At 35.2% G+C, this 107827-nt stretch carries 77 protein-coding genes and 1 pseudogene; 38 read left to right on the forward strand and 40 right to left on the reverse strand.

Annotation, left to right across the window (positions count from 1 at the left end):
* Positions 1–137 precede the first annotated feature (137 nt).
* Complete coding sequence (locus tag EG814_RS16355) at positions 138–638, reverse strand: pyridoxamine 5'-phosphate oxidase family protein (RefSeq protein ID WP_125722972.1); 501 nt, start codon at positions 636–638, stop codon at positions 138–140.
* A gap of 235 nt (positions 639–873) precedes the next feature.
* On the opposite strand from EG814_RS16355, the gene EG814_RS16360 reads away from it, so the two are divergent.
* On the forward strand, positions 874–1305 hold the full coding sequence (locus EG814_RS16360; RefSeq protein ID WP_125722973.1) for a response regulator: 432 nt from the start codon (positions 874–876) through the stop codon (positions 1303–1305).
* A gap of 1 nt (position 1306) precedes the next feature.
* Here the strand turns inward: EG814_RS16360 and EG814_RS16365 are convergent, their stop codons facing one another.
* Positions 1307–4117: a PAS domain-containing sensor histidine kinase gene (locus EG814_RS16365; RefSeq protein ID WP_125722974.1), complete on the reverse strand. Its 2811-nt coding sequence runs from the start codon at positions 4115–4117 to the stop codon at positions 1307–1309.
* A gap of 210 nt (positions 4118–4327) precedes the next feature.
* Between EG814_RS16365 and EG814_RS16370 the strand changes: the two genes are divergently transcribed.
* Together EG814_RS16370 and EG814_RS16375 are read left to right on the forward strand one after the other, a co-directional pair.
* A complete protein-coding gene (locus tag EG814_RS16370; RefSeq protein WP_125722975.1) occupies positions 4328–4669 on the forward strand; it encodes a hypothetical protein in 342 nt (113 codons plus the stop codon).
* A gap of 747 nt (positions 4670–5416) precedes the next feature.
* A complete protein-coding gene (locus EG814_RS16375) occupies positions 5417–6229 on the forward strand; it encodes a hypothetical protein (protein ID WP_125722976.1) in 813 nt (270 codons plus the stop codon).
* Between the two features lie 67 nt (positions 6230–6296).
* Here the strand turns inward: EG814_RS16375 and EG814_RS16380 are convergent, their stop codons facing one another.
* A complete protein-coding gene (locus EG814_RS16380) occupies positions 6297–6557 on the reverse strand; it encodes a SemiSWEET family sugar transporter (protein ID WP_125722977.1) in 261 nt (86 codons plus the stop codon).
* A 420-nt stretch (positions 6558–6977) separates the two neighbouring features.
* Positions 6978–7823, reverse strand: coding sequence for an SDR family oxidoreductase (locus EG814_RS16385; protein WP_125722978.1), 846 nt, complete (start codon positions 7821–7823; stop codon positions 6978–6980).
* Between the two features lie 385 nt (positions 7824–8208).
* Between EG814_RS16385 and EG814_RS16390 the strand changes: the two genes are divergently transcribed.
* Genes EG814_RS16390 through EG814_RS16410 form a run of 5 tightly spaced genes read left to right on the forward strand, consistent with a single transcriptional unit; the run spans position 8209 to position 14777 of the window.
* Positions 8209–9423: a hybrid sensor histidine kinase/response regulator gene (locus tag EG814_RS16390; protein WP_125722979.1), complete on the forward strand. Its 1215-nt coding sequence runs from the start codon at positions 8209–8211 to the stop codon at positions 9421–9423.
* A 16-nt stretch (positions 9424–9439) separates the two neighbouring features.
* Positions 9440–13006, forward strand: a complete 3567-nt coding sequence (locus EG814_RS16395) for a response regulator (RefSeq protein ID WP_125722980.1) — start codon at positions 9440–9442, stop codon at positions 13004–13006.
* A gap of 16 nt (positions 13007–13022) precedes the next feature.
* Positions 13023–13388, forward strand: a complete 366-nt coding sequence (locus EG814_RS16400; RefSeq protein WP_125722981.1) for a response regulator — start codon at positions 13023–13025, stop codon at positions 13386–13388.
* A 7-nt stretch (positions 13389–13395) separates the two neighbouring features.
* Positions 13396–14208, forward strand: a complete 813-nt coding sequence (locus EG814_RS16405) for a CheR family methyltransferase (protein WP_125722982.1) — start codon at positions 13396–13398, stop codon at positions 14206–14208.
* Positions 14187–14777, forward strand: coding sequence for a chemotaxis protein CheB (locus tag EG814_RS16410; protein WP_125722983.1), 591 nt, complete (start codon positions 14187–14189; stop codon positions 14775–14777). Before EG814_RS16405 ends, EG814_RS16410 begins: the two co-directional genes overlap by 22 nt.
* Before the next feature lie 44 nt (positions 14778–14821).
* Here EG814_RS16410 and EG814_RS16415 read toward each other — a convergent pair whose 3' ends face one another.
* The gene (locus tag EG814_RS16415; RefSeq protein WP_125722984.1) at positions 14822–15583 is read right to left on the reverse strand and encodes a porin family protein; all 762 of its coding nucleotides are present in this window, start codon (positions 15581–15583) and stop codon (positions 14822–14824) included.
* A 10-nt stretch (positions 15584–15593) separates the two neighbouring features.
* Positions 15594–16715 carry a hypothetical protein gene (locus EG814_RS16420; protein WP_125722985.1) on the reverse strand — a complete coding sequence of 374 codons (1122 nt, stop codon included), beginning with the start codon at positions 16713–16715 and terminating at the stop codon, positions 15594–15596.
* Positions 16716–17031: 316 nt separating this feature from the next.
* Here EG814_RS16420 and EG814_RS16425 point away from each other — a divergent pair, with 316 nt between their 5' ends.
* From EG814_RS16425 to EG814_RS16440, 4 genes are all read left to right on the forward strand, one after another.
* On the forward strand, positions 17032–17355 hold the full coding sequence (locus EG814_RS16425; protein WP_125722986.1) for a DUF6660 family protein: 324 nt from the start codon (positions 17032–17034) through the stop codon (positions 17353–17355).
* Between the two features lie 122 nt (positions 17356–17477).
* The gene (locus EG814_RS16430) at positions 17478–20600 is read left to right on the forward strand and encodes an efflux RND transporter permease subunit (RefSeq protein WP_125722987.1); all 3123 of its coding nucleotides are present in this window, start codon (positions 17478–17480) and stop codon (positions 20598–20600) included.
* A 293-nt stretch (positions 20601–20893) separates the two neighbouring features.
* On the forward strand, positions 20894–22144 hold the full coding sequence (locus EG814_RS16435; protein ID WP_125722988.1) for a TolC family protein: 1251 nt from the start codon (positions 20894–20896) through the stop codon (positions 22142–22144).
* Position 22145: 1 nt separating this feature from the next.
* Entirely contained in the window at positions 22146–23447 is a 1302-nt protein-coding gene (locus EG814_RS16440; RefSeq protein ID WP_125722989.1) for an efflux RND transporter periplasmic adaptor subunit, read from the forward strand.
* 206 nt (positions 23448–23653) lie between these two features.
* On the opposite strand, the gene EG814_RS16445 is transcribed toward EG814_RS16440, so the two are convergent.
* Complete coding sequence (locus EG814_RS16445) at positions 23654–24361, reverse strand: MurR/RpiR family transcriptional regulator (RefSeq protein ID WP_125722990.1); 708 nt, start codon at positions 24359–24361, stop codon at positions 23654–23656.
* 363 nt (positions 24362–24724) lie between these two features.
* Here EG814_RS16445 and EG814_RS16450 point away from each other — a divergent pair, with 363 nt between their 5' ends.
* The 8 genes from EG814_RS16450 (at position 24725) to EG814_RS16485 (ending at position 34153) form a co-directional block, all read left to right on the forward strand.
* The gene (locus EG814_RS16450) at positions 24725–26272 is read left to right on the forward strand and encodes an FAD-binding oxidoreductase (RefSeq protein WP_206430317.1); all 1548 of its coding nucleotides are present in this window, start codon (positions 24725–24727) and stop codon (positions 26270–26272) included.
* Positions 26273–26293: 21 nt separating this feature from the next.
* On the forward strand, positions 26294–27556 hold the full coding sequence (locus tag EG814_RS16455; RefSeq protein WP_125722991.1) for an MFS transporter: 1263 nt from the start codon (positions 26294–26296) through the stop codon (positions 27554–27556).
* A gap of 25 nt (positions 27557–27581) precedes the next feature.
* Entirely contained in the window at positions 27582–28358 is a 777-nt protein-coding gene (locus EG814_RS16460) for an SDR family oxidoreductase (RefSeq protein ID WP_125722992.1), read from the forward strand.
* An 11-nt stretch (positions 28359–28369) separates the two neighbouring features.
* Complete coding sequence (locus EG814_RS16465) at positions 28370–29806, forward strand: FGGY-family carbohydrate kinase (protein WP_125722993.1); 1437 nt, start codon at positions 28370–28372, stop codon at positions 29804–29806.
* A gap of 186 nt (positions 29807–29992) precedes the next feature.
* On the forward strand, positions 29993–31153 hold the full coding sequence (locus EG814_RS16470; RefSeq protein WP_125722994.1) for a hypothetical protein: 1161 nt from the start codon (positions 29993–29995) through the stop codon (positions 31151–31153).
* A 210-nt stretch (positions 31154–31363) separates the two neighbouring features.
* On the forward strand, positions 31364–33364 hold the full coding sequence (locus EG814_RS16475) for a heavy metal translocating P-type ATPase (protein WP_125722995.1): 2001 nt from the start codon (positions 31364–31366) through the stop codon (positions 33362–33364).
* A 191-nt stretch (positions 33365–33555) separates the two neighbouring features.
* Positions 33556–33858 carry a type II toxin-antitoxin system RelE/ParE family toxin gene (locus EG814_RS16480; RefSeq protein WP_317133050.1) on the forward strand — a complete coding sequence of 101 codons (303 nt, stop codon included), beginning with the start codon at positions 33556–33558 and terminating at the stop codon, positions 33856–33858.
* Positions 33839–34153, forward strand: coding sequence for a helix-turn-helix domain-containing protein (locus tag EG814_RS16485; protein ID WP_235830993.1), 315 nt, complete (start codon positions 33839–33841; stop codon positions 34151–34153). Before EG814_RS16480 ends, EG814_RS16485 begins: the two co-directional genes overlap by 20 nt.
* An 83-nt stretch (positions 34154–34236) precedes the next feature.
* Here the strand turns inward: EG814_RS16485 and EG814_RS16490 are convergent, their stop codons facing one another.
* From EG814_RS16490 to EG814_RS16550, 13 genes are all read right to left on the reverse strand, one after another.
* Positions 34237–35379 carry a cytochrome-c peroxidase gene (locus EG814_RS16490; RefSeq protein ID WP_125722997.1) on the reverse strand — a complete coding sequence of 381 codons (1143 nt, stop codon included), beginning with the start codon at positions 35377–35379 and terminating at the stop codon, positions 34237–34239.
* Between the two features lie 113 nt (positions 35380–35492).
* Positions 35493–36959, reverse strand: a complete 1467-nt coding sequence (locus EG814_RS16495) for a hypothetical protein (protein WP_125722998.1) — start codon at positions 36957–36959, stop codon at positions 35493–35495.
* A complete protein-coding gene (locus tag EG814_RS16500; protein WP_235830994.1) occupies positions 36946–38406 on the reverse strand; it encodes a RagB/SusD family nutrient uptake outer membrane protein in 1461 nt (486 codons plus the stop codon). The genes EG814_RS16495 and EG814_RS16500 overlap by 14 nt, the downstream gene beginning before the upstream one ends.
* Positions 38407–38410: 4 nt before the next feature.
* Entirely contained in the window at positions 38411–41764 is a 3354-nt protein-coding gene (locus tag EG814_RS16505) for a SusC/RagA family TonB-linked outer membrane protein (protein WP_235830995.1), read from the reverse strand.
* Positions 41765–41780: 16 nt separating this feature from the next.
* The gene (locus tag EG814_RS16510) at positions 41781–42890 is read right to left on the reverse strand and encodes a FecR family protein (protein WP_125723001.1); all 1110 of its coding nucleotides are present in this window, start codon (positions 42888–42890) and stop codon (positions 41781–41783) included.
* Positions 42891–42956: 66 nt separating this feature from the next.
* Positions 42957–43556 carry an RNA polymerase sigma-70 factor gene (locus tag EG814_RS16515; protein ID WP_125723002.1) on the reverse strand — a complete coding sequence of 200 codons (600 nt, stop codon included), beginning with the start codon at positions 43554–43556 and terminating at the stop codon, positions 42957–42959.
* A gap of 632 nt (positions 43557–44188) precedes the next feature.
* Positions 44189–44797 carry a hypothetical protein gene (locus EG814_RS16520; protein WP_125723003.1) on the reverse strand — a complete coding sequence of 203 codons (609 nt, stop codon included), beginning with the start codon at positions 44795–44797 and terminating at the stop codon, positions 44189–44191.
* Positions 44798–45400: 603 nt separating this feature from the next.
* Positions 45401–46750: a DUF3526 domain-containing protein gene (locus EG814_RS16525; RefSeq protein WP_125723004.1), complete on the reverse strand. Its 1350-nt coding sequence runs from the start codon at positions 46748–46750 to the stop codon at positions 45401–45403.
* Between the two features lies 1 nt (position 46751).
* Positions 46752–48203, reverse strand: a complete 1452-nt coding sequence (locus EG814_RS16530; protein ID WP_125723005.1) for an ABC transporter permease — start codon at positions 48201–48203, stop codon at positions 46752–46754.
* Positions 48204–48208: 5 nt separating this feature from the next.
* A complete protein-coding gene (locus tag EG814_RS16535) occupies positions 48209–50662 on the reverse strand; it encodes a TonB-dependent siderophore receptor (RefSeq protein ID WP_125723006.1) in 2454 nt (817 codons plus the stop codon).
* A 27-nt stretch (positions 50663–50689) separates the two neighbouring features.
* Positions 50690–51385, reverse strand: a complete 696-nt coding sequence (locus EG814_RS16540; RefSeq protein WP_125723007.1) for an ABC transporter ATP-binding protein — start codon at positions 51383–51385, stop codon at positions 50690–50692.
* 208 nt (positions 51386–51593) lie between these two features.
* A complete protein-coding gene (locus EG814_RS16545) occupies positions 51594–51911 on the reverse strand; it encodes a hypothetical protein (protein WP_235830996.1) in 318 nt (105 codons plus the stop codon).
* A 171-nt stretch (positions 51912–52082) separates the two neighbouring features.
* Positions 52083–52514 (reverse strand): DUF1810 domain-containing protein, encoded by a 432-nt coding sequence (locus tag EG814_RS16550; protein ID WP_125723009.1) that lies wholly within the window; start codon positions 52512–52514, stop codon positions 52083–52085.
* A 363-nt stretch (positions 52515–52877) separates the two neighbouring features.
* Between EG814_RS16550 and EG814_RS16555 the strand changes: the two genes are divergently transcribed.
* Positions 52878–53627: a 4-hydroxy-tetrahydrodipicolinate reductase gene (locus EG814_RS16555; RefSeq protein ID WP_125723010.1), complete on the forward strand. Its 750-nt coding sequence runs from the start codon at positions 52878–52880 to the stop codon at positions 53625–53627.
* 338 nt (positions 53628–53965) lie between these two features.
* On the opposite strand, the gene EG814_RS16560 is transcribed toward EG814_RS16555, so the two are convergent.
* Positions 53966–55243 carry an acetyl-CoA C-acetyltransferase gene (locus EG814_RS16560; protein WP_125723011.1) on the reverse strand — a complete coding sequence of 426 codons (1278 nt, stop codon included), beginning with the start codon at positions 55241–55243 and terminating at the stop codon, positions 53966–53968.
* 243 nt (positions 55244–55486) lie between these two features.
* Here EG814_RS16560 and EG814_RS16565 point away from each other — a divergent pair, with 243 nt between their 5' ends.
* A complete protein-coding gene (locus EG814_RS16565; protein ID WP_125723012.1) occupies positions 55487–57904 on the forward strand; it encodes a TonB-dependent receptor in 2418 nt (805 codons plus the stop codon).
* Positions 57905–58018: 114 nt separating this feature from the next.
* Here the strand turns inward: EG814_RS16565 and EG814_RS16570 are convergent, their stop codons facing one another.
* The 5 genes from EG814_RS16570 to EG814_RS16590 all read right to left on the reverse strand — a co-directional run bounded on the left by EG814_RS16570 (position 58019) and on the right by EG814_RS16590 (position 61714).
* On the reverse strand, positions 58019–59035 hold the full coding sequence (locus EG814_RS16570; protein WP_125723013.1) for an LLM class flavin-dependent oxidoreductase: 1017 nt from the start codon (positions 59033–59035) through the stop codon (positions 58019–58021).
* A gap of 263 nt (positions 59036–59298) precedes the next feature.
* On the reverse strand, positions 59299–59706 hold the full coding sequence (locus tag EG814_RS16575) for a DUF1634 domain-containing protein (RefSeq protein WP_125723014.1): 408 nt from the start codon (positions 59704–59706) through the stop codon (positions 59299–59301).
* Positions 59693–60529: a sulfite exporter TauE/SafE family protein gene (locus EG814_RS16580; RefSeq protein WP_125723015.1), complete on the reverse strand. Its 837-nt coding sequence runs from the start codon at positions 60527–60529 to the stop codon at positions 59693–59695. Before EG814_RS16580 ends, EG814_RS16575 begins: the two co-directional genes overlap by 14 nt.
* A 185-nt stretch (positions 60530–60714) precedes the next feature.
* Complete coding sequence (locus EG814_RS16585) at positions 60715–61149, reverse strand: DoxX family membrane protein (RefSeq protein WP_125723016.1); 435 nt, start codon at positions 61147–61149, stop codon at positions 60715–60717.
* A 7-nt stretch (positions 61150–61156) separates the two neighbouring features.
* Positions 61157–61714, reverse strand: coding sequence for a GNAT family N-acetyltransferase (locus tag EG814_RS16590; RefSeq protein ID WP_125723017.1), 558 nt, complete (start codon positions 61712–61714; stop codon positions 61157–61159).
* Between the two features lie 709 nt (positions 61715–62423).
* Here EG814_RS16590 and EG814_RS16595 point away from each other — a divergent pair.
* The 4 genes from EG814_RS16595 (at position 62424) to EG814_RS21320 (ending at position 65409) form a co-directional block, all read left to right on the forward strand.
* Complete coding sequence (locus EG814_RS16595; RefSeq protein ID WP_125723018.1) at positions 62424–63437, forward strand: zinc-binding alcohol dehydrogenase family protein; 1014 nt, start codon at positions 62424–62426, stop codon at positions 63435–63437.
* Between the two features lie 140 nt (positions 63438–63577).
* Complete coding sequence (locus EG814_RS16600; RefSeq protein ID WP_125723019.1) at positions 63578–63964, forward strand: DoxX family protein; 387 nt, start codon at positions 63578–63580, stop codon at positions 63962–63964.
* 377 nt (positions 63965–64341) lie between these two features.
* The gene (locus tag EG814_RS16605; RefSeq protein WP_125723020.1) at positions 64342–64950 is read left to right on the forward strand and encodes a GNAT family N-acetyltransferase; all 609 of its coding nucleotides are present in this window, start codon (positions 64342–64344) and stop codon (positions 64948–64950) included.
* 255 nt (positions 64951–65205) lie between these two features.
* Complete coding sequence (locus EG814_RS21320; RefSeq protein ID WP_317133051.1) at positions 65206–65409, forward strand: PKD domain-containing protein; 204 nt, start codon at positions 65206–65208, stop codon at positions 65407–65409.
* A 132-nt stretch (positions 65410–65541) separates the two neighbouring features.
* Here the strand turns inward: EG814_RS21320 and EG814_RS16615 are convergent, their stop codons facing one another.
* Positions 65542–69471, reverse strand: coding sequence for a hybrid sensor histidine kinase/response regulator transcription factor (locus tag EG814_RS16615; RefSeq protein ID WP_125723022.1), 3930 nt, complete (start codon positions 69469–69471; stop codon positions 65542–65544).
* A gap of 395 nt (positions 69472–69866) precedes the next feature.
* Here EG814_RS16615 and EG814_RS16620 point away from each other — a divergent pair, with 395 nt between their 5' ends.
* The 9 genes from EG814_RS16620 to EG814_RS16660 all read left to right on the forward strand — a co-directional run bounded on the left by EG814_RS16620 (position 69867) and on the right by EG814_RS16660 (position 84504).
* The gene (locus EG814_RS16620; protein ID WP_235830997.1) at positions 69867–72881 is read left to right on the forward strand and encodes a SusC/RagA family TonB-linked outer membrane protein; all 3015 of its coding nucleotides are present in this window, start codon (positions 69867–69869) and stop codon (positions 72879–72881) included.
* 16 nt (positions 72882–72897) lie between these two features.
* Positions 72898–74421 carry a RagB/SusD family nutrient uptake outer membrane protein gene (locus tag EG814_RS16625; protein WP_125723024.1) on the forward strand — a complete coding sequence of 508 codons (1524 nt, stop codon included), beginning with the start codon at positions 72898–72900 and terminating at the stop codon, positions 74419–74421.
* 271 nt (positions 74422–74692) lie between these two features.
* Positions 74693–75823, forward strand: a complete 1131-nt coding sequence (locus tag EG814_RS16630; protein WP_125723025.1) for a cellulase family glycosylhydrolase — start codon at positions 74693–74695, stop codon at positions 75821–75823.
* 423 nt (positions 75824–76246) lie between these two features.
* Positions 76247–77287 carry a glycoside hydrolase family 43 protein gene (locus tag EG814_RS16635; protein ID WP_125723026.1) on the forward strand — a complete coding sequence of 347 codons (1041 nt, stop codon included), beginning with the start codon at positions 76247–76249 and terminating at the stop codon, positions 77285–77287.
* A gap of 433 nt (positions 77288–77720) precedes the next feature.
* The gene (locus EG814_RS16640; RefSeq protein ID WP_125723027.1) at positions 77721–79535 is read left to right on the forward strand and encodes a glycoside hydrolase family 2 protein; all 1815 of its coding nucleotides are present in this window, start codon (positions 77721–77723) and stop codon (positions 79533–79535) included.
* Positions 79536–80199: 664 nt separating this feature from the next.
* Positions 80200–81222, forward strand: coding sequence for a glycoside hydrolase family 43 protein (locus EG814_RS16645; RefSeq protein ID WP_125723028.1), 1023 nt, complete (start codon positions 80200–80202; stop codon positions 81220–81222).
* Positions 81223–81439: 217 nt separating this feature from the next.
* Positions 81440–82618: an aldose epimerase family protein gene (locus tag EG814_RS16650; RefSeq protein ID WP_125723029.1), complete on the forward strand. Its 1179-nt coding sequence runs from the start codon at positions 81440–81442 to the stop codon at positions 82616–82618.
* Between the two features lie 471 nt (positions 82619–83089).
* Complete coding sequence (locus tag EG814_RS16655; RefSeq protein ID WP_125723030.1) at positions 83090–84064, forward strand: glycoside hydrolase family 43 protein; 975 nt, start codon at positions 83090–83092, stop codon at positions 84062–84064.
* A gap of 158 nt (positions 84065–84222) precedes the next feature.
* The gene (locus tag EG814_RS16660) at positions 84223–84504 is read left to right on the forward strand and encodes a hotdog family protein (protein ID WP_235830998.1); all 282 of its coding nucleotides are present in this window, start codon (positions 84223–84225) and stop codon (positions 84502–84504) included.
* Positions 84505–84789: 285 nt separating this feature from the next.
* Here EG814_RS16660 and EG814_RS16665 read toward each other — a convergent pair whose 3' ends face one another.
* From EG814_RS16665 to EG814_RS16690, 6 genes are all read right to left on the reverse strand, one after another.
* The gene (locus EG814_RS16665) at positions 84790–86718 is read right to left on the reverse strand and encodes an OmpA family protein (RefSeq protein WP_125723031.1); all 1929 of its coding nucleotides are present in this window, start codon (positions 86716–86718) and stop codon (positions 84790–84792) included.
* An 11-nt stretch (positions 86719–86729) separates the two neighbouring features.
* Positions 86730–87653, reverse strand: coding sequence for a PorP/SprF family type IX secretion system membrane protein (locus tag EG814_RS16670; protein ID WP_125723032.1), 924 nt, complete (start codon positions 87651–87653; stop codon positions 86730–86732).
* A gap of 55 nt (positions 87654–87708) precedes the next feature.
* Positions 87709–98523 (reverse strand): PKD domain-containing protein, encoded by a 10815-nt coding sequence (locus EG814_RS16675; RefSeq protein ID WP_125723033.1) that lies wholly within the window; start codon positions 98521–98523, stop codon positions 87709–87711.
* A gap of 513 nt (positions 98524–99036) precedes the next feature.
* Positions 99037–100104, reverse strand: a complete 1068-nt coding sequence (locus EG814_RS16680; RefSeq protein WP_125723034.1) for a BamA/TamA family outer membrane protein — start codon at positions 100102–100104, stop codon at positions 99037–99039.
* 107 nt (positions 100105–100211) lie between these two features.
* Complete coding sequence (locus EG814_RS16685; RefSeq protein ID WP_125723035.1) at positions 100212–101414, reverse strand: FAD-dependent oxidoreductase; 1203 nt, start codon at positions 101412–101414, stop codon at positions 100212–100214.
* Positions 101415–101444: 30 nt separating this feature from the next.
* Positions 101445–102203 carry a helix-turn-helix domain-containing protein gene (locus EG814_RS16690; protein ID WP_125723036.1) on the reverse strand — a complete coding sequence of 253 codons (759 nt, stop codon included), beginning with the start codon at positions 102201–102203 and terminating at the stop codon, positions 101445–101447.
* Positions 102204–102514: 311 nt separating this feature from the next.
* Between EG814_RS16690 and EG814_RS21100 the strand changes: the two genes are divergently transcribed.
* Complete coding sequence (locus EG814_RS21100) at positions 102515–103051, forward strand: hypothetical protein (RefSeq protein WP_206430318.1); 537 nt, start codon at positions 102515–102517, stop codon at positions 103049–103051.
* A 194-nt stretch (positions 103052–103245) separates the two neighbouring features.
* On the opposite strand, the gene EG814_RS16700 is transcribed toward EG814_RS21100, so the two are convergent.
* From EG814_RS16700 to EG814_RS16715, 4 genes and pseudogenes are all read right to left on the reverse strand, one after another.
* Positions 103246–103635 carry a RidA family protein gene (locus EG814_RS16700; RefSeq protein WP_125723037.1) on the reverse strand — a complete coding sequence of 130 codons (390 nt, stop codon included), beginning with the start codon at positions 103633–103635 and terminating at the stop codon, positions 103246–103248.
* A 95-nt stretch (positions 103636–103730) separates the two neighbouring features.
* Positions 103731–104294 carry a Crp/Fnr family transcriptional regulator gene (locus EG814_RS16705; RefSeq protein WP_125723038.1) on the reverse strand — a complete coding sequence of 188 codons (564 nt, stop codon included), beginning with the start codon at positions 104292–104294 and terminating at the stop codon, positions 103731–103733.
* A gap of 13 nt (positions 104295–104307) precedes the next feature.
* Positions 104308–104751 (reverse strand): annotated as a pseudogene (locus tag EG814_RS16710) (transposase); the annotation flags it as partial.
* A 128-nt stretch (positions 104752–104879) separates the two neighbouring features.
* A complete protein-coding gene (locus tag EG814_RS16715) occupies positions 104880–105257 on the reverse strand; it encodes a hypothetical protein (protein WP_125723040.1) in 378 nt (125 codons plus the stop codon).
* Between the two features lie 131 nt (positions 105258–105388).
* Here EG814_RS16715 and EG814_RS21270 point away from each other — a divergent pair, with 131 nt between their 5' ends.
* On the forward strand, positions 105389–105514 hold the full coding sequence (locus EG814_RS21270; RefSeq protein ID WP_262700660.1) for a hypothetical protein: 126 nt from the start codon (positions 105389–105391) through the stop codon (positions 105512–105514).
* A 4-nt stretch (positions 105515–105518) separates the two neighbouring features.
* Here the strand turns inward: EG814_RS21270 and EG814_RS16720 are convergent, their stop codons facing one another.
* Complete coding sequence (locus tag EG814_RS16720) at positions 105519–106151, reverse strand: nitroreductase family protein (RefSeq protein ID WP_125723041.1); 633 nt, start codon at positions 106149–106151, stop codon at positions 105519–105521.
* Between the two features lie 109 nt (positions 106152–106260).
* On the opposite strand from EG814_RS16720, the gene EG814_RS16725 reads away from it, so the two are divergent.
* Positions 106261–106617: a winged helix-turn-helix transcriptional regulator gene (locus tag EG814_RS16725; protein ID WP_235830999.1), complete on the forward strand. Its 357-nt coding sequence runs from the start codon at positions 106261–106263 to the stop codon at positions 106615–106617.
* Between the two features lie 49 nt (positions 106618–106666).
* Here the strand turns inward: EG814_RS16725 and EG814_RS16730 are convergent, their stop codons facing one another.
* Together EG814_RS16730 and EG814_RS16735 are read right to left on the reverse strand one after the other, a co-directional pair.
* Positions 106667–107140: a MarR family winged helix-turn-helix transcriptional regulator gene (locus EG814_RS16730; protein WP_125723042.1), complete on the reverse strand. Its 474-nt coding sequence runs from the start codon at positions 107138–107140 to the stop codon at positions 106667–106669.
* A 3-nt stretch (positions 107141–107143) separates the two neighbouring features.
* Positions 107144–107629, reverse strand: a complete 486-nt coding sequence (locus EG814_RS16735) for a GNAT family N-acetyltransferase (RefSeq protein WP_125723043.1) — start codon at positions 107627–107629, stop codon at positions 107144–107146.
* Positions 107630–107827 lie beyond the last annotated feature (198 nt).

Here is a 107827-nt window from a genome sequence, read left to right on the forward strand (position 1 = left end):
AAAGCACATAAGGCTTAACACGCTATAGAGACTAGCTCAAAGACTGTCTTGAAAAACAAAATTAAAAAAAAAATAAGATTTAAATTGGAAATCAACACAGAATCTTTGCGGTTTTAAAAAAAAATAAAACATAATAGTTACAATTTCAAACTTCCTTCAATTCCGTCGTCCATTGTTTTTCCTGTTATGAGAGCGGCTGTCATTTTTGCGATCGCCACCATTTTTCCGTTTTTGTTGTTCCAGTAATATCCATCTTCTGGAACGACTGTTATCACACTCAGATTCGGATCATCTTCACCACCTGGCATCCAGACTTTAACAACAGGACTATACAATTCTTTAATAGTTTCTCTATCGTAAGAGATTGTTGCTGTTCCATGAAGTGTTAAAAATTTATCGTGAGGTTCAGAAAAGAAAATTTCTACCATCGGATTTAAGGTAATTTCTGCATTTTGGCTGCTGTTACGATCCGATAAAAACCAAAGCTGTCCTTTATCATCAATCTTTTGAACCGACATTGGTCGAGATTGTAATCTGTATTCGTTGTATGTACAAAACATACATGTTTTAATATTTTCAGCAAGATCTTTAATTTTGTCTACTGCAAATTCATCTGTAAGGTCTTTATGATCGCCCATAATACTATATTTTTTAAATTATTATACTTAATTGTTTGACAAATAATACTTTAATTGCCTTAAAATAGATACAAGTAAAGTTGGCTTTTTTTGTTCTTTTTCGGCTTATATAATTCAATTTAGAAATTATGAGATTTCAATTTTCCCAATTTTGTAAGAAATTAACTGAATGTCTTTTTGTTACACAAAAAATTGCACTATCTTTGAAAGATTAAAATTCTAACCCAAAAATACCATGATAGATTTTACAATATTCTATACCGATGATGACGAAGATGATTTATGTATTTTTGCTGATGCTGTAGAAGCTATTCCGCAAAACATAAAACTTCAAACTTATTCTGAGGGTCAGAATTTTCTAAATGCTATTTTTGACCCGCCTACAACACCATACGTAGTTTTTTTAGATTTAAACATGCCCGGAAAAAATGGATTCGATGTTTTAGAAGAACTTCGAAATTCAGATTATAGAAAAGATATTCCAGTTGTTATTTACTCCACATCAAGCGAACCTGGCATTATCGAAAAATGCCGTAAGTTAGGTGCAAATTGCTTTATCACAAAACCCATTTTAATGAGTGATATTAAAAAATCAATTGAACATGCTATTCAGATTGACTGGAAGAGATTTATTCCTAACCAATCCAATTTTGTTTTTAAATATTGATTTAAGATAAATCTGGAATATAAATATTAAAAACGGAACCTTTACCTTTTTCACTAGAAACCATTATAAAACCTTTGTGATTTTCTACTATTTTTTTCACAATGGCAAGACCAATTCCAGTTCCGCGATATTCGCTTTCTGTATTTAAACGCTGAAAAACTTCGAAGATTTTTTCTTTATACTCCAATTCAAAACCAATTCCGTTATCTGAGACCTGAAGATGATAATAGATTTTGTCTTTAAATTCAGCATTAGGAAGCGATTTTCCTTCCACTTCTGTAACCGAAATTTTTACTTTTGGAGCAACTCCAGGACGAGAAAATTTCAAAGCATTTTCGATCAGATTATGAAGGAGCTGTCTAAACTGAAACTGTATAAGAGTGGCTTCTCCTAAATCATGATATTTTACAACAGCATTTTTTTCTTCAATTCGATCCGAAAAATCACTTATAACTTCTTCTACAATCTCATCTATTTTGACTTTTGAGAAAACGCGATCGGCAGAACTAGCTCTCGAATAGGTTAATAAATCCTGTATGAGATTCTGCATTTTCTTTGCCGAAAACTCAATTCTATTTAAGTACGCTTTTGCATTTGCTGAAATATTCTGCTCGTCCAAATCGGCCAGTCGACTAGCAAAAGTCTGGATTTTTCGCAAAGGTTCCTGAAGGTCATGGCTAGAAATATAGGCAAACGACTGCAGCTCTATATTCATATTGACCAAATCTCTATTTTTAAGTTCCAGCTGCGTTGTACGTTCAATAATTTGTTCTTCGAGCTGGTTGGTAAAGTTCTTTTGTTCTTCTATATCAGTGCTTGTTCCCACCCACATTTGCACTTTTCCAGACTCATCCATTTGTGCAATAGCACGGCTCAGCTGCCATCTGTATTCGCCATCATAGCGCTTAAAGCGGTGAATAAAAAGAAAATCATGACCTGTTTTTACAGATTCCATCCATAGTTTTACATTTTCTTCTCGATCGTCTGGATGCACAATCTGAAGCCAGCCATTTTTCTCAATTTCTTCTCTACTCAATCCAGAATAATTGTAAATCGTTTGATTAAAATAATTTAAATTTCCCAAAGTATCGCTTGTCCAAATAAGCTGAGGCATAGAATCGGCGAGGAGTCTGAATTTTTTTTCGCTTTTCATTAATATTTGCTGCGAATCTTTTTCTGCTGTAACATCCATTATGGTACCAATCATTTTTGTAGGCTCATCTAGCTCATCATAAAAGACTTTACCCTGAACTTTAATCCATCCAATAGAATTATCGAGTTTTAAGATTCTCGCTTCATACTTGTAAATACTTGTTTTTATAGCATCTTTTAAAGCATTAACCACAATATGTTCATCTTCGGGAATTATTCTATCGCGAATGTCCTGATGAACGATTTTGATTCCTTTTTCAAACCCAAAAATATCCAATATATTTTCAGTATATATTAAGTTTTTATTTTTAAAATTTAAATCCCACATCGCAATTTCGCCAATTTCGGCTGCCAATCGAACTCTCTCTTCTGCGGTTTCTACTTTTTTCCTAGCTTTTACTTTAGAAGTTACATCGTAAACGGTACACATAATTCCAGAAGATTTTCCGTCTTTTTCATAAAGTGGAGTGTATTCGTAATCAAGATAGAATTTTTTTAGTTTGCCATTAATATCAACATATGCGACAGCTTCATTCTCGCGAATTGTTTTTCCGTTAACAAGAACTTCTCGCAATAATTCAGGATATTTTTGCTGTTTTAATTCTGGAAAAACTTGTAATAAAGGAATGCCAATGCAATCTTTTTCTTCTTTTTGCCAGATTACATGCATCATAGTTTTGTTGGCCATTTCAATAATAAAATCTTCACCTCTAAAGATAGCCATTGCAATAGGAGAATCCATTACAATATCACGAAAAGCCTTTTCGTTTTCTCTCAAAAGATGCCTTCCTCTTACTTCTTCGGTAACTTCATAAGAGACAACAATAACGCCTGTAATTTCATTTTCATCTTTTAGCGGATAAAAAACGAGATTAAAATATCCAAGTTCTTCTTTATTATAGCGGTTTAAAGTCACCGGAAGTTCATCTGTATAATAAGGAATTCCTGTTTCATAAACCTTTTTCAGTAAAGGAAAAACAGTTTCTTTTGCTTCAGGAACCGAATCAAAAATGGGTTTGTTCAGAATATCGTTTTCTTGTTTGTCAATAATATGCAAATAAGTAGGGTTTGCCATTTCGGCAATTAGATCTGGACCTTTTAAAATTCCGATTCCAAGCGGAAGCTGTTTTACGGTTTCTCTAAATCGTTTTTCACTTTCTTCAAGCTTTTTACGAGTCATAACTTGATGTGTAGTTTCATTGCAGATAACCAATGCACCAGCCGCTTTTCCGTTTTCATCGTTTACAGGACTACAGCTAAATGTCCAGTAAACATCTTCCAATTTTCCATTTCTATAAATGGATAATAATTGGTCTTCAAACCAGCTTGCTTCGCCGTTCTGCAATGCCTGATCGATTAAGGGTTTAATAAAATCCCAAATTTCTGACCAATAATCAGCGCCTTTCTCCCCAAGAATAGCAGGATGTTTGCCGTTATTTCCTAAACTAGGGCGATAAGCATCATTATAAAAACAAATATGATCTGGTCCCCAAAATAAAAACATGGGAAATTTAGAGTTTAAAAGAATTCCTAAGGTAGTACGAAGGCTCTGAGTCCAAGATTCAACTGGCCCCATAGCGGTTTTATTCCAATCTTTGGCACGGATAAGATCACCCATCTCTCCTCCATTGACCAAAAAATCATAATTATTATAATTCATTCAAATTGTATTTTTATATTCCTGCTTAACAGGATGTTTTTCGTTACTGTAATAAGTAATGCGTGTTTTTTAGATTAAGCTTTATTAAAATTAGTAAAAAATAAATATACGTAGAAATGCGATTTTGAATGAGGCAAGATTAAAATCAATAGAGTTAATTTTATCGTTTATCTATGCGGAAATTTGAATAACAGATAAAAAACAAAAGCAATGAAAAGGGAAGATTCAAAACACGAAACTGATAATATAAAAAGATACCAGGAAGAAGGATATACAGTAAATTATTTGTTCGAAAACGATCATTTGATAGATTCAGAAAGTAAGGCATCTTATAAGCCAGAAGATATTTTTATTGTGGCACACCATCGTTATGAAGGAATGAGTGATCCAGATGATATGTCGATCTTATATATTATAGAAACTAAAGACGGCGGAAAAGGAACTCATTTATTAGGATACGGTCCAACGGCAGATTTAGAAGAAGCAGAATTTTTTAAAGACATTCCCAAAGCCAATTATTCTAAAAATTCAGACGTAAACGAGTTAACATAATTTTTTAAGCTTCTAAGCTTCTGAGTTGCTAAGGTACTAAGGGTTATTCTTAGTATGTTTTAGAATTCAAAATCTTAGCATTTTTAAAGAATATTTTTTTTAAGCTTCTAAGCTTCTGAGTTGCTAAGGTACTAAGCATTATTCTTAGTATATCTTAGAATTCAAAATCTTAGCACTTTAATAGAATAAAAATAGATTGGTATTTTTATTTTGCTGATGAGCAGTTGTTTCAAATTTATTTGGAGCAGCTGCTTTTTTTTTGATAGGTTCAGAGGGACAAAGGTTCAGAGGGGCAAAGCAAACTGGGCGTGGAAAACTTTGTCACTTTGCACCTCTGCAACTTAGCGCCTTTAAAGAATAAAATAGATTGGTATTTTTATTTTGCTGATGAGCAGTTGTTTCAAATTTATTTGGAGCAGCTGCTTTTTTTTAGCTTCTAAAGTGCTGAGCTACTAAGCTACTAAGGTCTTCTAGTTTCTGAATTTAGGAGCTAATCGCTTATTGTTTTAAAAGTAGTGGAGGTTCATAGATTTAAAGATCAAAGGTTTTTTTGCATGTTATAGACCTTAGCGCCTTAGAATCTTAGCACCTTAGAAGCTTAAGTAAAAATTATGAAATATCTACTCAAAATTGTATAAAGAATTGACTGACAATATATACGAAATTTGGATTATAGAAATGCAATAAAAACCAGAGTTAGTTTTTGTACATAAATAATTACTAACTAATTTAAACCAAACCAAAATAATGAAAAAACTTTACTTAAATACAGGAAGCTTTGATGCTGTTTTTAATAATTTGAAAGAGAGCTTTGGTGGTGACTTATTAATTGCCAACAATGAATATAAATTGATCTTTAAGTCAAAATGGGCAAAGGGAAGTATTTCTGGCGTTCGTTTTGAAAAAGAGATGTCGTATTTAAATTTTGATTTGACTTTCAATCAAGAAGTTAGTTTAAGCATTGAATCCAATCCGTTTTCGCCTGTGTTTTTTGCGTATTGCGAGAAAGGAAATGTATTGCATAGTTTTGGTGCCGATGGCGCTACTCATTGCCTTAAAAAGCAGCAATCGGGTATTATGAGCAATTCTTCTACCATAAATAGTGTATTGTATTTTCAAAGTCATCAGCAAATTCAATTCTCCATAATTGGAATGCCAACAACAATAGAAAATAAAGAAATTGATTTTGTTTCTCAAGTAAAAAAAATATTTACAAGCAATTCTGGAAATTACATTTATATAGGAGATGAAAATCATCAAATAGGGGAGAAATTTCAGGAACTTAAAAGAATTCCAAATCAAGGAGCCATTCGTTATTTGTTAATGAAAAGTATTCTTCGTGATGTTTTAGAATTGGAAATAGCGCAACATAGTTACAATTATTTTACAATGTTTGAGCCTATTTTAAACTTCGCTGTAAAGCAACTAAGCGAAATCAAAAAACTATCTCCTATGAAATTAACCGCAATTGCAGCGCCAGTACATTTTTTAAAGCGAAACTTGCAATCCCGAAAATACAATTTGGAATTAGACCCTTACAACCAAAAATTAGCTAGCTAGTAAGCATACCATATTCTTCACTTTCAAAAAAACAGCTCCGGTCGAGCTGTTTTTTTCTTTTTATAACTTACTCTTTTTCATAGTAGATGATAAAATAAACCATGATTAAATTTAAGACCAAAGAAATGCTATTTGTAATAATTATTGGAAGATCTTTTTTTAGAATTCCATAAACAATCCAAATTGAGATTCCGAACGTTAAAATACTGAACATTCGAAGCGAAATTTCTTTTACCTTCTTGGTTTTCCAAACCTTTATAATTTGAGGAATTGTAGATATTGTAATACATGCTCCCGCAAAAAGTCCGATGATATCTATGTAGTTCATTTCTTTTTTGTTTAAAGTGGCAAGGGCTCAAAGTGGCAAAGAGACAAAGTGACAGAGAGGCAAAGTTTTTCTTTAATCGTTATCAGTCTGATTTGTCCTTTCAATAAAGGAGATTTGAGCGATAGCGAACAGGTGACGCAAATCTCCACAGTAGCTCCGTGTAATAAATTGCCAATCTTTGTAGAGTTTCTTGCTAAGATTTCTCCTTCGTCGAAATGACAAAAATGACAAGTTTTGCACTCTTAAACTTTGCAAGCAAGCTCAAAAAAGCCTCAGCGAACTTTGCGAAAAACCTTTGCGTTCTCTGCGTTAAAAATTACACAAAGCAAAAAACTTCGTGTCTTCGCGTCTTCGTGGCAAAACCCACACAGAAAAAACTTAGCATCTTAGCATCTCAGCACCTTAGTAGCTTAAAAAAACTCAGCCAACTAGCTCCCCACCGTTAATATGAATAAATTGTCCAGTAATATAACTGCTGTCTTCGCAAGCTAGAAAAACATAAGCTGGCGCCACTTCAGAAGGCTGTCCAGCTCTTTCCATCGGATTATCTTTTCCAAAATCTGATACTTTATCAAAACTTGCTACAATTAGCGGAGTCCAAATAGGACCAGGAGCAACACCATTTACGCGGATTTTCTTTTTCGCAAGCATACTAGAAAGCGATCGCGTAAAACTTACAATAGCTCCTTTTGTACTAGCATAATCTGCCAAATGTTCGCTTCCGCGAAAAGCAGTTACAGAAGTAGTATTGATTATGGAATCGCCTTCTTTTAAGAATTCTAGTGCCGCTTTTGTAATATAAAAATAGGGGTAAATATTAGTTTCAAACGTCTTTTGAAGCTGTGCGCTGGTAATTTTTTCCAATTCCTTTTGCGGAAATTGAGTGGCTGCATTATTTACTAGAATATTAATGCTCTTAAAGGTGGTGTGACACTTTTTTATTGCAGCTTTACAAAACTTCTCATCTTTTAAATCACCGCTTATCAAAAGACATTCCTGACCTTCTTTTTCAACCATTGCTTTGGTTTCTAGAGCATCTTTATCTTCTTTTAAATAAACAATGGCAATATTCGCGCCTTCTCTGGCAAAATGTACCGCAACACTTCGCCCAATGCCGCTGTCACCTCCAGTAATAAAAGCTGTTTTTCCTAATAGCTTACCACTTCCATTATAATTATTTCTTATTATCTCCGGTTCAGGATTCATCTTATGTTCGTTGCCGGGAAGGTTTTGTTTTTGTTCGGGAAATGTCTGTTTCTTTTTCATGATTCACTTTTTTAAGGCTTTTATGGTTATTAAAATTAACTTTTAACTCAAATTTTGCTTGTCTTAAAAGAAATTTTGTTTGCCTCAATCAAAATAAAACAGTGTTTGTGTAAGTAAATGTTTATAATTTATAAAAAAAATGAAAAAACAATAATTTATAACCTACTAGCAATCATACTGAAAGCATGTGATTTATTAAAAGATGGGAATTTTGTAACGATTTCCGATTTAAATAAAAAAGCTTCCACTTATTTTTTTTATACATTTGAGATTTCCATGCCTTTTTTTAACAGGCTGATTATGCTATTTGCTTAAAAAATAGGAAAATTTCACTATTTATTTAAAAAACAATTATTTTGAATTACAACCGATTTAGCTATCCGACATGGTATTAATTGTAGACGATATAAGGGCCAATATTATTGCCCTGAAGAAAACATTAGAGCTGCATAATATCGATGTTGATAGTGCCGAATCTGGAGAAGAAGCTCTCAAAAAAATTCTAAAGACAGATTACTGCCTCATTATCATGGATGTACAAATGCCAGGACTTGACGGCTTTGAGGTAGTAAAAATCCTTTCTGGAAACCAACGTACAAAAGACATTCCTGTTATTTTTCTTTCGGCACTTAATACGGAAAAAAAATACATCTTTAAAGGCTATGAAACTGGTGCTGTAGAATACATTACAAAACCTGTAGATAGCGATTTGCTGATACTGAAAGTTAAAACCTTCATTAAAATCTACGAACAGCAAAATGAACTTAAAGCGATGAAGGATCTGCTTTCTAAAGAAATAAAAATTAGGAAAGAGGCACAGGACAATCTTGAAATCAAAATTGCGGAAAGAACAAAAGAGCTGGTTCAGAAAAATGAAGAATTGGAGCTCAGAAATCATGAATTACAGCAGTTTTCTTGGGTGGTATCTCACGATTTGAACGAACCTGTCAGAAAAATTCAAATCTTTATCAAAATAATAAAAGACCTTTACTTAAAGGCAGACGATAAAGCGGTCGACTATGTAGACCGAACGATTAAGTCGGCAGAAAGAATGCAGACTTTAATTACCGATCTTTTGGCCTATTCGAGGCTTTCGGCTCAGGTAAAACCTGAAAAAACAGATTTAAATGTAGTGCTACAGGAAGTGCTGGGAGATTTTGATTATCTGATTGAACGCAAAAATGCTACAATCAAAACAAACGAACTGCCAACAATAGACAGTATTCCGAGTCAGATGCGTCAGGTTTTTCAAAATCTGATAGGAAATGCTCTGAAGTTTTCTGGAAATGAAGATAAAGCACTTATCGAAATTACTTCTGAAATCATTTTGGAAAAAGCAATTGATAGTCCGACTTCTCCCGACGGTAAATTTTGCAGAATTACGGTAAAAGATAACGGAATTGGTTTTGACGAAATGTATCTGGATCGAATTTTTATCATATTCCAAAGTTTAAATGACCGCCAATCTTATGAAGGAACTGGAATTGGGCTTGCAATTGCCAAAAAAATTATTGATAAACACAACGGAATCATCACAGCTAAAAGTAAACTAGGTGAGGGCGCTAGTTTTATTATTGTGCTACCTTTAAAATACGAATAAAAATAATTTAGAATATATGAATGGTAATTTTAAAAGAAATTTATTAATCAGTTCGCTTGTTTCACTATTTGTACTTACAATTAGTTCTGTTGCTTCGTTTATAAGCATTAAAAGCTTATTAAACAGTAATTTTTGGGTAAATCATACTCAGGATGTAATTTACAATTTAAACGAAGGTTCATCGATTATTACAGAAGCCCAAACGAGCATGAGGGGATATCTGCTTACGGGAGACGAACAGTTTGTGGATCGATTTACAGATGCTGAAAATAGATCTAACACTTATTTTGAGAAATTAGATGAACTGACCAATGATAACCCTTCGCAAAAAAAATTACTAGATGAATTACGAGATAAGCGTTCCGGTTTCTTTAAATATTTAAATAATCAGATTGTAAAAAAACGCTTAAGCAAAGAAACTCTTATTTTCGACTTGAATGAAGGGCGAAATATGATGAACGAAATGAGAGCGATCATCAAAAAAGTGGAAAGTACAGAACAAAAACTTTTAGAAGAACGCAACTCCAACTCAGAACGTTACGGTACTTACAGTTTGGCTTTAATTGTAGTAGCCTTTTTTATAGCTTTTCTTATTTCTATTGTTTTTTTAATCAGAATTTTAAAAGATTACAACGAAAGAACTTTATTGCAGAGCGAATTAGAAAGAAAGGACAAAGATATAGCTGAAAGACTTCAAGTGATTGGAGGTATTGCGGCGCAAATTACTAAAGGAAATTACGATGTTCAGATCGATGATAGAAAAGCCGACACTTTGGGCGCTCTTGGGGCTTCTATACATGATATGAAAGACTCGTTAAAAAGTTCTTTCGAATTGCTGACTCAAAAAGAATGGCTTCAAACGGGTGTGGCAACATTGAATGATAAAATGCTAGGCGAAAAAACCATGCAGAAATTATCTAAAGATATTATAGAATTTTTGTGCCAGTATACCAATGCCAGTGCTGGAGTTTTGTATGTGGTTGATGGAGAAGAAATGGCAATTTCTGGAGGTTACAGTTATATTCCAAGTAAAAACAGAGAAAGAATTAAAAAGGGCGAGGGCTTAATCGGTCAGGCAATAGTTTCTGGAAAAATGCTTGAATTGAAAGCAATTGCGTCAGATGATATCCAGATCAATTATGCATTGGGAGAAATTAAACCAACGCATATTGTGGCGCTTCCGCTAATGGACTTTAAAATTGAAGGAGCAGTCGAATTGGCCAGTATTTATGGTTTTTCTATGCTACATTTAGAATTTTTAAACTTAGTTGCCAACAATATCGGAATTGCCTTAAAAGCGACTCAAAATCGTAAACGTGTTTTAGAACTTTTAGAAGAAACCAAATCGCAGTCAGAAGAATTACAGATTCAGCACAGCGAATTGGAAGCTATAAATGCGGAATTGGAAGCGCAAACCGAAAAACTGCAAGCTTCGGAAGAAGAACTTCGCGTGCAGCAGGAAGAATTGGAGCAGACCAACGAAGAACTATCGGAAAGAAGTGTTTTATTGGAAGAAAAAAACACAGAAATTCAGAAGAAATCGGAGGCTTTAGAATTAACTACACGCTACAAATCGGAATTCTTAGCCAATATGTCGCACGAGCTAAGAACACCGCTAAATTCGATTTTATTATTGAGCCGTTTGCTGTCTGAAAATAACAACGAAACGATGAATAATGAAGAAATTGAATTTGCAAAAGTAATTCAGAGTTCAGGAAACAGTTTGTTAGGATTGATTGATGAAATTCTAGATTTATCTAAAATTGAAGCCGGTAAAATGGATTTGGAGTTCTTGGATGTTTCAACAAAAGAAATTACAGACAGTCTTCATAATTTGTTTTATCTAATTGCAAAGGAGAAGAATATCAACTTTGAGATTATTGCAAAAGATGCGCCAATCGTTATTAAAACAGATAAAATGCGTTTGGAGCAGATTCTGAAAAATCTGATTTCGAATGCTATTAAATTTACAGAAAAAGGAACGGTAAGTCTTGAAATAAAAGTAAATACAGAAAATGACAAGGAGATTTGTTTTATTGTAAAAGACACAGGAATCGGAATTCCGTTAGAAAAACAGCCTCTTATTTTTGAAGCTTTCCAGCAAGCAGACGGTTCTACAAAACGCAAATACGGAGGTACAGGTTTAGGATTATCAATTAGCCGTGAGCTAGCAAAACTGCTTCGAGGAGAAATTGTATTGCATAGTAAAGTAAATGAAGGAAGTACATTTACGTTATGTCTTCCGGTTTTAGGCATGGCTTTGAATAAAGTTTCGGTTAATACTAAAGAGGAAGAAGAAGTTTTTGAAGAAGTTAGGGAAGAAACAGATAACAAACCAAAATACATCAGTCAGATCGTGCCAGAAGAGATCGAAGACGACAGAGATTCGATTGTAGAAGGCGATAAAGTAATTTTGATTGTAGAAGACGATATTAGCTTTGCTAAATCGCTGTTGGCTTTTACACAGAAAAAAGGCTATAAAGGCGTTGTTGCAGTAAGAGGAGATTACGCCTTGAATTTTGCTTTAATCTACAAACCGATCGGAATTTTATTAGATATTGAGCTGCCAATTAAGAGTGGCTGGCAGGTTTTAGAAGAATTGAAAAATAATTCTCAAACCAAACACATTTCGGTACACATTATGTCATCGCACAAACTGAAGCAGGAAAGTCTGCTGAAAGGAGCTGTAGATTTCTTAGACAAGCCAGTGGCATTTGACAAAATTCCAGAAGTATTTACGCGTATTGAGCACATTATAAACAAAGAAGCCCAAAAGGTTTTAATTATTGAAGACAATCCTAAACATGCAAAAGCGCTTGCTTATTTCTTAGAAACTTACAGCATTAATTCTGAAATTAAGAGTGAAGTTTCGGCAGGATTATCGGCTTTAGGCAAAGAAGAAGTAGATTGCGTGATTTTGGATATGGGAATTCCAGATAAACAAGCTTATGAAATTCTAGATGGCGTAAAGAAAAGTCCAGGATTAGAAAATTTACCAGTAATTGTTTTTACAGGAAAGAGTTTGTCTATTAAAGAAGAATTAAAGATTAGAAAATATGCCGATTCTATTATTGTAAAAACGGCACATTCGTACCAAAGAATGCTTGATGAGGTTTCGCTTTTCCTTCATTTGGTAGAAGAAAAGAAAGAAGGAAATACCAAAAAAGAAAACTATAAAAAACTGAATTCGCTAAATAATATTTTGTTTGAGAAAAAAGTATTAATTGTAGACGATGATGTACGAAATATATATTCGCTTTCAAAAGCTTTAGAAGCATTTAAAATGAATGTAATTACGGCTTTTGACGGGAAAGAAGCTATTAAAATTTTAGATGAAAATCCAGATACAGATGTCGTATTGTTAGATATGATGATGCCAAATATGGATGGTTATGAAACAGCCGAAAAGATAAGAAGTAATCCTAAATTCCTTAACTTAGCGGTAATTGCCGTAACAGCCAAAGCTATGACTGGAGACAGAGAGAAATGTATTAAGGCGGGAGCGTCAGATTATATTACCAAACCTGTCGATGTAGACCAGCTGTTATCATTACTGAGAGTGTGGCTATATGATAAAATCTAATTGTAAAAAGCTGTAAATGGGAAAAAAACGTATATTGATAGTAGACGATGATTCTAGAAATATTTTTGCTTTGGTAAATACCTTAAAAGCAAAATCGTATGACTGTATATCATGTCTAAGCGCCGAAGAAGCTCTAAAAATATTAAAAGAAGACTCGTCGATAGATGCAGTCTTAATAGATATGATGATGCCAGAAATGGATGGTTATGAAGCTATTCCGCTAATAAAAGAAATTCCGTCACAAGAATCGACATTGGTGGTTGCTGTAACTGCACAGGCAATGTCGGGAGATAAAGAAAAATGTATAGAAGCAGGAGCAGATGCCTACATCTCTAAACCAGTAGATGTTGATAAATTACTTCGGATTTTAGGAGAAATTTAAATGAATTATGATTGAAGATATTGAATTAGAAACCCTTATAAATGATGTTTACGAATATTATGGTTTTGATTTTGGAAGTTATTCAAGAGCTTCACTGAAAAGGCGAGTAAACCGTGTTTTTTATTTAGATGGGTTTAAAGATTTTCCTGATTTTTTATCTAAAGTCCGTACCGATCCAGAATATTGCAAAAGAATGATTGACGAAATTACGGTTAACGTAACCGAGATGTTTCGCGATCCGTCATTTTATCTTACACTTAGAAAAGAAATTCTTCCCTTATTAGGAACCAAACCCTTTATCCGTATCTGGCATGCAGGATGTTCTACAGGAGAAGAAGTATATTCTATGGCCATTATGCTAAAAGAAGCTGGTTTGCTGCATAAATCGATTTTGTATGCAACAGACATCAATACAACTGTTCTAGAAACAGCCAAAAGCGGCATTTTTCCGCTGAGAATGATAAAAGATTATGCAGATAATTATCGCGATTCGGGAGGTCAGCAAGATTTCTCAGATTATTATATTGCCAATTATGGTTTTGCGAAGTTTAACGAAAGTCTTTCAGAAAAAATGGTTTTTTCGCAGCACAATTTGGTTTCAGACACCTCTTTTAATGAGTTTGATCTCATTTTGTGCCGTAATGTTTTAATTTATTTTGATAATAATCTGCAAAAAAGAGTCGTTAATTTATTTGATGACAGTTTAGCTGTTTTAGGTTTTTTGGCGCTAGGAACAAAGGAAACTATAAAATATTCTATATCTCAAACCAAATATAAACAATTTGCTAAAGAGAAAATATGGAGAAAAATAAAAGAGTAACAAATTGTAAAGTAGTTATAATTGGCGGTTCGGCAGGAAGTTTACAGGCATTATTGCAAATTTTGCCCTTTGTTGAAAAACCTGTTTCTTTTGCCATTGTAATTGTAGTGCACAGAAAACACTCAGACGAACAAACCTTAGAGAGTTTAATTGCTTTAAAGTCGAAAGTAATAGTTAAAGATGTAGAAGATAAAGTTAAACTGGAATCGGGATATATTTATATAGCGCCTTCAAACTATCATTTACTATTTGAAAGAAATGAAACGCTTTCATTAGACACTTCAGAAAAAATAAACTACAGCAGACCAAGCATTGATGTTTCTTTTGAATCTGCTGCAGAAATATACGGTGATCAGTTGGTCGGAATATTGCTTTCGGGTTCTAATTCTGACGGAACAGTAGGGTTAAAAGCCATTCAAACAGCAGGCGGAATTACAGTTGTTCAAAATCCGCTTTCTGCAGAAATGTCATTTATGCCTAATAATGCTATTTTGCATACCCATCCAGATTATATTTTAAGTACAGATGAAATTCTTGAATTTTTAAAAGACATTAATAAAGAAGAATAAGCTTTAGCAGAACGCACATAAAGTCGCTTGAAATAATCATAAGTTTATTTCTCGTCTTCGGGCAAGATCACTTTATTGATTTCGGCTTCTTTTTCGGCTTTTTTTCGTGCCGCTTTTCCTTTTCCAATCGGAATTCCTGCGGTTAGATACAAAGATCTATTGTATTGAATAGGAGTGGTGTCACCTTTTAAAAGAGGGACCAGACCATAATAATATTGAAGTGTAATATTAAGGCCATTGCCAACATTAAAATGATAACCAACTCCAGCTGCTAGACCAGCATCGATTACATGAATTTGATCGCGAATCGTCTTTTTATAGGTTACATCATCCTTGTCAACTTCTTTAGTGAATTTATCAAAAGCAGTCGCCAAAAGTCCGAATTGCGGACCGGCTTTGACATAGATTCTGTTTTTAAACTGATATTTAAGTAAGATAGGCACATTAAAATAGCGAATTTCGCGATCTACTTTTCCACCAGAAAATGTTTCGTCCAAACCTTCATCATTTAGCGAATAAACAGGAATATCATGAGCGCCCATTGGAGATTTTACAATAACACCAGTATTAATCATCCAAGCTGGATTTTTTCGGGAGCGAATATCAAAATAAAAACCAAGATTGAATCCCACATTGCTTCCATTAGATTCCTGATTGGAAATAGTAGAAAAGTTTGTGCCGCCTTCCAATCCAAACTCTAAAAAAGGAGAATTGAGTTTGTCTCCAAAAATTAAGGAAATCAAAACCTGAGATTGCAGCTGATTGATGCAAAACAGCATGAAAAGTACAATTAAACCCTTTTTCATATAGTCTCATTTATAGTCCAAAACGATACTGAATACCTCCTAATGCCTGCGTGCGGCTTCCTAAGAAACCAGCTTCAACTCTAAACATAATGTGTTTGTTGTATTGAAATTGAGATCCTATGATGAAATTCCACATGTCTTTTGGCTTTTTATGAAGAGAATATTGTACAGAAGAATTATCTGCAGTACTTAAAGCGCCATCTAAAGTCGCCAAGAAATTCCCAGCGCTTTCTAAAGCTCTGTTAGCAGTATTATGTTTGACAACATTTGCCGGATTTTTTTGTTCTGTCGGAGTAAGTCCTGCCCACCAAGTATCAACTTTCTGCTGATTTTCAGAAACTTTTTCAAGACCATTATCAACCTTTGTCTGAGCATTTGTTAAATCAAAAATGTCCGAAAGTGGAATATTTCCATTGGTATCACCATTAATATGCACCCTGAATGCTCCAACCCAGACAGCAATATTTTTTTCGGGATCATGCAATTTAAATGTTTTACCCAAACGCGGACCAAAAACATAAGAAAAAGCGGGTTTGTCGAGTGAACTAATATCGGTCCAAGCCATATTCATGTCTAGAGCCAGCCATCCTCCTCCAATACCAACCGTTGGTGTCATTCCAAAACCAAAAGTAGTAGCATTGAAATTTGCTTTTGTACTAAAATTTGCAACTTCCGACCAGTTATTATCTGCATCTGGAATATAGATTCCAGCATTAATTTTGGTTGCTGTATTGGCTTTTCCGAAAATTCCATAAATATTTAAAAAAGGAAGCAGCCAAATATCAGGGCGAATGGTTAGCGCGCCCGCTTCTACAGAAGATTTATCAAAACGAACAATTTCGTCCAAATTATACAATGGTCCATTATTAAAACCAACTTCCAAATCGTTAATTACAATTTCAGAATCCTGCCAAAAATAATTTATGGAGAGTCCCGCAGAATACGGAAGTTTATATCCTTTTTGAGCGACTTTTTCTCCCCAGATGGGTAAGGCGTAGGGATAATTGGCAATTTTTAAACTATCTTTTAATACTTCATTTTTTTTTCCGACAACTTTTTCGGTGTAGACCTGTGCAGAAATTTGCAAGCTGTAAAGGAATAATAAGGCTGATATTAGTGAATTACATTTCATTATTATAACTGTTATAAAATTAATTAATAAAACTGTGTAAATAAAATCTGTACTAATGTATTCTAAGTAAATTCGAGGCTTATTCTGATTTTAAGGTGTATATGAAAATTTAAATGGTTTAAAAGTTGGATTAATTTGTGCTGTTTATAATGTTAAAGTTAACTCTTTTTTTTTAACATTTAATTTTTTTTTGAATAAAGTGATTTTGTAATTAAAAGCATATCAATCACTTTAGCTAAAAGATAAGCTTTTATATTTTAATTCATTTTTAAGAATAATAGTTTTCCAAAAAGAATAAAGTTGTATTTTTACAGCTGTGAAATGGATAACAGTCATATTATCAATTTACCTAATGGCACTTTCTAATATGCCTTGTACAGATATGGAAGTCAATAGCGCTATGCACAAAACAGCGCAATTTGCTTCAGAAGACAACCATACTCACGATAAAGACAATGATTTATGTTCTCCGTTTTGCGCCTGCAATTGCTGTGGCGCACAGGTTTTAAGTTATCAGTCTGCTGTAAGTTTTGAATTTCCTAAAACTTACCATCAAATTTCAATTTCTTTACCCAATTACAATTCTGTTTTTATTTCCAATTTCTACGGAAGTATTTGGCAGCCCCCTCAAATAGCATAATGATTATGCCTGTGAAGTTTCGATAACTGTCGGAATCGAAAACAGGCTAGAGAATTGTGGGCTTTCCACATATTTACAGACAATCTAATTGTCTAATTTCTCACGTCATTATATATCCAAAAATGTTAGATAAAATCATTCATTTTAGTATAAAGAACAAATTCGTTATACTATTATTTACTCTTGTGCTCATTGCATGGGGGAGCTATTCGCTTAAAAAATTACCGCTAGACGCACTTCCAGATGTAACCAATAATCAGGTACAGATTATTACTACTGCACCGACACTGGCGAGTCAGGAAGTAGAACAATTAATAACCTATCCGCTTGAAAGAGCTGTAAAAACAGTTCCAGATATTATAGAACTTCGTAGTATTTCCCGCTTCGGACTATCGGTTGTAACCGTTGTTTTTGAAGACGATGTTGATATTTACTGGGCTCGCGAACAGATTTTTCAGCGTTTAAAACAAGCCGAAGAAAATATTCCAGATTATGTTGACGCTCCAGAATTAGCGCCAATTACAACAGGATTGGGAGAAATTTACCAATATGACGTTTATGCCAAAAAAGGGTATGAAAACAAATACAATGCGATAGAATTGCGAACGATTCAGGATTGGATCATTATTCCGCAATTGCAGGGAATCAAAGGAGTTGCCGATGTAAGTACTTGGGGCGGTAAATTAAAACAATTTGAAATTGCCGTAAACCCAAATATGCTCAATAGTCTGGGTGTTACAATAACCGAAATTTTTGAGGCTTTAGAAAAAAACAATCAAAACACCGGTGGCGCTTATATAGAAAAAGAGCAATACACATATTTTATTCGTGGTGTCGGAATGGCGAAAGGAGTAAAAGATCTTGAAAACGTAGTGGTTAAAAACCGAAATGGTTCGCCTGTTTTGGTTCGAAATGTAGCGCAGGTTCGCGAAGGCGTAGCATTGCGTTACGGAGCTTCTACCAAAGATGGAAAAGGAGAGATCGTTTCGGGAATGGTGCTTATGCTCAAAGGCGAAAATTCTAGTGCTGTCGTAAACCGAGTGCACGAAAAAATGGCGCAGATTAATAAAAGTCTTCCTGAAGGCGTTGTTGCCGAAGCCTTTATTGATAGAGGAAAACTGGTAGAAAACTCTATCAAGACAGTTGCCAAGAATTTATTGGAAGGAGCGTTAATCGTGATTTTTGTTCTGATTTTATTTTTAGGAAATCTTCGTGCAGGATTAATTGTCGCTTCGGTTATTCCGCTTGCCATGCTGTTTGCTGTCATTTTGATGAATGCTTTTGGCGTAAGCGGAAATCTTATGAGTTTGGGAGCTATAGACTTCGGAATCATTGTAGATGGCGCTGTTATTATTGTTGAAGCCACAATGCATCATTTGCAGAAAATCAAAAGCAAAAAAGAATTAAGCCAAGAAGAAATGGATGCAGAAGTTTACCATTCAGCTTCCAAAATTAGAAATAGTGCTGCTTTTGGTGAAATAATTATACTCATTGTATATCTGCCGATTCTAGCTTTAATTGGTACAGAAGGCAAAATGTTTAAACCAATGGCAATGACAGTCGGCTTTGCTATCATTGGGGCTTTTATTCTTTCGCTAACTTATATCCCAATGATGAGCGCTTTGTTTCTTTCGAAGAAAACAGAACATAAAGAAAACTTCAGCGATCGCATGATTGCTTGGCTAGAAAGCTGTTACACGCCATTATTAAAAAAAGCTTTGGAGTTTAAAAAAGTGGTGCTTTCGCTTGCCGTTGGATTATTTGCGCTTGCGTTTATTGTTTTTCAAAATATGGGTGGCGAATTTATCCCAACGATCGAAGAAGGAGATTTGGCAATCAATGCCACAATTATGACAGGAAGTTCGCTTACACAAATGGTCGAAACGACAACCAGATATGAACAGATTCTGAAAGCTAAATTTCCTGAAATAAAAACCATTGTGACTAAAATAGGAAGCGGAGAAATTCCAACCGATCCTATGCCAATTGAAAGCGGCGATTTAATTATCGTTTTAAAAGACAAAAAGGAATGGAAAGGAAAATATAGTAATTGGGAAGCATTGGCTAATGCGATGAAAAAAGAAATGGAAATAATTCCAGGAGCTAATATCGAAATTTCTCAGCCTATACAAATGCGTTTTAACGAATTAATGACAGGAAGCCGATCTGATATTGCAATTAAAATTTTTGGTGATGATCTCGAAATTTTAGATGCGAAAGCAACAGAATTAATTTCGAACATAAAAAAAATTGAAGGTATTGGTGATTTAAAAGCCGATAAAGTTACTGGTTTACCGCAAATTACCATTAAATACGATTACGATAAAATTGCGCTGTACGGATTGAATATTTCAGATATCAATCAAATTATACGTTCGTCATTTGCGGGAGAAAGTGCTGGAAAAATTTATGACGAAAGCAAGAGATTTGATGTCGTAGTAAGAATGGACGAAAATAATCGGAGTGATATTACCGATGTCAGCAATCTGTTTATTCCGCTTCCTAATGGTCAGCAAGTGCCGCTTTCTCAGGTTGCTTCTGTTGAATATGAGCAAGGTCCTGTACAAGTCATCCGCGAAGACGGAAAAAGAAGAATTACCGTAGGATTGAACGTTCGCGGAAGAGATATTAAAAGTGTAGTCGAAGAAATTCAGGCAAAACTGGACAAAAGTTTTAAACTTCCTGCCGGTTATTATGTAACGTATGGCGGACAATTTGAAAATTTAATAGAAGCTTCGCAAAGACTTTCTGTGGCTTTGCCAATTGCTTTAGGATTGATTTTAATTCTGCTGTATTTTACTTTCGGAAGCCTAAAACAAGCAGTACTAATTTTTACTGCCATTCCATTGTCGGCCATCGGAGGCGTTTTTGCGCTTTCGCTGAGAGGAATGCCGTTTAGTATTTCTGCCGGAATCGGTTTTATTGCTTTATTCGGAATCGCGGTTCTCAATGGAATTGTACTGATTTCGTATTTCAATCAATTAAAATCGGAAGGTATTTCAGATCCATTCCAGAGAATTTTTATAGGAACTAAAACCCGTTTGCGTCCGGTTTTAATGACCGCGGCCGTGGCTTCTTTAGGATTTTTACCAATGGCGCTGTCAACCAGCGGCGGCGCAGAAGTACAGAAACCATTGGCGACAGTAGTAATAGGCGGATTAATCTCTGCAACTTTATTGACATTAATTATTTTACCGATTTTGTATTTACTGCTGGAGAAGTTTAATCGTGATAGAATTAGTTAATGAGAAAATTTGATAATTTGATAATTTATTACTGTGTGTAGAAAATAATTTCACGCTCCCGATAGCTATCGGGATTAAAGATTTAAGCAGATTGGGCAGATTATTTTAAAAGCAAATCTGCGAGAAACAAAAAAAGTCTCCCGCAGATTAAGCAGATCTAGGAGATTAATTAAAAATAGACTCAAAAAAATCTGCTCAATCAGCAAAATCTGCGAGAGAAAAATAAATCAGCGGAATCAGAGTAAATCTTTAATCCCGATAGCTATCGGGAGCGTGAAACAAAAATGAGAAAAATGAACAATTTAATATATATACTCAACATAAAAGACCTTGCGAACTTCGCGAAAAAAACCTTGCGAATTTTGCGGTTAATTGCATTTCTATTAATAAGCACAGCAACATTTGCACAACAGCCAATAAGCCTAGAAAAAGCAATAGAACTTGCCAAAACCAATAACATAGACTTAAAAATTGCCGATAAGGAAATAGAAAAACAAACTGTGCTTAAAAAAGCTGCTTTTCAGCCCGATGCTTTGCAGGTTCAATATCAGGGTGGCCAATTCAACAGTGTCGATTATGACCATAATGTTTCGATACAGCAGTTTTTTCCGCTGGGAAATATTACCAAAGCCAATAGGCAATTACAGGAAGAATTGGCAAAATTGGCCGAGAAACGAAAAGCCTTATCTTCTTATGAAATTGAAAAGGCGGTGACTTTAGCGTATTACCAGTATTTGTACGGCGTTTCGATTCAGAAACTCAATTCAGAACTCAATGCTATTTATACTAAATTCTTAAAGAATGCCGAACTACGTTTTAAAACCGGAGAAAGCGGAAACATAGAAGTAATTAGCGCTAAAGCGAAAGTAAAAGAGATAGAAACGCAGAAAGTACAGTTAGAATATGATTTGGCTATTTATCAGAAGCAATTACAATTTTTTATTCAAACGGATGCGAATATTGTTCCTGATCAAAATACAGCTTTACAATATTCATTGATAGAAAATCAGGAAAATACAAAAGCAGAAACTGTAATGACCGATTTTTATCAGCAACAGATTTTGGTGTACCAGAAAGAAGCAGGAACATTTAAGGCCTTACGCACGCCAAAAGTCGGTTTAGGCTATTTTGCACAAACCATTAATACAGAATCTTTATTTCAGGGTTTTACGGCAGGATTGCAGATTCCGTTGTTTGGAGGTGTAAATACAACAAAAGCCAAAGCGGCTGAAATTAGTATTTCGCAGTCGCAAATGGCTTTAGATAAAAACAAAATGATTCTGAATTTGCAGAAAGAAGAGTTGCAGAACAATTTTAAAAAACAGCAGCAAAATTTAGCGTATTTCCAAAATGAAGGTTTGCATTATGCCAATCAGATTATTGATACGGCACAGAAAAGTTATGCCAATGGAGATATGAGTTATTGGTCGTATATCAGCTTTTTAAATCAAGCCATTGATATTAAAAAACAATTTGCAGAGGCCACACACAGCTATAATCAAAGCGCTATCGAGCTTCAATTTCCAACCATCAAAAATTTCTAAAATGAAAAATATATCTAAAAGTTTAACAGTTGATTTAACCGCAAAGTTCGCAATCCCGATAGCTATCGGGACGCAAAGTACGCAAAGTTTAATTTCCCTGCGTGCTTTGCGTTTTGTCATTTTGCTCCCGATAGCTATCGGGATTGCGGTTACCTTTCAAAGCTGCGCAGAAAAGAAAACCGAAGAAACACACGAAGAAGAAAAATCGACTACAGAAGTTGCTTTAACGGTTTCTCAGTACAAAACAGTCGGGATTGAAACAGGAATTGTTGAAGATCGAAATCTGAATAAAATTATCAAAGCAAATGGTTACACGACCGTTCCGCCACAAAATTCTGCGGAGGTTTCGACTTTAATTGGTGGCACTATAAAAGACATATATGTTTTGGAAGGCACATTTGTTAATAAAGGAAAGGTTTTGGCTACTATCCAAAATCTGGAGGTGATTGAGATGCAGGAAGATTACCAATCGGCTATAGCCAATGTTGAATATTTGCAATTGGAGTACAATCGCCAGAAAACGTTGAGCGAAGAAAATGTGAATCCGAGAAAGACTTTTCAGGAAGTAAAAGCGAAATTAGCAGCAGAAAGGGCGCGTGCGCAAGCGGCAAAAAATAAATTAGACGCTTTGCATGTTTCTACAAAAGGAACGACATCTGTTGTTCCTATTGTTTCGCCAATCAACGGTTATGTAGGGAAAATTAATATTGCGAAAGGTGCTTTTGCAAATACTGGAGTATCGCTTTTTGAAGTGGTTGACAACAGTCAGATGCATTTGGATTTGAATGTTTACGAAAAAGACTTAGGATCAATTTCTGTTGGTCAGGTAATTGATTTTGTATTAACCAACCAGTCCAATAAATCGATTAAAGGAAAGATTTTCGGAATTAATAAATCTTTTTCTAACGAAAGTAAAACCGTTGCCGTTCATGCAAAAATTGATCCCATTGATGCAAAAGATCTCATTCCCGGAATGTACGTTTCTGCAAATATTAATATTACGAATGCAACAGTTCCTGCTTTGCCAAAAGATGCCGTAGTGAGAAACGCTGATAAATATTTTGTTTTTATTCAGGAAGAAAATCATGCAGAAGAAAAACACGAACATGTAGCAGGCGAAAAAGAGGAAGCTCATGAAGAAGAAATTCATTTTAAAACCATTGAAGTAATTCCCGGAACAACCGATTTGGGTTTTACAGAAGTTAAGTTTATAAATGAAATACCAGCTAATGCTAAAATTGTGACCAAAGGCGCGTTTTATCTACTTTCGGCAATGAAAGGCGGCGGATCGCATGAACATTAAGTTTTTTTCAAGATGCTGAGGTGCATTGAGTTTCAAAGTTTCAAAGATACTGAGGTACTGAGGTTTAATCAGTTTGTGAAATTCAATTTCGCAAACTGATTAAAACCTTAGAAATTCGTGCAAATTTGTGAAATCCGTGTTCAAAATCCGTTTTTTTTTTTTCGCGTTTTTGAGATAGCGAATCCGTTTCATTCGCATAAAAAAAACTATTTTTCTAAAGATACTGTTTCTAGTTGCTTAATTACAGCTTCTATAAACGCAAAAAAAGTAGTGCGTGTTTTTTCGTGCGGCAACAAATCTGGATTTTGCTGATAATTACTTAAAGTGATAGTGTAATCGTACATTTCTAAAAAATCTCTCTGTCCTTCTTCTAAAATAAAAGCGGCTTTACTGTTTTTTGAAATGATGTTCTCGTACAATTCTGTAAAAGATTTAAATTGTCCCGTAACAGAAAAAATAACAACCAGATTGTTCTTGCTCAATAAATCGTTAATAGATGTTTCGTGAGCAACGGCCCAAATAGGAATGTCTAATAAATTTCGAAGTTTATATTCAAAATATTGTCCCGCTATAAACGATGGTCCATAACCAAACAGAATAATCTTTTCAAATTTCTTCAAATAGGCTGCAAACTGATTAACAATTTCAGGATTGAAGTTTTCTAAAAATTTATTTAGGCGCTCACTCTCATCAGCAATTACCATAGATGCATTCCCGCTAATAAAAGCTAAAAATTCCTTGTAAGTCCTAAAACCCAACTTTTGCACAAATTTTGAGATTTTAGATGGCGAACAACCGCATAATGACGCAGCATCTGTAATAGATAATGCATCATTTTGTTTTATTTCTTTAATTAGAATACTATAAATATTTCTCTCCAGAGAGTTAAGCAGCTCTTTGTTTACAATGTACATTTGTGTCAATCTTTTTAGTAAAAGTATTACAATTTATTAGTCAATTACCATTCTCCAGCCAATTTTTATGTTTATTCTTCTATTGCTTTTAATAATGAATATTATTATTAGTAAAATTATATAATTTTCCATCCTTGTTTAATCTTCTTTTTTGTATTAAAAGTGTATTTTAAAGCGTTTTTTTATTCATTTTGGTTTTAAAATATATCATATTATGACAAATGTCATAGTTTTAGATTTGCCTTTTATTTAAAAAATGATATTATTTTCCTGTTTTTTAAATTAATTAAACATTTTAGGAAAATAAATAATCAATATGAAATATATTTCTTACATTTGCTTCAGCTTAATCGATGTAGTGGCATGTTTTTAATAGAAGCATGGAAGAAAATAAAAGAAATAAAATGGTTTCTAAATCAAAAAACTAAAGAAGCAATGAAAGAAAATAATGTTATTTTAAAAGACTTAGAAAAGTTTTTACCTCAAGATCAAATTAACATCAATTCTGATGATTTGTATGAAGCATCGGCAGACCGATACAAGAAATACGCAAAAGCAAAAAAAGTTTTAGATGTTCCGGCACCAACTGCAATTGTTTATCCTAAAACGGCAGAAGAGGTTTCTGAAATTCTGAGATATTGTAATGCGAACGAAATTAATGTAATCCCAAGAAGCGGAAGAACTGCGACCGAAGGAGGTTTAGAAAACTGGAAAGAACAAACTTTAGTAGTTGATGGAAAAAATTTAAAGAAGATTATAAAAATTGATCCGTATAATTTTCAGGCCACAGCCCAATCTGGAGTTACTTTACAAGAGTTGGAAGATGAAGTTAGAAAACACAATTTAACAACAGGGCATTCTCCGCAATCAAAACCGGTTGCCCAAATGGGAGGTTTAGTATCAACACGCAGTATTGGTCAATTTTCAACTTTATACGGCGGTATAGAAGATATGGTAGTAGGTTTAGAATGTGTTTTTCCTGACGGGCATATTTCGCGTATAAAAAATGTACCAAGAAGAGCAGGAGGGCCGGATATTAGACATATTGCTATTGGTAATGAAGGTGCTTTGTGTTATATCACAGAAGTTACGGTTAAGTTATTCAGATATTTTCCTCAAAACAACCAATTCTTTGGTTATTTATTAAAAGATGTTGATACCGGAATTAAAGTTTTAAGAGAAGTAATGGCAAATGGTTACAGACCATCTGTAGCAAGAGTATATTCTGAAGAAGATGCGGCTCAGCATTTTAGTCAATTTCATAAAGGGCAGTGCATTTTAATTTTCATGGCAGAAGGAAACGAAAATATGGTAGCCGCTACTTCTGTTGGAATTGAAGATGCTGTAGAGAAGTTTAAAGAAGGTATTACAGAGAAAGTAGATCCTTCATTGATTGCGAATTGGTTCAATCATCTTAACTGGACACAGGAAAGAATAGAAGATGAAATCAGAGATATGGTTAATCATAGCTCTCATGACGGATTTACAACAGAAATTTCTGCCGATTGGGAAAATGTTACAAAAATATACTACAATGTAATCGAAAGAATCCGTAAAGAATTTCCAAGAAGCAAAGATATTACTATGCTTGGCGGGCATTCATCTCACAGTTATATCAACGGAACCAATATGTATTTTGTTTACAATTACAATATCAATTGTGAGCCTCAAGATGAAATGCGTCTTTATCATCATCCAATCCAAACCATAATTGTAGAAGAAACCTTAAAACTAGGCGGTTCTATGTGTCATCACCACGGAATTGGAAAGTACAGAAACGAGTGGACTAAACAAGAACACGGTAGTGCATACTATATGCTTGAAAAATTAAAAAAGGTTTTTGATCCTAATGGAATCATGAATTTCGGAACCATTTTCCCTCAGGCAGAAGGCGAAAAATATCAAAAATAACAGCCATAAAAAACTAATAGTATGAAACGGTATATTCAATTTATCCTCATAGTGCTGGCCGCTGGGGCAATCTATCCACTAATTTATTTAAGAACAAATTATCAGCAAACTATTCTGTCTGTCTTTAATATTAGTTTGGATCACCTAAACATTATCTATACCGTTTTGGGCTTTATATTCATACTAGGATATTTTCCAAGTGGGATATTAAGTGATAAGTTCTCTGCAAAATACCTGCTTGTTTTTTCCTTACTGGGTACAGCAGTAGGAGGATTTTGGTTTGCGCAAATTCCCAGTTACGCTTCAGTAATTGGTATATTCTGTTTGTGGGGAGTCTTCTCTGTCTTTACTTTTTGGGGTGCACATATGAAACTCGTAAAGTTATTATCAACCCCTGAAGAAGAAGGACGTTTCTTTGGGATTCTCGACGGAGGAAGAGGGGTTATCGAGGCAGTACTAGCCAGTGTAGCTTTGTTTATTTTCTCTAATATTTTAGAAAATGGCGAAACGCTTGAAAATAAAAAAGAGGCACTTAAGTATGTAATTTATATGTATTCTGCTGTATTGCTTGTTGTAGGGATTCTTATTGCCTTGTTTGTAGAAAAAGAAGTAGCCAAATCTACTAAAAATGAATTAGCTACGACAGAAAATACTACCGAAGAAGATAAAGGTTTTGATTTTAAAGATGTCAATTCTGTAATCAAAAACAAATTTGTATATCTGATGGGAGCCATTATTTTTTGCTCTTATTCAGTAACCTGGGTAGTGTATTATTACGGAGGATTTATGGAGAAAAACCTAAAAATCACGCCCGTTACTGTAAACACAATTATGGTAATCGTATTATGGATGCGACCTATTGGCGGTATTTTGGGCGGATATTTAGCAGATAAACTAGGAAAAAGCTTCACACTGATTTTTGCACTTTCTGGAGCAGCACTAACCTTATTTGCTATTGCTTTTCTTCCTGCAGCGACAACCAATATCAATTTCTATTACATTTTGATAATATTAGGAGGAACATTTGTATATGCCATTCGTGGTACTTATTGGTCTTTATTAGGCGATAGTAGGATTGATAATAAAATAATGGGTACAGCTGTAGGTTTTATTTCTCTTTTAGGATACTTACCAGACATTTTTATACCCTATTTCAGTACAATGGTTTTCAGCAAGTTTGGAGCCGAAGGAGGATACAATGCTTATTTTATTATAAGTGCAATTCTAGGAATAGCTGCCATTTGCTTTGTCACTATTTTTAAACAACAGACTAAAAAAAATTAAACTAAACAATTAAAAAACATAAAAAATGGAAATTACAGATTTTAACATGGGTTATTTTTCTCTTAAAGGGAAAAATGCAATTATCACCGGAGGAAATACCGGATTAGGACAAGCTTTCTCTTTGGCTTTAGCAAAAGCAGGAGCCAATATTTTTATGCCGAGTATCATGCCGGATGATCCTGAATTCAACAAATTGATTGAAAACGAAGGCGGTAAAGCGGTATACATGAGTGCAGACATTACCAAAGACGGAATGCCTAAAAAAATTGTAGAACAATGCGTAGAAAAATTAGGATCAGTAGATATCCTGGTAAACTGCGCCGGAATTTGCTTAATAGCAGATGTTTTGAATTTTGGAAGAAAAGAATGGGACCCAATGATAAGCATCAATTTAACGGCAGCTTTTGAAATGTCAGCTGAAGTTACCAAATTTTTCATTCCTCAAAAAAGTGGAAAAATCATTAATATTTGTTCTCTGTTTTCTTTCTTAGGCGGACAATGGTCTCCGGCTTATGCTGCCTCTAAACACGGTATTGCTGGTTTAACAAAAGCATATTGTGACGAATTAGCGCAATACAATGTACAGGTAAACGGAATTGCCCCTGGTTATTTTAAAACAAAAGTAGCTCAGGCATCTATAGAAAACCCAGAACGTAATAAATGGATTGTAGACCACACACCAGAAGGACGTTGGGGAGATGTAGCTGATTTAATGGGTACAACAGTATTCTTGGCAAGTCAGGCTTCACATTTTGTAAACGGACACATTTTAGCTGTTGACGGCGGATTCTTAACAAGATAAAGCGAATTGTTATGAACGAACAATATTTTATTTCAGTCGATAATGGCTCTCAAAGCACAAAAGTATACATAATTAACTCCAAAGGAGAAATTATACATTGTGAAGTTGAGCCTCTAAAACCTATGATGTTCAGGAAAGCCGGATACGTCGAGCATCCTGATGATGATTTGTGGGATAGCATACAAGTTGCTCTTCAGCGATTAATGAAAAACTTCAAAGGCGATGTAAGTCTTATAAAAGGAGTTGGACTTTGCACTATTCGCTGCTGCAGGGTTTTCATGAAAAAAGATGGAAATCTGGCCGCACCTGTTATGAGTTGGATGGATGTACGTGCTTACGAACCTTTTAAAGATTCTGAAGAAATAGCTTATACATGTCCTACAACGGGGTACATCACGCATCGTTTGACGGGAGAATTAAAAGATACTGCGGCAAATGCTTTTCAATGGCAGTTTCCTGTAGATATGGAAACCTGGAATTGGTCTGAAGACAAAGAGGTTCTGAATAATTTTAAAATTCCAAACGAGAAACTGCTAAAATTACAAATGCCAGGAACCGTTTTAGGAACCGTAACAAAAGAGGCTTCGGCCTTAACTGGCCTGCCGGAAGGATTGCCAGTAGTAGCCACGGCAAATGATAAAGCGGTAGAAGCCTTAGGAGCAGGATTAACAGATTCAACCAGAGGATTATTTTCTTTAGGAACCTACATTACTTCAATGGTGGTAGGTAACGAGAACAGACCTCCTCACGATAATTATTTTACAAACTTATCTTGTGTGCCTAACCGTTATTTATTTGAAAGTGGCGGAGTGAGAAGAGGAATGTGGTTAATTTCATGGTTTAGGGATCTTATTGGCGAAGAACTTAATATCAAAGCAAAAGAAAAAGGCGTTTTGCCAGAGCAGATATTAGAAGAAGAAGCTTTGAAAGTTCCTGTAGGATCAGATGGTTTAATGATCATTCCCGACTGGTTGGCACCAGCATATCAATCTTATAGAAAAGGGGTAATGATAGGTTTTAACGGCCAGCAGGGTCGTGGACATATTTATCGTGCCATTCTGGAAGGAATTGCCCTAACGCTGAATAATCATTATCAGCTAATGAATGAAACGCTGGGTCATCATCCTGAAAAAATTATCATATCAGGCGGCGGTGCAAACAGCGATTTATTTATGCAAATTTTTGCAGACATAAGCGGAACTCCCGTTGTTAGAAACGAAATGAGTGGTTCGGCTGCTTTAGGTGCTGCGATTTGTGCAGCAGTAGCGGTAGGCTGTTACCCTGATTTTGATACAGCTGTAAAGCAAATGGTAAAAGAAAAAGATGAGTTCCTTCCTAACACAGAAACACATAAAAAGTATAAACAAATCAACGATAAAGTTTATCACAAATTACCACAACTGTTAGAAAATACCTTAAAAGAAATGCAGAGTTTAGAAGCACTATAACATTTCTTTCCTTAATTACAAATAGCTTTCTATTACCACAATAGAAAGCTATTCTTCCCTCAAGTATATACCATTTGACATCAAAATGAAGGCATAATGTATTCCTGATACATTTTATGCTCCCATTTTGTATGCTCTAAATTGAAGTTTGAACTAATCAGAATCTTATTTAAATAATTTAAAAATATGTATAACAACTATTATCGGTTGCTTCTAATTGTTTTGGTACTATTTGTAAGCCGCTTTGTTTATTCGCAGGGAGATGGTCATTTGAGAGATACGCTGCTTTTACCGCCAGAGAAACCAAAATTCATGATTAATGGAGCTTTCAGAGTACATTATAAAGATGAATTTTACAATGAAACGAGAAAAAAAGAAGGAGGCGAATTTGGTTTCGATTTATTTGCACTTGCAGTAAATGCTTCCTATAAAAAATTTAAAATGTATGTTGATATGCGATTTATGCCGGCTTCATCCGGAGGAACAATGCCAAAAGAAGGCTGGATAGGATACGATTTTCAAAACGGAGACGATATTCAGGTAGGTTTAGTTCAGGATCCGTTTGGGAACTTGGATTATAACTCGTACAGCTGGTTTTTAGGAATAGGATATGCCCTTGGTTTTGAAGGGAAATATGCTATGGGAACCAAATATCATCACAAAGGAAAAACCTGGGACTGGCAGGTTGCTTTTATGAAAAATGCTATGGAAACCTTTACAAACGACCCTGATTTAAGAGACAACCAATGGTCTGCAAGTGTTGTGGGAGACAATAAAGAAATCAATGCGCTTTCCGGACAGCTTGTCTATCAGGTTAAAACTGATGATGTATTTCACAGAATTGGAGTTTCAGGGCAATTTGGACAGCTCTATAATTTTGTAGAAAATAAAATGGGAAGCCGTAATGCAGTTGCCGTGCATTATCATCTGGATTATAAAAATCTGGGTTTAAAAGCAGAAGTTTATAAATATGAATTTAATCCAAAAGGAGTAGAAAATTCACAATATGTAGACATGGGATCTTTTAATTATACCTATCAGGTTGCGTCTAAAGCAAATGTTGCTGCGGTATCTGCTAAATACAGTATTCCTTTCAAAGGCAAAGCATTAAACGAAATTTCATTTTATAGTGAATATGGTTATCTTGGAAAAAAATATGATCTGAAACCAACGCACATGCTTACAAATGGCGCTTTAATCAAAATATTGGATGGAATTTATACTTACGTAGAATATGTTGCAGGTTACAATCATCCCTTTTTAGGAGATAATCAGGCTAGTTTGTATAATGATTACAATAATAAATGGCACGCCCGTTTACAATGTAATATTGGATATTATTTTTAGAATTATATTTTTTGGTATTAAAAATACGGATAAATGTAAATGTAAAAATGGCACTAACTGTTTCAGTTAGTGCCATTTTTATTATCCAGCAGTGATATTAAAAACAAATTTAGGTTGTAATATCTAGTACATAATCCTTAAATTTAGGACATTATTTAAACAAAGTTTCGGAGAAGCATAAATCTTAAACTTTAAACCAGAAATTCTATAATGATACATCAAGATAAAGAAGTAAAAACTATAAAAAATAAAGCCAAACCTTCCTGTTCCTGTTCGCACGATGAGCCAGTGCATTCGCACCATGAAGACCACGGTCACGAAGGTCACGATCATGAACATAATGTGAGCGGAAACCTGTTTCAATTGTTTCTGCCATCAATTATATCTTTTGTTTTACTACTCATAGGAATTGGTTTAGATAATTATTTTCCGCAGCCATGGTTTACAGAATCTGTTAGAATTGCATGGTATGCTATTGCCTATCTTCCTGTTGGACTACCAGTTTTGAGAGAAGCTTATGAAAGCATCGTAAAAGGAGATGTTTTTTCTGAATTTTTCCTGATGTGTGTTGCTACAATTGGCGCTTTTGCTATTGGCGAATATCCAGAAGGAGTTGCAGTTATGCTGTTTTATACTATTGGCGAAACCTTTCAGGGAATGGCGGTTAACCGAGCAAAATCAAGTATTAAAAATTTATTAGATCAACGCCCAGATGAGGTTTATGTTTTAGAAAATAATAGTGCTGTTAAAGTTAAGGCTAATGATGTTCCCATTGGAGCGATAATTCAGCTAAAAGCGGGAGAAAAATTAGGTTTAGATGGCGAATTATTATCAGATTCGGCTTCGTTTAATACTGCTGCTTTAACGGGAGAAAGTAAACCCGACACCAAAAAGAAAGGCGAAACGGTTTTAGCCGGAATGATCAATGGAAATACAATTGCCGAAGTAAAAGTAACCACTGCTTATAACGATAGTAAATTATCTAAAATTTTGGAAATGGTGCAAAATGCTACTGCAAAAAAAGCACCTGCAGAATTGTTTATCAGAAAGTTTGCTAAAATCTACACGCCAATTGTAGTTTTTCTAGCAATTGGAATTTGCTTGATTCCGATGCTTTTTGTTGATACTTATATTTTTAATGTCTGGCTATATAGAGCACTTGTTTTCTTAGTTATTTCCTGTCCGTGTGCTTTGGTTATTAGTATTCCGCTTGGTTATTTTGGTGGAATTGGCGCTGCGTCTAAGAACGGAATATTGTTTAAAGGGAGTAATTTTCTAGATAGTATTTCGACAATCCAAAATGTTGTGGTTGACAAAACAGGAACTATGACAGAAGGTGTATTCAGAGTGCAGGAAGTCGCTATAAAACCTGAATTTAATAAAGATGAAATTATAAAAATAGTTAATGCATTAGAAAGCCGAAGTACACATCCTGTTGCTACAGCCATTCATAATTACGTTGGAGCTATTGATTCTTCTGTAGAATTGAAAGATATCGAAGAAATTTCTGGACACGGCTTAAAGGCTTCTTACAACGGAAAAGATTTGTATGTTGGGAATTTTAAACTTCTCGATAAATTTAATATTTCGTATGATATTGATCCGTCTGCAATAGTTTATACCACAATTGCAATGGCTTACGAAGGGAAGTTTGCAGGTTATCTTACCATCGCTGACGAAATTAAAGAAGATGCCAAAGAAACAGTATCTAAATTAAAATCGTTAGGCGTAAAACTAACAATGCTTAGTGGAGATAAAAATAATGTGGTTCAGTTTGTGGCTGATAAACTCGGAATTGCAAAAGCTTATGGAGATTTGCTTCCTGAAGATAAAGTCAATAAAGTGAATGAAATAAAAGCTAAAAACGAAACAATTGCTTTCGTTGGTGATGGTGTAAACGATGCGCCAGTAATTGCGCTAAGTACCGTAGGAATCGCGATGGGTGGTTTAGGGAGCGATGCCGCAATAGAAACGGCAGATGTTGTGATTCAGGACGATCGACCAAGCAAAATTGCGATGGCAATAAACATCGGAAAACAGACCAAAAAAATTGTCTGGCAGAATATTGTACTGGCTTTTGGGGTTAAAGCTTTTGTTTTAATTCTTGGCGCCGGCGGACTTGCCACAATGTGGGAAGCTGTTTTTGCCGATGTTGGAGTGGCTTTGCTGGCGATTTTGAATGCGGTTAGAATTCAAAAGATGAGGTTTTGATAAAAATACAGGTAATTTCCTTTTGCAATAGCAGCAGATGTTTTTTGTGAGGTTTTTCTTTTTTTTTTCTAAATTTGCAGTTCTGTAATTTCTCCCAAATAAATTAATTAGAAAAAAAAGTTTCACTTTAGTGAAACTTAATTACATTTGTATGGAGAAACATAGAGAAATAATCTTCTTTAAAAATTACTTTGAAGATTTTTTTTTTAAAACAGCGCGAAAAGGTTAAAACAAAAATAATTTGGACTTTACAGTTAATTGAAGAGTTAGAAAAAATTCCAGAAGTTTATCTGAAACATATAGAAAATACTGTAGGATTATATGAAATTAGGGTTCAACAAGGATCAGATATATTTAGAATTTTCTGTTTTTTTGATGATGGAAAATTGATCGTTTTGGCAAATGGTTTTCAGAAAAAAACTCAAAAGACACCAAAGAAAGAGATTTTAAAAGCACTTAAAATTAGGGAAGACTATGAAAATGAAAAAGAATGAAAATAGTACGATTATAAGTCTGGATCAATTTAAAGATAAACATTATGGTAAAATTGGTTCTACAAAACGTAATGAACTCGATGAAGGTTATGAAAGCTTCAAAATAGGTGCTATGCTATTGGAAGCTAGAATACAGAAAGGATTAACGCAAGAACAACTTGCTCAGAGAAGCGGTACTACAAAATCATACATTTCAAAAATTGAAAATAATGTAAAAGAAGTACGATTTTCTACATTACAAAAAATCGTTGAAATTGGTTTGGGAGGACAATTGCAATTATCAATAAAAGTTTAATTATTTGAAAAAAGTCCGTTTCAATTAAGAAACGGACTTTTAAGATTTGCAGATTTTGGGGCAAATGCAAAACATCAACTAAATTATTTTGGCATTTCTGGAACCATCATTCTTCTTGTTGGTGTACTCAGAGTCTCAATAAAAGCTAGTAAATCGGCAATTTCTTCTTTACTTAAATCTAATTTTCTTAGCATCGGATCTACTTTTGGAATTAAAGAATCTCGTGCTGTTCCTAAATATTTCTTTTGAACAGGAGACGGATTTCCTAAATTGTACAATTCTACAACATCCAATAAAGTAGGGAAGTGGCCGTGATGCATCCACGGTTTTGTATTTGCAACTTCACGAAGCGTCGGCGTTCTAAACTTGCCGATATCCTTCACGTCTTTGGTTACATTATAACGTCCGAAATCTTCATATTTAGTTCCAAATAAAGTCTGACCGTCATTATGAAATTCATTATCACTAAAATACGGTGTATTATGACAATTGATGCATTGTGCTTTTGTTCTAAACAAATGCATTCCTTTTACCTGTTGGTCGGTATAAACAGCTGATTTTCCGCTTACAAACTGATCAAATTTACTTTTCGGACTGTTGATCGATCTTTCAAAAGTGGCAATCGCATACTGAATTCGTTCCAGCGTTACTTTTTTATCTCCAAAAGCCGCTGTAAATAATGCCTTATAACCTTTAATTTTAGCAATTTTATCAACTGCAATAGTCAGTTTTTCATTCATTTCTAACGGATCAGAAACAGGAAATTGTGCTTGATCTTCTAGACTTTTAGCTCTTCCATCCCAAAATAGAGAAGTGGCATAAGCAGAGTTTAAAATCGTCATCGAGTTGCGTTTTCCTGTCTGGCGATCGTGGCCAAAAGAACGCGTTAAATTATCGGTCCAGCCCAATTCTGGATTATGGCAAGAAGCGCAGGCAATTTGACCGCTTTGTGATAAACGCGGATCAAAAAATAATACTTTTCCCAAGCTTTCTTTTTCCTTAGAATACGGATTATAAGCTGGATACGGAACAGCAGGAAGCACGCCAATATCTTGAAATTTAGCTTTATCGATATTTTCATGCAGTTCTGCAGCAGGCCAATTTGAGGAATCTCCGCTAGAATAGAGTTTTCTTAATTCCTGAATATCGGCATAATCAGGACCTTCAGAAGCCTTGTAAGCCGATAATCCTATAAGGAATAAGATGGGTAAGATTAGTTTTTTCAATTCTTTTTGTTTTTGTTTGTTTTTTTGTTTCAGGTTTCAAGTTTCATGTTGCTCAACAGAACTTGAAACCTGAAACTTGAAACCTGAAACTTGAAACCTGAAACAACTTTGCGTTAAAGCGTAACTTCTTTCGGGCAAGGTATGCTTAAAGCTGCAGGTTTTGGATATGTTCTGCTGTTGTACATTCTGTATTGTGTCGAAACTGTTCCTCCAAACAGTTTGTCGTTTGTTAGTTTTAATTCGAAAGAAATTTCAAAAAGACCATTGCTGATTTCTTTGTAAGTTCCTTCACCTGAAATGGCAATAATATGCGTATTTGAAGCACTAGAGCCAATGGTCAAGTCTTGCGGAATTACGAGAACTGTTCCTTCTGTTTTGCTGTTTCCGTTGGCCGGGAAAAATTCCAAAGCAGAGGTAATATTAAATCCAGGAGAAATGGCTGCCGAACCGCTTTCGTTAGAAAACCATCTTTTCAAACCAAAAGAATTTACAGTATTATTTCCGGTTGCTACATTAAATCCAATTTTGAAAGCATCGTGATACACATCGTCGTTAGGGTCTGCTGTTCCTTTATCGCTGTATAAAATAGCATTTTCATTATCTTTTGTAACGATAACTGGAAAAGTTATCGCATTGAAAGTCTGCCATGCACAAGAGCCGTTTCTATTAAACCAGTGTTCGCCATATGTTAGGTAAAAAGAATTGGTTGGATCTGTAAATTTTGAAGCTGGATAAGCCTGAACATCTCTTGGGGATTTTATCGGTTTTACAATGGTTAGATTTATACTTCCAAATGCATTGTAATTGGGAATATTAACCAAAGTTATTTTTGATTCATAACGGGCATCATCATTTTGAATATCTTCTAAAAGAGTTAAATGATATGTTATTGAGCTTCTATTGTCTCCAAAATCATCATGAGTTAATGAATAGTCAAAACCATTTTGAAATTTGAAAGTATTGGCATTTTCAATTTCCTCAGGAAAAAATCCGTTAGGGAAATTAACCTTAAAATCGATTGTTTCGCCCACTTCGCCTTTTATAAGAAGCTGATTTACAGGAAAAGTATAGTTGGTTGTAATTGTCCCTAAATCAATTTTGAACGTATCGTTTAGATATTCGGTGTTTAAATTTCCAATATGAATTTCAGGGTCAGAAACGGTTTCTAGTTTTAAATTGATACTCTGATTGGCACTCCACCTTTTGTCAAAAGAAATCGCGATAGTATCAGTCAGCTTAGCTCCTTGAAAAGTTAATTGATTTACAGGATTTACTTTAAAACTTTGATTGTCTCCGTTTGATGAGACTGCGCTAAAATTGGCAGTTACCGTATTTTTTAAATTTCGGGCAGTTAAAGCAACTGGCACTTTTAAGGTTTTAACTGAACTATTTACGTAATTGGATTGCGGTACTAGACTTCCATTTATAGCTGGATATTCTAAAGGTGTATTATCACTTTTAACTAAAAAATTAAATCTTAAAAATGGATCAGTTTCAACACCTAATTTATAATCATCTTTTGAGCATGAAGTAAATATAACTGCTGTAAACAATATGCTTAATATTTTAATACGAGTCATTTTGTTGTAAATTAGGGTTAAGATTAGTGTTGAACGTCGGAATTGGCAATACAAATTTTAGTGAAGGGTACTGTAAATTGCAATTAGAAGAAATACATCCATCATTTCTAGAAACGTTTTTGTGATTTCGTACAAGGTCAAAAAATAAATGACCTTCAAAACAAAGTTCTTTTCTTCTTTCTAAAAGAATATTCTCTTTCAAATTAGTTGTATTAGTTAGTAAAGTGGCGTTTGCACGGGCGCGAATCGTGTTAATGTCTGCCATTGCAAGATCTGCTCTGTTGGTTTCTAGAGCTGCTTCGGCACGAATTAGGTACATTTCGCTAAGTCTGAAAGCCACATAACCGGCGTTATCCTGAAATTTTTTAGTAAAATTGTAATTTACTGGAGCTAAAACCCCATTTACCACCGTTTGTAAAGGCTGGGTAAGAAAAAGATGTTTTCGCAAATCATTGTTTTCGTATAAGTTAACTAAATCATCTGAAGCAACATATTTTTGATAACTTGTTGCTGATGTATAGCCAAAAACTTGTGACATTGATGAAGAAACAACACCTTCAGAATCTGATGGCACAGAAAACTCTAATAAAACTTCTGATACAGGAAGATTTGGCTGTGTCCATTGGGCCACATAATCGGCAGAGCCAGATAAAATAACGCCAGAAGTTGTGATTACTTCATTTGCAAGTTGGTATGCATTAATCCAATCTCCTTTTTGCAGATAAACTCTAGCCAGTAAAGCTTTTGTATTATTGCGATTAAATACGGAGTAATCTTGTCCTGGCAAAAGTGATTTTGACGAATAATTTTCAATTGCAGTTTCTAAATCATTTATAATTAAAGTATACGTTTCTGCCACGGTTTTTCTTGAAGGATATTGTAATCCAGCTTTAATAGAGGCTGTACTATAAACTATTCCTGGATGAGAAGCATCTGGTGTATATTTATAATCTTGGCTGTATACTAAAGACAACAGAAAATGTGCGTAGGCTCTAATGGTAAGCGCTTCTGCTTTAATTTGGTTTTTTTCTACATCAGTAGCGTCTTTCAAGCTAGGAGTATACTCCAAAATTAAATTTGCTTGATTTATGATATCATAACTATCATCGTAAAACATTTTGAAATTGCTAGTTAAAGCTAAGTCGTCAAAAGCATATGCGTGTTGAACATTTGCAGGAGGAGAAATTTGACCTCTATTACTTCCTGAAGAGGTTGGAGAAAATTTTATATTTCCTCCCTGTAAATCGGCATAAACAGCAAAACGTTCTCCTCGCACATCAGCTTCTAGCTCTGTATAAACTCCTGTTAATGCTTGTAGAACTCCTTTTTTGTCTTGTAAAAGCTCGTCTATAGAAGTTTGTGTTCCAGGTTCCTGTTCTAAGAAATCACTGCAGCTTTGCAATGAGAAAATCAGGAAAAATATAAGTAAGTATTTTGAATATTTCATTGTCTTAAAATTTAGCATTAACTCCCAGCGAGATTGTTCTTGCCTGAGGATAAGTAAAACTGTATTCTCGAATTCCGTTCATTCCTTTTGGACTATTTTCTTTGTACCAGTATAAAACATTTGTAGCATCAGCAAACACAGAAAGATTATCTAAGAATGTATTTTTTATAGGTACATTATAACTTAAATTAATATTGCTGATTTTAATATAAGTCGCATCATATACATATTTACTTAAATTAGGATATTGAGTAGAAGATGTTACAGCAGATTGTGTAACAACGTCTCCAGGTTTTCTCCAGTAATCGTAAGCGTTTACGGAAAGATTTCTATTAAATGTGTTTGAGTATTTATCTATCAATATATCTGATGCTAAAAACTCACCTCCAATTTGATAATCACCTCTAATAGATAAACTTAAATTGTTGAAAAAGGTAAAATTATTATAAAAACCACCATAAGCATCTGCTTGTTTATCTCCAATAGGTACCCAATCAGCCACCGTATAAAGGTCACTATATGTTTTGGAGTCATATATTTTTCCATTTTTTTCTACAAGATCTCTACCAGTTGCAGGATCTACACCAACCCATTTGATTCCCCAAATTGTACTGTTACTATATCCAATTTTTTGTGCTAGAGCTAAGTTGGCCTGAGAATAATCACTTCCTAAACCTTTTAATTCGGTCACTTTACTGTCTATAGTAGAAATATTGAAAGCCGTTGTCCATTTAAATGCATCTGTTTTTATCCATTTTATTCTTGTAGTAATTTCCAAACCTTTGTTGTACATACTTGCAGCGTTTAATTGCAAAGAATTGTAACCAGTTTCAGTAGGAATTTCTCTCGTCGTAATCAGATCACTTTTATTGTCGTAGTAATATTCTACAGTAAGTTCAACTCTTTTTAAGATATTAAAATCAAAACCGGCATTAAACTTTGTGTTTTTTTCCCAGCTCAAATTACCGTTTGGCGCAAATCCTGTAGTTGCCCCAATTCCTCCATTGTACTCGTTTGGAGAAATATTATATAAACCTTTAGATCTGTAAGAACCAATTCTTGAGTTTCCGGTTGTACCGTAGCTGGCTTTTAATTTTAAGAAATCAATCCATGATGCAGAATTTAAGAAGTTCTCATTAGTGATAATCCATGCTGCTCCAAGTCCACCATTATGTGCTACATCGGTATCATCACCAAAAACAGAACTTTGGTCACGACGATAGTTGGCTAATAAATAATAACGTTTTTTATAATTATAATTTACCTGTGAAAACAAAGAAACCCTCGAATTGTAGCTAATTTCACTTCTATAAGATTGTCCTGCTTTAGATTCGTCTACATTTGGGGTAGCTGGATTATCATCTCTTATCGCGTCAGTAATTTTATTGATTGTGTTCGGATTTACGAATCCAACACCCGAAGAATAATCAAAATTGGTTTTATCCTCACTTAATTCAAAACCTACAACACCATCAATAGCATGATTTTCTGTAATATTTTTATTGAATAATGCCTGACCTTGCCAGTTCCATTTTGTTGAATTTCTTTCATTCAATAATCTTCGGCCCCAAGCTGGATATAAAATGCCTCCAAGCGTAAAAGAACCACTAAACTGGCCACTTTCATTAGCAGCAGAAAAATATCTATCTTGATCTTTATCACTATAATCCATACCAAAAAGAGTAGAAAATCGGATATTATTATTAAGCTTATAAGATAAATTTAAACTTCCTAAAAGACCCATTGTCTGCGTTTCATTTTTATTTTGCTCTATAGCAGCCAGCGGATTTCCAGCTGTAGCACCGCTCACGCCTAAATTTGCAAAAGAACCGTCTTCATTGTAAGGAGTAAGTGTGGGAAGATAAGCAAAAGCATAAAAGATATTTGGAGCATCTTTTTGTACAAAACTAGGATTCAGCATTAAATTGATATCCCATTTGCCAGAGCTGTAACCCAAATTAATTCCTGCATTTAGCTGTTTTGTTTCATTTCCCATTTGAGGTTCGTCAATTTTTGTATAACTAATATTGGTTCGGTACGAAAATTTAGATGTAGAACCTGACACATTAAAGTTATATTTATTGTAAATACCAGCTTTATTTAATAAATTGAACCAATCTGTATTAGTACCGTTGTAGGTAATTGGAACATAATTTGTTGTTGTGTTTCTTAAATATTCGTTTCGAATTTCTGTATACTGTTCTCCGTTCAAATATTTAATTTGATTAATAGCAGAAGAAACACCCAGTTGGTTAGAGAAACCAAATTGTGTTTTTCCTTTTTTTCCTTTTTTCGTTGTAATCAAAATCACGCCATTTGCACCATCTGCACCATAAATACCAACTGCTGCTGCATCTTTTAAAATAGAAATACTTTCAATATTTTCTGGTGCAATTTTCATTAACGGATTTGCAAGATTCTCTGCATAAATTCCAGACCCATCAAAACTACCTCCATCAATCGCATATTCTTCACTCATCACCACACCATCCACAATTATAAGAGGTTGCGATGAAGTTCCAGTGATTGCTCCGGTTAGAGAAGACAATGTACCTTGACCGCGAATATTAATTTTTACAGGGCCACCTATACCAGAAGTATTTTCTACCAAAACTCCGGCAATTTGTCCTGTAATCATTTTATCAAAACTTTCAGAGGCTTGCTCAACGGCAATATCTTTTGCTTGTAATGTCGAAATACTTCCAACAATTTCTTCTTTCAATTTAGTTGTTCCATAAGAAGAAGTAATTATAATTGGATTTAGCTCATCTGTAGCTTCTTGAAGATAAAAAACAAAATCTTTTTTCGCGTCTGCTTTTTGAGATTGAGTTTCCATTCCTAAAAAACCTGCTTCAAGAATAATATTTGAAATATTATTTCCATTTAACTGATAGACAAATTTTCCATTAAAATCGGTAATAGCACCCATTCCAGTTCCTTTAATGCGAATAGAAGCACCAGGAAGCGGCTGTCTGTCTTTTGCACTGTAAACAGTTCCTTTTATAACGCGCTCAGTTTCTTGAGCAGCGTCATTAGATCTGTTAACACGACTAGCATCTGTAAGCAAAACCTGTTTTTTCTGAATGTAATAGGAAATATTTGTGTCTTTTAATAATTGCTTTAAAACAGTTTCTAATGTTGCATTATTAATATCTAAATCTGCCAATTGTTCAGCATCAATTTTTCTAGCGTTGTAAATTATTCTAAAATCACTTTGTTCTTCAATAGATTTTATGATAGAACTAATAGGCTTATTTTTAACATGTATGGTTATTAATTTATTTTGCGAAAAACCTTTAAAACCGGATATAAGGAGGGCTAAGAAAAACAAAGTTTTTCTTAAGTTATTGGGTATCATTAAAGTCATGTTTTATTTAGTTATGGAAAATTGGCGTAATTGTAATTGTTTTTTGTTTAATAGAATAATTAAAAGGCGTGTCACGTTTTAGCAGATCTAAAATGTTTTCGACACTAGATTCGCTAATTTTAATAGTACCAGTAAAACTCTGTCTGGCCAAATCAGAATTTTCGTTGATAATCTCAACGTCGTAGGTACGCTGAATAATTTTAGCGATTGTAGAAAATGGGGTGTCATTAAAAGCAAGTTCGCCTTTTGTCCAGGCAGCATAAAAGGTAGGGTCAACTTCTTTTAAGACCAGTTTTTTTGAATTATTTTGCCACGTTGCCATTTGGTTTGGCTCCAGCAAAATAGCGTTAGAAGGATTAATAGCTTCAGACATTCGGATACTTCCTTCAATTAATGTACTGTTAACTGTAGGATTTTCGGGATAAGCGCTCACATTAAAAGTTGTCCCGAGAACTTCAATATCAGCCTGATTCGCATGTACAATAAACGGATGGGTTTTGTCTTTGGCAACTTCAAAAAATGCTTCACCAGTTAAGTAAACATTTCTATTTCCGTTTAAGCCAAATTGTTCTGGATAACGCAAAGTTGTTCCCGAATTTAAACTCACAACAGTACCGTCTGAAAGTTTAAGCTTGAAACGTTTTCCGTACGGAACCGAAAGTGTATTATAAATTACTTTCTCATCCTGAACTTTACCAAAGTAAATAATTTGCGTCGGAAATTTTTTGGCAACCAAATCGCCTTTGTCATTTAACAAAGTAGTCTCTGTTTTTCCTGAGAAATATTCCAGACGGCCGTCGCCTAATTCTAGAACAATTTCTTTTGGAGTTTCAGACTTGCTGTTAAATAGGTAAAAAGTCGTTCCTAAACCCAGAAACACTAAAAAAATCGCAGCGTACTGTAAATACGTTCTGATTCTGTTTTTTGGTTTCATCTGGATTACCGGAACAGTTTCAATAGATAAATCAGAAGATAGAGTGGTCAATGCCCAAATCTTCTTCGCTTTTATAAATTGTTCCTTGTTTTCTTCTGATGCTTCGATCCAGTCAAAAAGTGCCTGAACTTCTTGCTCTGAAGCTTCATTAGAAAGGTATTTGTTTATTATTTCCGATGTCATATATGCGTTTTAAAACTTCTCGCCATTATAAGTACACTTCAGAATTAAAATACCCTACCTTTATTCTTAATTATTATAAATAAGGATAAAAATTAAGAACAAATAATCGGATAATTTCGTCTTTAAAATCTTCAAAGCCTTTGTCATATGGGCTTCTACAGCTTTTAAAGAAACGCCTAATTCTTCTGCGATTTCTGCATTTTTTTTATTTTCAAAGCGTTTTTTAATAAAAACTTCTCTGGTTTTTGGTGGCAAATCACTGATAGATTCCTGAATTATACGTTCTAATTCGGTTAATTCTAAAGTGTCAAATTGGATCGAATTTAAAACTTCGATATCCAATTCTCTTTCTTTGTGGTTTAAGAGGTCATTTTTGAATTTATCCTTCACTTTATTATGACGAATTAAATTCAAGCATTTTGATTTGGCATACGTAAATAAGAAAGCTTGGATTCCGTTAACAGATTCTACATTTTCTTTATTTTGCCAGAGGTGTAGTAAAGCTTCCTGAGCTAGATTTTCAGCTTCGTCCTGATCATAAATAAATTGAATGCTGAAAGATTGGATTCTTCTAAAATATTTATCGTAAAAAAACTTAAATGCAGTTTCGTCGCCTTCCTTAAAGGTGTGAAAAAGATCTGATTCGAAACGGGCATTATTATTCATTAAACGAAATTTTGGAAAAAGCAATATTAAAGTAAATTTTAAAAAATACTCAGTTTTGCTCAGAAAGCGGCAAATATAAAAGTTTATTTATATTAATTCTAAATAAAATAAAATTATTGAATGTTTCTCGAAAAATTATTCAGAAAAGGTTTGGTTTGGCTTTTTTTAACGCAAAGGTCGAAAGGATTTTTTCATATGCTGAATGTATAAAAAACGCAAAGTTCGCAAAGCTGTGTGGAATACGTTTTTGTGATTTTTTTGTGAATAATTTTTTTTCTCGCAGATTTAGCAGATTTAGTAGATTTTGTTGCGGTTGAAAGATTTTCGCAGATTTTTAATCCTTTTAATCTTTTAATCTTTTCCAGATTTATGCGGATCTTTTTTAATCTCAATAAATAAACGCAGAGTAAAGAAATTTTAGGAGATAGAGCAGATTTTGCTGCAGTTAAAAAATCTGCGTAAATCTCCTCATCATAATAAAAATTAAATATTCTGCTACATCTGCGTGAAAAAAAATCTAGATAAAGAGTAAAATAAATAACCGCAAAGAACAAAAAAATATCGCAAAGTAAACAATGAGAAATTTCTTTGCGAACCTTGCGTAAATCTTCACGTGCTTAGCGGTTAAAAACCTAATTCAAAATCAAATCAATATTTTGTGATAATCTTTTTGCCAATTCGGGCTTTGTGCTGTGGTTTAAAATCCAGCGAACCAGTTTTCCGTTTTTTATAATTTCGTCTTTAGAATAAATCATGTTATAATATTGAGGAGAATCTAAAGGCAGCTTAGTGTATTCGTAATAATAGCGGGATTGTTTTAAAGAAGGATATTTAGTTTCTAAGTAATCATTTAAAGTAAACGAAGGATCTTCTTTGTATAAATCCTCAGTAAGAATCGGAGTAATTGTAATACTCTTTATCGTATTTTTTAAATCAGCATAATCTTCTTTTGAAGTCGAAAAATCGGAAGATTTAAGTTTTTCTTTTTGAGATAATTGACGGATAACAGAAAGACGAAGATAATCGCCATTTATTTCTGTTACTTTAAATATAAAGTAGTACCGCTGCGTGCTCTGACTTCCGTTTGAACCTCTTTGTTTACTAAAGATAAAACTTCCTAACTGCAATTTATGCTCAGGATTGTTCATGTCTTTTTTCCATTTATACGGATTATAAACGAATTGCTTAAGAGCATAAAAAGCAATAATTAGAAGTAAACCAGCGATAAGAATTTTTTTCATGTTTTTTAAACTTAGTTAAAAATACTAAATGAGATTTTATTTTACCGCAAAGTGCGCAAGGATTTTTTGATATGATAAGTCTAAAAAAACGTAAAGTTCGAAAAGCTTTAAGTAAAATAAAAATTAATTTGAATTGCCTCCAGCTTTAGCTGTAGGTGAAAATATAGAATTAGCAATGGCTTTAGCCAAATGGTGAAGTTTGGCTAAAGCCCAAATAGCCATCCATTTTAACCTCCAGCTAAAGCTGGAGGCAATTGATGATTTTAACATCAGAATTTGAAAACATAGCCAAAGGTTTCAACCGTTGGTACATAATGCATAGTATAAAAATAAATAGCCACAGATTATTAGGATTAAAATGATTTTAAAAATCTGCTTTAATCTATGTAATCTGTGGCTTAAAATATTTAGGCATTTGAGTTTTCGTCATTACGCAAAGCTTTTATAGACAAAGCTTTGCGTCCCGAAGTTTCGGGATTGCATAAATCTTCGCGCACGTTGCGGTTAAAAAATAATTTAAACAGTCAAAAGACTTGTTATAAAAAGATTTCCCAGCCTCCAATTAAATGAACTTATATCACTTATATGGTTTAAAAAAAAAAACTAAACAGTCTTACGAGTAAAATTAAACCATCCAAAACCAATCAAAAGCAAATTGAAAAGCAATAGCGGAACAAAAGCCTTCGCAAAACTTATTTTTGTGTTATCGCTAAAAGTCTCTACTTTAAATTTCTCCCAGTTTTCTGCATTGACAGGAGCATTATCAAATATTTTTGGATAGAAATACAATCTCAGTTTTTCGTGAAATTTAGAAGTTTCCTTTAAAAATAAAAGCTGATTTCCTAAATCGGCATGAGCAATTTCATTCAGTTGCAATTGAGTGTGCAGTGTCGGAATAAATTGTGCAATGCTTTGACTGGCAAGGTTTCGCTGTTGTAATTTGCTTTCTAATTCTCGAGATTGCACAGCCGATTCGTCGTCGCCCATTTGCTGCATGGCATAATACCAAAGCCAAGTGAATTCTTTGTCTGCCGGAATTTTGTACGTTCTAAACTGCGGATAATGTTTGTAAAACTTCTCCATAGTTTCATTTTTGTCCGTATCCCATTTTTCATGGTACGCATTTCGCTGTTTCAAAGTCAGTTCTAAAGCTTCTGGAACCTTATATTTCGTAACGATATAAGCATTGATTCCAGCTGGAACAATAATAATTAGAAATAACCATATCGTTAGCAAAATGACAGCATTAAAGTTCGAATGCTTTTGAAGTGAAACAATAAAGAAACAAACGGCAAACCAAAACAGAATGTACAAAATACCAAGTCCGTAAAAGACAAACAAAGAGGTATCGAATGGAATATTTAAGAATAAAACCGCTATAAAAAGCAAGATACTAAGCAATGCGATAAGACTTAAAATCCTAACATAGAATAGTTTTAAGATGTAGAAAAAAGTATTCTGGCTTTGCGTTGCCACAATTTTCCAAGTGCCGCTTTCTTTTTCTTCAGAAATAAGATTGTAGGAGAAAGCAATAATCAAAAGCGGGAAAAGATAAATAAGAACAAAACTAAAATCAATATTTCCAGCCAAAAGATTGTTCGGATTATTGAGTTCAGCATCATATTTCTGACCTTCTAAACCGCGAATAGTTACATTTTGAATGGATGGATTAACATCGCGTTGTCCGATGGCTAAACTATTTATAGGCAGTGTTTTATTGACTAACGAAAATTTGATGTAATACAATAAAAGTCCGATTTCGTCTTTATGAAATGCCGCATTTCGGGCAATATGTTCTTTCTGATAAACCCTTGCTTGTTCGATAGTGTGGATTTGTTTATCCTGAAACTGTTTTCCGATCAATAAGCTGATAAAACCAATACAGAGTAAGAAAAGCAAACCAATCTTAGTGCCTTTTGATCTAATGAAATTTTTGAATATTAATGATAACATATTAAATGGCTTTAAGTTTTTGAGCTGCAATTCGAATTAAAATAAAAAGCAGCGTAATCCATAGAAAAATAGAGATGATCGAGATGATTTCGTTTTCCAGAACTGTTCCGATTTTTTTAGGTTCATAATGAAAATCCTCAACATCTGCCCAGTGTTCCTTGCTGATTGAATAAGGTTTATCTCCCGCTGAAGGCTTTTTATTACTAATGTATTTGATCTGCAAAGCGTTCATTTTTTGTGCCATCATATAACGATAATCTTCCGCCTGCTGCTGAAAATCGACATAAGATTCATAATCGGTATTCGATAATCCCATTGATAGATTTTTCATTGCGATATAAGGATTCAAAAAAGAAACGGTTTTAGAAAAACTATTCTGTTTTTTGTACACCTGCAGTAATTCAGCTAAATGTTCATTATAAATTCTAGAACTTATTTTTTCGCCTTCCGTCATAATAAAACCAGAATAATTGAACGGAAGTTTCTGTACGGAATCAACCTTATAAGCGCTTAAGAGCGAATCTTTTATCGCTTTATAATGCGGATCATTCGGATTATGGCTGTCGCCTTGTTTTAAAATATCTTTCTCAATATCGCTAGTAAATTGGATTTTAGAAGGCGCTTCATAAATATAAGCTCCAATTGCTTGTGTAGTTCTTGGCAATATAATGGTAAAAAGCAGCCAAATGCCAATAAGTGTGATCAGTGCTTTTTTGGAAGTTTTGCTAATAGCCGAAACTAAAACAGCAATTACGCAGAAAAATAAAAGATAAACCAAATGAAAAAGCACAAATAAAATCATTTTAAAGGTTTGATCTGCCGTAATAGAAAAGTCCTGAAGCAACAGCCAAACGAATATTAAAATAACAATAGCAGGAACAAAAAGCATCATAATAACACTTGCAATTCCTAATGTTTTTCCAATTAAAAGCTGTTTCCAGTTGATTCCCTGCGTTAAAAGTATTTTTAAAGTACCATTTTCGCGTTCGTAAGCAATCGAATTAAAACCCAGAAAAAAGATCAATAAGGGCAGTAAAACCTGCAATACTAAAGCGATGCTGATTTCGCCAAAGCGGAGCATGCTGTTAGAAAATCCAGCTTCAGAAAAATTGGCTGTATTTTGTTTGTGCGCTTCCAAAAAAATGGCATTACCAAAAAAAGGTTCCATTCCAAATTCGAAAACGCTTAAAGGCGTACTTTTTCTAAAGGCAAAATTCCCGTAATGCGCCATTCTATGCGGATTCTTATCTGGATTTTTCAACCAGTCTTCTCTCGATTCATGCTGGTATTTTTCGCTGGTTTCGTTTTGGCTTTTATAGTTTTCCCAACCCGAAAATGTGGCGTATAAAAGTAAAATGCCTATAAAAAGCGTGATGATAAAAACAGCGGTGTTTTTAAAAACAGAATGCCTTAAATGTTTGGCAATTAAAAGTTCTGAATGTAATATATTCATATAAATTAGAATTTATAAGTTACGGTAAGGCTTGCATTTCTTGGGCTTCCAGGAAATAATCTCAAATAATTCTGAGCACCTAACCAATACGTTTTGTTGAGCAGATTTCCTGCGTTTACAGCAATTTGTATATCGCTGTTATTAGGTTTGTAATAAAGCGCAGCATCAAAAATGGTAAAATCAGGAAGGGTAAAATCTCTAGTAAACCAAGGCACTTTACTGCTTTGGTACTGCATTCCGAATCCAATTCCGAAATCGTCTAGAACAGAATCTGAAGCAAAATTGTAGCGCGTCCATAAATTGGCGCTGTTTTTTGGCGTATTTTGTTTTCTTTGCCCAATTAATGAGGCGTCTGCATCATTTGTAATTTGAGCATCGATGTAACTGTAAGAAACATTAATCTGCCAATCTGGAGTAATATATCCAGCTAAATCACATTCGAAACCACGGCTTCTTTCTGAGCCTCTTGTCACGAGTAAATCTGGATTTGCAGGATCATTTGCATTCATTAAAATATTGCGCTGATTGATTTCGTAAACGGCAGCATTAAAGCTTACTGTATTATTAAGAAAAACAGCTTTTACGCCAAATTCCTTTAAATCACTTTCTAAAGGCTTGAAAAGACTTCCGGCAGGCAGGCTTCCCGTTTGCGGCATCAAAGTAGTAGTGTTCGATTGTGGCTGATAGCCCTCAAGATAAGTCGTGTACACATTTACTGCGCTGTTTACGGCATAAGTAACGCCAATTCTAGGCAATAAAGCCGATTTTTTAACGGTCAATTCATTACTGGATTTGTAATTCGTTATATCTTCAAACCATTCGCTCCTTAATCCCAATAAAAAACGAAACTTTTCCCATTGAATCTCATCCTGAATATAAACCGCATTGGTTGTCGTTAGAGCAGAAGGAAGCGCTGTACGGACATTTAGAATATAAGATTCTGAATCTCTTAAAGCGTACGAAGGATTATTCAAATCAAAGAAATTGACATTTGGTTTTGGCAAAACAACACCGTTTACTGTAACGGTCTGATAGTTGGATGCATTTGCAGGAACAAAAGAACTGGCTACAGTACCATCATTCAATAAATAACCTCTAGCGGCATTTTGTCCGCCTCCTAGATTTTTATTCCAGCTGCTTAAATCGTAACCTGTCAATAATTTATGATTGAGTTTTCCGGTTTTAAAGTCAAAGTTGAAATAAGCGCTCAAATTGTCAATATCCCAATATTGTTTGCGCTGCACATACTGCATCATAGCCAAACTTGTAACAGGCTGATTGTTCATATCTACTGCAAAGCCATTTGTGGTACGATGTTCTTGAAGATCTTCTGTCCAGGTTTGTTTCATATACGAGGCATTGAAACCAATTTTCGACGAAAATTTATGAGCTAAATTCGTCATCAAAATCATTTCTTTCGACTTAAAATAATCGCCAGAAGCAGCCAGATTCAAGCTAATAGGCGTTTGTTTTAAATTGGTTACACCAGCAACGGCACCGAAAATAGGCTGTCCGCGGTCCAATGTTCCTGTCATGTCGCTCAAAATCAGTTCGGTATTAATTGCCGTTTTTTCATTCGGAACATAACTGAACGAAGGAGAAATTAGAAAAGACTTATTATTTACAAGATCACGAAATGATTTTGCTTCTTGATAAGCTCCGTTTACGCGGTATAAAAGCGTTTTCGATTCGTTTAAAGGTCCTGTAAAATCTAAAGTACCGCGAATTGTGCTGAAACTTCCAACCATCAGACTCACTTCTTTGCGATCGGTTGCCAAAGGTTTTTTGGTGACCATATTAATGCTTCCGCCAGGATCGACAGAAGAAAACGTAGCGCTAGACGGCCCTTTAATCACTTCAACACGTTCAATATTGCTTGTTAAAGGTTGCAGGAAATAATATTGTCTAGTACGCATTCCGTTAATAATCTGGCCTTCTTCATTTTGACTAATGCCTCGAATCGTATATTGATTGTAAAAACTTGATGGAATAACACCACTTGCCATTTTAACAACATCGGACAGATAAATAGCGCCTTTATCGGCAATTAACTCTTTAGTAATGCTAGAAATAGACTGCGGAATATCTTTATTTAAAGAAGCTGTTTTGGTTGCCGAAAACGAATAATCGCTGTTATATTTTCGCGTGGAGCGCCCAACAATTTCAACAGTTTGCAGTTCGTTTCGATCAATATTTAATTCAATGTTTAAGAAATCGGAACTCGATTTTATTTGAATGGTTTTAAAACCCGTTGCAGAAATTTGAAGCGTTCCCTGACCTTCCAATGAAAAAGCTCCATTGTGATCGGCTGTGGTTTCTTTATTCGAATTTAATAATTGAATAAGAGCATTCGGAATCGGCTCTTTAGTTTCTGCGTCAATAACTTTTCCATTCCTATTTTGGGCATGGATATAAGAAAAACTGCTTACTAAAAAAAGTAATGAAAAAACATGTTTCATGTTATAAAATGGAAATCTAGGTTTCCTTTAAACCGTTTGTAAGTACAAATTTTCTAGTTCATTTGCCGATATTTTCTCGGCTTCAATTACGGTTACCAAGTTTCCCTGTTTCATAATTCCGATATGAGAAGCCACTTCACGCGCTCTAAAAATATCGTGAGTAGCCATTAAAATCGCCGTTCCGTCTGCAGAAAGCTCTTTTAAGATCTGAGAAAATTCGTTAGAAGCTTTAGGGTCTAAACCGCTCGTAGGCTCGTCTAGCAAAAGTACTTTTGCTTTTTTAGCAATGGCAATCGCAATGCCGACTTTCTGGCGCATTCCTTTAGAATAACCGCCCAAATTCTGATGGTGCGCTTTAGGTTGCAATCCAGCTTTGTTTAAAAAATAGGTGAGTTCTCCTGTAGAGTATTTAAAACCAGCGAGAGAAGAGAAGAATTTTAGGTTCTCTAATCCAGTCAGATTTGGGTAAAGCATTACTGTTTCTGGAATGTAAGCAACAAATTCTTTCGTTGTTTTTGCATTCAGTGTAACGGGTATATCGTTGATTTTTAAAGTTCCATCTGTTGGTTCTATAAAACCTAAAAAGAGATTAATTGTAGTGGTTTTTCCAGCACCGTTTTGACCTAAAAGCGCGAATATTTCGCCTTCTTTAATCGTTAAATTTAAAGCATTCAAAGCAGTATGATCGCCATATTTCTTGGTCAGATTTTCAGCTGTTAGCATAGTGGTATTTTATTTGGATTAAATATTTGGAAATAATAATTCAGATTTCAGAACATACCGTATCCGGATGTCTGAAATTCTTTTGTTCTTGAAAATTAAAGGGAAGTCTACAATTGATTATCCGCGAAAGCGAAGTAAAAAAAATACAAAATGTTCTTACTCTTTATACTGAAAGCGAAGTGTTTCTAAAAGATATAATTAAAAGTGACTACAATAGAGCAGGAGGTGCCCTTAAAGCAAATAAACTGCCTTTGAAGAATGTGGAAACCGACTGTGTAAAAACATATAATGGTTTAACAGTTAGTTCTATTTTTTGAAAAACTACCGTTTGAAAAGTACTAGGAATATAAGCGCTGAAAGCGAAATGACAAATATCGCATTGGGCATCGGTTGAGTGATGATGCGTTATTTCCTTCTGATTTTCACTAGTATGGTGCTGGCAAGGTTTTTCTGAAATCTGTTTGATAATATGTTCATAGGAATGTACGGTCTGAAACAGCATTGAGGCCAATACTATTAAAGACATTAAAAAATTAACAACGATAATTTTCTTTTTCATTCCTGATTTTTTCTGTACGTTTTTTATTATATTAAAACGCAACAGTGTTGCAAAGGTACAGATCTTAAATTTTAAAATCTACAAATATGACGATAATTTAAATTTAATAACCTACAAAAGCCTTATTTCGCGCCCACTTTACAGGTTACTGTATAATAATTGCAACGTATGAAAATCGGTTGAACCGTCAAAATGTTTGTGAAGAACTTCTTGAAAAACAGATTCTGTATTTTGAACGCTAGCAAACAAGGTCATACAAGATTGGAGTCTTTCTACATCAAGACTTTCAAAAATATCAGATACATTTTCTTCTTTTTTAAAGAGTTCTGAAGTAATTTCTACAAGATGTTTTCCTAAAATGGGATGTTCTAGAAAAGCAATTGCTTCGTCTGCATTTTTGATTTCGTAAAATTTAGATGTATCGCTTGAACCCATTCCTTTTATCTGCGGAAAAATAAACCACATCCAAGGAGATTCTTTTTTACCATTTTTGATTTCGTCCAGAGCAGTTAAATACAATTTATTTTGAGCGTCCAGAAAACGAAGTAATTCATTGTTATTGTAAGCCATTATTTACGATATTAATTTGGGGATATCAGGTCATAAATCTAATTAAAATAAGTTTACTTGTATGTGATCAAATCTTTTTTTTAAAGTCATTTTTAAACATTTTAAGCAAAATACTTTAAAGAGATGATTACAGGCAAAATAGCGTAAGGGAATTTTGTATTAACAGAAAAAATTGTACTAATAATATATTTTATTGTTATAAAATCAAGTTTTTATTGGTTGTTGTGTTATGATTTTCCTATTTTTATGAACGGACAGTTCGAATGCTGTGTCAAAAAAATAAATTAGGATTGATATTAACGACTTATATAATATCAATAATTTTCAACCGGGCACGCTTCGCCCATAAAAAAATAGATGCTTATGAAAATAGGATTAATCGGATTCGGAAAGACTGGAAAATCAGTAGCTTCAATATTATTAGAAAATAACAAATTCTGTTTAGAATGGGTTTTAAGACAAAGTACCGTTTTAGAACACAGATCGGTTCCAGAATTTTTTGGAGTGGAGTCAGAAGAACCCGGCTTAATCTATTCAAGTTCAAAAACTTCTATCGAAGAATTGCTAGAAAAGCATCCTGTTGATGTCATTATCGATTTTTCGTCTCATCAAGGAATTTATACCTATGGAGAAGCTGCGGCAAAGAAGCAGGTAAAAATTATTTCTGCGATTTCGCATTATAAAGATAAAGAACTGGCATTTCTTAAAAAACTGGCTCAAAAAACTACTGTGTTTTGGTCGCCTAATATTACTTTGGGTGTAAATTATCTCTTATTTGCAGCCAAATTTTTAAAGAAAATTGCGCCTTGGGTTGATATCGAAGTCAATGAAGAACATTTTAAAACCAAACAAGGAACATCTGGAACAGCAGTAAAAATAGCCGAAGCGCTCGATGTTGATAAAGAAAACATCAATTCGGTTAGGGCAGGAGGAATTGTCGGTAAACATGAAGTCATTTTTGGTTTTCCTTTTCAGACAGTGCGTTTAATACACGAATCTATTTCGAGAGAAGCTTTTGGAAACGGAGTTATTTTTGTTGCCGAAAACATAAAAGAGAAAGAAAAAGGACTTTATAATTTTGAAGATATTTTGTCGCCTTATTTTGTGGTTTAGTTTTTTTGAAGGGGCTAAGGTTTTTGCCACGAAGACGCTAAGACGCTAAGGGTTTTTGATTTGTAAGATTGTAGAAAGTAATAATCTCGCAAAGTCGCAAAGACGCAAAGTTTTTTTAATACAGTTTGCAAATTAGACCTGACAGGTTTTTAAAACCTGTCAGGTTTATTATGGTTGATGATATGCTATGTCGAGTCACTTGTGAGATCCTTCGTTCCTCAGGATGACAAACTTGTCTTAATTAATCTGCTAAATCTCCAAAATCTGCGGGAGAATTAAGCGCATCCTCAAAAAAAAACTCAGCATCTTAGCACCTCAGAACCTTAGTACCTTAAAATTTACTTTTCAATAATCATAGTAACCCCTTGTCCGCCTGCAGCGCAAATCGAAATTAATCCTCTTCCAGAACCTTTTTCGTTGAGCAATTTGGCCATTACGCCAATAATTCTTCCGCCAGTTGCGGCAAAAGGATGTGCGGCGGCTAGACTGCTTCCTTTTACATTTAATTTATTTCTGTCTATGGCGCCTAAAACTTTTTTTAAACCAATTTCAGCACTCAATTCTGGACTTTCCCAAATTTTTAAAGTCGCCAAAGTCTGCGCAGCAAAAGCTTCGTGAATTTCGTAATAATCAAAATCCTGAAGATTTAGTTCCGCTTTCTCTAACATTCTAGAAACCGCAAATAAAGGAGCTAGCAAAAGATTCTGCTGATTTTTAACATATTCTATGGCGGCAATTTCGCCAAAAGTAATGTAAGCCAAAATAGGAAGTCCCTGTTCCTTTGCCCATTCTTCGCTTGCCAGAAGAACACAAGACGCGCCATCGGTCAGCGGAGTAGAGTTTCCAGCAGTTAGAGTTCCGTTTACTTTATCAAAAGCGGGTTTAAGTTTTGCCAGTTTTTCAAGAGAAGAATCGGGTCTTAAGTTGTTATCTTTTTCAAGACCGTTAAAAGGAGTAATCATATCGTTAAAGAAACCTTCATCGTAGGCTTTTGCCATATTCAAATGACTTTTCAAAGCCAATTCATCTTGCTCTTCGCGAGGTATTTTATAATACTTGGCTGTAATTTCGGTATGTCCGCCCATAGAAAGTCCAGTTTGAGATTCTTCATTTCTTGGAACTAATGGCGTAAAATCTTTTGGACGAAGTTTCAAAAACGTTTTAATTTTAGCACCCAACGATTTAGCTTGTCTGGCATCTAATAGAGTCTTTCTCAATTTTTCGCTAACTGCAATTGGCATATCGCTGATAGAATCGACACCTCCAGCGATTCCAGAATCAATTTGTCCTAATGCAATTTTATTGGCAATATAAAGAGCACTTTCAATTCCCGTATCGCAAGCCTGCTGTAAATCGCATGCAGGAGTTGCAGGATCTAAAGTCGTTTTTAGAACGCATTCTCTAATAAGATTCATATCGTACGAATGCTTTATCACGGCACCACCTGCAACTTCACCTAATAATTTTCCTTTTAGATTGTATTTGTCGATAAGCCCATTTAGTGCTGCGGTCATCATTTCTTTGTTGCCTACATTAGAATATGCAGTGTTTGCTCTTGCAAAAGGAATCCTGTTGTAGCCAACAATGGCAACTTTTCTTACGGTATTGGTTTTCATACAAAGTGTTTTTAAATGGATTTTTTTTAGTTTTTTGGAATGATAAAGATAGAAATAGAAATTGGTTTAAAAGTTAATGTAGATTAACATTAGAAAGAATTAACTTAATATTTTACGATTTTGAGTTCAATTCTTTGTTAAAATATTACAAATTGTTAGATTTATTTAGAACGAATAAAAATAATTTGGAAAACCCAAAATTTGAAATTACTTTTGCCGAACAATTATAAAAATCAATCCAAAATGAAAATAATTTTTAATACCAAAGCTTACTTTTTAGTGCTGCTTTTAAGTTCATTGCAAATGATGGCTCAGCAGGATTTTGGAAAAGTAGCTGGAAAAATTTCGTTAAGTGGTAATACTGCCGCTGAGAATATTTCAGTAACACTTAAAGGAACTAAATATTCTGATGTAACAACAGTTTCAGGACAATATGAAATTACAAGAGTAAAACCAGGAACTTATACAATTGTGATTCGTGCTGTAGGTATTGCACCATTAGAAGATAAGGTTGTAGTAACGGCAAAACAAACTACGACAAAGAATTTTTCATTAAACGAAAGTCAGGAAGATCTTCAGGAAGTTGTAATTACAAAAAATAAGTATAAACAAGACAAGCCTTCAATGTCTTTGCGTTTGCAGACTCCAGTACTTGAAATTCCGCAGAATATTCAAATTGTAAGCGGTCAGACTTTAAAAGATCAGCAGATTACAAGTATGAGCGACGGAGTTATTCGTAACGTGAGTGGTGCTGTACGTTTGGAACACTGGGGAGATTTGTATACTAATATTACAATGAGAGGTTCTCAAATTCAGGCTTTTAGAAACGGATTTAACGTAGTTTCTTCTTTCTGGGGACCATTAACAGAAGATATGAGTTTTGTAGACCATATCGAATTTGTAAAAGGACCAGCTGGATTTATGCTTTCAAGCGGTGATCCAAGCGGACTATACAATGTAGTAACTAAAAAACCAACCGGAGTTACAAAAGGAGAAGTTAGTGCTTTGGTAGGAAGTTTTGATTTCTATAGAGTAAGTGTAGATCTTGATGGGAAATTAGATAAAAAAGGAAAATTATTATATAGATTTAACGGAGCAGCTCAAAAGAAAGGTTCACACAGACCATTTGAGCATAATGACCGTTATGTTATTGCACCAGTAATTTCATATCAATTTGATGATAAAACGAAATTAACATTTGAATACAACTTTCAATATGCAAATATGACCGAAATAGGTTCTTACTATGTTTTTGGACCAAAAGCGGGTGGTTATGCAACAATGCCTCGTAATTTCACAATGACAGCGCCAGGTATACCAGACACAAACATACAGGATCACAGCGGTTATTTACAATTTGAGCATAAATTTGATGATAACTGGAAATTGACTGCGCAAACTTCTTATTTCAAATACCTTCAGCAAGGTTATAGTTCTTGGCCAACTGCTGTAGGACCTGCAACAACGGCTAACGGTGATATTGGTAATGGAGACATTATTAGAAATTCTTCTATTTGGGATGCAGACAGTGATATGTTTTTAGGACAGATTTTTGTAAATGGTAAATTTAATACAGGAGCAGTTAGTCATAAACTTTTAGGAGGTATCGATTTGGGTGATAAAGATTATATGGCAGATTGGGGACAATCTCATGATCTTGATACTGCAGCAAATCCTTTTAATATATGGAATCCAAATTATGGAACTCCTTCAAACGGTTTTCCACAATTTGATCGCGATACGCCACTTAGTCAAAGAGCAGGCGGACTTTATGGATCAGAATACGCGTCTGGATATATTCAAGATGAACTTGGTTTCTTTCAAAATAGATTAAGAGTAACTCTTGCTGCAAGATATACATGGATTAGCCAGACTAGCAGTTATGAGGATACACGTGAAGATAGCCACATTTCTCCACGTGGGGGTGTAAGTTTTTCAGTTACAGAAGATTTAGCTCTTTATGGATTGTATGATCAGGCTTTTATACCTCAAACCGGAGTAGTTAGCAGCGGTGAAGTAAAACCACTAACGGGTAATAATCTTGAATTTGGTGTTAAAAAAGATTGGTTTGACGGTTCATGGAACACGACCTTATCTGTTTACAATATTTTAAAGAAAAACGAATTAACATCAGATCCAGCTAGTACACCAGCAAGACCATTAAGTATTGTATTGGGAGAGAAAAGAGCTCGTGGTGTAGAATTTGATTTAAGAGGAAAAATTTTCGACGGACTTAATCTTATTGCTAACTACGCTTTTACAGAGTCTATTGTTAGTGAGGTTGATCCAACAGTTTCTCTTGCAACTGGTATTAAAGTTGGTGATGTCGTTCCTGGATATGCAAAACATACAGCAAATGCTTGGTTAAATTATACTGTTCCAGCGGGTAAACTAAAAGGATTTGGTGCATCTATTGGAGGAACTTTTCTTGACGGACGTCAGACGGATACATGGGGAGAAGGACTTGAGAAATTACCAACTTACTTTAAGTTAGATGGAGGTTTATCTTACGAAATTGGAAAAGTAAAAGTAACAGCAAACGTATTTAATATTTTAGATAAATATTTGTATAGCGGATCTTACTACGAATGGTTACAAGCTTACTACTGGCAATCTGAACCAGGAAGAAACTTTAGAGTTGGTGTAACTTACAAATTCTAGTTTTTTTTAAGGCACAAAGGTTCAAAGGGGCAGAGGTACTAAGTTTTTTAGTCCTTTGCCCCTTTGTAGTTTTTTCCTTTGAACCTTTGTCGCTTTGTCGCTTTGAACCCTTTTTTATTTAATTAACGGAATCAATTTTGTTCCAATCAATTCTATAGCATTCATTAATTGAGAATGTGTCAATCCAGCATTATCCATTTGGAACGTGAATCGGTCAACGCCGCCAAGAGCTTCGCTGTGACGCAGGATTTTTTCTGCTGCGCGTTCTGGGCTTCCAACGATTAAAACGCCTAAATCATCAATTAATCCGTCAAATTTGCCTTTGGTAACAGGAGGCCAGCCTCTTTCGTAGCCTAATTTAGTCCATAATTCGGCATAGCCTGGATAATAATCGGCAACGGCACTTTCGGTTGTTGTTCCGACGTAACCTGGTGAATGCAAGCCAACTTTTAATTCGTCAGGCGAAAAACCTGCTGCTTTTCCAGCTTCACGGTATAAATCGACTAAAGGTTTAAAACGATGTGTTTGTCCGCCAATAACAGCGACCATTAGTGGAAGTCCTAATGAACCTGCTCTAACAAAAGATTCAGGCGTTCCGCCAACTCCAAGCCAAATCGGCATTTTTTCCTGTAAAGCTCTAGGGTAAACAGGCTGATTGTCTAATGCTGGGCGAAATTTCCCTTCCCAAGTTATAAATTCATTGTCACGAATCTGAAGAAGTAATTCTAATTTTTCGCTGAAAAGCGCATCATAATCTCTAAGATTATATCCGAAAAGGGGATACGCTTCTATTGCAGAACCACGTCCCGCCACAATTTCGGCTCTTCCTTTAGAAATCAAATCTAAAGTCGCAAAACTCTGATAAACTCGAACAGGGTCTGCTGCGCTTAAAACCGAAACAGCACTTGCGAGTCGGATATTTTTTGTTCTTGCCGCCGCCGCACTCAAAATAACAGCTGTAGCAGAATCTAAAAACTCTTTTTTATGATGTTCACCAATTCCGAAAACATCGAGACCAGCTTGATCTGCAAATTCAATTCGCTGCAATAACTGCTCCATGGCATCAACACTGCTCAAAGTATTACTATCGCTGTACATTGCCGAAGCAAAACTGTCTATTCCTATTTCCATAAAATTTTCCAATTTATAAATTCCAAATTCCAAATTTTAATCTAAAATCTTTTTTTTTCTAACACATAGAATCATAGAATTATCTATGTGTATGAAGGCGTTTCACTAGTTTTAATGCATCCCGAGGCTTCGGGACTATGTGTGAAAATCTAGATTTTTTTTATTTACTCTTTCAGAAACCTAAATCTATGTTTCTATGTGTTTAAAAATTAAATTCCAAATTCCAAAATCTGCAATCTTAAATCTAAAATCTACAATCTTTATTAATGCGAGAATCCAAATGAAATACTGATAATGATAATCATGATTACAATTAAAGTAATGCCGACATATAAATAATCTTTCTCTAATAAAAACGAGAAAAGCGAAAGTAAAACCCTTAAAACAGGCGTTAAAAACAATAAAATAATTCCCGTAAAAATTAAAGATTCGCCATTTCCTTGAATCGCTCCGTTGTAGATTGCGGCAATAACTTCAAATATATTTCGATCATTTTCTTTGAAGACCGAATAATCTTCAATCTGGTTTCCGTTATGAAGCAAATAAACGATTCCGCCAAGAAAGGCTACTGATAATGAAATCCAAACGCCATAACGAAGTAAGTTTCCGATGATGGTTTGAAAATCTTTTTCCCCAAATTTTTCTTCCTGTACCATATTAGATTTTTCCATTTAGTCCGTTATAAATCATGTTAATTGCCAAAACAAAAATCAGGCAAGCAAAAAATATTCTCAATTTCTTCGGATTTGTTCTCACTAAGATTTTAGCTCCAGCCATTGCTCCGAACAAAACGCCAATAACAACCGGCATACAGATTCCAGGTTCGATATATCCTTTCTGAATATAAATTACAGAACTCGCCATTGCGGTAACCCCCATCATAAAATTGCTGGTTGTGGTAGATACTTTAAAAGGAACTCTCATAATATTATCCATTGCAATTACTTTGAAAGCACCAGAACCAATTCCGAGCAAACCAGACATCATTCCGGCAACGCCCATCATACTAAAACCGCCAATTACATTTTTGGTTCCGTATTTTACAATCTCGCCGTCGTGAGTAGGATAAGTTCCTTCTAATTTCAACTTTTTAGCCAGCGGACTAGATTCTAAAACGATATGTTCTTCTTTTTTTCGAAGCGAATTAATAGCCGAAAAAATTAAAGTCAAACCGAATAAAACGGCAATAAAAGAAGTAGGGGCAATAGTAGAAAGAAGTGCACCGCAAACCGCTCCGATAGTAGTGGCGATTTCGAGAAAAATTCCCATTCGCATATTAGTAATTCCTTCTTTAACATAAGCAGCGGCTGAACCTGAAGAAGTGGCGATAACAGAGACTAAAGCGGCTCCAATGGCATAATGAATATCGACACCAAGAAGAATGGTAAGAAGCGGAATAATAATGATACCGCCTCCTAAGCCTGATAATGAACCAATAAAGCCTGCTAAAAAGGCACCGAGAATCATAATCAGCGTAAAGGTAAGTATTGTCATTTAAGATATGTTTTTGTATTTGCTAATTTACGAATACATATCTGGTTTGAGAAAAATTAAGGGCTTAATAAAAGCTTAAAAATTATTTTAGTGTTCAGTGTTCAGTCTTTTAGTGTTCAGTAAGCTTACATTACTAGAGCCCAAGATAAACTGACCACTAAAAAACTGAACACTGACCACTAAGGCTATATTCTATTATCAACCGCAAAAGAGGTTTTTCCAATGTTAGCAAGCAGTAAAGCAGCTGCAGCGCTTGTCCAAACCGAATAATCTAAAGGTGCTTTTACCGAAACAGAAACCGACATGGCAAAAGCAAAAGCGCACATTAAAAATGTAGTTCCTAAAGCGGCAAGACGTGTTTTGAAACCAAACAGCAATAAAAGACTCAGTAAAACTTCAAAAAAAGTGGCAATTCCGCCTAGAATTTCGGCTGTGGCTTTGTTGGCAAATGGATTTAAAGACTGTGTGTAGATTACAAAATTTTCCCAATTTCCCCAGGCAACGGCGTTAGATCCTGGTGCGCCCCAAACTCCAAATCGGTCTGCTACGGCCGAAAGCATTGTGATTCCTAAAACTATTCTTAAAATTAAACCTGCTTCTAATATTGTGATGTTTTTCATTCTATAATTAATTTTTTATTTGGAGGTGTTCAAGGTTTTTCTTGACCAAAGTTTTCTGTCCAACTACTTCAAAACCAAGTTTTAAATACAGTTTTTTAGCACTCGAATTGTCTTCTTCAACCAGCAAACCTAAAACTTCTTTATTTTTATGAACGTATTTATCAATTAAAAATTGCAATAATTGAGAACCAATTCCTTTTCCTTGATATTTCGGATTTACGCCCAATGAATCGATATAATATTCTCCTTCACGCGTTTCAAATTCAGGATCAAACTCTGGATTATAATGTTTTCGGACGTATTCAATTATTGGATTTCTCAATTTCTCAATTTCTCGTCCATTATAAATGTTTACAGCACCAATAATTTCGTTGTTTTCCTCCGCCACAAAACAGTTTTGATACGAATACTGATTGTCTTCTCTTTCAATAAAGTATTGCAGAAAGTCTTTCGCGGAAGCGTAATCTTCTTTCGCAATAAATTTGTAGATAATATCTTCCATTGCTAACAATAATATACGAGCGATATATTTAGCATCTGTTTTTTCTCCTTTTCTGATATTCATTTTGAAGTCTTTATTAGCAAATTTACTTTAAATATATTTTTCACGCAGATTTAAACAGATAAGAGCAGATTTAATAGAGTTGTTTTATTCTCTCGCAGATTTGGCAGATCAAGCAGATTTTTTCTAATTGATAATCCTTTTTTATCAATCTAATGTGTGGCAAAAAAATATCATTTAAAATCTGCTCTTTAAAAGTTAATCTTCTAATTTTTTTATCTCAAAGCACGCAAGTTTTTTTGCTGAGTGTTAGGTTTTGATAGTAATAAGAACGCAAAATTTTCAATTGCTGTCTATATTTGAGCTTTGTCAAAGTTTTAAACTTTGACAAAGCTATTAATGGTTTTCTCTCATTTTATGTCATCCAGACGAAGGAAGGATCTCCGCAAGAAACCCACAAAGTTTGGTTTTCTAAAAATAATCCTTTTTAATCAATCTAATCTGTGGCAAATAAAAATATCATTTAAAAATCTACTTGATCTGCTAAATCTGCGGGAGACAAAAAAATCTTTGATAAAGTTGCTAATCAACATCTAGCTATGTGTTGAAACTAGTTTCTTATGCACTCTTTTGAATTAAAGAAATCTATGTTTCTATGTGTTTAAAATAAATCTGCCGAATATCTACCAATATACACTTAATATATACCAATCAAGAGCTTTTAACTCCGCTTATATTTGTAGTATAATTTTAATGCAAATATTAAAAAGAAATGAAAGCAATAGGATTTAAAACCTCATTACCCATAGAAAACCCTGAAAGTTTTATCGAGTTTGAAGCCGTAAAACCAATTCCGGGACCACACGATTTATTAGTTAAAATTGATGCGATTTCTGTAAATCCAGTCGATTTTAAAATTCGTCAGAATAGCGCAAAAGATACCGTTTTAGAAACTCCAAAAATTATTGGTTGGGATGCCGTTGGTATCGTGCAGGCTGTCGGACAAGATGTTACTTTGTTTGAAGTAGGCGATCCCGTTTATTATGCGGGAGACATTACCAAACAAGGAAGCAATGCCGAATATCAGATTATCGACGAAAGAATTGTCGGCAGGAAACCAAAATCATTAAGTATTGCAGAATCGGCTGTGATTCCGTTAACCGCTTTAACCGCTTGGGAAATTTTATTTGACAGAATTAGAATTAGCGCCGATAAAGACAAAGGAAAATCGATTCTAATTATTGGCGGTGCTGGCGGAGTAGGTTCGATTGCGATTCAGCTGGCTAAGAAAATCGCGGGCTTAACGGTTATTGCAACCGCATCGCGTCCTGAAACAATTGATTGGTGCAAACAGCAGGGAGCCGATTTTGTAGTAGACCATAAAGAGCTGATTTCTTCTGTTCGCGAAGCTGGTTTTGAGCATGTTGACTTTATTCTGGATTTTGTAGATACCAATGCCTATTGGGATATTATGGTAGAATTGATAAAACCTCAGGGACACATTGCATCAATTACAGGAAGCAGCGATCCTGTTGCCTTAACCAAACTGAAAAGCAAAAGCGTTTCTTTTTCTTGGGAATTAATGTATACGCGTTCGATGTATCAGACGGAAGATATGATCGAACAGCATAATATTCTAAATATTGTAGCCGATTTATTGGATGATGGCATTCTGAAAACGACTTTAAACACAACCTTAAACGGACTTACTGCCGATAACTTAAAAAAAGCCCACGAACTTTTAGAATCTGGAAAAACCATTGGCAAAATTGCCATACAATTTTAGCTCAAAGGCAGTTTGTGATAGGTGTAGAAAGGTTATTTGGAATTGTTTTAAATAATATTGTTGTTAGATAATAAAATTTTGTATTTTAGTCCGCTTACAAGCCGAATTTGTATTTAAATTTTAACCTAAACATATTATTTATGATTTCAAAAAACACAGACCTTGGATTATTGCTTTTGCGCATTAGTACTGGTGGATTAATGCTTTTTCACGGTGTTTCTAAACTGATTCACGGAATTTCGTTCTTAGTAGAAAACATGGGCGCATTTGGTTATGCGGTTTACATTGGAGAAGTTCTAGCTCCGATTGCTATTTTAATAGGATTTAGAACTAGAATTGCGGCGGTTCTTTTGGCAATTACTTGCGTAGTAGCAGTAGCAACGGCACACTCTCAAGAGATTTTCTCTATTAGCGATCACGGTGGTTATGCTCTAGAATTATTAGCACTGTACTTTTTTGGCGCTCTTGCTTTGTTTTTTACCGGAGCGGGTAAATATGCCGTTTCTAAAAACAATAAATGGGACTAATTTACGGTCAATGATATAAATATATAAAGCTCTAAATTTCGATTTAGAGCTTTTTATTTTTCATTCCTTCCATTTTGATAGACGCTCTTATCATTTTGATAAGCTTTTATAAATCAATTATAATCTGATTTTTTTATTTGTCTTATAATGAGTTGTTTATAAATAGTTCAAATGCTCTGGCATGCGTTTTGTTTTTTGCAGTTACATAAAAATACAAGCAATATGAAAACGAATAACAGAAGAAGTAAAGAAATTACAAAAAACTATTTGTCAAACAAATCTAGACGAAATAAAGATCGATTTGTCAATTTAATGGTATTTACAACCGTTTTTTTTATCACTATCATGATAATTGCTAAAATAATTTAGCTTCTACTATGAAAACCGCTCAGCTTAGAACGGAAACAGCTGTTTTCCCTTCTGATGAAAAGAGTACAGAAATTCCTGATTTTATTATTGAAGAAACTAACGTTGAACATATTTTTTATATAAATGAAATCTGTAAAGAAACACTATGGTCTGCAACAGCCCGCGGAACAGGAATTTCTGGACGTCCGCCTGAACTTTTGGCAAAAAAGATGAAAGAAGGTGAAGCCGTAATTGCTTTTGCACCAGACGGCAAATGGGCAGGTTTTGCTTTTATTTCGTCATGGGAAAACGGCCGTTATGTTTCGAATTCAGGGTTAATTGTTGCGCCTGAGTTTCGACATACAGGTTTGGCTAAAAAAATCAAAAGAAAGATTTTTGAACTTAGCCGTAAAAAATATCCGAATGCATTGATATTTAGCTTAACGACTGGTCTTGCCGTTATGAAAATGAATCACGAACTCGGTTTTGAGCCCGTTACGTATTCTGAATTGCCAAGCGATGATCAATTTTGGGAAAACTGCAAAAGCTGTATCAATTGTCCAATTTTATTAAGTAAGGAAAGGAAAAACTGCTTGTGCACTGCGATGCTTTACAATCCGAAAGGTAATATTAGGTAATTAATCAATGTGTCAATTAGAAATAAATCAATTATTTTCTTTTACTGTTTTGTTGGATTGATTTTTTTGAAGTACTTTTAAGATTATAAAAAATTCTTCATTATGAAAAAGATCGGAATGTTTATAATATTTATGATCGCATTGTTCATAAATTACTCTTGCAGCAAGCACGATGATGAGGCAATTATAGATTGCTTTGCGGAATCAATTTATATTAAATTGCATAATTCTACTGACGCTGCTAATCCAAAATTAATGAACTATTCAGTTGAATATTCTGGAACAGGAACGTTGACTTCAGTAAAATGGAATTTTGGAGATGGAACTACTGGAACAGGAGCTACGGTTACACATACTTATACTGCCGCAGGGGAGTACATAGCTACAGCTGAAGTAACGGTTAAAGTAGATGGATCTGAATGTACCTCCATTCCAAAAAGAACTGTCACGGTGAATTAATTATTAACTTCAAAACAAATTTTGATTTATGGAATTTTAGTAAGGACTATTTTCCTGTTATGTCATTTCATATCTTATGATTGGGTTTAAGTTTGAAAATTATTCTCATTATCTAATTGACACATTGTCTCATTATCTATTCGCATTGATGTAGTCCGTCGGTGACATATTGAAGTGTTTTTGGAAATTTCGTCCAAAACTCGTTTGCGATTTGTAGCCGACCATTTCTGCGATTTCGTACATTTTATAGTTTTCGTTCAATAATAATTCTGCGGCACGTTTAAGGCGCACGATATTGATTAATTCGTTCGGACTTAAATTCGTAATGTCCTTGATTTTTCTGTACAAAGTCGAACGGCTCATATTCATGATTTCGGCGAGCGATTCTACACTTAAATCCTGATCGGTAATGTTTTTAAGGATTTCATCGTCGAGTTTTTTCAGGAACTTTTCGTCTGTTTTGTTGTGCGCAATGCTTTTAATGTGCGAAAGCGGAGAACTCGCATAATAATTCATAATCTGTCTTCGGTTTTCGATCAGATTATTGGCTTGCACTTTCAGATAATCCATTGAGAAAGGTTTTGCGACATAAGCATCGGCGCCTACTTCAAGTCCGTCGATTTGTGATTTTAGAGAGTTTTTAGCCGTCAATAAAATTACAGGAATATGACTCGTTTCTAGATTCGTTTTGATTTTTTTGCACATCTCGATTCCGTCCATAATTGGCATGGTAACATCTGAAATCACAAGCTGAATGTTTTCATTGTGAATAATTTTCAGCGCTTCTTCACCGTTTTCTGCTTTTAAAATAGCATACGTTCCCGCCAATTCTGTTGTAATAAACTGCAAAAGATCTTCATTGTCTTCGACTACCAAAATCTGAGCTTTTTCGTTTTTAATTTCAATGGGTTCTTTTGGCTTTTGGCTCTCAGTTTGTTCTTTTTCAGCATCATTATAAAGCATAAATTCTTCTTCTTGATGCAAAGGCAAGATTAATTCGAAAATATTAAAATTCGGATCTTCGACTAAATCCAAACTCCCGTTATGCAATTGTGCGAGAGAATGCGCCAACGAAAGGCCGATTCCTGTTCCAGAAGCTGTACTGCTGTTATCAACTCTAAAAAACGGTTCGAAAATCTTGTCTTTTAAATGAATCGGAATCACATTTCCGTCATTTTTTACGATTAAAGTCAGTTTCTTTTCGTCTCTAAATAAAGAAATGGATACTTTTTTGTTCGAATATTTGATTGCATTATTAATCAAATTGCTCAAAATCTTCTTGAAAGCTTCTTTGTCCACAAAAGCGTGAATATCTTTTTCGCCTAATTCCAAATCAAATTCCAATTCGCGTTCTTCAATTAACTGGCTGAATCTCAAATGGAAATTTCGAACCATCGAAGAAATATTCGCTTCGACGAAAGTCAATTTCAAACCGCCAATTTCCGATTTTCTAAAATCCAGCAGTTCGTTTACCAATTTCAACAATCGGGAGGTATTTTTCTTCATGATCGAAAGATGCTGCGGGACTTCTTCCGATTCGTATTTCATGCCTAAAAGTTTTTCCAAAGGGCCTTTAATCAAAGTCAGAGGCGTTCTAATTTCGTGCGCGACATTCGTAAAAAAGTCAATTTTTGCCTGATAGATTTCTTTTTCTTTTTCGTCATTCAAATGCTTGATTTTACGGTTATTCTTAATCTGAGTCAGATTTTGAGAATAACGGATGATGTAATAAAAACCAGCGCAAATCAATATAAAATAGAGCAGATAAGCATAAGTGCTCGCATACCATGGCGGAAGAATTCTGATTTTCAGTTTTACTTCTTTACTCCAAACACCAAAACTATTTAGCGATTTTACTTTAAAAACATAATCGCCTGGCGCCAGTTCGGTAAAGAAAACTTTGTTGTTTCGTCCCAAATACGCCCAATCATTATTCACGTTTTCCAACTGAAACCAATATTCCGTCAATTCTGGTGCGGTATAATTTAAAGAGGCAAATTCGAGATTAAAAGACGATTGGCTGTTGTTCAATTCCAATTCGTCCAAAAAAGAAATAGATTGCTCAATAGGCGAGTCGGGGCTGTTTACCTCAATATCGTTGTTGTTAATCTGAAGATTGGTGATGTAAATAAAAGGTGTGTATTTGTTTTTACTGAAATGTTTGGGATTAAAACTGATCATTCCGTTTAGATTTCCAAAATACATATCTCCGTTTGCATCTTTAAAAGCCGAATTGTAGTTGAACTGATCGCTCAATAATCCGTTTGCGGTGGTAAAAATTTTGATGGATTTATGATCAGGACCAAATTTGACCAAACCTTTAGATGTCGTTAGCCACAGATTTTTAGCATCGTCTTCTAAAATAGAATAGAAAACATTGCTAGGCATTCCGTTTTTGGTGGTGAATTTGGTAAAAGTATGGTTTTGCCTGTTTACGAGATTCAAGCCGTTTTCTGTTGCAATCCATAAGTTTTTTGACGAATCTTCAAAAATGGCATTAATCGTATTGTTGCTAATGCCTTTCGGATTTTTATAATCATACGTAAAAACCTCTTTTTTCTTCGTTTTCGGATTATAAAACAACAAACCATCGCGGTAACTTCCCGCCCAGAGATTGCCATCGTTGTCTTCTTTCATATTCGTATAATGATACGTTTCTGGAAAGAATTTCAGTATTTCAAAATTATCGGCTTGTTCATTGTATCGATACAATCCAGAAGTTGTCACTACAATTAGGTCGTTATTTTTCATTTCATAAAAAGAAAAAATAAAGTTGCTGTGCAGTCCGCTTCTGCCGTCATTGGCGCTGTAATGTTTGAGAACCGCACCCGAATTTCGGTCTAAAACATCCAAACCATGCTCAAAAGTTCCGACCCAGATTTTGTCTTTTCTGGGCATTAAAGCGTGAATATTATAATAAGAGACATTATAAGAAGTGAATTTTTGCGTTTTCGGATTAAAACGATTCACGCCCGCATCTTCAGTTCCAATCCATAAATCGCCGTGATCGTCTTTATGAATTTCTCGAACTGCGCTTCCGCTAATAGAGTTTTGATTGTTCTTCGGGAAATACTTTTTAAACTGTGTGTATTGTTTCTGATGATAATTGACACCGCCAAAATAAGTTCCAATCCAGATTCCGTTTTCCTTGTCAATCGTAATGGAGTAGGCAGCATTGTCTGAAATTGCATACGGATCGTTATAGTTCTTTTTAAGATTTATAGCCGATTTAGTTTTCAAATTGTACACATAAACGCCAGATTCGCTCGCAATCCAAAGTTCGTCGTTTCCTTTTTTTCTAAACTGGCGCACAAAAACAGGGTCTTTAATTCCGAATTGCAGCTCGGTTGTAGTCTTATTTTTTCTATTATATAGGAGTACGCCGTGATCTTGCGTTCCGATTACGATATTTTCCTGATCGACGGCATAAATAACCGTAATTCTAAAATTGGCTTTATTAGCAGGCGGATTCAACGGAATGTTTTCAAAAGAAAAATTTTCTCCAGAATAATGATAGATTTTATTTAACGAAGAAGCCCAGATTTCTCCCTTATAATCTTTCGTAATCGAGGTTGTAATAAAATATTTGTTGGGATTAAAAGTCGTTGTTTCTTTCTTTTTTGGTGCATACTTATACAAAATGTTGCCAGAAACAAACCAAATGTTGTCTTTTTGATCGTGATTGATGTCATTAATACGATCATTTATAGCTTCGTTCAAAATCGTAAAACGATCCAGTTTTTTGTCATAATGGTACAAACCTTTATCGGTTCCGACCCAAATGGTGCCGTTATGTTCGTGCAGCGATTGTATATAATTGCTTCCTAAACTATGAATCGGATCTCCGTTATTTCTGTACGTTTTAAAACGATAGCCATCAAAACGGTTCAATCCGTCTTTGGTTCCAAACCACATAAAACCGTCGTTGTCCTGTATTGAGGTTAAAACGGTGTTGTTGGAAAGTCCTTCTTCAACTTGATAATGTTTAAAATAATAGTCTTGCGCATTCGAAAATTGTATCGAAAAGATGCTGGCACATAAAAAAAGAAAGAATTTACGCATAGTTGTGTTTTTTAGGCTAAAATCTAATTTTCTGCAAATCGTCTCAATATTCTACAAAATGTTGCAGCTGAATGAAATTGGGCTGTTTTTAATACAATTTGAATCATTTGAAAGAGATATTGACACAAATGAAGCATTTTATTTTGAATAAAAAGCGTCTACTTTGAATTTTCAAATAAGAGATATTGATAAAATTTTAAGGGTAAAAATATACTATCAATAAAATAAAGTTTGAAAAATCAAACCATTAATAATTTTGAAACAAAATGAACAATTTATTACAAACAAAGGATATTAGTTCTTTTTTTGTTCGCGTTCCGGACGATTAAATAATTCAATATTTCATTTAAACCAAACCACAAAAAGAAATAAAACTATCTAAAATGCAAAAATCAATGAAAACAAAGTTCACTCACTTTTTAACGAAGAGATATTACCTCTTGGTTTTCTTTAGTTTATTACTGCAGTCCGCTTTTGCCCAGCAAATAACCGTTACGGGAAAAGTGACTACCGCAGATGGACAGGCAGTTCCTTTTGCGAATGTTTTAATAAAAGGAACCCAGAATGGCGCTGTTACCGATTTTGACGGGAGCTTTAAAATTGCAGCCAGCGGGAGCCAGACCTTAGTTTTTAGTTCGCAAGGCTATAAAACAGTAGAAGTTGCCATTAACAACAAAACTTCTATAGATGTTACCATGGCAGAAGACGCTATGAAACTAGAAGAAATAGTTGTTGTAGGTTACGGATCGCAACAGAAAAAAGATCTTACAGGAGCTGTTGCTTTAGTTAAGCCTGACGAAATTCAGAAAAGACAAGTAACCACAGTAGCAGACGGACTTCAAGGTTTAGTGACGGGAGTTAAAGTTCGCGGAGGCGGACGCCCAGGACAAGAGGCTAATGTTGAAATTCGTGGTCTTAAAAATCTTCAGAATACAAATCCATTATACGTAATAGACGGTTTAGTGACTTCTGCAAACCGAGATTTTAACCCGAATGATATTGAATCGATTCAGGTTTTAAAAGATGCTTCGGCAGCAGCAATCTATGGTTCTAGAGCAGCAAATGGTGTCATTATCATTACAACTAAAAAAGGTAAAAAAGGGCCGCTGCAAGTTGAAGTTTCTGCAAAAACCAGTTTTACCGTTATGCCTCGCTATGATTTGATGGGAACTGAAGAGTTTGCCAAATACAACAATATGGCGTACGATAATGCTGGATTTACAAGACAAAACTTGAATATGGCTGTAGATACAGACTGGCAGGATGCGGTTTTTAGAACAGGAATGATTCAGGATTATAATGCTAGTTTTTCTGGAGGAAGTGAGAATTCAAGTTTCTTTATGTCTGGAAATTATTTTGGAAATGAAGGAACTGTGATCGGAACTGATTTTGACAGAATTTCATTCCGTGTAAATTCTAGCGGTACAAAAGGAATTTTCAGTATTGGGGAAAACTTAGCAATCAGTAATTCGAAAACAGATGAAATGTCTGGAAATCCAATTATTGATGTGTACAGAATGACTCCGACAATTCCGCTTTACGATCCTTCTAATCCAGGTGGATACGGGTACGGAAAACAAGGAGTTGCGGATACTTTTGGTACAAATCCTTTGGCGCTAGCAGATTTTTCTAATGTAAATAATGAAAACTTTAGAATTAGAGGAAATATCTGGTCAGAATTAAAATTTGTGCCTTGGCTGAAATACCGATTTAATTTTGGATACGAAACTAGTTTTGATTCTTATAAATTCATGAGAAAAAGAGGAAGCTGGACTTTAAATCAGCCAGAAGATCCTTCTCAGACGGATCAAAACAAAGGAAGGTCAGAAACGATGTTGTTTGAAAACACGTTGACTTTCAAAAAAGAATTTGGTAAACATGATATTACTGTTTTAGTAGGTCAGACGTACCAAGAAGACAATTATAACCAAATTTACGGAACCAAAAGAAATCTTCCGATGAATTCTGGAACTGGTCAATACTATGAAGTTTTAAATCAAGGAGATTCACCAGTTGTAGGAGGTTTTATCAACGAAGCGGCTTTAACTTCTTATTTAGGAAGATTAGAATATAATTATGATAATCGCTATTTGTTTAATGCTGTAATCAGACGCGACGGCTCTTCAAGATTTAGCGACGGCAATAAATGGGGGAATTTCCCTTCTCTTTCTGCAGGATGGAGAATAAGCAACGAATCTTTCTTTAAATCAGAATTTATTAAAGATTTAAAAATAAGAGCTAGTTATGGAGAATTAGGTTCTGGAAATATTAGAGAATATGAGTCTAAAAGCTTCATTAATAATTTCGGACAGATTGTTTTAGGAAAAGACCAAACGTTATATCCTTCTGCAGCTCAGGTAAAACTTTCAAATTCGCAATTGCGTTGGGAAAAACTAAAACAAACCAATATCGGATTAGATTTAGGGGTTTTAAATAATGATTTACGTTTGACAGCAGATTATTTTATTGCTCGTACAGAAGATGTATTATTTGGTTTCCCAATTTTATTGACTACTGGAAATGACGGAGGAAACCCGATTTCGAATGCTGCAACGGTAGAAAATAAAGGTTTTGAATTGGAATTGGCTTACAGCAAAAAAATCAACGAATTTTCTTTTAATGCTTCTGTAAACTTCACAAAGGTAAACAACAAACTGGTTTCTTTAGGTAACGGACAAAACGAAAACATTATTGGAAACACCATGACTCGCAGCGGAAGTCCAGTAGGAATGTGGTATGTACTGCAAACAGATGGATTGTTCCAAAATCAGCAGGAAATTAATGACTACAAAAACGCTGAAGGAAAAGTGATTATGCCAAACGCTGTTCCTGGAGATATTCGATTTAAAGACAATAACGGAGACGGACAAATTACCAACGAAGACAAAGCAATTGTGGGAAGTCCGTGGCCAGAATTTGAAATGGGTTTAAACGCGGGAGCTGAATATAAAGGTTTTGATTTCTCTATGAACTGGATTGCAGCAAACGGCGCTACAGTTTACAACGGATTTAGAAGTGTTGTAGATCGTTTTGATGATAATAGTAATTATAGAAAAGGTATTCAGCCTTGGACGCCAGAGAATCCAAATACTGATTTTCCTAGAATTACGAAAGGTTCTACTTTAAATTCAAGAGGAGATAGCGACCGTTTCTTAGAAAGTGGCAATTTCATCAGACTAAAATACATTGGTTTTGGATATAACTTGCCAAGCAGTGTTTTAGAAAAATCAGGAATTACAAGAGCAAGATTAACCTTGTCTGCACAAAATGTTATTACGATTACTAAATACAAAGGTTTAGATCCTGAGTTTAGCAACACGGGTGATAACAGAATTTTTGAAAGAGGTGTTGATAATGGTTCTTTCCCGAATCTTAAGACGTATTCTTTTGGTGTAGAATTTAGCTTTTAATTAAAAAAACAGCGTAATGAAAAAAATAATAATTATAACAGCAGCTTTTTTAGGCCTTGTTTTTACCGCTTGTGAAAATGAATTGGATCTGAATAGCCCAAATGATATCACAGTAGATCAATACTGGAAAACGGAAAGTGATGCACAAGCCGGTGTAAACTCCATTTATGCCATGTTTTATAAAGATGGATTGTGGGCAAGATGGATTTATTTTCGTCTAGATCTTACTTCAGATGAAGGTTATAGTGTCAGCCCGTGGACAGAATTGGCCGATTGGACAAGATTCAATTACATCAATTATAATTTTTGGGAAGGAAATGCCGTAACATGGAGAGATACTTACAAAGCTATTTTTAGATGTAATCAGGTTTTAGCGAATGTTCCGAATATTACTTTTCAAAATGAAGAGGATAAAAAGAAAGTTATAGCGCAGGCTAAATTTTTTAGAGCCTTGCATTATTACTATGCAGCGGTAATTTGGGAAGATGTTCCGTTGGTTTTAGAGCCTTCTACGCCAGCAGATTTGCCACAGCAAAAAAAGGTAGCAGAAATCTGGGCTCAAGTAGAAAAAGATTTAAACGAAGCCTTTGAAGATTTGCCAAGAGATTGGGCAGCAGACCAGTTGGGAAGACCAGATAAAGGTGCCGCAAAAGCTTTTCTTGCAAAAACATATATGCAGCAACGCAAATGGCCAGAAGCAAAAACAGCTTTGGAATACTTGATTACAGGTGCTGGAGCTAAATATTCTTTAGTTTCTAATTATAGAGACAACTTTACAGATGTAAATGAGAATAACGGCGAATCTGTTTTTGAAATTCAGTTTGGAGACCAAAGAAAAGGAGGAACCGACGAAGCACAAAATGCTGCAGTTTCTAGTAACCGTTCTCAATTTTTTGCGCCTAGAGGAATTGGCTGGTCAGACGGACAAGCTCGTCTATGGTTAGTAAATGCCTTTAAACAAGAAAAAAATAAAGAGGGCAATCTGGATGTTCGTTTAAGATGGACCTTGTATTATCCGCAGTTATTGGCCGATTTTGGAGATAAAACCTACGGCAGAGATTGGGAATGGAATAATGATGAGGCTTGGTTTAGAAAAGGAAGCCGTGATTACTACAGAAATAATGAAGACTATTACAATCAAGTAAATTACCGACTGGTTCGTTATGCTGATATTTTATTACGCTACGCCGAAGTTTTAAACGAAACAGGAAATACAGCTGCGGCATACCAATATGTAGATATGGTAAGAGCTCGTGTAAACATGAATACATTGGCTGTCGCACATCCTGAAATTGGAAACGATCATGACAAATTCTTAGAGCGTTTGAAAACGGAAAGAGTTTTAGAATTGGCCGGAGAAAGTGTTCGATGGGAAGATTTAAAACGTTGGGGAGATTTAGATACTCAAGCTTCTGTAGATAAAATTGCACTTCGCGATCCAGATTTTAAAAACTTCACAGTTGGTAAAAATCACAGAATGCCAATTCCGCAAAGCGATGTAGATAATAATCCAAATCTAGATCAGAACTCTGGATATTAAAAAATAGCTGCGTGTGAAAATTTAAACACATAGAAACGTAGATTTTTAGGATGCTTAAAAGGTAAAAATAAGAAAGCTCGCTTTCTCACATAGAAATCTATGTGAATTTAAACCAAGTGAAACGCCTTTTTACAAACAAAGACAAGCTATGATTCTATGTGTTTAAAAAAAACACTCAGCAAATTAAAGCCTATTTACTAAGGAATCGGAAAGCACCAAATTCCGATTCCTTTAATCACCAAAGAACATATGTTCTAAAATAAAACCTAAAATGAGAAATATAAAATTGTATCTGACCCTAGTGTTAGCAGGACTTGTATTGTTTAGCTGTAAAAAAAGTAAACGTGAAATCTGGACAAAAGATCAGGCCAATAAATGGTATGCAGAACAGCCTTGGTTAGTAGGGGCAAATTATTCTCCTAGCACAGCTATAAATCAGTTAGAGATGTGGCAGGAAGATACTTTTGATCCTAACAGAATCGATCAGGAATTGGGCTGGGCAGAAGATTTAGGCATGAACGTAATGCGTGTTTATCTTCATGATTTATTGCATCAGCAAGATCCAAAGGGATTATACAAACGCATGGATACTTTCTTAGAAATTGCAGATAAACATCATATTAAAACGCTTTTTGTCTTGTTTGATTCCTGCTGGGATCCGTTTCCTGCTTTAGGCAAACAGCGTGCGCCAAAACCTCATACACATAATTCAGGCTGGATGCAAAGTCCTGGGCAAAAAGTATTGCAGGATACAACACAATATCCTCGTCTAGAAAAATATGTAAAAGAAACCGTTGCTAAATTTAAAGATGATAACCGTATTCTAGGTTGGGATGTTTGGAACGAACCCGATAATATGACGGGCCCATCTTACGAAAAAGTAGAAATTAAAAACAAAGTCAATTTGATTCTGCCACTTTTAAAAAATGTTTTTGTATGGGCAAGAGAAAGTCATCCTTCGCAACCATTAACTTCTGGGGTTTGGGTAGGAGACTGGAGCGATGAAGCTAAAATGGCGCCAATGCACAAAATGCAAATAGAGCAGTCTGATGTTATTTCTTTCCATAACTATGACAAACCACAGGATTTTGAAAGAGTTATCAAACAACTAAAACGTTATGGAAAACCATTAATCTGTACAGAATATATGGCTAGACCAAACGGTAGCACTTTTGAAAGTTTTCTGCCAATTGCGAGAAAATACAACGTAGGCATGATCAATTGGGGATTTGTAGACGGAAAAACACAAACCAAATATGCTTGGGATAGTTGGACTAAAACCTATACAGCAGAGCCAGAACTCTGGTTTCATGATGTGTTGCATACCGATGGAACACCTTACATAAAAGCAGAAACGGATTTGATTAAGAAAATGACTTCTGAAGCGAATAAAAAGAATTAGAGAATGTGTCAATTTGATAATTAGATAATTTTTTAGCCACAGATTAAAAGGATTATAAAGATTTTTTTTCTGAAGCTATACAAAACATAGCCTAAGGTACACAATGAATTGGCATCTTGAGCTATGTAAAAAACACATAAAAGTGTCAGAAAGATTTTTAAACATCATAGAAACATAGCTTTTTGGGCTGCATAAAAGGCATTTTATCAATAATAAAGCACATAGCTATGCGTAAAGCTTAAAACCATAGCCCAAGGTTTCAACCTTGGGTACACAGAATAGGTAATTTCATTGCGTACCCAAGGTTGAAACCTTGGGCTATGGTTGAAAAAGAATTAAAATGATAATCCTTTTAATCTGTTAAAAAATTAGCGAAAATTAGTGTAATTCGTAGCAAAACAAAATATTTTAATCTCAAGTAAGATGAAAAAAAATAAAATAAAACAGTTTTTTTTATTGACGGCAATAATGATCGGTTTTTCTGCAAATGCCCAGCAGCCTGATCCTCCGGGACAAGTGAAAGGAAATGAAAAGCCTAAAAACGAAGCCTATCTTTTTGCGCACATGACGCACAATGATTATGGAAGATTGTATTATTCTGTGAGTTTGGACGGACTTCATTGGGAAAATTTAAATAGCGGAAAACGAGTTTTTGAAGACTATAAAGGACATCCTGACATTTGTAAAGGCCCTGATGGAAAATATTACATTGCAGGAAATACAGGAGATGATGCGAAAGCAATAAATATCTGGGTTTCGGATGATTTGATTACTTGGAAAAAACATTCGGATTATACACCAGATTTAAAGAGTACACCTGATTATTCTAACGCTTTACAGCGAATTGGCGCTCCAAAACTCTATTACGACGAACCATCTGCAAAGTTCATCATGACTTGGCACACGCCACATTTGGAAGGAACTAAAGAAGACGGAGAACGTTATTGGGCTAGTCAGCGAACATTATATGTTTTGTCTAAAGATTTAAAAACATTCGAAGGAACACCAAAACGTTTATTTGATTGGGATATGGGGACTATAGATGTCTTTATTCGTAAAGTCGGCGATTCCTACTACGCCGTGATTAAAGATGAAACTTACCCAACTTTGTATTGGACTACAGGAAAAACCATCCGAATCGCCAAATCAAAAAATCTTTTAGGCCCTTATTCTTTGCCCCAGCAATCTATAAGTCCAAATTTTAGAGAAGCGCCAATGCTAGTGCCTTCTCCAGATGATAAAATATGGTACATGTATTACGAACAATATCCAGGTGTTTCGTACGGATTATCAATCGCAGATAACCTAAACGGACCTTGGTACCAAGCCTCAGGTTACACTTTTTTTTCCGATTGGGACAAATACAGCCTTCCAGAAAAAGTACGCCACGGCTGTATGATTACAATCTCTAAAAAAGAATACGACAATTTGGTGAAGAAATTCGGCTTGACCGAGAAAAAATAAAAGTTTTAAACCATATAAGTCATGTAAGTTCATATTAAAGTTTTTTTGCTTAAAAATCAAAACTTATATGCTCTTAGTGCAGTTTTAAGCGACAGCTACACTAAAATAGACTTATATGACTTTATATGGTTCAATAAAAAAGAATTGGTTAGTTAAGTTAGTTTAGTTCTGTAATTATCGGGCTTATGTGGAGATAAGCCCGGTAATTCATTTTGATTAGAAAACATCACAGAAATTATTTAACCATATAAGCCATATAAGTTCATATTAAATTTTGTGTTGACCGATTTTCAAATCTTATATGCTCTTGGCAGTCTTTAAACTAAAATGACCTTAAATGACTTATATGGTTTTATTTAACCAAATAAGCTAACTGCTACTTAAACTAAAATGACCTTACATGACTTATATGGTTTTAAAAAAAAATAGAAAGATGAAAAGAAAAAGTATCCTTTTTTTAGCCTTGTTTTCAATGTTTGCAGTAAATGCGCAATGGAAACCGCAAGGCGATAAAATCAAAACCAAATGGGTAGAGCAAGTAGACCCGAAGAAACCTTTGCCAGAATATCCACGTCCGATTATGGAAAGAAAAGACTGGAAAAACCTAAACGGTTTATGGAAATATGCCATTCAGGAAGTCGGAAAAGAAGCCCCTTTAAAATACGACGGACAGATTTTGGTTCCATTTGCGGCAGAATCAAGCTTGTCTGGAGTAATGAAAGAAGTGGGGGCTAAAAACGAACTTTGGTATGAAACCACTTTTTCGATTGAATCTAGTTGGAAGCGAAAAAACATTCTGCTGCATTTTGGTGCGGTCGACTGGAAAACAGAGGTTTTTGTTAATGATATAAAAGTTGGCACGCATACGGGAGGCTACACACCATTTTCGTTTGATATTACGCCCTTTATCAAAAAAGGAAGCAATCAGAAATTGGTTGTAAAAGTTTGGGATCCATCAAACGATGGTCCGCAGCCAAGAGGAAAACAAGTTAAAACCCCTGAAGGAATCTGGTATACTCCCGTAACTGGAATTTGGCAAACCGTTTGGATTGAACCTGTAAACGCTAAAAGTATTGTTTCGTTACACACAAATCCCAATATAGATCAAAATTCCATCAGCATAAAAGCAGATGTTTCGGGAGCAGAAAAAGGAGATTGGGTAGAAATAGCTGTTTTTGATAACGGAAAAGAAATTAAGAAACAAAAAGCTATTGTAGGCGAAAGCAATGATATCGTTCTAAATGCACCCAAATTGTGGTCGCCTGAGAGTCCTTTTTTATATCAGACTAAAATTCGCTTAATCAGTAAAAATAAAGTGGCAGATGAGGTGAAAAGTTATTTTGCCATGCGTAAAATTTCGTCTAAACGAGATGATAACGGCATTATGAGAATGCAGCTGAATAATAAAGACTATTTCCAATTCGGACCTTTGGATCAAGGCTGGTGGCCAGACGGATTATATACTGCACCAACAGATGAAGCTTTAAAGTATGATATCATTAAAACGAAAGAATTAGGGTTTAATATGATTCGTAAACATGTAAAAGTCGAACCAGAACGCTGGTATACACATTGTGATCAGTTAGGGATTTTGGTTTGGCAGGATATGCCAAGCGGAGACGAACAGCCAATTTGGCAAAATAGAGAATATTTTGAAGGAACGGAATTGAGGCGTTCGCCAAAATCGGAAGAAATCTACAGGAAAGAATGGAAAGAGATAATGGATCATCTGTATTCTTATCCAAGTATTGTCGTTTGGGTTCCGTTTAACGAAGCATGGGGACAATTTAAAACGGTAGAAATTACCGAATGGACTAAAAACTATGATCCAAGCCGATTAACGAATTCGGCAAGCGGAGGAAATCACTTTCAAGCAGGAGATATTATAGATTTACACAACTATCCAGGACCAGAAATGTATTTGTATGATGCTAGACGAGTTACCGTTCTAGGCGAATATGGTGGAATAGGTCTTCCGCTAGAAGGACATTTGTGGAGAGCAAATGACAACTGGGGTTACATTAAATTTAAAAATGAAGGAGAAGTTACCGCCGAATACGTAAAGTACGCGGAAACGCTTCAAAAATACGTTAAAACAGGATTCTCGGCTGCAGTCTACACTCAGACAACAGATGTGGAAGGCGAGGTAAACGGTTTTATGACCTATGATAGAAAAATCGATAAAATGGATTTTAAAGCGGTGAATAAAATTAATACTGCGGTTATTAACGCTTTGAATCAGAAATAAGTTTTGTTTTCTCTCGCTCCCGATAGTTATCGGGATGGCAATTAGCAGATAAAAAAACCAGCGGGCGAAAAAAATTAAACACATAGTAACATAGATTTTTTTAAACGCAAAAAAAGACTTTAGAAAAGAAACTAGTCACTAACACCTAGCTTTGAGGACATAGCCCAAGGTTTCAACCTTGGGTACGCAACGTAAACATAACGTGATTCACAATACGTTTCCCAAGGTTGAAACCTTTGGCTATGTTTGCAAAATGTAGGTATAAGAAATAATTTTTGTTTTCTCTCGCTCCCGATAGTTATCGGGATGGCAATTAGCAGATAAAAAATCAGCGGGCGAAAAAAATTAAATCCATAGAAACATAGATTTTTTTAAACGCAAAAAAGGAGCTCAGGAAAGAAACTAGTTTCTAACACATAGCTTTGAGGACATAGCCCAAGGTTTCAACCTTGAGTACGCAACGTAAACATAACGTGATTCACAATACGTTTCCCAAAGTTGAAACCTTGGGCTATGTTTGCAAAAATGTAGATATAAGTGACTTTTACAGAGATACAAGACTGAAGATTGGCTTTATGTTTATTTTAAAGAAGTGTAACACCTTTTGCAGACAAAGAAGAGCTATGTTCTATGTGTTAAAGGAATCAAGTAAAAAAAATAAAAAATGAAAAAACACCTAATTCTTTTCCTGCTTACAACAATAAGTTTTGCGCAGCAGAAAACCTTCACAAACCCAATTTTGCCGTCGGGAGCAGATCCTTACAGTACGTATTACAAAGGATATTATTACTATACCAATACGTTGGGAAACCGTTTGGTTTTGTGGAAAACAAAAGACCTTTCGGATATTAAAAATGCAGAAAGCAAAGTGATTTGGACACCTCCCGAAAACACCAATTATTCGGCTGAAATATGGGCGCCAGAGTTTCATATCATCAAAGGGAAATGGTATTGTTATTTTGCGGCAGATAATGGCGATAATAACAATCACCGAATGTATGTTTTAGAAAATAAATCATCAGATCCATTTAAGGGTAATTTTGAGTTTAAGGGAAAAATAGCCGCTAAAACTGATAAATGGGCAATTGACGGAAATGTTTTTGAATATAAGAAACAATTGTACATGATTTGGGCAGGATGGGAAGGAGATACCAACGGACAGCAGAATATTTACATTGCTAAAATGAAAAATCCGCTTGAAATTGAGGGAGATCGTGTTATGATTTCTGCACCAACAAATGATTGGGAAACACATGGAGCATTGCATGATGATGTAAATCCGCCGCAGGTAAATGTGAATGAAGGCCCTCAGTTTTTAGAAAGAAACGGTAAAATTTTCATTGTTTTTTCTGCGAGTGGCTGCTGGACAGATTTTTATGCTTTAGGACTATTATCGTTTAAAGGCGATGATGATTTGCTAGATCCAAAAGCATGGGAAAAAGCTCCAGAACCGATCTTTAAACAATCTGCGAAAAACAAAGTATATGCTCCTGGACATAATTCGTTTTTTAAATCTCCTGACGGAAAAGAAGACTGGATTTTATATCATGCCAATTCAAATCCAGGAGAAGGTTGTGGCAATAAAAGATCGCCAAGAATGCAGAAAATTGATTGGGATACCAACGGATTTCCTGTTTTAGGCGAACCAGTAAGTGAAGGAACTCAATTGGCAATTCCTTCAAAATAATGAAAACTTTAAACATTGGAAGAAATTATTTAACACATAGAAACATAACTCTTGGGAACGCATTAGAGGCGTTTCACTAAGAATAATACAGATAGTACTATGATTAAGCTTGCTTTTTCTCTGAGATCAGACAAGAGAAATAAAAACTATGTTTCTATGTGTTTAAATTAAATTTTATTCAATTGACCTAATAGGTAAACTTTTAATATTCAAGAAAATGAAAAATATTTACAGAGTTGCAGTTTTGCTTATAGTTCTTTTTCAATTGAGCTGTAAAGACAGCAAAAAAGAAAAAGACGCTTTAAAAGAAAAAGCTGAAATCAAAAAAGATTCGGTAAAAACTGTTTTAAATCCTAAAAGCTTTGACACCATCATTGACGGTAAAAAAGTCAGTTTGTACTGGATCGAAAATAAAGGCATAAAAGCAGCTTTTACCAATTATGGTGGGCGATTAGTAGGTTTGTGGGTAGCAGATAAAAATGGAAAACAAACCGATGTTGTAGTTGGAATGAATAGCGTAAAAGGCTTTAAAAACTCCACAGAGCCTTATTTTGGAGCTACCATTGGGAGAGTTGGCAACAGAGTTGCATTAGGTAAATTTACCCTTGAAGGAAAGCAATATCAAATTCCGCTTAACAACGGAAAAAATGCATTGCATGGCGGTGTAAAAGGCTTTCAATATATAGTTTGGAATGCTGAAAAGAAAGATGAAAAGACTTTGATTTTTACGTACCTATCTCCAGATAACGAACAAGGTTTTCCTGGAAATCTTAAAGTAAAAGTGACCTATACGCTTACAAATGACAAAACCGTAAAAATGGAGTATGAAGCCACTACGGACAAAACGACAATTGTAAATCTAACGAATCACGCTTTTTTTAATTTGAATGGAGAAGGAAGTGGAACAATTTTAAATCACCAATTACAGATTTACGGAGACCGATTTACACCAGTTGATGAAGGTTTGATTCCGACAGGAAAACTAGAATCGGTGAAAAATACTCCGTTCGATTTTACGTCAATGCATACTATTGGCGAAAGGATTGAAACTAAAAATGAACAGCTGAAATTTGGAAAAGGATATGATCATAATTATGTGCTGAATTCTGTTAAAAAAAACGGCTTTATACATGCTGCAACTATTAAAGGAGATGTTTCAGGTGTTACTTTAGATGTTTACACAGAAGAACCTGGACTTCAATTTTATAGCGGAAACTTTATGCAGAGTCAAAACACCTTTAAATCAGGAGTGAAGGATGATTTTAGAACCGCTTTTGCCTTAGAAACGCAGCATTTTCCAGATGCTCCAAATCAGCCAAAATTTCCTTCTATTGTTTTGAAACCGGGAGCTAAATATCACACGGTTTCTTTGTATAAATTTTCCGTTGGCAATTAATATTGTGTGGAGATTTTTACCGCAAAGCGCAAAGAGTTTACGTAATCCCGAAGCTTCGGGACGCAAAGTTTTTGTTAATTAAGGTCGAAAAGGTATTTGTAGAGGCGCACAGCAGTGCGTCTCACGTAAAGTGAATCCGCAAATGTAATTGTAGAGACGCACAGCAGTGCGCCTACGTAAAGTAGAGATTATAGAATTTAATGTAAAAATTTGCCTTTTAGGATCGCAAAAAAATGACAAGATAGGAGCGTGAGGATTGTCTATTTTGGAAGAAACAAAAATCAGATTTTTATCAAAAGGAAAACGAAAATAGTTTTGCGAATTTTATAAAATGATTTCTGCTGAAATTAAGGGATAAAAACAATAAAATTGATGCAAAAAGCTACTATAGTTTTTGTCTATATTGTAGTGTTAACTATTTAATTGTTAGTAAATAAAATTATTTTAATTCAATTAAAAAATTAATTAAAAATGAAAAAATATTTTAGCATGGTCAGCCTGCTTTTTTTCTTTGTTTGCTGCTCGCAAGAGAAAGAAAATAAGGCAAAAGCGAGTTCAGAAACCGCTCCAATTTTATTAGCGGATCCGACCATTTTTTATGAAAATGGAGTTTATTATTTGTATGGAACAACAAGTGGAGATTTTCCTAATGGAGAAGGTTTTCAAGTATACACTTCATCAGATTTAAATAATTGGAAAGGTCCGATTGGTAATCAAAATGGTTTGGCATTAAAAAAAGGAGACGCTTTTGGAACAAAAGGATTTTGGGCTCCTCAGATTTTTAAATTCAACGGAAAATATCAAATTATTTATACCGCCGATGAGAATATTGCGATTGCAAGTAGTGATAGCCCGTTAGGGCCATTTAAAAACGATTCTAAAGCTCCAATGTTTAATTTGGGCAAACAGATCGATCCCTTTGTTTTTGTTGATCAGGACGGCAAAAAATACCTTTATCACGTGCGTTTAACAAACGGAAACCGAATTTTTGTTGCAGAACTAAAAGAAGATATGTCTGGAATCAAAGAAGAAACGCTTAAAGAATGCATTTCTGGATTGCTTCCTTGGGAGAATACACAAAACGTACCATGGCCTGTAACAGAAGGGCCAACAGTGCTAAAACACAATGATTTGTATTATTTGATTTATTCTGCAAATGATTTTAGAAATCCAGATTATGCGGTAGGGTATGCAACCGCCAAAAGTCCGTATGGACCGTGGGAAAAAGCAGCAGAAAGTCCAATAATCAGTCGTAAAAATGTTGGAATAAATGGAATTGGGCATGGCGATGTTTTTTACGATAAAAATGGAAAAATGAAATATGTGCTTCACACACACTATAGCAATTCGGGTGTTTCTCCAAGAAAAGCAGGAATTATTGATATCGATTTTGAAGGAAATAAAATCAAAGCAGATGCTAAAAGTTTTGTCTTATTGAAAGAATAGAACTTAGTGATTTTAGAGTTTGGTAACTTGAAAAGAGATGCTTGTGCATCTCTTTTTTATTTGATAATTCAGGAATCTATTAATAATTTAATAGAGATATAATTTAAAACGTTGCTTAATTCCCTTCAGATTCGTACATTGTTGCAAATTAAACAGACATGACTAAAAAAATAGAAGATTTAATTCCGCATAGAGCTCCGTTTCTCTTTGTTGATGAAATTATTTCTTATACAACGGAATCAATTATTGGCTTAAAGACGTTTACAGAAAAAGATGCCTGGCTTCAGGGCAGTTTCCCAGATTTTAATTTTGTGCCTGGAACTATTTTAATCGAAGCGATGGCACAATGCGGAGGCGCGGGGATAAAGCTTTTAGGAATCGCAGACGGGGTTTTTGGATTAGTAAGTCTAGATAAAGTGGAGTTTTTTTGGTGGTGTTGAGTTCAATAAACTCGTTAAATTTGTGGTGAAAAATATCCGCACAAGCGAAAAAATTATTAAGCAGTCGGGTGAAGCTTTTGATGAAGATAGACTGATTATGAAAGGAGAATGGATGTGTGTGAAGCTTCAGTGAGAGAATTAGCGAATTAGATATTTAGGGGGTTAGAGAATATAGAATAGAGAATATAGAATATAGAATATAGAATATAGAATAGAAGATACAGACACTGGCTTGTGTTGGAATTTAAACAAAAAAGCGTCCTAGGGATTTTCTAGGACGCTTTTTTACATTTTAGTAATGATGAATTCGCTTCTTCGATTGATTTGATGTTGCGCTTCTGTACACGGAACTCCGTTGGAGCAATTGTTGATTAATTGTGTTTCGCCATAACCAATTGCGCTTTCAATTCGTTCTGAAGCTACTCCTTGTGAAATCAAGTAATCTCTGGTAGCTTTAGCTCTTCTGTCAGACAATTCCAAGTTGTATTGGTCGTTGGCTCTTGAGTCTGTATGGGATTCAATTTTAATTACAATTGTATTATACTGATGCATTAAGAGAACTATCTTATTTAATTCTATTGCAGCATCATATCGAATTTCTGATTTGTCTAAATCAAAGAAAATAATTCCGATTTTAATTTTTAAAATCCCATTTTCATTTACAATCAAAGAAGGCGATAATCCGATTGGGACTTCGGTTTTTCCAGAGCTTTTTGCTGTTGCAAAAGTTTTAGAATTAACCGTAAAATTATCTTTTAATGCTTCAACAGTATAAGTAGCGCCACAATCTAAGGTTTTCGTAAACTCGTAACCGCCATCCATCAGCGACACCGTTTCGTCGATTTTAAGGCCATTTTCATTTTTTAAGGTTAGGATTGCTCCAGCAAGTCTTTTGTTTGAAATAGCGTCAAATATATAGCCTTTTATAGTCTGGTTGCAGGTACGTTCAAATGAATAGATGTCATCATCACCTTTTCCGGTTTTTCTGTTCGAACAAACAAAACCTCGATTGGTTTCTTCATTTACAATAAAAGCAAAATCATCTCTGCTGCTGTTCAATGGCGCGCCAAGATTGGAAGGTTCTTCAAATAGATTTTCATTTATTCGGCTTTCAAAAACATCAAGCCCTCCTAAACCTAAAAATCCGTCTGAAGCAAAATATAATGCCTCATCGGTAATGTACGGAAACATTTCACGTCCGGTTGTATTTACTTTTTCGCCCAAATTTCTCGGATTAGAAAATTGATTATTGCCCAATATGTCTACTACAAAAATATCGGTTGAACCAATTGTTCCCGGCATATCTGAAACAAAATATAGTTTTTTGCCGTCTTTGCTCACAGAAGGATGTCCGACAGAGTAATTATCGCTGTTAAAGGGAAGTTCTTTAACCTCTTTCCACGAAATGGTTCCGTTACTGTTTTCTACTGCGGTGGCAGAGAAAATCTTTAGATTATTAATTCCTTTGCTGTCGCGTTTTAGTTTTCCGTTGTAATTATTACGGGTAAAATAAATTGTTTTTTCGTCGGGCGAAAATGCCACACAGGCTTCGTGGTATTGCGTGGTAATATCTTTGCCGAACTTTTCTTTAAAAGTGACATTGGATTGCGTTTCGCTAATTTTTCCCAATTGCATATTAAGATAAGGCTGATCGTTCCAGCCGTATTTGTTTGTTTTTACATACGAAGAATCGATTGTTGTAGAGTACACTAAATCGCCTTTATAAAACATAGGGCCAAAATCGGAATATGCTGAATTGATTTCTAGATTTTCTAATACAAATGATGGTTTTATATTTTCAATATCTTCTAAAGTCAGATTTTTGAGCGAATAGTTCTGTGCTCGAACATCAGATGTTTTTTGTTTTGCTGCAAAAGCTTTCATCCATTTTTTTGCCAGCTCATAATTCTGAATTCCTTGTAAAGACTGAGCATAACGAAATAAATATTCGGGTGCGACTTCATTAGGATACTCTGCAATTAGTTTTCCATACCATTTAGCGGCTCTAGACATTTGAGTATTAAAATAATGAGCATCACCAATGCGTTGCAGCATTTCTTTAGAACTATCACCGCTGTTTATAGAAATTTCATATGATTTTGCCGCTTCGATATAGTACATTTTATCAAAAAGCGCATCGGCAGTTTTGTTTTTGGTCTGCGAAAAAGTCATTTGAATGACTAGCAGTGCGAGTATAGTAATTGTTCTTTTCATAGACGATCGTATTAAAAGAATCTTGGAGATTTAAGTCCTTTCTTGCGGTTAACCAATTCAAAACGAAGCACAATTTCATGGGTGCCGCTGTTATAATTATTAAGCTGTGTCGTGGTATAATCATAGGAATATCCGACCATGAACATTGGTGAAATCTGTATTCCGGCTAATGCGCTTACAGAGTCAGAAGTTCGATAAGCGGCTCCTAATGTAAAAGCATTATTAAACATAAAATTGGCTGAGAAATCGGCGATAATGGGTGCTCCTGATACATATTTTACTAGAACCGCGGGTTTGAATTTGGTATGAGCCGAAAGATCAAAAACAATTCCCCCGATTAAATAAACATGTATTCTTTCATTGACAAGATCTTCTCCGATATCATCATAAGTATAGCGCTCTCTTGTCATGAAATTCGGAACCGAAAGTCCGATATAATCTCGTTCTCCGTGCCAGTATAATCCAGCGCCAACAACAGGAAGAAATTTATTGATGATATTTTCTCTAAACTGCGCATCGGGATCGCGATAACTTCCTTTAGACCAATCGATATTGAGAACACGTCCGCCTCCTTTAACACCAAATGATAGTTTGTGCGTTTGGCTAGATTGAATGGTATATGAGAAATTGGCATCTAAATACTGTTCTTCTGTTGGGCCGATTTCTTCATTAACAATCGAAATTCCTAATCCCAAATTTTTAGCAATTGGGGTATCTAGAGAGAAACTCTGTGTGTCTGGCGCGCCTTCCATTCCTACCCATTGTGTTCTTAAAAGTCCTGTAATAGTTAGATGTCCTAATGAACCTGCGTAAGCCGAGTTTACGGTCATTGTGTTATACATATACTGCGTGTACTGCGGATCCTGCTGTGCCATCGCTCCGCAAACGGTGAGCATTGTTATTATCGCTAAACCCTTTTTTATATTTTTAATCATAGCCAATTCTTATTTTGGTTAATCTTGATTCTTAATTTGAAGTGTTCTAATGATTTTATTTTAAATAAAGCCATCCTGAGGTTTTTTTAGAACCGTCGCCTAGATCAAGAATATAGAAATAGGTGCCTTCAGGAAGGGTTTTGGCAGATCCGTCTGCTTTGCCGTCCCATGTATTATCATAGCCTTTTTTATAGTAAACCAAATTACCCCAGCGGTTAAAAATTTCCAATTGATTGTCTGGATATTGCTCGATACAGTCAATATAAAAAGTATCATTCTGCCCATCATCGTTTGGAGAAAATTCGTTGTAGATTTTAAAACAACTTGCTTTTACACTTGCGCTGTCCTGATTGTTACTTGAATTAGTATCAATCTGGTCTAATTTGGTTAAATGAGCTGTGTTGAGATAATCATTAAAATCAACCACCTTTACTGTGATGTTTAAGGTTTGTGAGGTTCCTCCATTTATGGATGGAATGATCCAAATTCCCGTAGAAGCGTTGTAGCTGCCAGATGTTGCAGTCGAACTTACAAACGAATAGCCTTTTGGAAGAATGTCCTGAACCTCTACATTTGTTGCGGTTAGTGTGCCTAAATTATCTGCTGTAATGGTAAAAACGACTTCACTGTTCATAGGAACATCGGTTTTATCAACGTCTTTGTTTATGGCAATATCAGTTGACGGAACAGTAATAAATTCTGAATCTTCGTCATCTTCGCTCTGATCTCCGTTGTCATTATTAGGTGTAGAATCAGGATCAAATTGATTGCTGGCGGTAACCTGAGCGATATTTTTGTAATCTTCAGCTTCAAGACCTTCAGGAGCGACCACTGTAGCATTGTAATTCAATGTAATACCTCCGACAGGAACGGTTAAGTTTACCCATTTTATTGTATTCAGACTGAATATTCCTCCGTTGTTAATGTTTGTAATATTTCGAAGCCCAAGCGGAATTACATCTTCAACTGCGACTCCGGTTGCTGTAACAGGTCCTTCATTGTCAATTTGAAGCGTATAGGTTACAATTTCTCCGACGTTTGCATTTTGATTGCTTACGGTTTTATTTAGGCTTAAATCGGATGAGTTTACTGTAATTGTTAAACTATCGTAATCGTCTTCTGTGGTAACGCCATTGTTTGGTGTAGAATCTGGATCGGGTAAGTTACTAGCTGTAATCTCGGTTATATTGGTATATTCTCCAGTTTGACCAGTTGGCGGATTTACACGTACATAAATTTGAAGCGTTTGTGTAGCTCCAGAATTGATAACTCCAGTATTCCAGTCACCGGTTACAAAGTTGTACACACCGCTGGTTGCAGTATAAGTCAGGTAGGTAAATCCGGCAGGAAGCAGATCTTTTACCATAACGCCACTCGCATTGCCTGGGCCATAGTTGGTTACGGTAACTTCAAAAATGATATTTCCTCCAACATCAAATGTTGTATTACCGCTCAGTGTTCTTTTATTGATAGACAAATCGGCCTGAACAATTACCGGTGTTACCGAAATACTGTCATAATCGTCTTCTGTTGTAATCCCGTTTCCTGGCGTACTATTAGGGTCAAGCTGATCAGAAGTGATAATTTCGGCTGTATTCAAATATTCGTTGGCGGATCCGGTTGGTGCTTTCACAAAAACATTTAAGATCAAAGTATGACTGTTTCCAGGAAGTATGATTCCGGGTGTCCATTCGCCGGTAATAGCATTATAATTGCCAGAAGTGGCATTGTAAAATATAAAATCGTAACCAGGAGGCAGTATGTCTTTTATAGTAACTCCCGTTGCGGCACTTGGTCCCGAATTACTTACTGTGATCGAAAATGAAATCTGTGAACCGACATTTGGCGTAAGCTCATTGTTTACTACGGTTTTTTCTATCGAAAGGTCAGCGACTTCAGCAACAGGGCTAAGGAATACTGATCCCATATCATCTTCACCTTCGACACCGTTATTTGGTGTACTGTCGGGATCAAATTCGTTAGAAGTAAAAACTTCAGCAACATTTCGATAATCGCCTGTTTTATTAACCTTAACAGTTATGATCAAAGTTTCTGTTCTGCCGCTTGGTACGGTTCCGACCTCCCAAATACCCGTATCGAAGAAATAAATTCCGGTACTAGAACTGTATATAACATATTCGTAACCACTTGGCAAAAGGTCTCTTATAGTCACTCCAGTTGCGGCTTGTGGACCTTCATTTTTTAAAATTAATTCAAAAGCAATCGTTGTACCAAATATAGGGCTGAAATTACGACCGATCAATCCTTTTGTAAGCGATAAATCGGCTACTGGTAAGGTTGGTATAACAGTTACGGTTCCATAATCATCCTCTGTTGCGATTCCGTTGTTTGGAGTAGAATCAGGATCAGGAACATCACTTGCCGTAACTTCGGCAATATTGGTATAATTTCCTGAAGCATTTACCGTTGCCAAAATCTGTAAAGTCTGAGAGTCTCCATTTGCCAGTGAACCTATTGTCCATTTGCCAGTTGTATTGTTATAAGTTCCTTTTGTAGCGGTAAAACTATTAAAACTATAACCATCTGGAAGCAGGTCTGTAACCTCGACTCCTGTTGTATTTTGTGGACCGTTGTTGGTGACAATAATTTCAAAAGTAACATTGCTTTCAATTAACGGAGTTGCATTATTGACTGTTTTAGTCAAAGATAAATCTGCAGCTTGTCCAATTGGAGTAGTTACGGCCGATGCATAGTCATTTTCGGTTATAATGCTATTTCCGGGTGTTGAGTTAGGATCGGGAAGTAAACTTGCAGTAACTTCTGCAATGTTTTGATAATTGCCTGAAGGATTTACAATTGCAGTAATTTGTAAAACCTGAGAATCGCCATTAGTAAATGAACCAATATTCCAAACACCCGTTAAGGCATTATATGTACCTTTTGTAGTGTTATAACTGCTAAAAGTATATCCAGAAGGTAATAAATCGGTAACGGTTACACCAGATGTGTTCTGCGGGCCATTATTAGAAGCTATAATTTCGAAAATGACACTTGATCCAACTAAAGGTGTTGCGTTATTCACTGTTTTTGTTAGAGCCAAGTCAGCCGATTGTGCATTTGGAGTTATAGTTGCAGATGCATAATCATCTTCTGTTGTAACTCCATTGTTTGGCGTTGAATTAGGGTCGGGAAGGGAAGTTGCGGTTACTTCGGCAGTATTCACGTAATCTCCTGTCGGATTAACAGTTGCTGAAATTTGCACCGTATGCGAACCTCCGTTTGTTAATGAGCCAACTGTCCATAAACCATTTGTGCTATTGTAAGTTCCGATTGTTGAACTGTAGGCATCGAAAGTATAACCGCTCGGAAGTAAATCTGTAACAGTTATGCCCGTTGCATCCTGCGGCCCATTATTGGTCACAACAATTTCAAAGGTTACAGTAGAACCCACCAAAGGTGTTGCATTGCTTACGGTTTTGGTTAAAGATAAATCGGCAGCTTGTGCAATTGGCGTAATTATAGCTTCTGCATAATCATTTTCTGTTGCAATTCCGTTTGCAGGAGTCGAATTAGGGTCTGGGAGCGAACTTGCGGTAACTTCGGCAGTATTTAAATAATTTCCTGTTGGATTTACAATGGCTAGAATCTGCAATGTTTCTGATTTTCCATTCACTAAGTTTCCGATAGTCCAAATACCATTTATTGGATTGTATGTTCCGGTTGAAATAGTAAAGTTGGAGTAGGTGTATCCAGAAGGCAATAAATCGGTTACGATCACTCCGGCAGTATCTTGCGGACCATTATTGGTAACTATAACTTCAAAAGTCACAGTAGAACCCACCAAAGGTGTTGCATTGCTTACGGTTTTGGTTAAGGATAAATCGGCAGCTTGTGCAATTGGTGTTGTTGTGGCTGTTGCATAATCATCTTCTGTTGTAACTCCGTTATTTGGAGTAGAATCAGGATCAGGTAGATCACTTGCTATAATTTCAGCAATATTCAAATAATCTCCTGTTGGATTTACGGTAGCTGTAAGCTGTAGGGTTTCAGATTTTCCATTTACAATATTAGCCAGTGTCCAAACTCCCGTTACAGGATTGTAAGTTCCTGTTGAAATGGTGAAACTTTCATAAGTGTATCCGGAAGGCAATAGTTCGACCAATTCAACTCCTGTATTGTCTTGCGGTCCGTTATTGGTTATTACAACTTCAAAAGTTACTTGAGAACCTACCAAAGGAGTTGGGTTATTGACTGTTTTAGTCAGAGATAAATCTGAAGACTGAACTATTGGTGTTACAGTTGCTGTACCGTAATCGTCTTCTGTTGGCACACCATTGTTTGGAGTAGAATTAGGATCGGGTAAATCGCTCGCTGTAATTTCTGTAATATTAAGATAATCTCCAGAAGGATTTACGGTTGCTATTATTTGTAAAGTTTCTGCTTTTCCAGTTACGATATTTCCAAGAATCCATAGTCCAGTAGCTGGATTGTATGTTCCTGTTGAAATGGTATATTCGTTAAAAGTATAACCAGAAGGGAGTAAATCGGTAACCTGAATTCCTGTATTGTCCTGTGGCCCGTTATTGGTTACAACAATTTCAAAAGTAACTCTGGAACCTATTAAAGGAGTGGAATTATTAACGGTTTTAGTTAAAGATAAATCTGATGAAATAGGTACAGGATTTGTTGTTGCTGTAGCATAATCATCTTCTGTTGCAACCCCATTATTAGGAGTTGAATCAGGATCTAATGTGTCGCTGTTGGTTACTTCGGTTATGTTTGTATAATCCCCCGTTGGATTAACATAGGCATTTATTTGTAAAGTTTCAGATTCGGTATTTCTCAATATATCCAGTGACCAGATACCTGTAGTGCTGTCATAAGTTCCGCTTGTAGCATTAAAATTGAAATAGGTGTAGCCTGAAGGGAGTAAGTCTGTTACTTCGACAAAAGCAGCGTCCTGAGGGCCACTGTTTGTGGTAATAATGTGAAAAGTAACCAGTGAGCCTACTAATGGCGTAGTATTGCTTACTGTTTTTGTTAATGACAAATCTGCAAGAGGCTGAACAGGAGTAAGAAGAATACCATCTTCATCGTCTTCACTTTGATCTCCATCATCGTTATTTGGTGTCGAATCGGGATCAGGAAGATCACTGGCAGTAACTTGCGTGGTATTAAAATAATTTCCAGTTGGAAGTACCCTTGCATTAATAATTAGAGATGCTGAAGCTCCGTTATTTAATGGGCTCACTTGCCAAATTCCGGTGCTGTAATCATAAATACCATCTGTTGAACTATAATTGATGAATTGATAGCCTGATGGTAACAAATCTGTAATTTCTGTTAGCGAGACATTATTTGGGCCATCATTTCTCACAATTAATTCAAAGGAAACAGTACTTCCTATTGCAGGTGAAGTATTCCCGTCTACAACACTTTTTGTTAGCGATAAATCGGCAGAAGGACCAATAAAAATAATTTGGACATTAGATTCGTCGTCTTCACTCTGATCTCCGTCATCGTTATTTGGGGTTGAATCTGGATCTAATAAATCACTTGCAGTAACTTGAGCGGTATTTAGATAACTTCCTGTTGGATTTACCGTGGCTTTAAAAGTAAGATTTAAGTTTGCTCCATTAGCCAATGAGATGTTTTTCCAGTCTACTGCGGCATTTGCCACTTGATAAGTTCCTCCGTTTGAAACAGAACCAGGGAGTAAAGTATATCCGACTGGGATAATATCTTGAACAGCTACTCCTGTTGCATTTCCAGGGCCATTGTTGAGTAAATTAAGTGTAAAATCGACTACATCACCCGCTTTTGCTGACAATGGGGAAACAGATTTTGTAAGTTCTAAATCGGCAAGTTTTAAATTTACAGTTGCACTGCTCATATCGTCTTCTGGCAATCCATTTCCTGGAGTACTGTCAGGGTCAATTTGGTTTGCAGTTCTAACTTCAGCAGTATTTACATAATTTGCCGCTGGGGCTACATTTACTTTGGCAGTAATCTGAAGTGCAATAGAATTTCCATTATTTAAATTTCCGATTGTCCAAACCCCAGTTGTTCTATTATATTTGCCTCCACCATTGTCACTAACATAAGTATAACCAGAAGGTAATTGTTCTGAAACCGTAATTCCAGAAGCATTATTTGGTCCGCTGTTCGTAACTCTAATCGTGAAAATTACGTTATCACCAATGCTAACCGTAGTTGGCGATACCGTCTTTTGAAGCGATAAATCGGCCACATCTAATATAATTGTAGTGTCATCCTGATCATCTTCAGCAGCGTTTTGGTTATTTGGCGAACTATCGGGATCGTATTGGTCCGATGCAATAACTTCGGCAACATTAACATAAGAACCTGTTGATCTAATAGTTGCCTTAAATGTCAGATTTCTTGTTCCTCCATTTGGAACGGTAAGATTGCTCCAAGTTATGGTATTGTCGCCAGCGTTGTATTGTCCAGCTAAATTGGCAGATCCTGGTACTATAGTATAACCAGTAGGAATATAATCTCGAATAGCAACACCAGTTGCATTAACAGTTCCTCCGAGGGAGTTGTTGTTGTACACTTGTAGATTAAAAGTCACAACATCACCAGCACTTCCGGTCATAGGAGTGACAGATTTATTTAATTCCAAATCAGCTACAGACAGTATTACAAGGGTCATCGTATCTGAAGAAACAGAACAATTACCGTTGGTTACCGTCCATTCTAAGATATAGGTACCCGAAACAGTTCCAGTAATAGCTGTAGTTGGCGAAGTGTCGTCAGAAAATCCTACAGTACTAGGGCCAGAAATTTGTGTCCAAATTCCTGTTCCCACACTTGGTGCTGCTGCGTTCATATTAACAGCAGTAAATTGAGGTACAATTTGGTTTGGACCCGCTTCTGCCGTTGATGGAAGGGCATATATGGTAACCAAAACAGAATCTTCAGAAATACAGCTGTTTGGAGTATTGGTGGTAACAGTCCAAAGAAATTCATATGTTCCAGGAACTAAACCAAGCATTAATGAATTTTCTAAATTTGGAGAGGCAATATTTGCATTGTTCGGTCCAGAAACCTGTGTCCATGTTCCAATTCCAGATGTAACAGCCTGCGCTCCCATAGTAACAGTACTGACATTACATAATTCCTGATCCGGCCCGGCATCTGCAACCGATGGAGGAGTGTCATTGAAAGTAATTGCTACAGTATCAGATGAAGGCTGACAAAGAGATGGATTAGTAAAGGGGCCATTGGTAACTGTCCAAGTTAAAACATAAGTACCCAGGTCTGTGATATTTGATAAAGTGGTAACCGGACTGTTTGGGCTGTCAATGATTGCATTTCCGCCTGAAGGATCAGTTGTAAAAGACCATGTTCCAATTCCTACAGTAGGAGGCACTGCAGCCGTTTTGTAAGTGGTCTGACATGCTATAGTGTCATCTGGTCCAGCATTAGCAGTGCTTGGTGCGGCAAACATTTCGATACGCACAATATCAGACAAAGTTCGGCAGCTAGTGCTTTCGAATACCCATTCTAAAATATATAATCCAGGAACAGTTAGGTTAGAAACAGTAGTTTTTGGAGCACTTGGTGTATCTATAACTGCAACACTTCCTGTAGGTTGATAAACAAAACGCCATTCTGAGACTGCAACATCGGCAGGAGGAATATTTCCGTCCAGAGTTGTACTGCCGCCAACATCGCTAATACATAAATTTTGATCTGCTCCAGCATCGGGATCTATACTAGCACCACTATAAACTTCAACATTTAATGAATCTGAGGATCCGGGGCATGTACTGCCGTCTGGAAAAGTTGTTGAGGTCGTAGTGTACGTAAACACATAATTGTTTCCTGGAACAACAGTTGCATTGGCAATATAACTGTTAGAAGGAGATTGTGTAATTACAACAGCAGCTGCATTTCCGGTCGTACTGGTAAGAGACCAAATTCCTGTCGAATTTTCGTTTGCAACCAGCTGTACACTAGTTACGTCACAATAAGATTGGTCGGCACCAGCATTGGCAGTTGGTGTTACAACTACTGTGACATCATCAAAACTTCCAGAACACAAAAAGATACTTTTGGCGCTTATTGTCCATCTAAAAACATAAGTACCCGCTACTAATCCGTTAATTACAGTATTTGGATTTGAAGGATCGACTATAGTAGGCTGATTAGGAGCACCAGTAAGTACAGACCATTGTCCTAATTCAAAAAAGCTGTCATAGGCATTTCCTGCCATTGTCACACTTGTACTATCGCACACATTTTGATCTGGTCCTGCTACAGCTGGTTTTGGAGGAATTCCTATTGTCAGGTTAATATCGTCAAATGCTTGACCGCAAACATTGGCGTCTACAGTCCAGCGAAAGATATAATAACCGCTAAAATTAAAGGTAAATACAGCATTTGGATCATGAATATCACTTATGGTATATTGACCAACACCAGAAATCCTAGTCCAAGTGCCAATTGCACCACCACTGCTTGTAGCTGCCATTGTAATCGTATTTCCACAGATTTCCTGATCTGGGCCTGCATTAGCACTAGGAGGTGTTTCGGCAATTGTTACAGAAACGCTGCTTGAGCTCGATATACAATTTCGTAATAACGGAGTTATAGTCCAAGTAAATTCATAAGTTCCGTTTCCGGGAACTGTTACCAGAGTATTAGGATCTGTATTGTCCGCAAAAACAACACCTGTAGAAGGCGTTACAGTCCATTCTCCTGCTTCTACCAATGTTGGAGTGTTACCGCTAAGGTTAAATGAATTTACACCAGAAGAATAACAGGCATCTGGTCCTGCGTCTGCGCTTGAAGCGGCTGTACTGGAATTTGTTATAATATTTACAGTATCGGAAACCGAAAGGCTACAGGAAGGCCCCGGATGTAAATAATTGATAGTCCATTGCAATTCATAAAGTGAAGCTCCTGTACTAAAACCACTGGCAACCGCATTCGGATCGTTCACATCTGAAAATGTAATAGTGTCTGGGCCAGAAACCTGACTCCATGTCCCAATTTCACCGCTCTGTGGTGGCTGTGCTGTAAGCGGAACCTGCGAATTTATACAAACTACTTGATTTGTACCAGCATCTGTTGGAGCCAATGAAGTTTCGGATACATATACCGTAACTGTTGCTACCGAAAAGCCGCATGTTGCACCACCGCCTTTTGTGATGTATTGAAAAACGTAGGTTCCTGGAATCAATCCAGAAACAGGTGTGTCTATAGCAAAATTATCTGCAATTACGGCCTGATTTGGTCCCGAAAGCTGACTCCAGAAATGCAGTCCCTCATCGGTACTGACTCCAGAAAGTATTGTACTGGTGTCTCCGCAAGGAAGACTTACATCAGTACCCGCATTAGATGGAGTTGGATCTCCTGAAACTAAAATATTTATTGTGTCAAACCCGTAATCACAGCCCACATTCAAAGAACCATTTTCGCTTCGTATAAATTCTACAGTATAGTCTCCAGAAGCCGTTAAAGTTAGTGTAACCGAACTTCCTACTGATTGCAAGGCAGTTGGAAAAGGTCCGAGTGGAGAACTATCTGGCCCATTAACAATTCTATACTGATTAATACCTTCACCTGTTACAGAAAGCGGAATGGTGAAAACAGTAGCATTACAGCTTCCTACAATATCTTCACCATTATTGGCCACAATTGTTCTGGTGGAACCACTATATTGTATAATATAATCTTTTGTAAAAATACAGCCTGTATTACTATTGGTTAAAGTATAACGAAATCGGTATGGAGCGCCTGCACTTGAAATATTAGTAATCAAAGTCGTAGGGTTTGTAGGAGATACAATCACAGCGCCAGAATCTCCAGAAACTTGAGTCCATTGCACTGTTTCTCCTGCATATAATGGTGTTTGTGCAACAAGTGTAGCTTGTGTTATGCTATTGTCACAAAAATTAATAATTTCATCACCGCCAGGAAGCGTGGTAACATCTTGTGTGGCCGGTGGAACTGTAATAACCACCGTGTCATTACCAGCAGCGCATGGACCAGTAACGGTCCATCTAAAAGTATAGCTTCCCTCCGTAAGATTAGAAACTTGTGTCGTATTAGATGTCGAATTGCTAATTGTAGGTGTATTTGGGCCACTCACAAATGTCCATTGTCCTGATTGTCCATTAAGGCCACAACCTCCGTAAGTTGCTGTTAGGTTGGTGGTTTGAGTAGTAGTATAACAGTTGCTTAAATTCTGATCGGGACCTGCAGATACTGGTTTTACACCACCATAATTGGTAACAGTAATTTGAGATGTTGTTCTACATCGTTGTCCAGGCGCAAATTCTGGTCCTTCAATAACCCATTGTAAGGTGGTAACACCGCATTTTGTCGCCGGAAGCGTTATAGTTGAGGTTGGCAAATTCGGAAAATTAATAACAACACCTGCATCATTGGCGCCTACAATTTCCCAACGGGCAGTTTCACCAGTATTTTGCGGTGCATTTGCAGATATGGTTAAAGTTCCGCTGCTATTTGGACAGCTTGCAATATTTACACCCGCATTTGCCGCTGTAATAGGTTTTACATTCACAACTTTATCCTGATAGGATACAACACCATCAGCACAGGTAGCGCTGTATCTAAATGTATACGTATTATTTCCCGTATACCCCGAAATTGTTGTTGAAGGACTATTTGGTGAATTTATAACCACAGCGGGTCCCGAAATCTGTGTCCATAAAACAGTTCCAATTATAGGAGAAGGTGTGTTTCCTGTTAAAACCAACGCATCTGTTTCGCAAATAGTTACGTTAAGAACTCCTGCGTTTACAGTACAGTTCTGAGCATTGGCTTGAAAATGAGTAAAAGCAAAAAAAAGGAACGCAAAAAATAATTTTTTAAGAGTAACCGGAATTCTCCAAGAAAAGTAAAAGTGTGCCATAAGCTATCAAATAGAAAGGTGGCGCAATAGTGTATAACCACCTTAAATTAAAAAAATTATGCTGAACATGAATCTGCAATAAGTTTGATTATAATAATGAGGAGGGGCTTAATTCAAATTTAGGGAAACTAATCGTTGCGATTTTTTTTTCGTTGTTTCATATTATAAAATGAAACAAGATAATTAGTATCTGAAACATTAAAGCCGATTATTTTGTTGAAAATCAGTGTTAAATTAAAGTCGTTCTGCTCTCATTTGTTTCATTGTCAAAAGCTAGAAGTGAATTCCTTTGACAGTATAATTGCTTAATAATCAGGGTGAATTGTGAAATTGGTTTCGATAATTAATATAACAAATTACGTTTTAGTAATTATTGTTTTAACTACCAATTGAATTTTCTCAGTAAACCATTAGACAAATCTTAGAACACCTTTTTTGTATAACATTTATAGTAAAAAATCCGTTTTATCTGCGTCTTTGCGAAGCAAATCTGTTTTATCTGCGTTCTAATTTTTAAAAAGCTTCGCCAATTCTAAAATAGATTCCCCAATCGCCTTTACCAACAGCGCCATCTAAACCAACATTAAATTTTGATTTTTTGAAAGGATTGTATCGATAACCAATACCACCTCCGGGATACATTTTCCAGTCAAAGCTGGGAGTGTCAGAACCATAGATTGTTGCAATTCCAAAAAATCCGACCAAGCCCATTTTTTTAGCAAAGTTGTAGCGATACTCACCTTGAATATCCATTAAACCCGAACCGCGATATTTCCCTTCAGAATACCCTCGAATATCTGTTCCGCCAATAGTACTTTGCTGTTCAAATGCAACATTTCCGAGTCCGAACTTGCCGTATAAACGCGCTGCAATCACATCTTTTCCCTCGCGATTTTGGAAATATTTATTGGCTTGAAAAGAAATTCGATTTGATGCCAATTCGTTATCTAGAAATTTAGGATAGGTTGACCAGTCCATTTTAATTTTATAACCCTCAGTCGGATAATAAACGGCATCTCTTGTGTCATACAATAAATTAAACACCACTGCATTACTGTGCGAAACCGAAGAAGGAGAAATATCATCTTCATAGCTCGTATTATAATGCGCATAAGTATAAGAAAGTCCGCCGTAAAATTTTCCGACAATCTTACGCTGACCTCCAATGCCTAAAACAGTAGTTTTGGTTCCATAATCATAAAAGTCAGGCTGTTCGCTATCATCGACATAAAACTGCGAATTCTGATTTCCGTTAAAAAAGAAAAGTTTCAAACGCCATTTGTCCTCATTCAGATACCATTTATTAAAAAAGGCCAAAACATACGATTTATTGGTGGTGTAAATGGCCGACATTCCCGACAATGATTTCGGCGAAATAGTATCTGCTTCATTAAGTCTGTACATCGCCATAGGTATAGCGCCAAACATAAAATCGAGATTCCTGTTGTAACTCAGATAAGGCATTACTCTCAGTTCAATTCTTTTTTCTTTTGTTTTTTTCGGAAGAGAATCGGCTATTTTTTGTCCGTAAGTAGAATAAACAAAACCTGCACAAAAGAATAAGAGTAGAAAATGCCTCATTGTTAAATATATTTAGTGAAACTTATTTTGGAGTATCCTTGCTAAATCGCGCTTTTCAGCTACTTGTAAATTTAAATAAAAAATATAAGTATTTGGAATTAAAATAGTTAAGACTGTGCTGTTTTATTAAAAATTGAAAGCAGTTTTTCTAAAGCATCTGTAGCATGCAGCTGTTCTCCGTTTTTTAATGTGTTTTCTAATGCTTTTGCAGCTCTCTCTAGCATTCGTTTTTCAAAATAGGAAAGAGCATTTTTTAAATCAGAAAATTGATTATTGGTCAAAAACTCTGATAATTCAAGAGCGTCAAGCATCGCTAGATTAGCGCCTTTTCCCGCAAAAGGAGGCATGCGATGTGCGGCATCGCCAATAACTGAAATGTTTTCCTGCGTTTTCCAAGTTTGGTTTTGAGGAAAATAATATTGCGGACGTGGTATAAAAAACAGTTCTGGGCTTTTAAACAACTCATGCCATTCTGAGCTCCAATCTGGGTAAACATCTTTAAACCATTCAAAAATTTGAGTATTGTCTTTAAAATTCATGTTGTTTTCAGAAATCCACTTTTCGGGTATTTTACTGCTGAGCAGAAATAGTAAAGATCCGTCTCCTTTTGTACCGTACATAATGGTTTGTTCGTTTCCAAAAGCCAAAACTTTTCCGTCTTTAGAAAATTCAAAAAGCTTTGAAGCATTTTCTTTGGCATTATAAATTGTGCCTTCAATCATGGTAATGCCAGAATAAATAGGTTTTTGTGTACTTATATAAGGACGAATTTTAGAATTTGCTCCATCTGCACCAATTACCAAATCGGCATAAGCGCTGGTTTCATTTTTAAAGAATAACCGCCAGCCCTCATTTTCTTTTTCCATTGAAAGAAATTGACTGTTCCAAACGACCGTTTCTGGCAAAAGCGAATTCAATAAAACAGTTCGAAGATTAGAACGGTCTATTTCTGGTCGAGGTTTTGAAATATCTTGAAGGGAATCATGTTTTGAATTTGGAATTTCTTCAGAAACTGATTTCGACATAATATGCTCATCAAATTTCAATTCAAAATTTTGATCTACAATTCGAGCTTTACTGGTGTTGGGACGAACATTTTGATAGAATTTGTCCAATAAATTGGCTTTTTTCATAGCCAATAAACCAGAATCTTCATGTAAATCTAAGGGAGAACCTTGTACGCGGATTTCTGCGTTGAGGTCTCTTTCGTATACTTTTACTTTTATGTTTTGAATTTGCAAAAGACGAGCCAGCATCAAACCGCCCATTCCGCCGCCAACAATGGCAACGCGTTTATTTTCTAGTAACATAGTTTTGTGTTTAAAATCTATGTTGCAAAATTATTTAGCAGAAAGAGCAGATAATAGTATAAATCGGTCGTTTTTGTTTTGAAAAAGCACTTTTGGAACTGAACCCGATATTTTTTTTATTTCTTTAATGAAATGTGTCTGATCGGAAAAATTCTCTTCTGGAAAAAGTTTGCCTTTTGCAATATGTTCTAATGAAGTTCGGAAACGAAGAACAGAACAATAGGCTTTCAGCGAAAGCCCAAAATATTGATTGAAGTAACGGTTTATTTGACGGCTGCTCCAGTTAGATTGTTCCGATAATTCTTTTACAGTCATCGAGCCATTGCTTTCATAAATAAGTCGGAAGAGTTTTTGTTTCCGATTATCGATTTCCTTTATTAATAAGGAGTAAATTTTTGCAGTAGCTTTTTTGCAAAACAATTCAAAATCATCCAAATCATTTTCATCAAAATCCCAAAAGTCATTCTCTAATAATTTACCAGAGTTTAAAATTTCGGCAACGCTTTCATGAAAAACGTATTCCACAGCGAGAAGTTTAAAACTAATAACGAAAGTTGTACTATTGGCAGGAATCTTTCCTTTTTCATATTGCTGTGTTCCTAAGCCTAATAGTCTAATCTGAAAAGGAGTTTCAGCAGTTTTGATTAACGACAAATCAATTCGGCCGTCGGGAAGCCCAATTGTTTCTAGCGTTTGATCCGATTTGTTTTTCATATACCAAAAACTATCAACAAAATCTGAAAGGTTTTTGTTGGATTTTATAGTCTGATATTCTAAATCGCCGATCATTTTATCAAATTTAAAGCGAAATTAGGCAATTTCTTTGCTCTTTTCTATGAAATAGAAACAGCTCTGAAGGGGGTTTAAAGGTGTTTAGAATTTTAAAAAAAAGACAATGAAAAACTTAACATTGGGTAAGTGACTGATTTATAAGTTAATGAAGTCGATTTTTGAAGCCAATGAAAAACTTAACATTGGGGAATAGCTTTTTCAATTTATCTTTGTTTATTATTTTTTGATGTTAATTTAATGATTTAATAACATTGAAAATTAGTTTAATCAGAAATAAATTTAATCAATTTCTTAAAATTAACAGTATAATGGCAAAAGAAGTGCTTACTAATGAAATCGATCAGGAAGTAGAAGTTGCTCCAGTTGTTTCTAACGAAGAAGGCGAACAGCAGGAAATTCCAGCTTCTGAAACAGTGTCGGCTGAGGCAGAAAATTCAGAATCTAAAACAAAACCTAAAAGAGCTCCAAGAAAAGCAGCAGTAAAAGAAGTGGCAACTACAGAAGAAATTGCTGTAGAAACCGTAGAAACTGAAGCAGGAGAAGAAGCTGAGGCTGTATCTGAAACTGAAGAAGAAACAGCTGATGAAAATCAAGAAAAATCGAAATCTAAAAAGAATAAAAAGATGAAAGAAAAAGAGAAAGAAGAGAAAAAGAAAAAAGTAGCTAAGAAAAAAGCAAAAGCGAAAGCAAAAGATAAAAAGAAAGACAAAGCGAAAAAAGCAAAATTAAAAGCGAAAGCAAAAAAGAAAGCTAAAGCGAAAAAAGCGAAAGATAAAGCTAAAGCGAAAAAAATCGCAAAAAAGAAAGCAAAAAGATCTAAAGCTAAAAAGAATAAGAAGAAGTAATTAGTTCTTGGTTCTTAGTCCTTAGTCCTTAGTTTTATTCTTAAGTCCTTAAAATAGGGGAGATTGAAGATTAAAGTTTGGAATTTGGAATTTCAGATTTGGAATTTATAATTTTGAATTTCAAAATTGAAAATTTTATTTAAAAAATGCTGTACAAAAGGATAGCCGTACAGCATTTTTTATTTTAACCCAAATTATTTTACAACCGTTGCTTCCAATTCTACTTTTAAGGTTTCGAAAAGGCTTTTTATTTCCAGCAATGTCGTTGCCTGAGTAATATTATGCTTAGTAATCCAGTCTTGCAGAATGCTAAAATGAGGCCATAGTTCTGCTGTAGAAGTGGTATAAATATTTAAACGCACGATTCCGCTGCATTCATATCCTGCTTCAGTAATTACTTGTTCTAAATTTTGTAGGGTTTGAATAATTTGAGATTCCATGTTCTCATTGCTCGAAATTCCCTCTGCGCTTATAGCCGTTTGTCCAGATACGTACAATGTTCCTTCCGGATTTTTTACTTCAACTGCCTGTGCGTAGCTGCGTTCATCTTGCCATTTCCACGGATTGATAACTCTTTTTTCCATCTGTATTTTGTTTTAAATTATAAAGACAAAATTCAGATTTATTGCAGATTTATGCCGTTGATATTCCTCACAAATAAAAAGTGATCTACATCACATCAGGAAGAAAGCCGGCTGAGTGTTTCACGCGATACTCCCAAATAAGAGGCAATTTGACTTTTGGATACACGCTGAAAAAGTGTCGGATATTGTTTTAAAAGCTGTTCGTATCGTTCTTTTGAGTTTGAAGTGAGCCAGGAAATAATTCGACGCTGCGAACCTAAAAAGCCAAAAGTGGCTTTCTCCAGAAAAAAGCGCTCCATTTTTTGCAAACCATCGCATAGCTTTTTATAATCTTCGAGTGTACAGCAAAGTACTTCGGTATCTTCTAGACATTCAAGAGACATAGTTGACTTGGTCTGGGTATAATAAGCATAAAAATCGCTTTCCCACCAGTCTTCCATAGCAAAAGAAACAATATGTTCTTTTCCTGATTCATCAGTAAAAACTAATTTTACTAGTCCGCTAATTATAAAATAAGAATACGGTACGGGTTCGTCCTTCTGGATAAGAAATTGATGTTTTTTGAATTTTTTTGTGCTGAAATGCGAGATTACAAAAGTAAATTCTTCGTCAGTTAAAGGGATATTTTTTTCGATGTGTGCTCTTAAATCAGCTTTCATATTAGATTTTAGTTTTCTTTTCCAAAGCAAGCTTGTCGATTTTCTGTAAAAATTCAGCATCAAATTCAGAATAAGCTCTTAGTCGGTATTTTTCGTCTCTAATTTTCATAACCAGACGAATTTTCTGCACCATCAGCCAGATCGGCTCGTATCTTTTATGACCTAATAAATATTGAATTTTAAGTATAGATATTCTTCTGTGTGAAAGTGTCATCAATTCGATACAGATCATCCAATATCGAATAGGAAGATTAGAGTTTTCCATTACAGTTCCAGAACGCAGACTCATACGGCTACCACACTTACGGCATTGAAATTTTAAATCATTCTGACGAAAAGAATGAGCGTCATGCCCACATTTTCTGCATAAAAGACCATTTTCTAAACGTTTGTTCTTGAGTTCTTCTATGCAAGTTGCTTCGTCAGAATATTTTTCAAAATAAGCGCGTAATTCCATTTGTGCAATTCCTTAATTTACATTTCGAAATATAAAAATATTTTAAAAGAAACGAATAGTAATTGGCATAAAAAATAAAAGGAATACTCGCAGTTGAATATTCCTCTTAAAAAAAGGGGCAAAATTGGTTATAATTTAGCTACTATTTCTTTTTTGTACTTATTTAGGATCGATTTTGTCATACCTAAATTAGCTTTTGTAGAATCTACAGCCAGGTAAATAAAGTAAGCCTGATTGTCAGAAACATCAATAATGTGAATTTGTGAACTTAACGTAATCATGATATTGTCAATAACCTGACCGTTTAAATGCAACGCTTTAATGGCGTTCATTTTTGCTTTAACTACTTCAAGATTGTAGGCAGATGCCAATTCTGGATCAAAATCTGCAATCGCAGACTGTGAATAGTATGACATTCCGCTAGCGATTTCAGCCACAGAAACTGCGATGAAACCTGGGACGTTCTTCTTTAGGTCTTCCCCAAATTGCGTTAAAAAATCAGACATAGTTCTTAGAATTAAATTTGTTGTAAATAAGAATGAATTGTTTTGGATAAAGCAAAATTAGGGATACAATATTATTTAATTATCCGCATTGTGTACCTTTTTTTATACTAATATTAAAAAATAACATAAGTTTGAAAAAATCAGTTTTTTCTGTTGTTTACAATTGGTTTGAAAATGAAATCATTAAAACGAAAAATGCTTCTGAAAAAGCGCTCTTAAGCCATTTCAAAAGCATTTCTATTAAAGAAAAAAAATAATTTATTACTTGATTTCTGTTATAAATTCTTCATTTGGAGTTCTCACTTTTTTCAAGTTTACTAGCCAATCGCCAGAATCATCTCTATATCCTAAAGGTAAAACTAAAACGCTTTTTAGTCCAAGTTCTTCTAAACCTAAAAGTTTGTCCACTTCGGCAGGAACAAAACCTTCCATAGGAGTTGCGTCTACTTGCTGCTCAGCCGCTGCTGCGATTGCCACACCAAACGAAATATAAGCTTGTTTTGCAGCATGGTTAGCGTGCCATTCTTGTCCAAGAGGCTCGTACATTCCCCAAAGTCTTTGTTTGTACTCGTCCATGGCATCAGCAGGAATTCCTCTTTCGGCAATTGTTCTGTCAAACACAGCAGAAATTTTTTCTAAACTATAGCCATCCCAAGCAGCCCAAACTAGAACGTGAGAAGCATCTGTAACCTGACTTTGGTCAAAACTTACGGCTCTAACTTTTTCTTTTAACTCTTTGTTTGTGATTACAAAAATTTTGTAAGGCTGTAATCCAGAAGAAGATGGAGCAAGTTTTGCCGCTTCAAGAATATAATCTACTTTTTCTTGCGGAACAGCTTGTCCGTTCATTTTTTTTGTAGCGTAACGCCACTTTAGTGCATCTATTAAGGCCATTTTTTTTCTAATTGATTAAAATTGTATTCAAAGGTAAAGACTTTAAGTGTATTTTTGTCATTAGATTACCAAAAGTAACTGTAACATCGAGGTAACTTACTAACAAGACATGATAAAAGAACTGAAACACGATCCCCAACAATGCAATCAGCGAATTATGGCTGTTCATGATGCCATGTATATTTTAAACGGAAGATGGAAAATTTCTATCATTGCATCACTTTGTTTTAATACGTTACGATTTTCGGACTTATTGCGAGAAGTTGAAGGGATTTCGGGAAAAATGCTAAGCAGAGAATTGAAAAATCTCGAAGAAAACCAATTGGTAACGCGAACGGTTCTCAAAACACAGCCCATAACGGTTGAATATCAGCTCACAGAATACGGACATACTTTAAAAGAAGTAATAGATTCTCTAGCAAAGTGGGGGCACAACCACAGAAAAAAGATTACGGGAAAAGAATAAATGAATAGAAAAAAGACCAAAAAATAAATTCCAAATTCCAAACTTGTTACTAGATTTTAAGCTCTGCAGCTCGCTGAAAAAAACCTTGACGTTCCAATTTTTGCTCGGTTTCTTCAATGGCTTTCAAAAGATTGTTTTGATTATCGGTGATTTCGTTGAGCGTTTTTTTCATAACCGTCCAAACCGGTTGCATTTTTACAACAAGTTCTTTTCCTTTTGCTGTAAGAACAATTAGCCTTTTGCGTTCGTCTGCTTTGTCTTTTTTAGAACTAATGATTTTTTGCTTTTCTAATTCCTTCAATAAACTAATAGTTGACGGATGGCTATAACCAATTTCATTGGCAATTTCGACAACGCTCAACATCTCTTTAATGTGTAGCGTATAAATTACAGGAAACCATTTCGGTTCAAAATCAATGTTAAAAGACTTATAAATTAAAGCGCCGTCTTTGCGCAATTGCTCGCTCAGTCGCTGCAATCGCGTTGATATGGCTAAAATTCCAATTTCATCAATTATATTCATTTTCTATTGATTTAGTTTTAAATGGCAGAAAACATTGTCAGGTTTCATTAACGGAAAATCACTTGGAAGCGTTTCTTTCGGAATCGTTACAAAATCATTCTTTTCATAAAAACGCAAAGCCGCCTGCAATAACGTAACCGTTCCTAAATATAAGTCTTTAATTCCTTTTTCTTTGCTGTAGGTAATTAACTGTTCTAATAATTGTTGGGCAATTTGAAATTCTTTTCCTCTAAATTCTTTCTTGACAAACATTTTTCTAATCGCCGCGGCTTCAGAATTAAATTTTACCAAAGCAATTGTACCGACTAGTTTTTCGTCTATAAAAGCGCCAAGAAAGATTCCGCCTGGTTTATAATAAAAATTCTCAATGTCTAATAAATCGGGCTGATCTTCTAAAGTAACAGGAACATTAAATTCTTTTTGCTGAATGTTTAAAATCAAATCTACGATTTCATTTTCGTACTTGTTTTGTATAGGCTGAATTTGCATTTGTATAAAAAGTATATTAATTGTGAATGTTTAAATTCCAAATTTTAAATCCCAAATTCCAAAAAAAGAGCGTAGCGATTTTTTTGGGAAAATCTAAAATCTAAAATCTAAAATCTAAAATCTAAAATCTAAAATCTAAAATCTAAAATCTAAAATCTAAAATCTAAAATCTAAAATCTAAAATCTAAAATCTAAAAT

This window comes from Flavobacterium ustbae, assembly GCF_003946915.1.
Classification (GTDB): domain Bacteria; phylum Bacteroidota; class Bacteroidia; order Flavobacteriales; family Flavobacteriaceae; genus Flavobacterium; species Flavobacterium ustbae.

What these genes read in the sequence shown, in the direction of transcription:
- EG814_RS16445 (WP_125722990.1), bottom strand. Translation starts at nt 24,361, where the DNA reads ATGTACATTGTAAACAAAGAGCTGCTTAACTCTCTGGAGAGAAATATT.
- EG814_RS16405 (WP_125722982.1), top strand. Translation starts at nt 13,396, where the DNA reads ATGATTGAAGATATTGAATTAGAAACCCTTATAAATGATGTTTACGAA.
- EG814_RS16670 (WP_125723032.1), bottom strand. Translation starts at nt 87,653, where the DNA reads ATGATTAAAAATATAAAAAAGGGTTTAGCGATAATAACAATGCTCACC.
- EG814_RS16510 (WP_125723001.1), bottom strand. Translation starts at nt 42,890, where the DNA reads ATGACATCGGAAATAATAAACAAATACCTTTCTAATGAAGCTTCAGAG.
- EG814_RS16455 (WP_125722991.1), top strand. Translation starts at nt 26,294, where the DNA reads ATGAAACGGTATATTCAATTTATCCTCATAGTGCTGGCCGCTGGGGCA.
- EG814_RS16705 (WP_125723038.1), bottom strand. Translation starts at nt 104,294, where the DNA reads ATGAAAGCTGATTTAAGAGCACACATCGAAAAAAATATCCCTTTAACT.
- EG814_RS16615 (WP_125723022.1), bottom strand. Translation starts at nt 69,471, where the DNA reads ATGCGTAAATTCTTTCTTTTTTTATGTGCCAGCATCTTTTCGATACAA.
- EG814_RS16370 (WP_125722975.1), top strand. Translation starts at nt 4,328, where the DNA reads ATGAAAAGGGAAGATTCAAAACACGAAACTGATAATATAAAAAGATAC.
- EG814_RS16665 (WP_125723031.1), bottom strand. Translation starts at nt 86,718, where the DNA reads ATGAAAAGAACAATTACTATACTCGCACTGCTAGTCATTCAAATGACT.
- EG814_RS16640 (WP_125723027.1), top strand. Translation starts at nt 77,721, where the DNA reads ATGAAAAGAAAAAGTATCCTTTTTTTAGCCTTGTTTTCAATGTTTGCA.
- EG814_RS16485 (WP_235830993.1), top strand. Translation starts at nt 33,839, where the DNA reads ATGAAAATGAAAAAGAATGAAAATAGTACGATTATAAGTCTGGATCAA.
- EG814_RS16530 (WP_125723005.1), bottom strand. Translation starts at nt 48,203, where the DNA reads ATGAATATATTACATTCAGAACTTTTAATTGCCAAACATTTAAGGCAT.
- EG814_RS16675 (WP_125723033.1), bottom strand. Translation starts at nt 98,523, where the DNA reads ATGGCACACTTTTACTTTTCTTGGAGAATTCCGGTTACTCTTAAAAAA.
- EG814_RS16685 (WP_125723035.1), bottom strand. Translation starts at nt 101,414, where the DNA reads ATGTTACTAGAAAATAAACGCGTTGCCATTGTTGGCGGCGGAATGGGC.
- EG814_RS16515 (WP_125723002.1), bottom strand. Translation starts at nt 43,556, where the DNA reads ATGAATAATAATGCCCGTTTCGAATCAGATCTTTTTCACACCTTTAAG.
- EG814_RS16735 (WP_125723043.1), bottom strand. Translation starts at nt 107,629, where the DNA reads ATGCAAATTCAGCCTATACAAAACAAGTACGAAAATGAAATCGTAGAT.
- EG814_RS16465 (WP_125722993.1), top strand. Translation starts at nt 28,370, where the DNA reads ATGAACGAACAATATTTTATTTCAGTCGATAATGGCTCTCAAAGCACA.
- EG814_RS16570 (WP_125723013.1), bottom strand. Translation starts at nt 59,035, where the DNA reads ATGGAAATAGGAATAGACAGTTTTGCTTCGGCAATGTACAGCGATAGT.
- EG814_RS16435 (WP_125722988.1), top strand. Translation starts at nt 20,894, where the DNA reads ATGAACAATTTAATATATATACTCAACATAAAAGACCTTGCGAACTTC.
- EG814_RS16400 (WP_125722981.1), top strand. Translation starts at nt 13,023, where the DNA reads ATGGGAAAAAAACGTATATTGATAGTAGACGATGATTCTAGAAATATT.
- EG814_RS16495 (WP_125722998.1), bottom strand. Translation starts at nt 36,959, where the DNA reads ATGACTCGTATTAAAATATTAAGCATATTGTTTACAGCAGTTATATTT.
- EG814_RS16725 (WP_235830999.1), top strand. Translation starts at nt 106,261, where the DNA reads ATGATAAAAGAACTGAAACACGATCCCCAACAATGCAATCAGCGAATT.
- EG814_RS16635 (WP_125723026.1), top strand. Translation starts at nt 76,247, where the DNA reads ATGAAAAAAAATAAAATAAAACAGTTTTTTTTATTGACGGCAATAATG.
- EG814_RS16700 (WP_125723037.1), bottom strand. Translation starts at nt 103,635, where the DNA reads ATGGAAAAAAGAGTTATCAATCCGTGGAAATGGCAAGATGAACGCAGC.
- EG814_RS16690 (WP_125723036.1), bottom strand. Translation starts at nt 102,203, where the DNA reads ATGATCGGCGATTTAGAATATCAGACTATAAAATCCAACAAAAACCTT.
- EG814_RS16545 (WP_235830996.1), bottom strand. Translation starts at nt 51,911, where the DNA reads ATGTCTTTAATAGTATTGGCCTCAATGCTGTTTCAGACCGTACATTCC.
- EG814_RS16410 (WP_125722983.1), top strand. Translation starts at nt 14,187, where the DNA reads ATGGAGAAAAATAAAAGAGTAACAAATTGTAAAGTAGTTATAATTGGC.
- EG814_RS16555 (WP_125723010.1), top strand. Translation starts at nt 52,878, where the DNA reads ATGAAAATAGGATTAATCGGATTCGGAAAGACTGGAAAATCAGTAGCT.
- EG814_RS21100 (WP_206430318.1), top strand. Translation starts at nt 102,515, where the DNA reads ATGGCAAAAGAAGTGCTTACTAATGAAATCGATCAGGAAGTAGAAGTT.
- EG814_RS16390 (WP_125722979.1), top strand. Translation starts at nt 8,209, where the DNA reads ATGGTATTAATTGTAGACGATATAAGGGCCAATATTATTGCCCTGAAG.
- EG814_RS16385 (WP_125722978.1), bottom strand. Translation starts at nt 7,823, where the DNA reads ATGAAAAAGAAACAGACATTTCCCGAACAAAAACAAAACCTTCCCGGC.
- EG814_RS16520 (WP_125723003.1), bottom strand. Translation starts at nt 44,797, where the DNA reads ATGAAAAAAATTCTTATCGCTGGTTTACTTCTAATTATTGCTTTTTAT.
- EG814_RS16430 (WP_125722987.1), top strand. Translation starts at nt 17,478, where the DNA reads ATGTTAGATAAAATCATTCATTTTAGTATAAAGAACAAATTCGTTATA.
- EG814_RS16540 (WP_125723007.1), bottom strand. Translation starts at nt 51,385, where the DNA reads ATGCTAACAGCTGAAAATCTGACCAAGAAATATGGCGATCATACTGCT.
- EG814_RS16580 (WP_125723015.1), bottom strand. Translation starts at nt 60,529, where the DNA reads ATGACAATACTTACCTTTACGCTGATTATGATTCTCGGTGCCTTTTTA.
- EG814_RS16460 (WP_125722992.1), top strand. Translation starts at nt 27,582, where the DNA reads ATGGAAATTACAGATTTTAACATGGGTTATTTTTCTCTTAAAGGGAAA.
- EG814_RS21320 (WP_317133051.1), top strand. Translation starts at nt 65,206, where the DNA reads ATGAACTATTCAGTTGAATATTCTGGAACAGGAACGTTGACTTCAGTA.
- EG814_RS16440 (WP_125722989.1), top strand. Translation starts at nt 22,146, where the DNA reads ATGAAAAATATATCTAAAAGTTTAACAGTTGATTTAACCGCAAAGTTC.
- EG814_RS16375 (WP_125722976.1), top strand. Translation starts at nt 5,417, where the DNA reads ATGAAAAAACTTTACTTAAATACAGGAAGCTTTGATGCTGTTTTTAAT.
- EG814_RS16560 (WP_125723011.1), bottom strand. Translation starts at nt 55,243, where the DNA reads ATGAAAACCAATACCGTAAGAAAAGTTGCCATTGTTGGCTACAACAGG.
- EG814_RS16730 (WP_125723042.1), bottom strand. Translation starts at nt 107,140, where the DNA reads ATGAATATAATTGATGAAATTGGAATTTTAGCCATATCAACGCGATTG.
- EG814_RS16475 (WP_125722995.1), top strand. Translation starts at nt 31,364, where the DNA reads ATGATACATCAAGATAAAGAAGTAAAAACTATAAAAAATAAAGCCAAA.
- EG814_RS16680 (WP_125723034.1), bottom strand. Translation starts at nt 100,104, where the DNA reads ATGAGGCATTTTCTACTCTTATTCTTTTGTGCAGGTTTTGTTTATTCT.
- EG814_RS16470 (WP_125722994.1), top strand. Translation starts at nt 29,993, where the DNA reads ATGTATAACAACTATTATCGGTTGCTTCTAATTGTTTTGGTACTATTT.
- EG814_RS16620 (WP_235830997.1), top strand. Translation starts at nt 69,867, where the DNA reads ATGAAAACAAAGTTCACTCACTTTTTAACGAAGAGATATTACCTCTTG.
- EG814_RS16655 (WP_125723030.1), top strand. Translation starts at nt 83,090, where the DNA reads ATGAAAAAATATTTTAGCATGGTCAGCCTGCTTTTTTTCTTTGTTTGC.
- EG814_RS16660 (WP_235830998.1), top strand. Translation starts at nt 84,223, where the DNA reads ATGACTAAAAAAATAGAAGATTTAATTCCGCATAGAGCTCCGTTTCTC.
- EG814_RS16720 (WP_125723041.1), bottom strand. Translation starts at nt 106,151, where the DNA reads ATGGCCTTAATAGATGCACTAAAGTGGCGTTACGCTACAAAAAAAATG.
- EG814_RS16505 (WP_235830995.1), bottom strand. Translation starts at nt 41,764, where the DNA reads ATGATACCCAATAACTTAAGAAAAACTTTGTTTTTCTTAGCCCTCCTT.
- EG814_RS16650 (WP_125723029.1), top strand. Translation starts at nt 81,440, where the DNA reads ATGAAAAATATTTACAGAGTTGCAGTTTTGCTTATAGTTCTTTTTCAA.
- EG814_RS16525 (WP_125723004.1), bottom strand. Translation starts at nt 46,750, where the DNA reads ATGTTATCATTAATATTCAAAAATTTCATTAGATCAAAAGGCACTAAG.
- EG814_RS16395 (WP_125722980.1), top strand. Translation starts at nt 9,440, where the DNA reads ATGAATGGTAATTTTAAAAGAAATTTATTAATCAGTTCGCTTGTTTCA.
- EG814_RS16585 (WP_125723016.1), bottom strand. Translation starts at nt 61,149, where the DNA reads ATGAAAAACATCACAATATTAGAAGCAGGTTTAATTTTAAGAATAGTT.
- EG814_RS16715 (WP_125723040.1), bottom strand. Translation starts at nt 105,257, where the DNA reads ATGTCTGATTTTTTAACGCAATTTGGGGAAGACCTAAAGAAGAACGTC.
- EG814_RS16535 (WP_125723006.1), bottom strand. Translation starts at nt 50,662, where the DNA reads ATGAAACATGTTTTTTCATTACTTTTTTTAGTAAGCAGTTTTTCTTAT.
- EG814_RS16450 (WP_206430317.1), top strand. Translation starts at nt 24,725, where the DNA reads ATGTTTTTAATAGAAGCATGGAAGAAAATAAAAGAAATAAAATGGTTT.
- EG814_RS16355 (WP_125722972.1), bottom strand. Translation starts at nt 638, where the DNA reads ATGGGCGATCATAAAGACCTTACAGATGAATTTGCAGTAGACAAAATT.
- EG814_RS16380 (WP_125722977.1), bottom strand. Translation starts at nt 6,557, where the DNA reads ATGAACTACATAGATATCATCGGACTTTTTGCGGGAGCATGTATTACA.
- EG814_RS16365 (WP_125722974.1), bottom strand. Translation starts at nt 4,117, where the DNA reads ATGAATTATAATAATTATGATTTTTTGGTCAATGGAGGAGAGATGGGT.
- EG814_RS16605 (WP_125723020.1), top strand. Translation starts at nt 64,342, where the DNA reads ATGAAAACCGCTCAGCTTAGAACGGAAACAGCTGTTTTCCCTTCTGAT.
- EG814_RS16360 (WP_125722973.1), top strand. Translation starts at nt 874, where the DNA reads ATGATAGATTTTACAATATTCTATACCGATGATGACGAAGATGATTTA.
- EG814_RS16420 (WP_125722985.1), bottom strand. Translation starts at nt 16,715, where the DNA reads ATGAAATGTAATTCACTAATATCAGCCTTATTATTCCTTTACAGCTTG.
- EG814_RS16625 (WP_125723024.1), top strand. Translation starts at nt 72,898, where the DNA reads ATGAAAAAAATAATAATTATAACAGCAGCTTTTTTAGGCCTTGTTTTT.
- EG814_RS16630 (WP_125723025.1), top strand. Translation starts at nt 74,693, where the DNA reads ATGAGAAATATAAAATTGTATCTGACCCTAGTGTTAGCAGGACTTGTA.
- EG814_RS16595 (WP_125723018.1), top strand. Translation starts at nt 62,424, where the DNA reads ATGAAAGCAATAGGATTTAAAACCTCATTACCCATAGAAAACCCTGAA.
- EG814_RS16590 (WP_125723017.1), bottom strand. Translation starts at nt 61,714, where the DNA reads ATGAATATCAGAAAAGGAGAAAAAACAGATGCTAAATATATCGCTCGT.
- EG814_RS16575 (WP_125723014.1), bottom strand. Translation starts at nt 59,706, where the DNA reads ATGGAAAAATCTAATATGGTACAGGAAGAAAAATTTGGGGAAAAAGAT.
- EG814_RS16565 (WP_125723012.1), top strand. Translation starts at nt 55,487, where the DNA reads ATGAAAATAATTTTTAATACCAAAGCTTACTTTTTAGTGCTGCTTTTA.
- EG814_RS16600 (WP_125723019.1), top strand. Translation starts at nt 63,578, where the DNA reads ATGATTTCAAAAAACACAGACCTTGGATTATTGCTTTTGCGCATTAGT.
- EG814_RS16415 (WP_125722984.1), bottom strand. Translation starts at nt 15,583, where the DNA reads ATGAAAAAGGGTTTAATTGTACTTTTCATGCTGTTTTGCATCAATCAG.
- EG814_RS16550 (WP_125723009.1), bottom strand. Translation starts at nt 52,514, where the DNA reads ATGGCTTACAATAACAATGAATTACTTCGTTTTCTGGACGCTCAAAAT.
- EG814_RS16500 (WP_235830994.1), bottom strand. Translation starts at nt 38,406, where the DNA reads ATGAAATATTCAAAATACTTACTTATATTTTTCCTGATTTTCTCATTG.
- EG814_RS16645 (WP_125723028.1), top strand. Translation starts at nt 80,200, where the DNA reads ATGAAAAAACACCTAATTCTTTTCCTGCTTACAACAATAAGTTTTGCG.